This is a genomic window from Vibrio sp. B1ASS3 (genome assembly GCF_905175355.1).
Taxonomy (GTDB): Bacteria; Pseudomonadota; Gammaproteobacteria; order Enterobacterales; family Vibrionaceae; genus Vibrio; species Vibrio owensii.
Genome location: NZ_HG992743.1, coordinates 346,030 through 461,372 on the forward strand (window position 1 = coordinate 346,030; position 115,343 = coordinate 461,372).

At 44.8% G+C, this 115,343-nt stretch carries 102 protein-coding genes and 1 pseudogene (2 of these 103 only partly in view); 43 read left to right on the forward strand and 60 right to left on the reverse strand.

Annotated elements, in window-relative coordinates; genetic code table 11:
- The 4 genes from fusA to KJB05_RS20070 all read right to left on the reverse strand — a co-directional run.
- Window positions 1-1,079, reverse strand: partial view of an elongation factor G gene (gene fusA / locus KJB05_RS20055; protein ID WP_208445742.1) — the 5' portion only. 946 nt of this gene lie to the left of the window's left edge; only the first 1,079 of its 2,025 coding nucleotides appear in the window; its start codon is at window positions 1,077-1,079; the stop codon falls past the left edge of the window.
- 309 nt (window positions 1,080-1,388) lie between these two features.
- Window positions 1,389-2,375, reverse strand: a complete 987-nt coding sequence (gene dgcA / locus KJB05_RS20060; protein WP_208445741.1) for an N-acetyl-D-Glu racemase DgcA — start codon at window positions 2,373-2,375, stop codon at window positions 1,389-1,391.
- Window positions 2,376-2,401: 26 nt separating this feature from the next.
- The gene (dgcN, locus tag KJB05_RS20065; RefSeq protein ID WP_208445740.1) at window positions 2,402-3,406 is read right to left on the reverse strand and encodes an N-acetyltransferase DgcN; all 1,005 of its coding nucleotides are present in this window, start codon (window positions 3,404-3,406) and stop codon (window positions 2,402-2,404) included.
- Window positions 3,407-3,525: 119 nt separating this feature from the next.
- Complete coding sequence (locus tag KJB05_RS20070) at window positions 3,526-4,410, reverse strand: LysR family transcriptional regulator (protein WP_208445739.1); 885 nt, start codon at window positions 4,408-4,410, stop codon at window positions 3,526-3,528.
- Between the two features lie 127 nt (window positions 4,411-4,537).
- On the opposite strand from KJB05_RS20070, the gene KJB05_RS20075 reads away from it, so the two are divergent.
- The 6 genes from KJB05_RS20075 (at window position 4,538) to KJB05_RS20100 (ending at window position 11,946) form a co-directional block, all read left to right on the forward strand.
- The gene (locus KJB05_RS20075; RefSeq protein ID WP_045415928.1) at window positions 4,538-5,266 is read left to right on the forward strand and encodes a GntR family transcriptional regulator; all 729 of its coding nucleotides are present in this window, start codon (window positions 4,538-4,540) and stop codon (window positions 5,264-5,266) included.
- Window positions 5,267-5,499: 233 nt separating this feature from the next.
- Window positions 5,500-6,864, forward strand: a complete 1,365-nt coding sequence (locus tag KJB05_RS20080; protein ID WP_038894400.1) for a PTS transporter subunit EIIC — start codon at window positions 5,500-5,502, stop codon at window positions 6,862-6,864.
- A 52-nt stretch (window positions 6,865-6,916) separates the two neighbouring features.
- Window positions 6,917-8,344, forward strand: coding sequence for a sucrose-6-phosphate hydrolase (locus tag KJB05_RS20085; RefSeq protein ID WP_208445738.1), 1,428 nt, complete (start codon window positions 6,917-6,919; stop codon window positions 8,342-8,344).
- Between the two features lie 300 nt (window positions 8,345-8,644).
- Window positions 8,645-9,079, forward strand: coding sequence for an IS200/IS605 family transposase (tnpA, locus tag KJB05_RS20090; protein ID WP_033007908.1), 435 nt, complete (start codon window positions 8,645-8,647; stop codon window positions 9,077-9,079).
- Between the two features lie 290 nt (window positions 9,080-9,369).
- Window positions 9,370-10,488: a carbohydrate porin gene (locus KJB05_RS20095; RefSeq protein ID WP_208446525.1), complete on the forward strand. Its 1,119-nt coding sequence runs from the start codon at window positions 9,370-9,372 to the stop codon at window positions 10,486-10,488.
- A gap of 120 nt (window positions 10,489-10,608) precedes the next feature.
- Window positions 10,609-11,946 carry an IS4 family transposase gene (locus tag KJB05_RS20100; RefSeq protein WP_213053074.1) on the forward strand — a complete coding sequence of 446 codons (1,338 nt, stop codon included), beginning with the start codon at window positions 10,609-10,611 and terminating at the stop codon, window positions 11,944-11,946.
- A 31-nt stretch (window positions 11,947-11,977) separates the two neighbouring features.
- On the opposite strand, the gene KJB05_RS20105 is transcribed toward KJB05_RS20100, so the two are convergent.
- Complete coding sequence (locus KJB05_RS20105) at window positions 11,978-13,177, reverse strand: MFS transporter (RefSeq protein WP_171369949.1); 1,200 nt, start codon at window positions 13,175-13,177, stop codon at window positions 11,978-11,980.
- A gap of 90 nt (window positions 13,178-13,267) precedes the next feature.
- On the opposite strand from KJB05_RS20105, the gene soxR reads away from it, so the two are divergent.
- On the forward strand, window positions 13,268-13,708 hold the full coding sequence (gene soxR, locus KJB05_RS20110; RefSeq protein ID WP_005441477.1) for a redox-sensitive transcriptional activator SoxR: 441 nt from the start codon (window positions 13,268-13,270) through the stop codon (window positions 13,706-13,708).
- A 15-nt stretch (window positions 13,709-13,723) separates the two neighbouring features.
- Here the strand turns inward: soxR and KJB05_RS20115 are convergent, their stop codons facing one another.
- Both KJB05_RS20115 and KJB05_RS20120 read right to left on the reverse strand, forming a co-directional pair.
- Window positions 13,724-14,119, reverse strand: coding sequence for a DUF2391 family protein (locus tag KJB05_RS20115; RefSeq protein WP_005441475.1), 396 nt, complete (start codon window positions 14,117-14,119; stop codon window positions 13,724-13,726).
- The gene (locus KJB05_RS20120; RefSeq protein WP_199481993.1) at window positions 14,116-14,973 is read right to left on the reverse strand and encodes a hypothetical protein; all 858 of its coding nucleotides are present in this window, start codon (window positions 14,971-14,973) and stop codon (window positions 14,116-14,118) included. Before KJB05_RS20120 ends, KJB05_RS20115 begins: the two co-directional genes overlap by 4 nt.
- 195 nt (window positions 14,974-15,168) lie before the next feature.
- Here KJB05_RS20120 and KJB05_RS20125 point away from each other — a divergent pair, with 195 nt between their 5' ends.
- The gene (locus tag KJB05_RS20125; RefSeq protein WP_208445977.1) at window positions 15,169-15,642 is read left to right on the forward strand and encodes an ASCH domain-containing protein; all 474 of its coding nucleotides are present in this window, start codon (window positions 15,169-15,171) and stop codon (window positions 15,640-15,642) included.
- Window positions 15,643-15,695: 53 nt separating this feature from the next.
- Here KJB05_RS20125 and KJB05_RS20130 read toward each other — a convergent pair whose 3' ends face one another.
- The 3 genes from KJB05_RS20130 to KJB05_RS20140 all read right to left on the reverse strand — a co-directional run bounded on the left by KJB05_RS20130 (window position 15,696) and on the right by KJB05_RS20140 (window position 18,486).
- Window positions 15,696-16,259, reverse strand: a complete 564-nt coding sequence (locus tag KJB05_RS20130; RefSeq protein ID WP_208445976.1) for a GNAT family protein — start codon at window positions 16,257-16,259, stop codon at window positions 15,696-15,698.
- A gap of 34 nt (window positions 16,260-16,293) precedes the next feature.
- The gene (locus KJB05_RS20135; RefSeq protein WP_208445975.1) at window positions 16,294-16,881 is read right to left on the reverse strand and encodes a class I SAM-dependent methyltransferase; all 588 of its coding nucleotides are present in this window, start codon (window positions 16,879-16,881) and stop codon (window positions 16,294-16,296) included.
- Window positions 16,882-16,968: 87 nt separating this feature from the next.
- Complete coding sequence (locus tag KJB05_RS20140; RefSeq protein WP_208445974.1) at window positions 16,969-18,486, reverse strand: phospholipase D family protein; 1,518 nt, start codon at window positions 18,484-18,486, stop codon at window positions 16,969-16,971.
- Between the two features lie 589 nt (window positions 18,487-19,075).
- Here KJB05_RS20140 and KJB05_RS20145 point away from each other — a divergent pair.
- The 3 genes from KJB05_RS20145 (at window position 19,076) to KJB05_RS20155 (ending at window position 23,953) form a co-directional block, all read left to right on the forward strand.
- Complete coding sequence (locus tag KJB05_RS20145) at window positions 19,076-20,233, forward strand: efflux RND transporter periplasmic adaptor subunit (RefSeq protein ID WP_208445973.1); 1,158 nt, start codon at window positions 19,076-19,078, stop codon at window positions 20,231-20,233.
- A 13-nt stretch (window positions 20,234-20,246) separates the two neighbouring features.
- Window positions 20,247-23,405, forward strand: a complete 3,159-nt coding sequence (locus tag KJB05_RS20150; protein ID WP_208445972.1) for an efflux RND transporter permease subunit — start codon at window positions 20,247-20,249, stop codon at window positions 23,403-23,405.
- Between the two features lie 281 nt (window positions 23,406-23,686).
- Window positions 23,687-23,953 carry a hypothetical protein gene (locus tag KJB05_RS20155; protein ID WP_005429553.1) on the forward strand — a complete coding sequence of 89 codons (267 nt, stop codon included), beginning with the start codon at window positions 23,687-23,689 and terminating at the stop codon, window positions 23,951-23,953.
- 686 nt (window positions 23,954-24,639) lie between these two features.
- Here KJB05_RS20155 and KJB05_RS20160 read toward each other — a convergent pair.
- The 5 genes from KJB05_RS20160 to KJB05_RS20180 form a co-directional block, all read right to left on the reverse strand.
- Entirely contained in the window at window positions 24,640-27,741 is a 3,102-nt protein-coding gene (locus tag KJB05_RS20160; protein WP_020196082.1) for an efflux RND transporter permease subunit, read from the reverse strand.
- Complete coding sequence (locus KJB05_RS20165; protein ID WP_208445971.1) at window positions 27,738-29,066, reverse strand: HlyD family secretion protein; 1,329 nt, start codon at window positions 29,064-29,066, stop codon at window positions 27,738-27,740. Before KJB05_RS20165 ends, KJB05_RS20160 begins: the two co-directional genes overlap by 4 nt.
- Window positions 29,053-29,709: a TetR/AcrR family transcriptional regulator gene (locus tag KJB05_RS20170; protein WP_208445970.1), complete on the reverse strand. Its 657-nt coding sequence runs from the start codon at window positions 29,707-29,709 to the stop codon at window positions 29,053-29,055. The genes KJB05_RS20165 and KJB05_RS20170 overlap by 14 nt, the downstream gene beginning before the upstream one ends.
- A 201-nt stretch (window positions 29,710-29,910) precedes the next feature.
- Window positions 29,911-30,105 carry a Flp family type IVb pilin gene (locus KJB05_RS20175; protein WP_208445969.1) on the reverse strand — a complete coding sequence of 65 codons (195 nt, stop codon included), beginning with the start codon at window positions 30,103-30,105 and terminating at the stop codon, window positions 29,911-29,913.
- A 35-nt stretch (window positions 30,106-30,140) separates the two neighbouring features.
- Window positions 30,141-30,335, reverse strand: a complete 195-nt coding sequence (locus KJB05_RS20180; RefSeq protein WP_208445968.1) for a Flp family type IVb pilin — start codon at window positions 30,333-30,335, stop codon at window positions 30,141-30,143.
- A 1,071-nt stretch (window positions 30,336-31,406) separates the two neighbouring features.
- Between KJB05_RS20180 and KJB05_RS20185 the strand changes: the two genes are divergently transcribed.
- From KJB05_RS20185 to KJB05_RS20250, 14 genes are all read left to right on the forward strand, one after another.
- Window positions 31,407-31,868 (forward strand): prepilin peptidase, encoded by a 462-nt coding sequence (locus KJB05_RS20185; protein ID WP_208445967.1) that lies wholly within the window; start codon window positions 31,407-31,409, stop codon window positions 31,866-31,868.
- Window positions 31,869-31,877: 9 nt separating this feature from the next.
- Complete coding sequence (locus KJB05_RS20190; protein WP_208445966.1) at window positions 31,878-32,657, forward strand: hypothetical protein; 780 nt, start codon at window positions 31,878-31,880, stop codon at window positions 32,655-32,657.
- On the forward strand, window positions 32,611-33,861 hold the full coding sequence (locus tag KJB05_RS20195) for a pilus assembly protein N-terminal domain-containing protein (protein ID WP_213053125.1): 1,251 nt from the start codon (window positions 32,611-32,613) through the stop codon (window positions 33,859-33,861). Before KJB05_RS20190 ends, KJB05_RS20195 begins: the two co-directional genes overlap by 47 nt.
- A complete protein-coding gene (locus tag KJB05_RS20200) occupies window positions 33,836-34,318 on the forward strand; it encodes a hypothetical protein (protein ID WP_208445964.1) in 483 nt (160 codons plus the stop codon). The genes KJB05_RS20195 and KJB05_RS20200 overlap by 26 nt, the downstream gene beginning before the upstream one ends.
- A gap of 5 nt (window positions 34,319-34,323) precedes the next feature.
- Complete coding sequence (locus tag KJB05_RS20205; protein WP_208445963.1) at window positions 34,324-35,475, forward strand: hypothetical protein; 1,152 nt, start codon at window positions 34,324-34,326, stop codon at window positions 35,473-35,475.
- A complete protein-coding gene (locus KJB05_RS20210; RefSeq protein WP_208445962.1) occupies window positions 35,468-36,709 on the forward strand; it encodes a CpaF family protein in 1,242 nt (413 codons plus the stop codon). Before KJB05_RS20205 ends, KJB05_RS20210 begins: the two co-directional genes overlap by 8 nt.
- Window positions 36,702-37,571, forward strand: coding sequence for a type II secretion system F family protein (locus KJB05_RS20215; RefSeq protein WP_208445961.1), 870 nt, complete (start codon window positions 36,702-36,704; stop codon window positions 37,569-37,571). Before KJB05_RS20210 ends, KJB05_RS20215 begins: the two co-directional genes overlap by 8 nt.
- Window positions 37,568-38,464 (forward strand): type II secretion system F family protein, encoded by an 897-nt coding sequence (locus tag KJB05_RS20220; protein ID WP_208445960.1) that lies wholly within the window; start codon window positions 37,568-37,570, stop codon window positions 38,462-38,464. Before KJB05_RS20215 ends, KJB05_RS20220 begins: the two co-directional genes overlap by 4 nt.
- On the forward strand, window positions 38,464-39,168 hold the full coding sequence (locus KJB05_RS20225) for a hypothetical protein (RefSeq protein WP_208445959.1): 705 nt from the start codon (window positions 38,464-38,466) through the stop codon (window positions 39,166-39,168). Before KJB05_RS20220 ends, KJB05_RS20225 begins: the two co-directional genes overlap by 1 nt.
- A gap of 449 nt (window positions 39,169-39,617) precedes the next feature.
- Window positions 39,618-40,148 carry a tight adherence pilus pseudopilin TadF gene (gene tadF, locus KJB05_RS20230; RefSeq protein ID WP_208445958.1) on the forward strand — a complete coding sequence of 177 codons (531 nt, stop codon included), beginning with the start codon at window positions 39,618-39,620 and terminating at the stop codon, window positions 40,146-40,148.
- The gene (locus KJB05_RS20235) at window positions 40,148-41,755 is read left to right on the forward strand and encodes a hypothetical protein (RefSeq protein ID WP_208445957.1); all 1,608 of its coding nucleotides are present in this window, start codon (window positions 40,148-40,150) and stop codon (window positions 41,753-41,755) included. Before tadF ends, KJB05_RS20235 begins: the two co-directional genes overlap by 1 nt.
- The gene (locus KJB05_RS20240) at window positions 41,745-42,353 is read left to right on the forward strand and encodes a hypothetical protein (protein ID WP_208445956.1); all 609 of its coding nucleotides are present in this window, start codon (window positions 41,745-41,747) and stop codon (window positions 42,351-42,353) included. Before KJB05_RS20235 ends, KJB05_RS20240 begins: the two co-directional genes overlap by 11 nt.
- Window positions 42,346-43,062 (forward strand): helix-turn-helix domain-containing protein, encoded by a 717-nt coding sequence (locus KJB05_RS20245; RefSeq protein WP_208445955.1) that lies wholly within the window; start codon window positions 42,346-42,348, stop codon window positions 43,060-43,062. The genes KJB05_RS20240 and KJB05_RS20245 overlap by 8 nt, the downstream gene beginning before the upstream one ends.
- 49 nt (window positions 43,063-43,111) lie before the next feature.
- Window positions 43,112-43,501 carry a hypothetical protein gene (locus KJB05_RS20250; RefSeq protein WP_208445954.1) on the forward strand — a complete coding sequence of 130 codons (390 nt, stop codon included), beginning with the start codon at window positions 43,112-43,114 and terminating at the stop codon, window positions 43,499-43,501.
- A 46-nt stretch (window positions 43,502-43,547) separates the two neighbouring features.
- Here KJB05_RS20250 and KJB05_RS20255 read toward each other — a convergent pair whose 3' ends face one another.
- On the reverse strand, window positions 43,548-44,207 hold the full coding sequence (locus KJB05_RS20255; protein WP_208445953.1) for an HAD family hydrolase: 660 nt from the start codon (window positions 44,205-44,207) through the stop codon (window positions 43,548-43,550).
- A gap of 301 nt (window positions 44,208-44,508) precedes the next feature.
- On the reverse strand, window positions 44,509-45,915 hold the full coding sequence (locus KJB05_RS20260) for an IS66 family transposase (RefSeq protein ID WP_208446529.1): 1,407 nt from the start codon (window positions 45,913-45,915) through the stop codon (window positions 44,509-44,511).
- A 186-nt stretch (window positions 45,916-46,101) separates the two neighbouring features.
- Between KJB05_RS20260 and KJB05_RS20265 the strand changes: the two genes are divergently transcribed.
- Window positions 46,102-47,703, forward strand: a complete 1,602-nt coding sequence (locus tag KJB05_RS20265; protein WP_009706349.1) for a long-chain fatty acid--CoA ligase — start codon at window positions 46,102-46,104, stop codon at window positions 47,701-47,703.
- Between the two features lie 102 nt (window positions 47,704-47,805).
- On the opposite strand, the gene KJB05_RS20270 is transcribed toward KJB05_RS20265, so the two are convergent.
- Complete coding sequence (locus KJB05_RS20270; RefSeq protein WP_208446227.1) at window positions 47,806-49,389, reverse strand: BCCT family transporter; 1,584 nt, start codon at window positions 49,387-49,389, stop codon at window positions 47,806-47,808.
- Window positions 49,390-49,681: 292 nt separating this feature from the next.
- On the opposite strand from KJB05_RS20270, the gene KJB05_RS20275 reads away from it, so the two are divergent.
- On the forward strand, window positions 49,682-52,090 hold the full coding sequence (locus KJB05_RS20275) for a glycoside hydrolase family 2 protein (RefSeq protein ID WP_208446228.1): 2,409 nt from the start codon (window positions 49,682-49,684) through the stop codon (window positions 52,088-52,090).
- 75 nt (window positions 52,091-52,165) lie between these two features.
- On the opposite strand, the gene KJB05_RS20280 is transcribed toward KJB05_RS20275, so the two are convergent.
- From KJB05_RS20280 to KJB05_RS20330, 11 genes are all read right to left on the reverse strand, one after another.
- Entirely contained in the window at window positions 52,166-52,819 is a 654-nt protein-coding gene (locus KJB05_RS20280) for a LuxR C-terminal-related transcriptional regulator (RefSeq protein ID WP_039988263.1), read from the reverse strand.
- Window positions 52,819-53,634, reverse strand: a complete 816-nt coding sequence (locus KJB05_RS20285) for a helix-turn-helix transcriptional regulator (protein ID WP_208446229.1) — start codon at window positions 53,632-53,634, stop codon at window positions 52,819-52,821. Before KJB05_RS20285 ends, KJB05_RS20280 begins: the two co-directional genes overlap by 1 nt.
- 66 nt (window positions 53,635-53,700) lie before the next feature.
- Window positions 53,701-54,717: a GGDEF domain-containing protein gene (locus KJB05_RS20290; RefSeq protein ID WP_208446230.1), complete on the reverse strand. Its 1,017-nt coding sequence runs from the start codon at window positions 54,715-54,717 to the stop codon at window positions 53,701-53,703.
- 372 nt (window positions 54,718-55,089) lie between these two features.
- Entirely contained in the window at window positions 55,090-55,344 is a 255-nt protein-coding gene (locus tag KJB05_RS20295) for a hypothetical protein (protein WP_005441438.1), read from the reverse strand.
- Window positions 55,345-55,491: 147 nt separating this feature from the next.
- The gene (gene gltS, locus KJB05_RS20300) at window positions 55,492-56,718 is read right to left on the reverse strand and encodes a sodium/glutamate symporter (RefSeq protein WP_208446231.1); all 1,227 of its coding nucleotides are present in this window, start codon (window positions 56,716-56,718) and stop codon (window positions 55,492-55,494) included.
- Window positions 56,719-56,935: 217 nt separating this feature from the next.
- Window positions 56,936-57,475, reverse strand: coding sequence for a disulfide bond formation protein B (locus tag KJB05_RS20305; protein WP_020196073.1), 540 nt, complete (start codon window positions 57,473-57,475; stop codon window positions 56,936-56,938).
- 13 nt (window positions 57,476-57,488) lie between these two features.
- Window positions 57,489-57,644 (reverse strand): DUF5993 family protein, encoded by a 156-nt coding sequence (locus tag KJB05_RS20310; RefSeq protein WP_005429588.1) that lies wholly within the window; start codon window positions 57,642-57,644, stop codon window positions 57,489-57,491.
- Window positions 57,645-57,803: 159 nt separating this feature from the next.
- Complete coding sequence (locus KJB05_RS20315) at window positions 57,804-59,288, reverse strand: efflux transporter outer membrane subunit (protein ID WP_208446232.1); 1,485 nt, start codon at window positions 59,286-59,288, stop codon at window positions 57,804-57,806.
- A 2-nt stretch (window positions 59,289-59,290) separates the two neighbouring features.
- A complete protein-coding gene (locus KJB05_RS20320) occupies window positions 59,291-62,347 on the reverse strand; it encodes an efflux RND transporter permease subunit (protein ID WP_208446233.1) in 3,057 nt (1,018 codons plus the stop codon).
- Between the two features lie 9 nt (window positions 62,348-62,356).
- Window positions 62,357-63,439, reverse strand: coding sequence for an efflux RND transporter periplasmic adaptor subunit (locus KJB05_RS20325; RefSeq protein WP_208446234.1), 1,083 nt, complete (start codon window positions 63,437-63,439; stop codon window positions 62,357-62,359).
- A gap of 103 nt (window positions 63,440-63,542) precedes the next feature.
- The gene (locus KJB05_RS20330) at window positions 63,543-64,424 is read right to left on the reverse strand and encodes a LysR family transcriptional regulator (protein ID WP_020196069.1); all 882 of its coding nucleotides are present in this window, start codon (window positions 64,422-64,424) and stop codon (window positions 63,543-63,545) included.
- Between the two features lie 129 nt (window positions 64,425-64,553).
- Between KJB05_RS20330 and KJB05_RS20335 the strand changes: the two genes are divergently transcribed.
- The gene (locus KJB05_RS20335) at window positions 64,554-64,913 is read left to right on the forward strand and encodes a DUF6559 family protein (protein ID WP_208446235.1); all 360 of its coding nucleotides are present in this window, start codon (window positions 64,554-64,556) and stop codon (window positions 64,911-64,913) included.
- 6 nt (window positions 64,914-64,919) lie between these two features.
- Here KJB05_RS20335 and KJB05_RS20340 read toward each other — a convergent pair whose 3' ends face one another.
- From KJB05_RS20340 to ppsA, 10 genes are all read right to left on the reverse strand, one after another.
- Window positions 64,920-65,711, reverse strand: a complete 792-nt coding sequence (locus KJB05_RS20340; protein ID WP_208446236.1) for a hypothetical protein — start codon at window positions 65,709-65,711, stop codon at window positions 64,920-64,922.
- 93 nt (window positions 65,712-65,804) lie between these two features.
- The gene (locus KJB05_RS20345; protein WP_213053126.1) at window positions 65,805-67,184 is read right to left on the reverse strand and encodes an IS4 family transposase; all 1,380 of its coding nucleotides are present in this window, start codon (window positions 67,182-67,184) and stop codon (window positions 65,805-65,807) included.
- A gap of 141 nt (window positions 67,185-67,325) precedes the next feature.
- Window positions 67,326-69,380, reverse strand: a complete 2,055-nt coding sequence (locus tag KJB05_RS20350) for a hypothetical protein (RefSeq protein WP_208445798.1) — start codon at window positions 69,378-69,380, stop codon at window positions 67,326-67,328.
- A gap of 117 nt (window positions 69,381-69,497) precedes the next feature.
- Window positions 69,498-70,373: a LysR family transcriptional regulator gene (locus tag KJB05_RS20355; protein WP_208445797.1), complete on the reverse strand. Its 876-nt coding sequence runs from the start codon at window positions 70,371-70,373 to the stop codon at window positions 69,498-69,500.
- 124 nt (window positions 70,374-70,497) lie between these two features.
- Window positions 70,498-70,794 (reverse strand): Dabb family protein, encoded by a 297-nt coding sequence (locus tag KJB05_RS20360; protein WP_005439271.1) that lies wholly within the window; start codon window positions 70,792-70,794, stop codon window positions 70,498-70,500.
- A 296-nt stretch (window positions 70,795-71,090) separates the two neighbouring features.
- Window positions 71,091-73,667: an AAA family ATPase gene (locus tag KJB05_RS20365; RefSeq protein ID WP_208445796.1), complete on the reverse strand. Its 2,577-nt coding sequence runs from the start codon at window positions 73,665-73,667 to the stop codon at window positions 71,091-71,093.
- 372 nt (window positions 73,668-74,039) lie between these two features.
- A complete protein-coding gene (gene tyrS / locus KJB05_RS20370) occupies window positions 74,040-75,296 on the reverse strand; it encodes a tyrosine--tRNA ligase (protein WP_208445795.1) in 1,257 nt (418 codons plus the stop codon).
- An 81-nt stretch (window positions 75,297-75,377) separates the two neighbouring features.
- On the reverse strand, window positions 75,378-76,199 hold the full coding sequence (locus KJB05_RS20375; RefSeq protein ID WP_208445794.1) for a LuxR family transcriptional regulator: 822 nt from the start codon (window positions 76,197-76,199) through the stop codon (window positions 75,378-75,380).
- A gap of 117 nt (window positions 76,200-76,316) precedes the next feature.
- Complete coding sequence (locus KJB05_RS20380; protein ID WP_005439266.1) at window positions 76,317-77,096, reverse strand: hypothetical protein; 780 nt, start codon at window positions 77,094-77,096, stop codon at window positions 76,317-76,319.
- 177 nt (window positions 77,097-77,273) lie between these two features.
- Window positions 77,274-79,643: a phosphoenolpyruvate synthase gene (gene ppsA / locus KJB05_RS20385; protein WP_027726571.1), complete on the reverse strand. Its 2,370-nt coding sequence runs from the start codon at window positions 79,641-79,643 to the stop codon at window positions 77,274-77,276.
- 349 nt (window positions 79,644-79,992) lie between these two features.
- On the opposite strand from ppsA, the gene KJB05_RS20390 reads away from it, so the two are divergent.
- Window positions 79,993-80,829 carry a pyruvate, water dikinase regulatory protein gene (locus KJB05_RS20390; RefSeq protein ID WP_208445793.1) on the forward strand — a complete coding sequence of 279 codons (837 nt, stop codon included), beginning with the start codon at window positions 79,993-79,995 and terminating at the stop codon, window positions 80,827-80,829.
- A gap of 116 nt (window positions 80,830-80,945) precedes the next feature.
- On the opposite strand, the gene ansB is transcribed toward KJB05_RS20390, so the two are convergent.
- Window positions 80,946-82,010, reverse strand: coding sequence for an L-asparaginase 2 (gene ansB, locus KJB05_RS20395; protein ID WP_005439260.1), 1,065 nt, complete (start codon window positions 82,008-82,010; stop codon window positions 80,946-80,948).
- Between the two features lie 313 nt (window positions 82,011-82,323).
- Window positions 82,324-83,811 carry an EAL domain-containing protein gene (locus KJB05_RS20400; protein WP_208445799.1) on the reverse strand — a complete coding sequence of 496 codons (1,488 nt, stop codon included), beginning with the start codon at window positions 83,809-83,811 and terminating at the stop codon, window positions 82,324-82,326.
- 463 nt (window positions 83,812-84,274) lie between these two features.
- Here KJB05_RS20400 and KJB05_RS20405 point away from each other — a divergent pair, with 463 nt between their 5' ends.
- The gene (locus KJB05_RS20405; RefSeq protein ID WP_005439254.1) at window positions 84,275-84,490 is read left to right on the forward strand and encodes a hypothetical protein; all 216 of its coding nucleotides are present in this window, start codon (window positions 84,275-84,277) and stop codon (window positions 84,488-84,490) included.
- 115 nt (window positions 84,491-84,605) lie between these two features.
- Here the strand turns inward: KJB05_RS20405 and KJB05_RS20410 are convergent, their stop codons facing one another.
- Window positions 84,606-85,862 carry an adenylosuccinate synthase gene (locus tag KJB05_RS20410; protein WP_208445792.1) on the reverse strand — a complete coding sequence of 419 codons (1,257 nt, stop codon included), beginning with the start codon at window positions 85,860-85,862 and terminating at the stop codon, window positions 84,606-84,608.
- Between the two features lie 107 nt (window positions 85,863-85,969).
- Here KJB05_RS20410 and KJB05_RS20415 point away from each other — a divergent pair, with 107 nt between their 5' ends.
- From KJB05_RS20415 to KJB05_RS20425, 3 genes are all read left to right on the forward strand, one after another.
- Window positions 85,970-86,839: a LysR family transcriptional regulator gene (locus KJB05_RS20415; protein WP_208445791.1), complete on the forward strand. Its 870-nt coding sequence runs from the start codon at window positions 85,970-85,972 to the stop codon at window positions 86,837-86,839.
- A gap of 4 nt (window positions 86,840-86,843) precedes the next feature.
- Window positions 86,844-87,236, forward strand: a complete 393-nt coding sequence (locus tag KJB05_RS20420; RefSeq protein WP_208445790.1) for a ribosome recycling factor family protein — start codon at window positions 86,844-86,846, stop codon at window positions 87,234-87,236.
- A gap of 84 nt (window positions 87,237-87,320) precedes the next feature.
- Complete coding sequence (locus tag KJB05_RS20425; RefSeq protein ID WP_208445789.1) at window positions 87,321-87,770, forward strand: YHS domain-containing (seleno)protein; 450 nt, start codon at window positions 87,321-87,323, stop codon at window positions 87,768-87,770.
- Between the two features lie 70 nt (window positions 87,771-87,840).
- Here the strand turns inward: KJB05_RS20425 and KJB05_RS20430 are convergent, their stop codons facing one another.
- Complete coding sequence (locus KJB05_RS20430) at window positions 87,841-88,362, reverse strand: DUF2058 domain-containing protein (RefSeq protein WP_005439241.1); 522 nt, start codon at window positions 88,360-88,362, stop codon at window positions 87,841-87,843.
- A 195-nt stretch (window positions 88,363-88,557) separates the two neighbouring features.
- Between KJB05_RS20430 and KJB05_RS20435 the strand changes: the two genes are divergently transcribed.
- On the forward strand, window positions 88,558-90,000 hold the full coding sequence (locus KJB05_RS20435; RefSeq protein WP_208445788.1) for a glutathione synthase: 1,443 nt from the start codon (window positions 88,558-88,560) through the stop codon (window positions 89,998-90,000).
- A gap of 52 nt (window positions 90,001-90,052) precedes the next feature.
- Here the strand turns inward: KJB05_RS20435 and KJB05_RS20440 are convergent, their stop codons facing one another.
- The 5 genes and pseudogenes from KJB05_RS20440 to KJB05_RS20460 form a co-directional block, all read right to left on the reverse strand.
- The gene (locus KJB05_RS20440; protein WP_009706309.1) at window positions 90,053-90,238 is read right to left on the reverse strand and encodes a hypothetical protein; all 186 of its coding nucleotides are present in this window, start codon (window positions 90,236-90,238) and stop codon (window positions 90,053-90,055) included.
- A gap of 163 nt (window positions 90,239-90,401) precedes the next feature.
- A pseudogene (locus KJB05_RS20445) lies at window positions 90,402-91,492 on the reverse strand (alkene reductase).
- Between the two features lie 10 nt (window positions 91,493-91,502).
- The gene (locus tag KJB05_RS20450; protein WP_208445787.1) at window positions 91,503-92,132 is read right to left on the reverse strand and encodes a GrxB family glutaredoxin; all 630 of its coding nucleotides are present in this window, start codon (window positions 92,130-92,132) and stop codon (window positions 91,503-91,505) included.
- A 78-nt stretch (window positions 92,133-92,210) separates the two neighbouring features.
- A complete protein-coding gene (locus KJB05_RS20455) occupies window positions 92,211-93,398 on the reverse strand; it encodes an MFS transporter (RefSeq protein ID WP_208445786.1) in 1,188 nt (395 codons plus the stop codon).
- A 100-nt stretch (window positions 93,399-93,498) separates the two neighbouring features.
- Window positions 93,499-94,167 (reverse strand): SDR family oxidoreductase, encoded by a 669-nt coding sequence (locus KJB05_RS20460; protein WP_038895613.1) that lies wholly within the window; start codon window positions 94,165-94,167, stop codon window positions 93,499-93,501.
- 120 nt (window positions 94,168-94,287) lie between these two features.
- On the opposite strand from KJB05_RS20460, the gene KJB05_RS20465 reads away from it, so the two are divergent.
- Complete coding sequence (locus KJB05_RS20465) at window positions 94,288-95,199, forward strand: LysR family transcriptional regulator (protein WP_208445785.1); 912 nt, start codon at window positions 94,288-94,290, stop codon at window positions 95,197-95,199.
- Window positions 95,200-95,218: 19 nt separating this feature from the next.
- Here KJB05_RS20465 and KJB05_RS20470 read toward each other — a convergent pair whose 3' ends face one another.
- From KJB05_RS20470 to KJB05_RS20480, 3 genes are read right to left on the reverse strand one after another with little or no spacing between them, the layout of a single operon-like run.
- Window positions 95,219-95,761: a nucleotidyltransferase family protein gene (locus KJB05_RS20470; RefSeq protein ID WP_208445784.1), complete on the reverse strand. Its 543-nt coding sequence runs from the start codon at window positions 95,759-95,761 to the stop codon at window positions 95,219-95,221.
- A gap of 5 nt (window positions 95,762-95,766) precedes the next feature.
- Window positions 95,767-96,141 (reverse strand): MmcQ/YjbR family DNA-binding protein, encoded by a 375-nt coding sequence (locus KJB05_RS20475; RefSeq protein WP_039977147.1) that lies wholly within the window; start codon window positions 96,139-96,141, stop codon window positions 95,767-95,769.
- A 19-nt stretch (window positions 96,142-96,160) separates the two neighbouring features.
- Window positions 96,161-97,072 (reverse strand): LysR family transcriptional regulator, encoded by a 912-nt coding sequence (locus KJB05_RS20480; protein ID WP_208445783.1) that lies wholly within the window; start codon window positions 97,070-97,072, stop codon window positions 96,161-96,163.
- A gap of 230 nt (window positions 97,073-97,302) precedes the next feature.
- Between KJB05_RS20480 and KJB05_RS20485 the strand changes: the two genes are divergently transcribed.
- On the forward strand, window positions 97,303-100,179 hold the full coding sequence (locus tag KJB05_RS20485) for an amylo-alpha-1,6-glucosidase (protein ID WP_208445782.1): 2,877 nt from the start codon (window positions 97,303-97,305) through the stop codon (window positions 100,177-100,179).
- A 70-nt stretch (window positions 100,180-100,249) separates the two neighbouring features.
- On the opposite strand, the gene KJB05_RS20490 is transcribed toward KJB05_RS20485, so the two are convergent.
- Window positions 100,250-101,830: a DEAD/DEAH box helicase gene (locus tag KJB05_RS20490; protein WP_208445781.1), complete on the reverse strand. Its 1,581-nt coding sequence runs from the start codon at window positions 101,828-101,830 to the stop codon at window positions 100,250-100,252.
- Window positions 101,831-102,082: 252 nt separating this feature from the next.
- Here KJB05_RS20490 and KJB05_RS20495 point away from each other — a divergent pair, with 252 nt between their 5' ends.
- Window positions 102,083-102,511 (forward strand): VOC family protein, encoded by a 429-nt coding sequence (locus KJB05_RS20495; RefSeq protein ID WP_038895605.1) that lies wholly within the window; start codon window positions 102,083-102,085, stop codon window positions 102,509-102,511.
- A gap of 61 nt (window positions 102,512-102,572) precedes the next feature.
- Here KJB05_RS20495 and KJB05_RS20500 read toward each other — a convergent pair whose 3' ends face one another.
- Window positions 102,573-103,280 carry a lipoate--protein ligase gene (locus KJB05_RS20500; protein WP_208445780.1) on the reverse strand — a complete coding sequence of 236 codons (708 nt, stop codon included), beginning with the start codon at window positions 103,278-103,280 and terminating at the stop codon, window positions 102,573-102,575.
- 242 nt (window positions 103,281-103,522) lie between these two features.
- On the opposite strand from KJB05_RS20500, the gene KJB05_RS20505 reads away from it, so the two are divergent.
- Both KJB05_RS20505 and KJB05_RS20510 read left to right on the forward strand, forming a co-directional pair.
- A complete protein-coding gene (locus tag KJB05_RS20505) occupies window positions 103,523-103,987 on the forward strand; it encodes a hypothetical protein (protein WP_208445779.1) in 465 nt (154 codons plus the stop codon).
- A gap of 79 nt (window positions 103,988-104,066) precedes the next feature.
- Entirely contained in the window at window positions 104,067-104,393 is a 327-nt protein-coding gene (locus tag KJB05_RS20510; protein WP_009706294.1) for a DUF4156 domain-containing protein, read from the forward strand.
- A gap of 131 nt (window positions 104,394-104,524) precedes the next feature.
- Here KJB05_RS20510 and KJB05_RS20515 read toward each other — a convergent pair whose 3' ends face one another.
- The 3 genes from KJB05_RS20515 to KJB05_RS20525 all read right to left on the reverse strand — a co-directional run bounded on the left by KJB05_RS20515 (window position 104,525) and on the right by KJB05_RS20525 (window position 108,473).
- Window positions 104,525-105,553, reverse strand: a complete 1,029-nt coding sequence (locus KJB05_RS20515; RefSeq protein ID WP_208445778.1) for a hypothetical protein — start codon at window positions 105,551-105,553, stop codon at window positions 104,525-104,527.
- Window positions 105,554-105,885: 332 nt separating this feature from the next.
- On the reverse strand, window positions 105,886-107,094 hold the full coding sequence (locus KJB05_RS20520; protein WP_001352368.1) for an IS4-like element ISVsa5 family transposase: 1,209 nt from the start codon (window positions 107,092-107,094) through the stop codon (window positions 105,886-105,888).
- Window positions 107,095-107,324: 230 nt separating this feature from the next.
- Window positions 107,325-108,473: a PLP-dependent aminotransferase family protein gene (locus tag KJB05_RS20525; protein ID WP_199455269.1), complete on the reverse strand. Its 1,149-nt coding sequence runs from the start codon at window positions 108,471-108,473 to the stop codon at window positions 107,325-107,327.
- Between the two features lie 130 nt (window positions 108,474-108,603).
- On the opposite strand from KJB05_RS20525, the gene KJB05_RS20530 reads away from it, so the two are divergent.
- Window positions 108,604-109,473: a helix-turn-helix domain-containing protein gene (locus KJB05_RS20530; RefSeq protein ID WP_005439161.1), complete on the forward strand. Its 870-nt coding sequence runs from the start codon at window positions 108,604-108,606 to the stop codon at window positions 109,471-109,473.
- Between the two features lie 105 nt (window positions 109,474-109,578).
- The gene (locus KJB05_RS20535; protein WP_208445082.1) at window positions 109,579-110,493 is read left to right on the forward strand and encodes a LysR family transcriptional regulator; all 915 of its coding nucleotides are present in this window, start codon (window positions 109,579-109,581) and stop codon (window positions 110,491-110,493) included.
- A gap of 63 nt (window positions 110,494-110,556) precedes the next feature.
- Here KJB05_RS20535 and KJB05_RS20540 read toward each other — a convergent pair whose 3' ends face one another.
- From KJB05_RS20540 to KJB05_RS20550, 3 genes are all read right to left on the reverse strand, one after another.
- Window positions 110,557-111,429, reverse strand: coding sequence for a radical SAM protein (locus KJB05_RS20540; protein WP_208445081.1), 873 nt, complete (start codon window positions 111,427-111,429; stop codon window positions 110,557-110,559).
- Between the two features lie 311 nt (window positions 111,430-111,740).
- Entirely contained in the window at window positions 111,741-112,544 is an 804-nt protein-coding gene (locus tag KJB05_RS20545; RefSeq protein ID WP_054822212.1) for an SDR family NAD(P)-dependent oxidoreductase, read from the reverse strand.
- 171 nt (window positions 112,545-112,715) lie between these two features.
- Window positions 112,716-113,756: a DUF4382 domain-containing protein gene (locus tag KJB05_RS20550; protein ID WP_208445080.1), complete on the reverse strand. Its 1,041-nt coding sequence runs from the start codon at window positions 113,754-113,756 to the stop codon at window positions 112,716-112,718.
- Window positions 113,757-114,007: 251 nt separating this feature from the next.
- Between KJB05_RS20550 and KJB05_RS20555 the strand changes: the two genes are divergently transcribed.
- Entirely contained in the window at window positions 114,008-114,247 is a 240-nt protein-coding gene (locus KJB05_RS20555) for a YdcH family protein (protein ID WP_020194687.1), read from the forward strand.
- 69 nt (window positions 114,248-114,316) lie between these two features.
- On the opposite strand, the gene KJB05_RS20560 is transcribed toward KJB05_RS20555, so the two are convergent.
- Complete coding sequence (locus KJB05_RS20560; protein ID WP_208445079.1) at window positions 114,317-114,970, reverse strand: cupin domain-containing protein; 654 nt, start codon at window positions 114,968-114,970, stop codon at window positions 114,317-114,319.
- Window positions 114,971-115,283: 313 nt separating this feature from the next.
- On the opposite strand from KJB05_RS20560, the gene KJB05_RS20565 reads away from it, so the two are divergent.
- On the forward strand, window positions 115,284-115,343 hold the start of the coding sequence (locus tag KJB05_RS20565) for a membrane protein (protein ID WP_005439147.1). Its footprint extends 1,083 nt past the window's final position; 60 of the gene's 1,143 nt are visible here — the first part of the coding sequence; the start codon lies at window positions 115,284-115,286; the stop codon falls past the right edge of the window.

Below are 115,343 nucleotides of genomic sequence, written 5' to 3' on the forward strand. Positions count from 1 at the left end.
AACTCATCCACTTTGGCTAGCACACAGAAATCGCCGGCAAGCGCCCTTGGGATCTCCGTTCTGTCTTTGCCTTGCAATTGGTAGAGATGACCGACTTTGAACGCTTTGTTGCTCTCGCCAATGTAGAGTTGGCTGCCTGCGTTGATTTCACCTTGGTAAACACGTAAGTAGGCGAGTTTGCCCATGTAAGGATCGACGCTGATCTTGTACACATGTGCCACGCTGTGCTCAAGTGCTTCACAGTTTACTTTGACCTTCTTGCCGTTTTTCTCCAACAGCGGTGGGTTGCCTTCATTTGGCATCGGCATGATTTCCGCTAGGGTTCTCAGCAGTAGTTCTATCCCTGCGCCTGTTTCGGATGACACAAAGCAGATTGGAATCACGTGTCCGGTTCTCAATGCTTCTTCAAACGGGTCATGCAGCTGTTCTGCTGTCAGTTCTGAGCCTTGTTCGAGATACAGTTCCATCAGCTCTTCATCGACTTCAATCACTTGGTCTATCAAAGTTTCATGCGCTTCTTCGACTTTGGCGAGCAAGGTGTCGCGTTCGATCTCTGGTTCGAAATAGCAATCTACGACCGATTGAGCATCGGCTGAAGGCAAGTTGATTGGTAAGCAATTATCACCAAAGTGTTCGATGATATTTTCCATCACGGCTTCAAGTTGGTTACCGTGATTATCGAGCTTGTTGATGATGATCATCTGGCACTTTTGCTGCTCTTTAGCAAAGGCGAACAAGCGGTCAGAAGTTTGGTTGATAGGCATTTGTGGGTCGATGATCAACGCGGAAGTTTCAACGGCAGGGAACACGCTGAGTGTGCGTCCGAGTAATTCACTTTGTCCGGGAGTGTCGATGATATTGAGGCGGTGTTTGTTCCAACTTAGGGCGACTGGGGTGGCTTCGATACTGTGTTGATATTGGATGGATTGTTGGTCGAAATCGGTCACCGTATCGCCTTTTTCCACACAACCTAAATGATTGGTAGCTTGGCAGGTGTAGAGCAGTTTTTCTATCAGTGTGGTTTTGCCGGTACCCGTTTGACCGACAAAGGCGATGTTGCGGATCTTATTGATAGGCATAGAGCCTCCTTGCAAATGACGTGCGAAACCGAGTGAGCCTTTAGCGGCCAATCAACGGTTCCAAAGCAAACCTGATATCAGGCACGAACTGCATTGGAGTAGGGCGGGTTTACCGCCTTTTCGTCTTCCATGTCATTTTTCGGATGACTCTATACATACAACCACCACCTTGCTGAAAAAGCGCATTAGAGGTTACTACGGTATTAGCATGCCGTAATAACCCCGTAATTTATGTGACTTATTTCATGCTGACGGTGATTGTTTTTTAATCTAGGTCATGAAATGGGTGATGGGGTGATCACTGACCCTTTACAGGACGATTTCACCTTCTCGATATACTAAAGCAGGCTCAACATCCTGACCCAGTAAAACCGGACCATCTAAGTCGACCACTTTCGATTGAACAGCAATGGGTAGCGCTGATCGCATCGCCAATGAAGTGCCTAGCATGCAACCAGACATCAAGGAAAAGCCAAGGCGTTTCGCTTCTTCTGCAAGCAATAAGGCTTCGGTTAGACCACCTGTCTTATCGAGCTTGATGTTGACCATTTCGTATTTGCCTACCAATTCATGCAATTGTTGGCGTGTATGGCAACTTTCATCGGCACAAAGTGGAATTGGGTGCGAAATGTCTTTTAGCTTGTCATCGTCATTCGATGGCAAAGGCTGCTCAATCATTGCGATATTTAATGGCGCAAGCGCGGCAAAGGTGGCGTCTAAATCCAGCTCTTGCCATGCTTCGTTTGCATCCAGCACGATCATCGCATCGCCTGCCGCTTCACGAACTGCGCGAACACGTTCAATCACTTGTTCGCCATCGAGCTTCACTTTAAGCAGTTTTGCGCCTTGCTCGATGTAGTTGCGGGTCTGGTTTGCCATTGCATCTGGCGTGTTAATCGACACGGTCATCGCAGTGACAATCGATGCTGGTAGTTCAAATAAATCTTGAGTGTGTTGCTTGCCCGCTAGCTTAGCTTGTAAGTTCCACATCGCACAGTCGAGTGCATTACGTGCCGCACCGCCAGGGAGAAGGGTTTGCAGCTTTTCTCTAAGGGAGGCTATGTTCGCATCGCCTTTGGTAAACAAATCTTGTAGTTCATGGGCGGCTTGAGAAATGGCTTTGATCACCGATTCCACCGACTCGCCGTAACGGGGATAAGGCGTACATTCACCTTGGGCACTGATGCCGTTCTGCTCTATGGTTACTCGCACCACGTGACATTCTGTTCGACTGCCACGGGAGATACGGAAAGGCGTCGCCATCGCAATGGTGACGGGCTCTACATGAATTTTCATCGCGTCTACAATCCTTAAATCGCAACTTAAATCGCAATAATCTGTTGAGCAATTTGCTCTACGCCAAAACGCACAGGATCGGTCACTGGTACTTGGTATTTCTCAGTCCAGTCTTGGCAAAGCTGTGCGGCATCATCTTCACTGATTGCAGAAGTATTCAAGCAGATTCCGACAAGACGTGTGTCAGAGTTTGTTAAACGTGCCGCTTGTAAATTCGCTTCGATGGTTTGTTCAATCGTTGGCAACTTAGCATGAGGAAGGTTGCGAATGTGCGGGCGACCGATCTCGTGACACAATACCAAAGCGTCTGCTTGTGCGCCGTGAAGCAAGCCTAAACTCACGCCAGCAAAAGATGGATTGAATAGTGAACCTTGCCCTTCAATGATGTCCCATTCGTGGTCAGTAAACTCTGGGCTAATGGCTTCCACCGCACCAGAGATAAAGTCCGCGACGACCGCATCAATCGAAATACCACTGCCCGTGACTAAGATGCCGGTTTGACCTGTGGCTTTGAACTCAGCTTTACAACCCGATTGCTGTAAGGCTTTTTCAATTGCTAGAGCTGAGAACATTTTTCCAACCGAGCAGTCGGTGCCAACCGTTAGTAAGCGTTTACCCGAGCGCGCTTTACCATTGCCCACGTTCAGCGGTTCATCGTAATGGCGTACATCGTGCAACTTGGTTAGGCCACGTTGCTGTAAGTCATTCAAAGGTGCGAATTCAGAAAGACGTTGATGCATACCTGAGGCAATTTCAAACCCCATTTCCGCCGCTTCTAGTAACGTCGCCTGCCATGATTCAGGAATAACACCGCCAGGGTTTGCTGTACCGATGACGAGCGTTTTTGCGCCTTGCTGCTGAGCCTGTTGCAGCGTCATGTCGGTTAAACCTAATGAAACGGTTTCTGACGTAAGACGAAGCTGACCTAAGCAAATCTCCGGTCGCCATTGATGGATACCGCGTGCAGTTTTTGCGGCTAATGGATCGGTGACGTCGCCAAGAAAAAGTAGGTAAGGTTGAGCAATTTGCATGATGGTTCCCTCTGTCATTCGTACGTTTTCAGACAATGTAGTCAGTTTGAAGAGGGAAGCCGAATGCCTATTTGTTGTACGCCTATAACTTGAAGTTATAGGTGGGCATGAGTGCTAACTTAATGATTAACATGTTGCTTTAGCGACTCAATAAAAAGCTTGGTCGATATGGATTGCGGCGAGTGTTCTGCAAACAAGATAGAGATAGAAAATGACAGCGCCGGAGAAAGTGAGCGCACGCTTACTGATTCGTCATCTTGATACTGTTTTGCTGTCCATGGGTCGACAATCGCAAAACCCGCATGATGCTTGACTAGCTCGGCGGCAGCGGCGTAACTGCGTACTGTGATCGCATGGTGATAATGTTCATCACGCGCAGAGAGTGTTTGATGTAGCAACAAACCGAGTGGGTCTCGACTGTCCAAGCCGATGATTGGCAATTCGTGCTGAATCAAATCATCAAACGATACCGAGTCCTCAGTTGAACTGAGCGCTTCTTTTGGCGCAATCAGAACAAGTTGTTGCTTGAGTAACACTTCACTCAAAATCGCGGGTGGCGCTTCTTCACCAAAGGCAATCGCTACATCCAATTCGTGCTTAAGTAAGCCTGAACACAGCTCATCACGGTTTGCGGTTAAAAGTTCAAATGAGATGCCTTGTTGCTTCGACAGTGTAGCAACCGTTGGGGCAAGCAGTTGGGAAGCCAAGACAGGCGGAGCTCCGACTCTTAAGTGCTGAGTGCCTTGTTTCACCTTATTGGTGAGGGAACGAAATTGCCCAAGCTGTTGGTAGACTTTCTCGGCTTCTGGCAATAGGGCTTTGGCTTCTTGGGTCGGTACTAAGCGGCCTTTGACGCGCTCAAACAGGGCAAAGCTAAGTTGTTGTTCCGTATGGGCAAGTACCCGAGTGACATTAGGCTGCGATACATGCAATAGGCGCGCGGCACCAGAAACGGTTCCGGTTTGCATGATGGCGTAAAAGACTTCCAATTGTCTTAAATTCACTGCGGTTTCCTGTTGTTTCGTTTGAGCTAGAAGCTAGCTTATCCAATTCTTACGCCTTTTAACAATAGTTGGTAATTACCCTCAGCTTGAGTAAGATGAGTTGTAACCCCTTAGTTTTCACGGAATTATGACTGAGTTATTTGATCAAAAAAGTTTGCAGCCGCTGTACATTCAAGTCGCGGATGAATTAAAGCGCGAAATTGATAAAGGTATTTACCCTGCAGGCAGTAAGCTTCCATCGGAAAATCAACTGGTGGAGTTACTCAAAGTCAGTCGAGTGACGGTTCGTAAAGCGCTTCAACAGCTTAATGATTTGGGCTACACCTTCTCAGAAAAAGGCAAAGGGACGTTCGTCAAATCCAACAAATTGCGTCATGATTTCTTGTCCATGTCTGGCTTTGCACAAGAAGCGGCAGGTTCAGGGTTAGAAGCTAAGAACATTGTTGATGCGTTTGAAGTGGTTCCTGCAGACGAGTTAGTGGCTGAAAAACTCAATATAGCTCAAGGTGAGCCAGTTAACTTTGCTCGTCGTTTACGTCTGATTAATGATCAGGTTGTCTCTTATGAGGAGTTCTATATTCCTCGTGTTCTTTTGCCTAACTTAACTCAGCAAGATCTTGAAGGCTCAAAGTTCGAATACTTAAGTCGTCATGGCATTGAGATGGTGAAAACGCAGCAGAAATTGATTCCTGCCTTACCGGATGATGCTGCACAGAAACTGTTGGTGGTCGATAAGCTGGATCCTATCTTGATCAACCAATCTCAGAACTTCTATGAAGAACAAGGGATATACGAGTATTCTATCGTTTACTACAAGTCGAGTTTGTACGATTTTGAAATCACTGCACGAGTTTAAAGACCTTGAATTAAACGAATATTGAACGAATTGAAAAATAGCCCACCGATGTGGGCTATTTTTTTATTTATAGGTTTAATAACTAAGCAACTCCATGCATTTTGAATCAATAACAAGTGTGACGTGTGACAAAAAACGAGAATGAAAAATACAACCTGTATCTAACCTGTATTACCATAAATACAAGTTGAATACAGGTTGTTATTTCTTTGCACTCTTTGGAGACAAAAATTATGGCGCGAGATGCGAAAGTTGTAGCGAGTAAAGTGATGTCCTTGCTAGGTGGTGAGGGCAACATCGCACAACTTAATCACTGTGCAACACGACTGCGTGTTGTGGCCAAGGACGATGGACTAGTAGACGCGGAAGGACTCAGCGCGACAGAAGGGGTACACGGTTACTTCTTCCAAAACGGACAGCACCAAGTGATCTTGGGTACCGGTTTTGTGGGTAAAGTATTTGCCATTATGAAAGGCAATGAAGCGATTGAAGAAGCGCCACAAACTGAAGAGAAGAAAGACAAAGTCAGCACCTTTCAAGCGGTAACGCGCACTTTCTCTGATATCTTTGTTGCCATTATTCCAGCATTGGTTGCTACGGGTCTTTTGATGGGCTTACGTGGTTTGCTCGTCAACGGTTTTGGCATGGAGCTATCGCCACAGTTAAACACGCTTTCGCAAGTTCTGACCGACACTGCATTTATCTTTATCCCAGTTTTGGTGACTTGGTCAGCGATGCGCGTGTTTGGTGGTAATCCGGTTCTCGGCATTGTGCTCGGCCTGATGCTAGTTGCACCGCAATTAGCCAGTAAGTGGGATGTAGCCTTTGGCAACGCTGAAGCCATGATCATTCCGTTTATGGGCTTTGATATCGCAGTTACCGGTCTGCAAAGCTCGATTCTTCCTGCGGTATTTATGGGTTGGTTCGCGGCGATGGTAGAGCGCACTTCGCGCAAACACATTCCAGAAGTGTTGGACTTAATCCTCACACCTTTCATTACCCTGTTGGTGTCTCTAATTGCTGGCTTGGTGTTCGTAGGCCCACTTCTGCTTGGTATTGAGAAACTGATTACTGAAGCGGTGCTGTACTTCTTGCAAATTCCTTACGGTATCGGCGGTTTGATTTACGGTGGTGCTATTCAATTTATGGCCGTGACTGGCATGCACCACACCATCGTTCCAATCACGATTGCGATGGTGACAGACACAGGCTTCGACTACATCAACCCACTTGGTACAGCGGCGATTGCTGGTCAGTTTGGTGCTGCGATGGCGGTCATGACCATGCAAACAGACAAAGTAAAACGCTCTGGCATGTTTGGCGCCGCACTTCCTGCACTATTTGGTATCACAGAGCCTGCCATGTTTGCGATTACGCTTCCTCGCGTTAAGCCTTTCCTATACGGCTGTGTCGGTGGTGCGATTGGTGGCTGTCTTGGCGCTATTGCAGGCATCGGCTCTGCGGGTACAGGCGCAACCATGCTACCAGGTATGTTGTTGTACCTCGGCGGTGGTCTAGGCATGTACATGCTTGTCATGCTGGTGGGCGCAGTGTCGGCGTTCGCTCTAACAAAACTGTTCTACAAAGAACCAAAGTAATTCTTTTCACTCCCGTTACTTAGCGGGAGTGCTTTCTCTTTTTGGAGTCGTTATGGATTTTTCTAATCGCCAAAATCGATTTGTGAGAATCGATGAGGTGAGCGCGGAATATTTGGCAGACATTAAGCATAAAACGAAAACAGACCCGTTTTATCCGAGCTACCACATTGCCCCGCATCATGGCTTAGTGAATGACCCAAATGGTCTGAGCTACTTTAATGGCGAGCATCATATTTTCTATCAGTGGTTTCCACTAGGACCCGTGCACGGTTTGAAGCATTGGTATCACGTATCGACCAAAGATTTCGTTAACTTTAACGATCGCGGCATTGCGATGTATCCAGACCAAGATTACGACCATCACGGTTGTTATACGGGGGTGGGGGTTCCTCATAATGACGAATTGTACTTGTTCTACACCGCCAACCTTCTGAATGAAGAGGGGAAAGGCTTGCCAACACAAGCACTCGCGGTGATGGATAAACAAGGCAAGATCGAGAAAAAAGGTGTCGTGGTTGAGTTTAATTCCGATGCGTACACGCAAGAATTCCGTGATCCAGTATTGGTCACTCGCGATGACGGTTACCACATGCTGATAGGTGCTCAAGGGCATGATGAAAAAGGCAAGCTTGCTTATTATCACGGTTCCGATATCGATGATTACCACTATCAAGGCAATATTGATGTGGGTCTGGGTGACTTCGGTTATATGTGGGAATGCCCTAACTATTACGAACAAGATGAAAACGGCGTGTTTATCTTCTCTCCTCAAGGCGTAAGCTCAGAGAGTAAATATGACCTGAAGAACGTTTTCTCTGTGGTGTACATGGTGGGCGAGCGCATTGATTTCGAAAACAAAGTCTTTCCTAACCAGGGTTACCGAGAGTTGGATAAAGGCTTTGATTTCTACGCTCCTCAGACCTATCTCGATGATCAGCAGCGACGTATTCTGATTGGTTGGTTGGGTAACTCGAAGAGTGAATACCCAACCGATAAGAACCGCTGGGCGCATATGCTGACGCTACCTCGTGTCTTGACCATTGAAGGGGATTACCTCATTCAAAGCCCATTACAAGAATTGGAAGCGTTACGTAAAGACTCTGTTGAAGTCGACGGTTCACATTCGTTGGATTCTCAAGCATTTGAGGTCGATCTTCATGTTGATTGCGCTTTCTCTTTGGTTCTGTCCAACCAGAAAGGTGAGCGAATGGTATTTAGTGGCGATCAACATGAGTTCACCCTAGATCGAACTCATGTTTCTCATTTGCATGCTGAGGCTTTTGGTACCGTTCGTTATGCCAAGCGACTTGAACAAGCACAGCGCATTCGTATCTTCGTGGATAACTCTGCCATCGAGATTTTTGCCGACAGCGGTAAGACGGTTTTCACCTCGCGGATCTTTATTGATGATCTGTGCAACATCGAGCTCAAACAGGCTCAAGCAACACTGCATTACTTGTCCCCGATCTCTTACTGCTAGCAGTTTCGGATTGGTTTTTGGCCACCAACTTGGTGGCCTTTTTTGTGCCTGCTATTTAGCAATGAAATTGATTCATAAATTCTGTGATATCTGTCATGTCACAATGCTCATATGAATGAATTTGATTTCCATCAATTTCACTCAAAAAATTGCTTTAAAATCCTATAATTATAAATTTTTATTTTCAGCCCTAAACCACCTACTTCAGTAGGTGGTTATCATCCGTTTCGGCTTTGCCTGTAAAACTACTCATGCTAAATGCGTCTTTGATTTTTCCAGAAGTCAAAGAGGACAAATAACATGAGTAGATACAATCAAGCTTCCCACGTATTTTGGCGATGTCAATACCATATAGTGTGGACTCCAAAGTATCGATTTAGGATCTTGAAGAACAATATAGGTAAAGAAGTTTATCGATGTATTTATGTTTACTGTAATCAACTTGGATGTGAAGTAGTAGAGTTAAACATACAAGTTGACCACGTGCATTTAGTAGTAAAGATTCCACCAAAGCTATCGATATCCAAGTTGATGGGGGTATTGAAAGGCAAAATAGCCTTAAAGCTATTTAGTAAGTTCCCTCATCTTAGGAAGAACAGGCTTTGGGGTAATCACTTTTGGCAAAGAGGCTATTTTGTCGATAGTGTTGGAATCAATGAAGAAATCATACGCCGATATGTAAGACATCAAGAGAAGCAAGAGCGAGTAGAGCAGCACCAGTTGGCGTTGGATTAAACAAAGGCCCCCTTTTAGGGGGCTCACACAAAGCCACCTTCTTTAGAAGGTGGTAATTTACATTTAAGTTTGCTGTAATTAAAGGTAAATAAATAAAGGTCTAAAATCGTGATCTCGACTAGCAAAAACGGTTTAGCAATGTTGTTTTGCTGTTTTTGTTGATCAAGAATTAGCCCCGTCCACTGCTAATGATCGGCCAGTTAATTAGCAGTTCTTTTTTGTCCATAGCTACACATAAGCCCTCCTTTAAGGCGGGCAAACTATTAAAAAATACAAATATAGGGGTTCACATGAACAACACTTTTAAGCTTTCGCTAGCGGCTGTTTTAGTATCAACAGCAATGACTGCAAACGCAGGTATCAGCATCGTTGACAACGAAGAAGGTAACTTCTCGGTTGGCGGTAACGTAGAGCTAAACTTCAACTTTGAAGATCGTGAATCAAACGCCAATGACGACAGCGAGTTCAACCAAGACGGTCGCGTACTTATCGAGTTTGCGGGTGAGAAGTACACCAGCAACGGTCACTATGTGGGTGTCAAAGCACAGCCTCTTTTTGAAAGTACAGGCAACATCGCACTGGATGACGCGTACTTTGAATTTGGTAAGAAAGACGGTTGGGCGATTAAAGCGGGTCGTTTCGAAGCTTATGATATGTTCCCTGTGGGCCTAGACGTATTCCTTGAGTATTCAGGCGATACGGCGAATGACCTATACGCAGACGGTGCGGCATACTCTTACCAAATGAAAGAAGCGCGCGGTCGTGGTTCTGATGGTCAGATCATGTACAACCAAACATTCGGCAACCTATATGTAGAAGTTGGTGCGATGTTGGGTGACCGTTCTAACTTATTTGATGGTGGCGTTGGTGGTTCATACCACGGTAAAGAAATCACAGAAAGCAAAGATGCGTTCCTACTACGCCCTGTCGTTGCTTACCAAATGAGTGATTTCACAGTCGCAGCATCGATGGAGACTAACCTAGTTTCTGACGCTATTGTTGCCGATGGCGTGGACATCTCAGATCGTACGGGTTACGGCTTAACAGGTAACTGGACAAGCGGTGATTGGTCTGTGAACGCAAGTGTTTCTTACCTAGATGCAGTAGACGAGAACAACATGTCGGCAGGTGTGAACGCATTGTGGAATAACCTAGGTCTTGGCTACATCTACTCAACGAACGAATTCGAAAACAAAGAGTTTTCTTCTTGGGCGGAAGGTGACGTAAACGTATCAACTTGGTACGCTTCTTACGCATTCCGTGATATGCTAGAAGTTCAGGATTTCTCAATCCTACTAGGCACTTACTACACTATGGTCGACAACAAGCTGACGCAGCAATCGGATGCAACTGCCTTTGCTGAAGAAGATGATTTTGGTGCACGTGTTCGTCTATACTACGAATTCTAATTCCTCCCTTTGGAAGCAAAAAGCCCAGCGATTGCTGCAATGTAGATCAGATAAGGATCGGTTGACCGATCCTTCTGCTGAGAGATAATCGGAAGCCTGTTTCTAGGCTTCCGATTTTTTATGTCTATCCAAAACTGTTTTGCCGATTTCCTCGAAGAAAATCCTGTTGATGTAGCTCAACTCACCACTTTCTCTGAACATATCCCAGATGAATGGGTTGTTAAGGCAGCTAGTCTTTCTGATAAGGCGACTATTCGCCGACGTCGGCTACCAAGTGACATGGTCTTGTGGTTAATTGTCGGCATGGCCTTCTTCCGTAATGAACCTATTGCCGAAGTTGCACGAAGAATGAATGTCTGTGCGGATGGCTTAGCCGATGAAGAGTTATTAGCAAAAAGTGCTTTAACTCAGGCAAGACAACGTTTAGGTAGAGCTGCACCAGAGTGGTTGTTTAAACAATGTGGGCGGACGTGGGGTCTTGAACGATACCGTGATGATACGTGGCAAGGATTACAAGTTTTTGCTGTAGACGGTGCTCTTTTTCGAACCGCAGATACCCCCGAACTTAGAGAGCACTTTGGCTCGGGTAATACCTCCAGCAACAGACAGACACCGCATCCAGTGCTAAGAGTTGTGACTATCATGAATGTCCGCTCTCATGTCATCGTTGACGCCGCTATAAGCCCCTATCGGCGTGGTGAAATCCCGCTTGCTATGCCCTTCATCGACTCCTTGCCAGATAACTCTGTGACGTTACTGGATAAAGGGTTTTACGGTGCAGACTTACTTCTCTCTCTTCAAAATAGCGGTATCAATAGGCATTGGTTGATACCAGCAAGGAAGGGGCTGAAATACACACTTCTAGATGAAGAAGAAAGTAATGACATGCTCATAGAAATGAAAGTCTCTCCGCAAGCTCGCAAAAAGAACCCTAGCTTACCTGAGAAATGGCAAGTCAGAGCGGTGACCTACGAAGTACAAGGTAAGCAGAAAACCGTTTTTACCTCCCTTCCTAGAACAAACTACGACGCGAAGGCAGTAGCCAAACTCTACCACGAGCGTTGGGAAATCGAATTGGGTTATCGTGATATCAAAAGCTCAATGCAACACAATACCTTAGTATTACGCAGCAAAACAGTAGACCTTGTTTATCAAGAACTCTGGGGGCTGTTGCTTGGTTATAACTTAGTAAGACGTGAAGCGAGTCAGGCCGCGGTTGAGCATGGAAGAATGCCGAATGAAATTAGCTTTAAATATGCTTGTCAGTTTATAGCGAGCCAACTGAAGGTGATGAGTAAAGCGATATCGCCAGGCAATACACCTAAGCGTTTAAAGAGTCTCAGGGGAGATTTATCCATCCTCTTTATAGACAAACGCCCTAAGCCTAATCGGCCTAGGGCGGTAAAAATATCAAAGACCCGATATCCTGTTAATCGCAAAGCAACTCCGCTTAAGTGAACTACATTGCGCATTTGAGCGAGGCTTTTTGTTATTGGCTTGTGGCAAGTTGGCCATCACCATTCATTTTATGATTCAAATACCACATCACACAGACTGCCATCGCCATGGTGCCAGCTGCCAGAATGAAGCCATACTCGGTCAAGCCATAGTGGCTCAACATCGCAATAACAACATAACTTAAAGATTGCACGGTAGTGGCGAACATGCTGATTCCGCCATCGACTCGTCCTCGTTGATGGACAGAAACAGTGTGGTGCATCCAATTGATTCTTGCGATTCGATTTAACGCGTTAAATGTGCCAAAGAGTGCAGTAAACATCAGAATGGTCAGTGGATGTGCGGATAAGCTCATGCCAATTAAAGCAATCACTAGCACGCTCATTGATACGACAATAATGCTGGTGTGACCAAACTGGTTCAGTACCTTGGTAACGATAAGTCCGGTTAGTAATGAACCCAAGCCAAAGCTGATGTTAAACCCAGCGTACCAATCACCCGAGATACCTTGTTCCGAGAACCAAATAGGCACCAATTTTCCAAGGTAAGTCAGAATGGGATAAGACAGGCAGGACAGCAAAATGAAAGCGTAAAAGGTCGGCTCTTTAGCAAAGATTTGCTTGCTCTCTTTTAACTGCGACATAAAGGCAACAGTGTGAGTGTCTCTGATTTGTTGCACGTACGGCGTGGCCATATAGAAAAGGGCGGCGATAGAAGAAGCGGAGGCAGCAAACAAAGCAAACTCCCTCATTCCCCACATCTCTAAAAGTACGATACCCAGCGCGCCTGCGCCCAATGTGGTCGATTGCATCACGATTTCTTGCTGACCGGAAATTTTGGCGTATTCATGGCGTTGGTAGTTCTCTTGGGTGAAAGCATTGTTGGTTGTCCATGCGAAGTTACTGGATACCCAATAGACCAATTGTGCAAACGCTAACAACCAATGTGAGCCAAGCTCAAACCAGTACGCGACAAAGATGATAAATGCCATACCAGCTTGTAACCACTGATTGAGCACGAGTAATTGCTTTCTTGAATGGCGGTCGATAAGAGTGGAGAAGAAAGGCGTAGCCAAGAAAGAAACCGCAGTACAAGAGAGTGAGACCAAAGCAACAAAGGTTCCCATTCCCGGTTCAGCCAACATTACCCATGGCAGTGCCATCATGAATAATCCGGAAGAAATGCTATCGAAGAATCGCCCAGCCAAGTAGGGCAGCGTTTTATTTTTCATCGTTTTTATCTGCTTAATTTGTTAACGTGGTGTAACTTTGGAACCTCAAGTAAACTTGAGGTAAAGCGTTTTTTTAACAAGAGGTCAGAAATGGAAATCAGCGTAGGCGAGGTGGCAAAGCGCTCTGGAGTGAAGGTATCGGCGCTGCACTTTTATGAGCAGAAGGGATTGATTTCAAGCTGGAGAAATCAAGGTAATCAACGTCGCTACCATCGCAGCGTGCTTCGCCGTGTGGCTGTGATCAAAGCAGCGCAGCAAGTTGGATTGTCGTTAGAAGAGATCAAAGTGGCATTAGAAGAACTGCCCAAGCATCAAGCGCCAAACAAGCAGCAATGGGAAACCATGGCCAGTCATTGGCATGAGCAGTTAGAACAAAAGATTCAAAAGCTCAAAGCGCTACAAAACGATTTGGGAGGTTGTATTGGTTGCGGGTGTCTCTCACTAGAAACTTGTGCATTAAGAAACCCTGAAGATGTGCTTGGTAAAGATCATGCTGGTTCGAATCTGACTCTCGACGAACAAGAGTCATAACAACGGCTGAGCTGGTTATTCCTTATCGAAACTATCCACCACAATCGCGCCCATTGAAGCGGGCATGGTAATCACAATCACCCGTTTGAGGGCGATAAGTGGGTCGGTGAATAAAGGAAGTTTGTTGATGCAGAAAAGTACTAAAGCAACCACCACAGCGGCAATGAAGTAAGCAATCACAACACGAAAGATGAACACGGCAACGCGCGTTTTTATGTTGCTTTGAAATACGCTTTGATAAGCGAAAAAACCTAAGAAGAGTACCGACAAGCTGAATAGCATCAGCAAATTCAACATCGGCAAGCTTTCACCCAAGCGCCACGCTTCTTCCGAGAACGAAATTGGGACGGCGAGAGCAAAAGCGCCAACCAAAACTTGGCTGGCATCTTCGAGGTTAAAGTGGCTGCTCATGCTTGAGACTCAGGCGTGCTGCTTGCTAAGAGCTGATCAAAGCGCTCATTGCCGTGAAGAAGTTCAAGGTCTTGTTCTTCCGCTAACAAATCGCGAATAGAAGGGCTGGTATCAATCGCACGCTCTAAGTCTTCAATCGCTTGCTCTTCAATCCCTAAACGAGAATAGGCACAAGCGCGTTGGTAAAGGGCTGGGCCGTTCGTATCGTCCACTTCCAGAACTCTGTTACATAAGCTCAGTGCCCAGTGGTACTCTTTGATCTCCATAGCAGCGTCGGCTTTGTAAGTCAGCGCTTCTAAATCACCAGGGCGAACAAGCAAAATTTCATCGTAGATATCGATGCGTTGTTCCGGAGTTTGTGAGCTTTGTGCACGAAGCCATAAGTTATGGATTTCGTTGATCTTCTCAATCTCTTTGTTGTTCTCGCTGATGATGCGGGTTTTACGTTTCAAGTCACGCTCCAACGCCACGAACTTTTTCTCATATTCCTGAGCGATCTTTTCTAATCGCTTGTCTGCCATCTCTTTGGTGTTGTGCTTAAACTCGCGCAGAGATTGCCAACCAACAAAAGCAATGAGTGAAGCGACACCCGCAATGATGTAGAAGAAGTAGGTAACCGTCACGTTAGCGTAGTTCAAGGATTTATCAGCCACCGTTAACTCACGGTCGGTGATTTCAACAATCATTCGTCGCTCTAAATCTTGTTGTTCTTGACGCAGCGATTTCAACTCATCAAGGATATAACGCTCCATTAATGGTCTATCTAAAAGGTCGGATTCTGAATACTTTTCTTCTGATGCTAGAGTTGGAAAAGAGAGCAGAGCAGCGAAGAAGAGGCCGATGATTAAGCGCATAGAACGTCCTTTTGCGTCGAGAATGGATGAATCTCTGAAACCATAGCAAATACCGACAAGGTTTAGCAAAAAACAGATGAAAAATGCTTGTTTTATAAAGCGTTCTGATGGGCTCGTATCTTGTTCTTTTGATCATGAATGGATACTCTTTCCGGCTAGTAAAGCGATGGAAAAGCAGAACCAAGGAACAGAAGTATGGACGCCAAAGCACAAGCTTATCTTACCCATTATATGGAGACGCTCTCTGAACAAGAGCAAGCAGCGATTCCCTCAGTAAGCGCTGATTATTATTGTGCTGACAAGTACAACGCCAATACTTGTGCTGAGCTGGTGAGAATCGGCCAGAAAACGGCTTCTTGCAGTATGGAACTCTGGTACAGCGAACACGGAGAGATGATGCCTCAAGTGGGGCACTTACAAGTTGTGACCAATTGGGACGGCGAACCTGTTTGTATTATTCAAATCACAGACGTCAGTACCTGCCGATATTCGGACGTGAGTGAAGAGTTTGCCCAAGCTGAAGGGGAAGGCGACCGCACAATAGCTTGGTGGCGAGAAGCGCACACTAAATTCTTTAAAGCGGAATGTGAGGAGCTCGGCATCGAGTGGCACGATCAACGTTTATTGGTGCTTGAGCGTTTTAGAGTGGTTTACCCTATATCCAAGTAACCCAACGAAAAAGGCTTGGCGCGTTGCCAAGCCTTTTCATTAAATACGATGATTTACGCCAATTGTTCTTGGCTATAGAGCCGTTGGATCAGCGTTTGCCATTCTTCTCTTAATACGCCGTATTTGATGGAATCGTAATACTCGCCTTGGTAGTAACGCACTTTACGAATCCGGGCTTCCTGTTGCATGCCAAGCTTTTCTGCGCAACGCATCATTCTTGGGTTACCAGACCATGTTGTTAAACCAACTCGTGCTATGTCTTGGGATTCGAATATATGGCTAATCCAAGGCACTAGCGCACAAAAGCCCAACCCTTTATCCCAATAGTTCGAATCGTAAATGACGATGCCAGCTTCAAGCCAACGAGTGCTCTCACATTCCCAATACCAACTCACTGAGCCAACGGGTTTGCCTTCAAACTCAATCAATAACATGTCCTCGCCTTTCAGTAGGCGTTGAAAGGTGTGGTTACGAAAGCCTTCTAATGTCGGTGTTTGATAAGGGAAGTAAGGACCATTGAATTGCGCCCAGCGTTCATCCTCAGTGATGAGCTTATAGAGCGCTTTGGCTTCTTCCGGAACGGCTCGTCTTAATGTGACGTCTTGGAAATGGTACATAACACTCCTTTTTGTAACGAATAAGAGTAACGAATTAACGTTTGACTGCAGTGATGCTGAACATATGCCAATGTTTGGCATTACCTAGGGCTGTGCTGCCATCTTCATCTCGCTCATGGAAGTGGAGAATGTCATATCCTTCAAACAATACTTCGACTTGATCTTTGGTGAACGCACTGATGTCTGGATGCGTTTTGGCTTTGACCCAAGAGTCTTTCACGCCCAGTAAATCCCCACAAAAAACACCACCGGAGACTAAGGCTGAGTCGATTCTCTTCCATACGCTTTCAAATTGCTCACTAGGGCAAAAGAACAAACTCGCACTGGCAATGAACAAGCTGCATGGCGGGTAATCAAAGTCACTAAAGCAAGACTGCGATATGGAAAAGTTAGGATTGCCTTCGAAACGCGTCAAGCAAGTTTCCACCGCATCTTGATGAGTGTCAAATGCGTAAACGGTAAAGCCTTGATTGAGGAGGTAGTTGGAATCTCGGCCAGTACCGCATCCTGCATCAATGGCGATTTTGTTGTCGAGTTTAAGCAGATTGGCGGCACGTTCTACGTTTGGTCTGTGAGGTTGGCTCGCAACCTTTTGATAGTAATCGTTCCATGTTACTGACATTGCGATTCCTTTCTCATGTGTAAAAACGCTACTCAGTGTTGAATAGCGTTTTGATTTAGATTTGTTGACGTTATCTTCGCTGGGAAGTTAGAGCTGATCCTCGATTGGCAGAATACCCGAGAACCAAGCGCCCATTTTTCTCCACACGCTGGCTTCTGGCTCTGAATCGAATTCTTCGCCTGTCGCTTGATCAATCCATGCGATATCACCATCTTTTATTACGACTTGATAGGCATTTTCTTTCAGCTGCTCTGGCAAAACGGTTTGTTGCTTTTGCACGTATTCTGGTTGTTCAATGACGATTGCCATTTCAGTATTTAACTCTGCGGAGCGCGGGTCCCAGTTCATTGAGCCGACAAACAATTTTTTTTCGTCAATCATCATAAGTTTTGCATGCAAGCTAGCTCTGCTGCTACCGGTTAAGCTCCATTTACTCTTGATTTTAGCGCTGGCTTTTACTTCCCAGAGCTTGATGCCTGCTTTTACTAGATCTTCACGATATTTTGAGTACCAACCATGAACGGCAAAGACATCGTTTGACGCCAAACTGTTGGTCACGATGGTGATGTTAATCCCTCGTTTTGCTGCATCTGTCAGGGCTTTCGTTCCCGATTCTGTCGGCACAAAGTAAGGGGAAATTAGGACAAAAGAATCTTCAACGCTCTCAAGGAGTTCACCCAAGTTCGCGACCAGTTGACTTTCTTGAGTGGCAATCTTATCGGGTAAATCGAACCACACTTCACCTTTACCCCAATACAGATTGAGGTTCCCTTGCTGTAATTCTTCGTAAAGGTCGAGTTCTTTAAAGTTGTATGGGCCAGTCGAGAACTTTTCTTCTAACTCAAGTGCTTTTACTTGGGCCTGAATAGCCTGATCCGCCACTTTATCTGCTTCAGGTACGATCCATTCCATAGGGACGGCATAAATACTGTTCCAGTACAGATCAAATTGATCTGCGGTTTGAGTGACGACTTCACCAAATAACATCACGTCAAAATCACCGAATTCGAAATTGGATTCGAAAGAGAAATATTCGTTGCCAATGTTTCTTCCACCCACGATGGCTGACACGCTATCGGCAATAAGTGCTTTGTTATGCATGCGACGATTAAGGCGTTCAAAGTCACTTGCCAGTGCAAATACACGAGCATTTCGATATTGGTGCGGGTTAAACAGTCGGATTTCGATGTTTGGGTGGGCGTTTAACTCTGCCATTCCTGCATCATTTCGCTTTTGCATGTCATCTAGAAGCAGGCGAACGCGTACGCCACGCTTTGCTGCTTCGTACAAGCGCCACGTCATCAGTTGACTGGTCTCGTCACTACGATAGATGTAGTACTGTAAATCTAGGCTTTTTTCGGCAGATTCAATCAGTGCTATTCGAGCTAATAGCGCGTCGTTTCCCTGATTTAGAGGGTAAAAGCCAGTATCTGAGTTGGGGTCTTTGTCGTAACTTTCAAAGAACTCAGCCAACGATGAGTCGCTTTGATACCCGAACTGAAAACTGGTGGATTTCTCACTTGGCTCTCTTGGCTGAATTGATGAACATGCCGAGACGAGTAGGAGTAGAGACCCCAAGATGGCTTTAGATAGTAAACGTAGCAATGCACACTTCCTTGTTTATACACAACGTAACTCTTTGATTATATATCAAGCTTAGAATGTGGGTAACGCATCTGAATGTGGCTAAGTCGCATATTTCTCAATAAACAGAAGCCTTCATCGGCTGAAGAAGGGTTACTTCGAGTTCATATTATTCGGGCGGACAATATCATGTTTTTTACTTATGTTTTGCTCAGAAATGGTCAATATCACTAATATCTGGTGGTTATTACCAACACTGCACTGAGGGAAATAACGGTTTCAACTTAACTTATTGATATTTAAAGAGTAAACGTTTGGCATGACGATTGCGCATAAACAGTGAGCGTGAGAGGTCGTAACTTGCGGAGATGGTTAAGTTTTTGTTAATTTTATTAACTTGCCATGGATAGTTCTTTTGTGATTGATAATCGCGAAACACAGCGGAAGCACGGCGCTCTTATAAAGTTGTCTATTTCAGATGCAAACACTCACTGTTTGTCCGCGGGGAGTAGGAGATTGGGTTATCGAACGTTCCGTTTGTTAATTCAGCTCTAAGGCGAAGGCCTGACGGGGATGAACAGGAGAATACAAAAATAAAAAAGGATTTTTGATGTTAGCAAAACCAGTATTACGTTGGCTTTTACCCTTCGTCGTAGTTGGTGGTTCTTATGCGGGTTATGCCGCGATTGCCGCTACTGCGCCCGAAAAAGAGTCAATCAAAGACACCATTACTGAACCCACAGTACAAACCTCTTCACTTTTTCCTACCGATCATAAAGTTGTTATCACCAGTCACGGTGAAATGCGTCCATTCGAAAAAACGCACTTAGCAGCGCAAGTTAGCGGCGAAGTGATCAGTTGGCACCCAAATTTTGTGACGGGTGGAATCGTAAAGCGTGGTGAAGTGTTATTCACGATTGAAAGTGATAATTATGAAGCGGCTGTTCTACAAGCAGAAGCGGGCTTGGCAAGTGCACGTGCTGCGTTGATCGAGGAACAAGCTAAAGCGGAAGTCGCAAAACGCCAAGCGAAAAAGTTAAGTGACAAACAAGTCACAGACCTATACTTACGTAAGCCGCATGTTTTGAGTGCTCAGGCGCAAGTGAAGTCTGCACAAGCTGCGTTGAAGCGAGCTAACCGTGACCTAGAAAACTGTAAAGTGATTGCGCCATACGATGCGCTTGTTGTTGAGCGTGATATCGGTGTGGGGCAGTTTGTCTCTTCCGGCTCCCGCGTTGCAACCTTGAATAATATCGAAGTGGCGGAGATCCACGTTCCTATCGCTGGTTTTGACAGCGCATTCCTTCCTGAATCTTTGAAAGAGCTACGTGCGACTGTAACGCAGCAAGGCATTCTATCGACGACTCGTGAAGGTAAAGTCGTTCGCGATCTCGGCATGATCGACAGCGCGACGCGCATGATCAATATGGTGATTCAAGTTCGTGACCCATATGGTCTAGACAACAATCAGCCACCGATTAAGTTTGGTTCATACGTTGAAGTGAGCTTTACCGGTAAAGAACTCAAGCACATTTATCGTCTCCCTCAGGAGCTAGTTAAGAACCGCACCGTTTGGGTCGTGAATGGCGAAAATGAACTGCAACCTAGAACGGTCAACGTACTTCGTGCAGAAGGTGAGTTCCTACTTGTTGGGGAAGGTCTTGAGAAATCAGACAAGCTGGTTCTGACGTTACCTGAGTACCCGCAAAAAGGCATGGCTGTCCAAGTCGCAAAAAAGAATGACGACTCCGAAACCGTCGTACAGTAAGTAGGAGTCAATCATGGAAGAGAATCAACAAAAGGGCATCATTGCCTATTTTGCGAATAACTCTGTCGCCGCGAACCTAATGATGGTGTTCATCATCGTGATGGGTATCGTGAGCTTCATGTTCATTCAACGACAAATGTTCCCGAACGTAGAAGTTAACTACATCAACATTCGAGCGGCTTATCCGGGCGCCTCTCCGCAAGAGATTGAAGAGAGTATCTTGGTTAAAGTCGAAGAATCAATCAAAGACGTCACTGGCATCAAAAAGACCGTGGCACGAGCTTCTCGAGGCAGCGCTTATGTATCGATAGAAGTGGATGTGAATGCCGACATCAAACGTGTATTGGACGATGTAAAGCAACGGGTAGACACCTTATCCAATTTGCCGGCAGGCATGGAACCCATCAACGTTTATCAGGTGGAATGGCGACAAGAGGTGATAGAAATGGGCTTGGTGGGCGATAGACCACTGGAAGAGCTCAAACCTATCGCGAAACAAGTTGAAGACGAATTACTGCAACTGAAAAATGTCATGCTGGTGGATCTTAATGCCCCAGAAGAAGAGATTGCTATCGAAGTTGATCCGCTGATTCTTCGTAAATATGACTTAACGCTAAGTGATGTGAGTAACGCGATTCGTCGCTACTCAGCGAACTTTTCTGCAGGTGAAGTAAAAACCAACGCAGGCATGATCGCAGTACGTATTGAGAACCAATACTACCGTGGTGATGAGTTCCGCAATATCCCTGTTAAGCTTGGCGCAAACGGTGCAAAAGTTCTGTTACAAGACATCGCAACGATTAAAGACGGCTTCACCGAAGAAGATCGTTACTTCGAATACTCGGGTCAAAACGCGATCTACATGGCGGTTCAAGCCACGCGTGATCAAAACATCATCCCAGTGGCTGAATCCGTTCGTAACTACATCGAAGCAAAGAACAAAACCTTACCTGATGACATTCAACTGAAAGTTCTCGTCGATATGACTTACTACCTAAATGGTCGTCTCGACATGATGCTGAAAAACCTTCTTCAAGGTGCCGCGTTGGTGGCCATCATGCTCTCAGTATTCCTTCGTTTCCGCTTAGCAATGTGGGTAATGTTGGGGCTACCAGTGTGTTTCTTAGGCGCAGTAATGATGATGCCAATGCTGGGTATCACCGTGAATATTGTGTCTTTGTTCGCCTTTATCATGGTGCTCGGTATCGTGGTGGATGACGCCATCGTAACCGGGGAAAGTGCCTACAGTGAGATCGAAGAGAAGGGAGGTGGTGTTGAGAACGTTGTGACGGGTGTTAAGCGTGTCGCGACTCCGGCGACCTTTGGTGTATTAACCACGATAGCGGTGTTTGCCCCATTCCTACTCTCAAGTGGGATTGATAGTGCCTTCTTCTACGGTATTGCGGGTGTGGTGATCCTGTGTCTTATCTTTAGCTTGATTGAATCTAAGCTGATCTTGCCGGCTCACTTAGCCCACACCAACTTTACGCCAATCAAAGCAGGCGGTTGGCGTGATAATTTCAACAAGCGTTTCTTCGGCTTTGTTAATGGTCCTTACCGCAGCTTTGTTAAAGCTTGTACTCATTGGCGTTGGACCGTATTTGCCTTCTTCTGTGGTCTGTTACTGATTAGTGCTGCTTTAGTTAGCTCGAACTACGTGCGTGTGATTCCAAACCCGAAAGTTCCAACGGATTATCCGGCGATTACGATTGAGATGAATGACACGGTATCGAGCGAGCAAACCATCAATGCGTTAAAAACCATTGAAGGCGTGATGCAGAAAATCGAAAACCAGATCATTGATGAGCATGGCCAGGGGATGATTCGTGATGTGCTTTCTTACAACCGCAGCCGTACTGAAGGTCGTATTCTTGTGCCGCTTGTGGATGAAGAACTGCGCCCATTCAATACCTTTGAACTTGCACGTCGTTGGCGTGAGGCAATGCCAGTCATACCGGGCATGAAGAGCTTTAAGATCCGCGAGCAAAGTGCAGGTGGCGGTGACCGCGACGAGTTTGGCTACTTGCTGTTTGGTTCGGACATTAACGAGCTAAACGAAGCGGGTCGCTACTTGATTGGTCGACTTCAGCAAGAAGAAGGTCTGTACGATATTTCTTCGTCTATCGATTCTGGTAGTAAAGAGGTACTGCTATCACTTGCCCCTGTTGCTTATGATTTGGGCTTGGATCTCACCATGATAGCAGAGCAAGTGGGTGGCAGCTTCTACGGCGGCGAAGCGCAGCGCATTATCCGTGATGGCGAAGAAATTAAGGTTATGGTGCGTTACCCGCAACTGACGCGTGAAGCCTTCTCATCACTACGTTACGCTGTGATTACCACGCCAGCAGGTAAGAAGGTCATGCTTGGCGATGTGGTGAAAATCAACGAGCAACCGGGTGTGAGTACCATTCGACGTGAAGGCGGTTATCAAACCGTTTATGTCTATGGCTCTATAGATGAAGAGTTGGTTGAACCTCAAGAAGTCGTGAAAGTTATCGACGACAACATCTTACCGGACATGAAGCAAGCTTTCCCAAGTGTGAAAACGGAACTGGGTGGTGACATCGAAGAGCAAGCAGCACAGCGTAACGAGCAAATCATGTTCTTCATTGCAGGCATGATCATCGTATACATCTTGCTGGCCGTGCCGCTTAAGAGCTACACCCAACCGCTTATCGTCATGTCGGTGATTCCGTTTAGCTTAACGGGCGCGATTTGGGGACATTTCTGGCTGGATATGGACGTCAGCATGATGTCGACATTTGGTTTAATCGCGGCAGCGGGTGTGGTTATCAACGATTCTTTGGTGATGACAGATTACGTTAACCAAGTGCGAGAAAAAGGCATGAGCATTAAGCAAGCGGTTGTTGAAGCAGGCTGTGCTCGTTTTCGAGCGATCACGCTGACGTCTATTACCACCTTCGCTGGTGTACTTCCTATCATGTTTGAAACCAGCTTGCAGGCGCGTTTTGTTATCCCGATGGCGGTCGCGCTTGGTTTTGCCGTTCTGTTTGCAACTGTCCTTACCTTGATTCTGGTGCCTTGTCTGTACCTGATGCTCGAGGATATTAAAAACATCTTCCGCATTGTTAAACGATTCTTTGGTCGTTTGATAGGTAAGTTCAAATCACAGTCATCAAACACTGTCGGTAACGAAAGCACGCAAAGCTAGTTTCACCTAAAGCGAAAATCTAAAGCAGCCTTCGGGCTGCTTTTTTTGTGCCTTAAGCGAACTGAAATGGACTATCTATACTATAAGTTGGGTGAATGGTTAAATATTCATAAATATCGCTGGTTAATTTAACACTGTGTGTGTGAAATTCGCCATTAAGCAGATGGTAGAAAAATAAAATTTTGTTTAAGTTGTTGATATTAAAGGTTTAAAAAGTTGGCATCTTATGTGCAATGTATAGAATGCAACCCAATGAACTGCTAATCCCTAAGGAGCTTATTATGCAAAGCGTATTTCTATCTACTCTAGGTCTTATTGCTGTAATGTCATCACCAATCGCTGCTGCTAACACTCTAGACAAAGAAGAGTGGAGTGCGGATTTACGTCAAGAATTTACAACAATGAAGCATGAGGCGGTTGCGGACATCCAACAAATGAACATGGACGCTATTGATGAACGCGATGAACGCATTGTTAAACACATCAAAGAACAACAAGCTCAACTGGTAAAGATCAAATGCCAGAAGACAGAGGCAACCAAGTCATAACCTCTGACGACAAAGATTCCGTGTTAGTCACAAGGACGAGTGATTAACCAGAGTGCATCCGATACAAGCACGACGTTAGTGAGCAGTCAGCGTCAACCTTGTTGCTCTATTTGCCAACCTATTAATGGGTTGGCTTTTTTATGTCTGTTGATTAAGGAGGATGCGCCAAAACTGGAATTGAATAGGAGAAATACGGCAGATAGAAAAAAGCCCGCGAAGAATACCTTCACGGGCGAAAAAAGGGCACCAAATTGGGTGTCTATTCATTTTGGAGATGGTCGAACGTCCATATCATACTGACAATAGGCTTGGTGAGAGGCTTACCACCAGTGCGACCAACGAGGCTAAAGTTAACATTGTTGTAATCATTGTTAAAATGTTAATTCTTCAATCAATGATTTCATTATCGTTAGTTCAAATTGTGAATGTGTTGTCTGTGTGTATTTATACTGTGCTAAATGTCGTTTTTGATAATAAAACTTATCATAAATCCTATGGTGATCATTTGAGTTGGTTATATAAAACTCGACATACCGCATTCTCAATTGTTCATATTTGCACTTAATGCCACATAATAACCCTGCATTTGTTAAGTGTTTGTGTTGTTTTTAACGCTTTTCACTGAAAACAATAAGAGCGACCAAAGCCGCTCTTGTTCATTTTGATAAGTAAACTTATCAGTCGTTTTAGATTTCTTCGTGCTTATGGACTAGGCCGAAGTCAGCTAAAATGGCATACGCGGCAGGGATCATAAACAACACCAGCAGAGTGGATGCAAAAATACCAAACACGATGGAGATAACCAGTGGTTGGATAACCTGTGCTTGCAGGCTGGTTTCAGTCAGTAACGGAAGCAAACCTGCTGCAGTGGTCATTGATGTTAGGAATACTGCTCTAAAGCGCTCTCGACTGGCTTTGACTACCGAGTCGTGCACATTATCCCCTTCATCGACATGATGGCGTATGTACTGAACTAACAGAATCGAGTCATTCACCACAATCCCCGCTAGTGAGACGAAGCCCATCATACTTGGCATACTTAATGAGTGACCGAGTAGGATGTGTCCCCATACCACGCCAATAAAGGCGAGCGGAATCGCGAGCATGACGACGAATGGTTCCAAATAACTGCGGAACTGGTAACTCAGAATCGCAAACACGCCAAACAAACCAAGCAAGAAGCCTTTACCCATTGATGCCCCAGTTTCAGCGGTATCTTTGGCTTCGCCTTCAAAATCAAAGCGAAGACCAGGATACTTTTGCATAAGCTTTGGCGCTTCATCCTGTTGGAACTGACGAATAATGGCGGTTGAGTTGGCTTTCGTATTGTCGATATCGCCGAATACGCTCACGGTGCGCAAGCCATCAATGCGCTGGATTCTTACGTAATTACGTTGGAAATCCAAAGTCGCAATGGTCGCGAGTGGGATTTGACTGCCATCGGACAAGATAATTGGGAAGTTTGCCAATTGTTGTAAGTCACCGGCTTGTGCTTTATCGAGGCGAACTTCGATGGAAATGTTTTCTACCCCAACTTGGATCTCGTCTGCAGTTTGGCCAAAGAAAGCCGCACGCAATTGATTGGCGATGAGTTGGCCGTTAATCCCGTAAGCTTCTGCGCCCGGACGCAGTTTAACCAAGACTTCTTCTTTACCCATACGCATGTCATCCAACACGCCATGGACACCGTCAAACTCATTCAAGTATTGCTGAATGTCGATAGAGGCTGCTTTAAGCGCATCCAGATCATCATGCTTCGCTCGAATCTCAATCGCCCGGCCACCCGGTCCCATGGTCGGTTGTTTAAATACCAACGAGATAGGATCGGCAAGTTCACCGATGTCTTCGCGCCATGCATCGATAAATTCATCGATGAGTGTGTTACGACTCTCTGCACCCAGCAAATCCAGACGCACCGTGGCAATATGAGGGCCAGATTCATTCGCATCGGCGTTAGCATTGAATTGACTGGTGATGTGCAGAACCAATGGATTGCCGTCTTCCACTTTCTCTGTCCATTCTTTATCTAGCTTTTGAGCGGAAGCGACGATCTTATCGACGACGGCTTCCGTTTGAGACAGAGAAGAACCCGGAGGAAGAATAATGCGCGCTTCTGCAATGTCGCCATCCAGTTCAGGGAAGGGTTGGAACTTGAGCAAACCGCCAACTAACGTGGCAGCGGAGATAAGAAGCAAGGCAACCACACCGCCCATAAAGGCATAGCGATACTCGACTACTTTATCCACTGCGTTGACCAAGGTGGTGTTGCGGAAGTTTTCAAAAGAAGCGAGCAGCTTTTGTTTGAACTTCGGTGTTTTTCGCTCTTGCTTTTGTTTATGTAGCGAATGAGAAAGGTGGTTAGGTAGGATCAAGAAGGCTTCCACCAAACTCAAACTCAAAACGAGGATCAGAACTTGAGGAACTGCTTTAAGTACCGCACCCATTTCACCTTGCAGGAATAACAAGCTACCAAAAATACACACCGTAGTTAGGAAGGAAGAAATTACCCCTGGCAGTACTTTTTTCACTCCTTTGATAACGGCATCATCGATCTCTTCTCCTCGGTCGAGGTGAGCGGCAATCGATTCGGCAATAACGATGGCATCATCCATCATGATACCGATGGCCATGAGTAACCCGACTAAAGACATGATGTTGATGGACAGGCCAAGCTGCGCCATCAAAAATAACCCACCTAAGAAGGCAACGGGTAAACCAGCTGCGACCCAAAAAGAGTAGCGAAAACTAAAGAATAACCACATGGTGGCGAAGACCAAAATGATACCTTGCCAGCCGTTTTTGACCATCATGGTCAGGCGATCCCAAAGCACGGATGAAAGGTCATTGGTCATTTGTAGCATCACACCGTCTGGCGCGATGGCTTGTTGTTCTTCGACAAATTGAGCAACACGTTCTTTAATGCGCAGTGCATCGTCTTCTTTGTTTTTGCTGACTTTTAGTAGGGCAGAAGGGTGACCATCAAAGAGGACTTTCTGTTCGTCCAATTCAAATCGGTCGGTAATCGTCGCAATGTCTCTTAGACGGATGATTGACCCATTTGGACCAGAGCCCACGACGATAGTCTCAAGCTCTTCCGGCGTCACGCGGCGTTCGTCAAAGCGGATCAGAAAGTTCTTATCTGGCGTCTCGACATTACCACTTGGCAACTTGACGTTCTGACGACCAATCTGCTCAGCAATATCGCCAACACTCAAGCCAAGTTGGCGAATGGCTTGAGTATCTAACTCTACTCGGTATTGGTGGTCAGAGAAGCCTGCAACTTCAACCAAAGACACATCGTAATCGAGCTTTAACGTGCGCTTAAGTTGTTCTGCATAGGCTTTTAGCTCTGGCCATGTGGTGTCTGCAGTGATCGCGACATCCACAACTGGCTCATTCCAATCCAGCTCTTGGACTACGGGAGACTCAATTTCTTGTGGGAAGTCATTAATCGAGTTGATTTGAGTTTGAACGTCGACCAGCATACGGCCGATGTCGGCTTCTTCATTCAGTTTTAAGATAAGACGCGCAGAGCCTTCAATCGCTTCACATTGCGTTTCTTCAATGTTAGCAAGGCCATCAACAGCATCTTCCATGCGGACACAGATACTCTCTTCGACTTCTTGCGGGGAAGCGCCAGGGTAAACCACACCGGCTAGGATGTAGGGCGGGTCAAACTCAGGAAAGGTTTCACGCTTAATCGTAGAAAGTGAAGAAATACCCAATATCAGCAGCGTTAGCATCAGCAAGTTGGCTGCTGTTGGGTGCTTGGCGAAGAATCGGATCATGAATTAGATTCCTCAATAGTGGCTTCTGACTGTTCTGGTGACTCTTTCAATAGCATGCCGTTAATCGCAGGCAGTAAATCGTTGATGATCAGCTTCTGACCTTGCTCTAGTTCACCATCGATCACCACTTGGTTATTGCGGCGATATAACACTTCAACCGTCACGACTCTAAGACGATTGTCTTCGCCCATCAGGTAAATCTTATCGCCATGAAGCGCACGCTCTGGTATGACCCAACTCGGGTTCTCTTGCCCCTCAATCAAGGCACGCACAAACATGCCGTTCACCAATGGCGGAGCAGAAGTTGGGTTTAATGCACGGTAGTCTTGTTCAATTTCCAGAATCACACCAGCAGTCGCTTGGCTTGGATCAACCGTTTCACTAATGCGTGCCACTTTCGCTGGCCAACTTGCAGAGAGGTTACCGCTGCTGAGTTCAATGTTGGCATGAATCGCATTCATATCAGGTTGTGGAATACCAGATTCATCACGAACAAACTCACCGATACTTGCCGCCAAAGTTTGCATGTCATGAATGGACAGTTGAGCTTCCACTTCCATGACATCAATCCCATGCCCGGTCACCATGGTTTGCTGGAGGTTCACTACTTGGTTTTGCTCAATTTCGACTTCTGCAATACGCAAGTCGTAAGGAAGGGTGATAATGGTTTTATCAAGCGAACGTTTCGCTTCATCCACTTTTGATGCATTGACCTTAACTAGGGCTTCTGCGACACGCTTTTCATCTGGCATCAAACCGATTTGGTTTTCGATATCCAGCACTAACTTACGTTGAGAGAGCGCGCTTTGCTCTTGCTGATCTACATCTGATTGAGACGTTAGACCTTTCTTACGCAGGTTTTGTTTACGGTCTAACTCTTTGTTGGCGATAACCAGACGGTTGGCTTCTATTTTGAGTGTGCTGTTGAGGTTCGCTTCTTCTTGGTTCAGCTTAGCCAGAGAGGTTTCGGCAGATTTGAGATCGGCTTGAGCTTGAACCAGTTTCAGTTCGTAATCGAGAGGATCGATGCGCAAGATTTCCGTTCCTGCTTGCAGCACTTGTCCTTTTTCAAGCTGCGGATGGCGGTAAACCACTTTACCTGTCACTTCGGCTATCGCTTTCCACTCCACTTTGGGTGCTATCTTGCCAAACCCTATTGCTACTGGGGCAATGGCTTTGAGTTCTAATGGAATGGTTTCAACTAACCTTGCTCTGTCACCGGCTGGTTTAACTGGCAAATCGGGCTTTAGGCTGATAGCCAAGAATAGAACAACGACCCCGACAGCGAGAGCGGGAAAGAACAGCAGTTTTTTATTTATTTTCATTTTGGTCGCCCGAGTCTAAAAATCCATGTTTCATCAGTTGTATGTTGTGTTCGAACAATCGGTTCAAGAAGTCTTCTGTGAGCTCAATGCCGTGAATCGCCAACAGTGCTGGTGGTGCCATAAAAGGAAACACCATCAAGCTAATGTAGGAAACACGGCAAAGTTGAGGATCGGCATCCTTACGCAGAACGCCACTGTCGATGAGCTTATCGAACATAATGCCTTGCATCGGCTTGCTGATGTCAGCAAAGACTTTTTCTAGTAACTTACGTTGAGTCTCTGAAGGGGGCATATGCATGACTTGAGCAATCAAGCGGGGGAATTGCGGTACTTTGATCATCTCACGATAGTAGGTACGCATTAAGTCGAGGAAGTTCTTTTCATTACTGTCAGATAACAAGGCCTGCATTTGCTTTTGCATCGGTGACAGCGTTTCACGCAGCATGGTCTCAAATAACCCTTCTTTGTTGCCAAAGTAGTAGCGAATCATGGCTACGTTCACACCTGCTTTCTGCGCGACTAGGCGAGTAGAAACCTTGTCGTAAGCCATAATGGTGAAGAGTTCACGCGCATGGAAAATCAGCTTCTCCCGTGCGTCGATTTTATCTGTAGGTCTTCCCGCCCTTCGATGAGCTTCCGTCACAATCGTCTCTCAAGATATTAAACATTTGATTAATTATAAGACGCTGATTTCTTATACGACATGCGAAAAATTAATCAGTATTTAATCAAGTGATTAATTTGTGATATGGAAGGTAATCGTCCGGAACAAGAGTACGGCGGTTGGTAGGCGGAAAGTTAAAAAGGGAGCCATATAGGCTCCCTTGCTTAGACAGGATGATAATTAAGATCTGCCAAGTACGTTACCAGAGTTCTTAATGTTCCTTTCCATAGTGCCCCATGCGTCTTCAAGTGACTCAAGAAAACCGCCTTCATCGAAGATGTAAAAGAGTGCAGAAGACATAGCGACACCGATAATTGCGTACTCGATTGCTGTAATACCGTCTTCGTTATTTAAAAAGTGTTTAAGTACGTTCATTTGTTTACCTTTTGAAAGTTGTTTAATTTGATTGATTAGCTGGCTAGTACGTTGCCAGAGTTCTTAATGTTCCTTTCCATAGTGCCCCATGCGTCTTCAAGTGACTCAAGGAAACCGCCTTCATCGAAGATGTAAAAGAGTGCAGAAGACATAGCGACACCGATAATTGCGTACTCGATTGCTGTAATACCATCTTCATTAGAAAGGAAATTTTTTAGTGTTTTGTTCATTGTGTTTCTCATTGTGCAAGTTATTTAAAGTTTCTCGCTGTGCTTTTAAGTAGCTACAGCTCGTTAAGACCACTTCAATATGACCATTATCGAATCAATACTCCACGTTATTAACAAAATTTGGTTTCCAATAAGAAAACTTCGTTTAAATCTAGGATAAATAATCTACCTAAAGTAAATGAATAGTGTGATTTGTACTCATATTTCGATGCGGAGATACACCAGGTAAAAACATCGATATCAGCTTGTTTTTTAGCCTTTTTACAAAAACGCGTCATTAATTCGATTTGTTAATCATTGCCAATTAATCCTTTGCTTTGGTCATCATTAATGGTTAACACTGAAGTGTGGTGCTTGTCTCAAGTTATATTGAGAAGGGGACAGACATGATTAACGTTGTGGTTGTTGGGGTTTTAACCAGTTTAGGTGATGAAACCCAGTAATGACTGGACATGTGAGTGCGGACTGTAACGGCTTTTTATACTCAGCCTTCATAGTGTATACATGCGAGGTTTGAGATTGACAGTTAGAAGTTAGGGGATAACTTATCGGATATCTCTAATTTCAACTAGAACACGAGTGATGGATGCCCAGAATTTAAGTAAATCTAATAAATGTATTACGACGGCATAAGCAAAAAAGCTAACAAAGAGTACGAGTATGCACTCATATAGTTTATTTCGAAACAAAATAGCCCCTAGTTATTGATTTTTAATTTTTGCACCACTTAAGCTAGCATCAAAAAAAGATTATTTGAATGTTAATAATGTGAATAGTTAACAAATAATGTTATTAGTGTAAGTCTGGCCTTGGTTTAAGGCTAATATATGAAGCAGTAATTTCGAACTGAACTGAGTTCTGGTTAAGGAACGATAATGAAAAAACGAATCACCAGTCTTGCATTTTCGTGTGATGGTATTACTTCAGTGGAATACGCTATTATCGGCGTTTGTATGTCGGTATCACTGTTATATATATTAGATAGCTCGAGCTTTCTACAAACATTGAACGAAACTTGGATTGATATGGCAAGAAGTGTTAATAGCTCTCTGAATGGATAAGAAATGAATAATGGTTATTATAAATTCATTAATACTCACATTGCTTTTAGTCATCTCATATGAAGATGTCAAACATAGAAAAATATACAACAAAAGAGTTGTTCTTTTATTGTTGCTACTGTCTGTTAAGTATCTTTACGAGCTGTTTTTTGGTGGCGCAGAGTTCCAAATCTCTGGGTATGAGTTTTCTATCTATATAGTGATATCTTTATTTTTCTTTGCTTTAGGCGCATTTAGGTTGCTAGGCATGGGTGATGTAAAACTGATAATGATTATGCTCATTTTCATTGAGTTTAGTGATTATAAATTATTTTTATTTCACATGACGCTTATTGGCGGCGGGCTTGCAGTGCTTCAGTTAAAAATCCTTAATTACTATTTTGATCGATTCGGCTTTTCTTCGAATGGAGTTCCTTACGCGATTCCGATCATTGCATCTTACGTCATACATTCAAATACACTTTTTTTATAAAGGTAAAGCATGAGATTTCAAACTATTGGTTTACTTGCCCTCTTTATCATCGTGATGGGGGCTGTTGGTATCTACAAATCAGAAGATTTAAGTAGGATATCAAATCATGAAGAAACCGAAAACGCAGAACCACAAAACGTCCAGAAAACGGTGCTTGCTCTAGCCGTTAGGAATGCTTCTAAGGCGGGAACATTGGTGTCACGTGATTCTTTCGAGTTTCTACCTACGACCTTTAGCCCGGAAGATGAAGGCTTATACATCACCGAAGGTGAAGAAGAGTTGCTTGATCCGGAGATTTTTATCTTAAAGCACAAGATGGACGCTGGACAGTTTATCTCCTTGGATGACCTTGAAAGTCTAAAAAGTAAAAACTTCACCGATATGGTGCTTAGAGTGGATAGAAGCTCAATCGAAAACTTCACTTCAGATTTCTATGATGTTTACTGGCACTTTAATAGCTCTGGTCGAGATAAAAACTCCAGAAAAGTGAAATTATTCTCGAAGAATGTATTTATTCGACCACTAAACCAATCGCAAGAAGGGGAGCAAAACGCAGTGCCTCATAAGAGCGATCATGAAAATCTTAGCCCAGTTGTATTTTCGGTCAATGACGATGTGGTAGAGCGCTATTTGCAAGCCGACCAATTGGGCTATTTCAAGATAGTCAACGTGACACAAAAGAGTATCAATCTAGAAAACTATTCAACATTAGAAGTTGATTCATCTAAGGAAATTCAAGCAAATGATATTAGTTCGAGCTACAAATACGATGTCAACTTTATTAAATAGAAAAATCGTTCTCGGTTTTGTTTTCTGCTTAGCGTCTTTATATGTACATGCCGACACCTTTATTACTATGTCTGTTAATGAAACGAGGCATCTGTCCCTTTCGTATGTCCCTAAAGATATCGTTGTTGGATCGGACAAGATCGTTGATGTCACTCTGACGGATAGTAATAACTTGTATCTTATTGCACATGAAGCGGGAAAGACCAAGGTCATTGTAAAGGGAGAAGAAGAAACCACTGAGTATGTCATCCAGGTACGTGACACTGACCAAGATACCGAAAACCTCAATAAATATCTTAATTCCGCAGGCTTCAAGGACATAGAAGCGGTCAAAGTTGCGGAGAAAATTTATATCAATGGCGCGGTTAAGGACAAGGTCGAAAAGCGAGAGCTTAATGAACTGATCAGGAGTGCAATTTCAAGCTATTACGTTGATAACACGACGATCACTGAAAACCGCCAAGTGCGAATTAAACTCACCATGGCCGAGGTATCGAAGAGCATTGATGATGATCTTGGCATCCAGTGGAGTGCTGGCTGGAGTAAAATAGATGGTGTGACGAGTGAAATGCTCAACGCCACGATAGGAATTTTGTCTCGCAATAACTTAGCCACGGTACTTACAAGGCCTTCAATCATCGTCACGAATGATTCAACTGCAACATTCGAAGCAGGGGGTGAAATCCCCGTCTTAACTTACGATGATGAAAACGTTGACGTCGAATTTAAAGAGTACGGAATCAAGTTAGAGTTTAAACCAGAGATCAAACGAGATCAGAGTATTGACCTAAGAGCGAATATCTCATCATCACAAATTGCTGGTTTTATCAATTTAGCTGGTAATGACACTCCACAGCTCAACACTCGAAGTGTGAATACAGAGCTCAACGTTAATGACGGAGATATTTTCGTTCTTGCAGGATTGATTGATAACAGTCAGACGCAAGCCGTATCAAAAGTTCCATTCTTAGGTTACTTACCCGTTGTTGGTGCGCTATTTACGTCTGAGAACTTTCGAAGTAATAAAACTGAGTTAATGGTCTTTGCAGAAGTTAACTTTGTAGAAAACAGTATAGATCAGCCAAAACTACCAAAGGTAAGTATAAAGTCTTCTCTATCTATATTCACTAATATAGATGGCAGTGATGATGTACCTGAAGTAAAGGATATTATTAAACATGCTCAATATCATTATGAAAACTAAATTTAAATACATCTTTTTGATAGGGATTGTGACACTATTTTCTGGATGTAGCAGTGCACTAAAAGATGATTACGTTTATATCGTTCATGAAATTTCTGAAGGAAATAATATTCAATATATTCTTCCTTTTTCAAAGGCGATCAACCAAGAAATAAAGAACGAAAGTGTTTCTTGGATTCATGGAATTAACGTTTATCATACAGATAATTTATCTAGGGAGCGCCTCTATCAATTAAAAATTGATATGGAAAACGTCTACGACTTCTCTCCAAACTTTATTGATATCGGAAACTACGATGATAAGCAACTTCTGCTGTGGGAAGTACATGTAAGTGATACGCGACTGGTGAATTGTCAAGTCTGGGAGGTCCCTACATATGGACATTTCTCAATGTCTGATAGTGAACTCGATGACTTTGCCAATGAAACGGCCTGTTCTTCATTAGAGCTGTGGTAATTTAAATGATTTTAGAGAAATTAAAACGAGCAAGTAAAAGCCAGACTAGCGTAAAAGGTAAAGCTTTTTCACCTTACATAATCATTGTTATCTCTAACAATAATAAGATCATGCAGCGTGTTCAGAACTATTTTTCTGCTTACAATGTTGAAATCATTGATCATCAAGACGATATTGAGTCATTAGAGAACGTATTCAACCTACACTTTAAATCAAAGATTTACGTCATTAGTGATGAAGATACGTTAAGAGAAAAGGAAGGGCTTGCTAAATTTGTAGAAGTCACTAAAGGCCGAGTGGGGACACTCATTTATGGTGATCGTGAAGATCTGGATTATTACTGGTTCATCAAATCAGAAGGTATCAGTGAATACACCAGTTATTCTGATATGTCCAAGCAAGTGTTTAATGTGATTTTGTGGTTTTTCGGAATTTTAAAATCAAACAGCAGCCACTGGTTTTTGCTTTCTGACACGACCCAACTTCATGGTGATAAGGTCTTACACTACGTATACGATAATTTGCGTGACTACGTAAGAAAAAGACCAAGCTTAAATACCTTATTTATCAACTTAGATGTTTTCAGCATCTCTTTAGACGCGCGTATTGGTAAAAAAACAGACCCTAAGATCATTAATATGTTGATCAATGGAGAGAATGTCGATGCGAAAGCGGCTGAAGAATATATCATTAAAGTTGATGAAAATTTTTCTTATTTCTCGATTGATGTTTTGCATCACACCACATTGCATTCCATCGACAAAATTTCTGAAAAGTTGATGAGTTTTTTCAATATTTTTGATGGTGAGTATTCTTACATATTTATTTATGTTCCTTTTTACTTTACCAAAATTGAGCTCTATCAACAGCTGATTAATAAATCTGATAACGTAACTATGGTGACAGATGCCTCTCTAGAATCGGTATATATGCTTAAGTACCTTATTGAGCAAGAAATAAAAGGAAAAGATGCAAATGTTAAAACATTTCAGATCAAGTCGAATAAAGAAAGTCGTTATTTGTTAGATAAGAGTAGTATTTATAAAAAAACAGGACAAAGAATTGCTTATAATTTTAACCCTGATAGTAAGAACCGCTTTTTTAAGAATAAAGATAGTAAGAACGAAATTATCACTAGGTTGGTGAAGAATGGTTGATTCAAAAATATTTATGCTCTGCCGAAAGTTTGTTTTAGATAATATCGATATTACAGATATTCAACATGAAGACGATGACATTAAAAGTAGCACCATCTACAATACAGTAAATGAATTTCTTTCAAGTTATTCATTCATTCTAACTGAGTCAGATCGTCAGAAGCTAACAAAAGAAGTCAAAGATGACATATTTGGCTATGGACCTTTAGAAGATCTGCTCGGTGACAACACCATCAGTGACATTATGGTTAACAGCTTAACGGAGACGTTTGTAGAACGTAACGGCAAAATTAGTCGTGCTTACGATGTGGCTTTTCAGAACGAAGATCAAGTCTTACGTATAGCGAAAAAAATCGTATCTCCTATTGGCCGACGCATTGATGAAAGTTCACCCATGGTGGACGCTCGCCTGCCGGATGGGAGTCGTGTAAACATCATTGTTCCACCAATTGCTTTAGATGGTTGTAGCATCTCGATTCGTAAATTTCGCGAAGATAAGCTCGATATTGTTGACTTAGTTCGATACGAGTCGATGACTGAGGAGATGGCGCTTTATTTGAGTGTAATGGTTCGCTCTGCGGCAAACATCATCATTTCTGGTGGTACTGGCTCGGGTAAAACGACATTGCTTAACGCTTGCTCCAACGAAATCAACGAAGGTCATCGAGTCGTAACCATTGAAGATGCAGCTGAGCTCCAGTTGCAACATGAGCACGTTGTTCGTCTTGAATCTCGTCCTGCGAGTAGTGAAGAGTCGGGGGAGGTTTCAATACGTTCTCTTGTTATTAACTCTCTACGTATGCGCCCAGACCGAATTATCATAGGTGAGTGTCGTGGTGACGAGGCTTTCGAGATGCTTCAAGCGATGAACACTGGTCACGATGGCTCGATGTCGACTATTCACTCGAATAACCCAAAAGATGCGCTAATTCGTTTGGAAAGCATGATTATGATGACAGCAAGCAACTTGTCTCCAGAATCTATCAAAAAGCAAATAAGCCAAGCGGTAGACATCATCATTCAAACCTGTCGTCTTATTGATGGTCGACGCAGAATTACCCATATCACGGAAGTCGGTAACTTTGATGGTGGTGTTATCGCGACCCAAGATCTATTCGTTTATGACCATAAAAAAGATGATCACGTAAACGAGGTCAAGTCCACTTTGCTAGAGCGAAAAGTTAAGGCGGCGGGTCTAGAAAATGAACTGGCCTTGGTGTTTGCGGATGTTTAATCGAAGCAACAAAATAGACGAATACATTGAAGATGCTGAGCTTCCTGAACTTGAGGAAGCCAGTAAGTTTGATGAAGTCAAAAAAGAGATCAACGATTTCTATATTAAGTACTTGAGCCAGAACATCCTGGTTATCTTCTTTGAAATCTATGGTCTAAGTGCTTTCGTTTTGCATTGTGGCGTTATCTTGTTTTACGTCGCTTTTATGATTTTCGTAAGTGAGACGTTTGATTTATCTTATTTCATCACACTGATCCTCGTAGGAGTTGTGATAACGATTGGTAGTTTGCTGATTTTGAAAGAGTATCATTTGAAGCTTAGTAACTACTTCGAAGATAAGTTTGCCTTTTCACTCCGGATGATCAGCAGGAATCTGTTGTCTGGTAAGACAATTATTTCAGCAATTGAATCAGCGTCGCGCCACACGGTCGGTAAGATTCGTATCGAGTTTGAACGAATCATCAAACAGGTGCATGCAGGAAACACACTGGAAGAAGCGTTGATTGCAGGTGAAAAAATTTATCCCTACAAAGGGTATGCGGTATTCAGTGCAAACGTCCAAATGAGTTTAAAGCGTGGTGGTAGTATTAAAGACTCTTTAAACGAACTTGCCCAAGATCTTGTTGCTTCTCAGGTTATTCGTAAGAAGACATTGGCGTTGACATCTGAGTCACGAGGGGCAGCAAAGATATTGGTTGTGTTACCTTTTTTGATGCTCTTTGTTCTCAAGAGCTTTGCAGTTGAAAACTATGAGTATTTGATTAGCGAACAATATGGTAAGTACATACTTATCTATGTGGTTACAAGTGTAAGTATTGGCTTTGTTTTAATTAAACGAATGATTGACAGTGTAGCACTATGATTATTGCCATCAGTATTCTACTTTTCTTACTTGGTTCAATTGTTTTTATACTTAATAGTAAAAGCATGAAAGAAGAACAAGAATATGTAGATAACTTTAAGTTTATGATTTCTGACCATGATAGTAAGCAAGAATACTATAATATATTTAACCAAATATCTGAGAAGAAAAAGATTTTAGATGACTTTTTATATTCATTGATTACAAATTACCTATCTGAAAACGAACTTTATACAATGTTACCTTCAGGTGGTTTGGTTAAGAAAGAAGATAAAACTAATTTTTTTCTTATTTATTTTCTAGAAGCAATAATAGGTTTGGTTATTGTTTACTACCTGAATGAAGACAAAATGAAAATGTTGGCTTTTATGGTGCTCTTTATAATAGTTAATAACATTATGGTAAAGATGCTCTTTAGGACATTTTTTATTAACGAAGAACGACGTCGAATTAAGACTAACTTTACTTACTTCTTGGATCTATTAGCAACAGCGACAAAATCTGGTATGACGGTGGAATTGGGTCTCATTGCTGTGTCTGAGTATATCGGAAACATGTCATCTTCACTGGCAAACCACATCAAGATCTACTCGAATGATATTTCCAACAATGGTTTCAGTATAGCTGGTGAGAACTTACGTAAAAACCTAGATTTACAAGAGGTTAAAGATTTTACGGCAGTACTTGAGAACGCGGTAGAGAGCGGTGCAGCAGTGACAGATGCTCTACGTGTTTTGTCAAAGGAGACCCGAGATTTTCACTTTATCGAAACCGAAGAAAAGATAGGTAAGGTAAACGCGAAAATGGGTATCCCGCTTATTGTTTTCATCATGTTCCCAATTATCGTCGAAATCATCGCCCCAGGCGTCCTGAACCTAGTGAGTAAGATGTAATGAAAAAACGATTATCTACTTCAATGCTTTGTCTCGCTTTATTTGGGTGTCAGTCGACAGGCCAAGACTACGAAAGTGCAGAGCTTGCATTCAACTTAGAAAGCTATGACAAAGTGATCGCACAACTATCGGAGAAGAAGAAACTCAGTGACAGAGAGAACTTCCTGTTGGCTTACTCGTTCTACAAAAATGGCAACGGAGATCGGGCTATTTACGTTTTGAGTACTAAAGAGAAACTCAATTATGATGACTTGTATTTGCTTGCGGTTATTTATCTAGAAAATGGCGATAACGAGCGCTCTAGAAGTTATCTTGATGACATAAAAAAGACTCAGGGATACTCAGGAAACAATAAGCTAGCAGCGAAAGTCGACAATTTATATGCGGTCTCACAGTGTGAAGAACTTGGAAAAAAACAATGTAGTGAACGCTTTAATGCATTGAGTAAAAAATACCCTACCTCGGAAAGTATCTACAACAACATGCTGCTTTCTAGGTTCGCTTACAAACCTGATGATAAAGCAAACTTTTTGAAGATCTATAACTCGTATGAAACTGGTACTAATGACATTGAGTATGTTGTCTTAGCAGGCATAGTTGCAGGCCAAGACGAAATGGTCATTGACCTTCTCAATAAAAAATATAAAGACAAAGAAAAGGCCTTGTTAATTTATGAAGATATTAAATATACCTCACTTAAATGACGAGGATGGTATAGCTGCTATAGAGGCTGTATTCACCATTCCGATTATTATCTATATCTTGATTGTTATAGTTGGATTCTTTCAATATGTAGGTAATGAGAGTCTACTGAATTACAATATTACTCGCTCAGTTCAGTTATTCGATTACAAGTCCATAGAGAAAGAAGACAACGTAGAACTATCAAAGTCGAACTTTCTAAAAGAATTGAATCATAAAGTAAATACAAATGTCATCGATATAAATGCTAGCTCACTTGCATTCACTTGCTTTCAAACTGTCGATGATTTAGTTGAACGTAAAAACGAACTGGAATGTAATCAAAGTAATATAAAGAAAACAAACTTAATTCTTATTTCCTTTGATTTCGACTACAAGAGATTTTCATGGCTGTTTTCAACGATATATCCATCAGCCTTCTTAGACATGAAAAGAGAACTGGTTATCGTCAATGAGATTTATTAATTCAGAACATGGTGGGATGGCGGTTGAAACGACGATTCTTGCGCCTGTTTTGTTTCTTGCGTTGTTGTTAACCATGCAATATGCCGCTTCAACGTCTTTAAAGTTTGAGATGTCTGATATGGCTTATCAAGCTGGTGAAGTGATATCCAATCGTCGCGATATATTTGAAGGCAATTTGAAAGAGGCAGAGGTACAAAAGTTATCGGATGCTTTTCATCTCGAAGAGAGAAACATCTCAATCATCGTTGAAGAGCTGGCTTACGGGGAGGTCACGTCGAGTCGACAGAAGTACAAGAAAGTTCGCATCAACAACGATATTGAAGGGAAAGCGTGTGACATAGATACATCACTTTCTGATATCCCCCCCGTTATCAATGCTTATAAGAAGTTCCACTCTGTCTATAGGGTGACTCTTTGTCGCGAAATTGCCGCGTTCAACACCATTGAGTTGCCAGAAGAAATTTATCAGTGGTTTGAAGTTAAGTTTTCTTCCACTCATTACGGGAAACACCACTAATGCGAAATCAAAGAGGGTCGGCTACGCCAATCGTATTGTTGGTTATGTTGTCTGCAATTGTATTTGCTTACTACTCATACGATATGAGCCGAAGCTATTTAGCTGCAAAAGTGCAGATTAACACAGCTAGCGAACTTAACGATCTTACCGCTATAACGGGTGACTCGGAGTGGAATGTAGAAAAGCAGGTGGCTGAATCAAACGGTCTTGATGTGAATGGCTCCAACGATGACTGGACCTTTGAAGAGTATGACGATGATGAAGTCGTGTATATGACGACCTCTTTGCCTATGCAGCAGCACCGCAAATTAACCCCGGGCTTGAGCAGTGTGGGCAATGATTCATTCACCGTGAGTGCAAAAACTATTAGAGCAAAACACTATGAAGATTTGAATGTCATCATCGCTATTTCAAACGACCCTAGAACTCGTTCAATTGCGAGTGAAGTCAAATATGAAATTAACGATGCACTCAAATCATTATTTGATAAAACCAATTCAACGCTAACGGTGATTCCTTATGGGTATCGTATCAACATAAGTGGCAAGTGTTGGAGCACCTTCCCACGTGGGGATAACTTCCCATTTCAATGGTGGGAGAAGTATTTTGGTGAGCTTGATGTGCTCAAGACTCTTGAGAATCAAAAATCTTCGATAGAAAACAATATATCTAACGCTAACTCTCAGATTGCCGCGAAACAAAGGCGTATTAACGAGATCAATGAACTGCTTGCTGAAACAGAGGACCCAGCAGAGAAAGATCAACTAGAGGCGGAAAGAGAACGCTTAGAGAGGGAGATTAACGACCTTTATGAAGATATTGAAGAGTATGAGTCTGACCTCGAGGACAAAGAAGAACAGATCGAAGATCAAGAGGAGGTGATTGCAGAGCTCGAATCCAGCCCTATTTATGAGGAATACAAAGAGCTTGCCTATCACTATGCTAAGCCAAACTATGGAGGCGCCAACTACCTCTACTTAGACAACTACTTTGACGAATTTCTCGAGTCTAATGGGTACAGCTATACAGATGGTGACGCTATTTCCGATTCGAAGCGAACGAACATGGTTAGTGTAGACGAGTTGAAAGTCACTAGAAATAAATACTTCGGCAACTCTAAGACCTGCCCAAGTCAGCAAGCCCTAACTAATTCGAGTGAGTATAGTAAGTTTCTCTCAATAGTTAATAGTATGGATTTCAGTGATAGCTTTGTTTCTCCAATTCAAGGGTTTAACTACTCATTGAAAAAAGCATTTAACTTAGATAATAAAAGAACGGTCGTGATTAATATTACTTCCTTAGACGATACTTATCTTTCTGAACAGGACCAAAAAGACGAAGATAAAGACATACTCTCGGATTTTTGCAGCACGGTGCAGAACAAATACGTTAATGATGTATCAGCTAAATCGATATTCATAATCGATACCAATTCGAATCTTGATGATATTGAAGCGTTAAATTGTGTCAACGCTTGGAATAAATCAACGGGAATCATTGATATCGATGAAATTGATGAAGATGAGAAGCTTACAGACAGAATCTCCTACGAACTTTTACAAGAATCTAGCTCTACTTATATTGGAAATGAAGACGATGAAGAATAAATCATATTTTTTGAAATTTGCTTTGACGCTGATGTTTACTTTCAGTCATACAGCCATCGCTCAAGAGTTAGTTGAGAGTTGTGATACCTATTTGATACCAAAGAACACAATGAAAGATGGTAACTTTTACTCCTTTATGGGGCGTACGATCGAATCTCATTCAGTTCACAGTTATGTCCTGAAACAGAAGCTAAGTGAGCTTAAGGCATCCTCCTATGATATCTGCGAACGAAACGACTTCTCTGCTTTGCACAGAACATTAAATGACAATAATTTTAGGCATCTAACTACGGTATACTTTGATACAGCATTGTATGAAACGAGAGATGCAGATTTATCTCATATCTCTTCAACGAACGAGTTCATCGATGCTGATGCCTTGCTTGTCGTAGGTTCTTCTTCGATTGTCGGGGACACAATTTATAACCTAAACCTTTCGCTAAAACGTGGTAATGAGGTCGTTGATAAATTGGAAGGCCGTAAAGATATCTTTTTGATGAATTTAGGTGCATTTGGGCAAGATAGCTCAAAAGCTAATGAGGAATTCTACAAATCAAAACGACGAAGTGTGTCGATATATGGATTAACCTATGAATAAAGAGACATTTTGGACTATCGATAAAAAGAAAAGAAGCTTATATGGTGAAAATGGAATTGATATTCATTTTACCAAATATGAGTTCAATCTTTTCTATTATCTCATACACAGTCAAGGCGAAGTACGGTCAAGCGATTCGATTATTGATGAAGTTTGGGGAAACGCAAACGAGGGGAATTATCGACCAGATAGTTCCAATCTTATTCAGTTGATATCGAAAACAAGAAGACAGCTCAAGCCTCTTGAGCAAATAATGGAAATTAAAAGCCAACGTGGGGTTGGCTATTATTTAACATTGAATGATGGTTACGAGTTTAATGGTGATGAGATCACTTATGCGGCGAATAGCATTTACGATCGTGATCCAGAATCCGAGAAAAAGTACCGTTTTTTTCAATCTCAGTTCCTCAAAGAGCTCTTCAGTATTAACGAGAACCGTGAATTTAGGATAAGAGATTTAGGCTTTGTTTTTCTTCTTTCTGTGTTTTTCGTTGGGATCATGTTGAGTCGTAATGCTCTGCATTACCCCAAACTGCCATTGGAAATCGATTCATCACAACTGTTGTTAGATAAGTGCAACATTGATGCGAATGTGATTTTTACGAGCGAAGAAATAGCGTGTACTGAGATGTCAAATTTTAATTTCGATAAGAAAGGATCGTATATCATCAGTAAGGTCGAGGGTGACATCTATGTTGCTTCGTTGTAAGAAGAAGGACTTACTGGTTGTTTTGATTTTTTCTTGTTTAGGCATCTTTATGCTCAAGAAGCCTGCGTATTACGATATCTCTATCTCTCATCGCTTCTCGGCAAATGTTTCGACCAATGAGGGTATTGAGTTTGACTATATTATTGATGCTTTGAGTGGGGGAAAACTGCTCTTACAGTCAACGCTCAAGGTCGGCGATAAAAGTTACGACTATACCAGGCTGTTTGAGTTGGTGAAGATTGAAGAGAATGTCTTTGTTATCAATGAAACTGGGATTGGAGAAAAGCAAGATAAGGTCGTCGAGCAAGCATCTAAATATGATTTCTTTCACTCGGTTCAAAGGTTAGAAGTCTACACGCTTTCCCCAAAAGTATTGGTGGTGCATTCTGAAGGCAAGTTTATTTTGTTGCAAAAGACCAGTGACAACTTGGGCGCATGACATTAGAAGCCCTACGACCGCGTAGGGTTTCCTGTTTAAGCCCGTTTTACCCCCAACTCAACACAGTCCAATTCGGTCTATCGGCTTGTTCTTTTAGGCGAGGGCATGGATTGACCAGATAGGCGTAATCCGCGTATTCACACAGTGGTAAGTCGTTGATCGAATCCGTATAGAAATGGATATCTGAATAGGTCTCAGGTTGAGCCTCTAACCACTGTTTTAACCGTGTAACCTTGCCTTCGCGATAGCTCGGGATGCCCTCTATCTCAGCGGAATAGCAGTTGTCTTTTTCGACTAAATCAATCCCGAGCGCGTTAGGGATGCCGATGCGTCTACCAACAGCTTCAACCAAAAAAGTGACGCTAGCAGAGATGATGACCATATCAATCTCATTACGAGACAGTTGTTTAATCAGTGTTTTGGCTTGCGGGAATTGTTTAGCCAGAATATGGTTTTCAACGCACTCTTCCACTAAGGTGTTGACCTGTTCAATAGGCATGTTTTCTAGCGGCTTCATGGAGAACGTGAGGTAATCTTCCATGTCCATTTTGCCTTCTGCGTACAAGCCCATTAGACGCTTATCTTCCTCAATAAAGTTAGGCGCAGTGGCGATGCCTTTCTCGACCATAAATTCGTTCCAAATCATTGCGCAGTCTGCGTTGATTAAGGTTTCATCCAGATCAAAAACATACAAAGGCTTGGACATAGTTGGCTTCTCACAGTTTGGATTGAGGTCGATGTAATGTGTCGTTCAGTATAGAGCGAGGTTTACGAGTCTGGGACGTATGCTAACGACAAACTGTGACGGTTTCGTTGCACTTTTTCTGACCATGACAAAACTTAATGACTAAGTCTTGGGATGAAGCATTTCTGACTTGGTGATACAAGGCTACAATACAGGGGTACTTTAGAAACTGCGTACTATAGATATATGGCGTCTTTCGAACCTGATCTCAATATTGTGTACTGAATACGTAACTATTCACCCATGAGCTATTGACGACGGTTTACGCTAAAAATACTGGCGCCTGATAATCAACTTTCAACATGTGATGTTCGACGATTTCACGCAGCCATTTATAAGCAGAGACCTGCTGAAGTTTGGCTGTTTCTATCAGCGAGAACATTCGTTCGCGGAACTGGTCGCCTCGATATGAGCGAGTCACGTAACAACACTTCCTCATCAGTATGTAATTACGGAGAACTCGCTCCGCTGCGTTGTTTGTTAACGGGCACTCGGAGTCGTCCATAAACCGCCAGACCATAGCATCATCAGCGATGAGATTTCGACATCTACCTCGATATCGTTTTGAGCATTGATAACTACCCAATTTGAGCCAATGAAGCCAGCTCTTTCGTAACCGCCTGAGTCGGCGGTAATATTGGCTTTCGGTAATTTCTTCTTCGATATATCGGTGATGACACCTGAATACGCTATGAGCGATTAAAGCGAGTTTGTCTCCGATTTTTTGGTTTTCAGGACAAACGCTTTCCTCGATAGCGATGACGTTCCTTAATATGTGAGCCCAGCATAATTGGCGCTTAGATTCGTCGATATATTTGTAGGCAGAATATTGGTCAGTCACTAAAAGGTGTGAAACCGCTTCACCAAGTAGTCGTTTGGCAGCATGTTGGTTTCTTCCGCTGTTAATTTGGAAAAAGGCTACGTTATTGCTGAGTGCGGCCCACATCCAGCGTTTATCATTATTGCGCTGATGTGAAGTCTCATCAGCCATAATCAGTTTAGATGCTTTTACTGTGTCATGGATTTGAGTATGAGTATCAGCTAAGTATTCAGTGACTCGTCCTTGCGCCGCAGATATTGCACCTGTTGAGAAGTTAAGCTGGAAGACGTCTTTCAGCATAGATTGTATTTTACCTATGCTTTGGTGGTGCTGCGTCGCTTGGATTGCGATAAAGCTATGTAGATTTGGCCCCATTTGAACATCGGGCACAGACTCTGGAAGCTCCGCTTGATGCTTATCACCACACCATGAGCACTCGCCTTTAAAAATTTGATGTTCAACAAGCGTGTATGAGATATCTGGCAAGTCAAAGATTTGGTGTCGTTTATAAGGTTTTCTATTTGGAATAACACACCCACCGCAGTGGCATATCTTATTCGGTAAATATTGCTCAACCGAGGCGCTCTCTTCAATAGGATGAAGCAGTCGGCGATTGCCTTTATGACCTGGTTGAGCTCCTTGCTTTTTTCCAGATTTCTTCCGATTCGGCGAAGTATTTTTAGCTTTATTATGCAGGGGTTGTTGAGATGATGGCACAGAAGAGTTGCGACTATTTTGGTTTAGCCTATCTTCAAGCTCAGCCAACTTATTCCATAAAAAGTGGATGATATCTTTCGCCTCTTCAGGCGAATCGAAATCTGGCGGTGGAGGTAATGTTTTCTTATTCATACCTCCAGATTGCCACCACAAAAAGATCACTCAAGTTGAATGTGGGATCAAGTTAACTCAGTCACATAAATTTGCTGTCAATAGCTCCTGGGTGAATAGTTACCTGAATACAGTCTTGTCTTTGAGTGATAATAGCGCCACTCGCGCAAAGCGAACGTTAAGAAAAATACAAAAAGAATCCCCGATATGAACCAGTATGTAAATGATCCATCCAATTATCAGTTGTTAATTAAAAACTTGCTGTTTTCCCCAGTTGCTTTCAACCCCGAGCAAGAAATTGTCTATGCGAACCACCGTCGTCACAGCTACAAAACGTTTCATGACCGTGTGAGACAGTTTGCAAACGCGCTAACCAGAATGGGCGTAAAGAAAGGTGATACGGTAGCGGTAATGGATTATGACTCACACCGTTATCTTGAATGCTACTTTGCCATCCCGATGATTGGTGCAAAGCTGCACATGATCAACGTGCGCTTGTCTCCAGAGCAGATCCTTTACACCATCGACCATGCGGAAGATGACATTATCCTGATCAACGAAGAGTTTCTGCCAATTCTGGATCAGATCAAAGGTCGTATTGATACGGTCACGCGTTACGTGGTTTTACGCGATAACGATGAATGTGAATACGAGCGTCTTCTGGAGCAAGAAAGCACCGAATACAACTTCCCTGATTTCGATGAAAACACCATCGCGACCACTTTCTACACCACGGGTACGACGGGCTTCCCGAAAGGGGTGTTCTTTACTCACCGCCAACTGGTTCTGCACACCATGGGCATATTGAGCACCATAGGCACCAATGCGTCGCAAGGTCGGCTGCATCAAGGTGATATCTACATGCCGATTACGCCAATGTTCCACGTCCACGCATGGGGGCTTCCGTACATGGCGACCATGCTTGGTGTGAAACAAGTGTATCCGGGCAAATATGTCCCAGATGTTCTGCTTAACTTGATTGAACAAGAGAAAGTGACCTTCTCACACTGTGTGCCAACCATCCTGCATCTGCTATTGAGCTCACCAAAGTCCAAGTCGATTGATTTCTCTGGTTGGAAAGTCGTGATTGGCGGTGCGGCGCTACCGAAAGCATTGTGTAAATCAGCCCTTGAGCGCGATATTGACGTGTTTGCGGGTTACGGCATGAGTGAAACAGGACCAATTCTGTCTATTGTTCAACTGACACCAGAGCAACTTGAACTCGACCTCGATCAGCAAGCGGAATACCGCTCTAAGACTGGTAAGAAAGTCGCTCTGGTGGAAGCTCATATTGTCGATGATGAGATGAACAGGCTTCCACACGATGGTGAGAGTGCGGGTGAAATTGTGGTGCGTGCACCGTGGTTAACGCCAAGCTACTACAAAGACAACAAGAACTCTAAAGCCTTGTGGCGTGGTGGTTACCTACACACTGGCGATGTCGCGCATATCGACAATGAAGGCTTTATCAAGATCACCGACCGCGTAAAAGACATGATTAAGATTTCTGGTGAGTGGGTGAGCTCTTTGGAGTTGGAAGACATTCTGCACCAGCATCAAGCCGTGTCTGAAGTCGCCGTCATTGGAATGCCACACAATAAATGGGGCGAGGTGCCGTTAGCGTTGGTGACGTTAAAAGACGATGCAGAGATGACTGAGAAAGAGCTGTTAGGTTTTGCGAAAGATTTTATCAGCAAAGGCATTCTTGCCAGAGAAGCGTTACTGCTCAAAGTGAAGTTGGTGGACGAGATCGCCAAGACCAGCGTCGGTAAGGTGGATAAGAAAGAGCTGCGTAAACTTCACCTGTAAGTTGTGAAGCCTTTTAAATCCAACCCATAATATTCGGCCCCGATACATAACCTGTAGCGGGGCCGTTTTTTATCTAGCTAAGTGAAAGCTTTGGGTAGCGTACTACACCAAACCTTGCTCTTTTGCCATGTGGCTGGCGATACTTGGTGCTTTCCAGATGCTTGGCAGCAAAATGAAAGACACGGGCACGGCAGTGATTACGATGAAAGATTGCAAAGCAGAGATGCCGCCAGAGCCCATTGAGATAAGCGCGATAGCCACCACACCCATCATTAAGCCCCAGAACGAGCGAATCACAGCGTTTGGCTCTGCTGAACCTGTCATTACTACACTGATGGTGTAAGTCATTGAGTCACCGGTGGTCACGATAAACGTTGTGGTCAGGATCAAGAACAATACCGAAATCACCATTGGGAATGGTAGTTCAGAGGTAATAGCAAGCAGAACCGCTGGTAGGTTAAAGCCTTCAAATGCGGATGAAATCAAACCTGGGTTTTCTAGCTCGAATGCTAAACCACTGCCGCCAACAATACTGAACCAGAAGCAGGTAATCAGAGGTGCAGCGATGCTGATCGAAAGGATCAACTGACGAATGGTACGGCCGCGTGAGATACGCGCGATGAAGATTGCCATCATCGGGCCATAACCAATAAACCAGCCCCAGAAGAATACTGTCCACCAACTTAGCCATTCTGTGTCGCCACGGTAAAGCGCCATCGGGAAGAAGTTATCCACCATACGGCCAATGCCTTGCACGTAACCATCGACAATAAAGCTGGTTGGGCCGAAGAACAGGATGTAACCAATCAGAGTCACAGACAAAATGATGTTGTAACGGCTCACAAGCTGGATGCCTTTGCTCACACCGCTTAGCGCTGACAAGGTATACATTAGAATTGCAGCCACAATCACCATGCTTTGAGTGATGAAGGTGTCTGGCAAGCCGAATAGTGAGTTCAACGCGTAACTGATCTGCAGACCTAAGAAACCAATTGGACCAATAGTACCAGCGGCTACGGCGATAATGCTGCAGGCGTCAGCCACGTCACCAATCCAACCGTTGATCGCTTTGTCGCCAAAGACAGGGTAAAGCAGAGTACGCGGTTTTAGTGGTAAGCCTTTGTCATAATGAAGGTGCATCAACACCACAGAAGAAAGACAACCTAAGATTGCCCAAGCAAGGAAGCCCCAGTGCATGAAAGACTGAGAAAGTGCATTGATTGCAGATGCTTTTGGTGATGCTTCACCGTACAGAGGCGGCGCAGAAACAAAGTGCGCGATAGGCTCAGCTGCGGCCCAGAAAACGCCGCCACCCGCGAGTAGGGTACAAAGTACAATCGACAACCATTTGAAGGTATCGATATCTGGTCTCGCTAAACCACCCAAGCGCACGTAACCCGTACGACCTAGCGCGATAGCCAAACCAATAAGGAAATTTAGTAGGAGTAATACTTGCCAGAAGGCACCGAAGTATTGAGTCGCAAACCCGAAGCCTGCGTTAACCATTGCGGTCAGAGAGTCTGTATTCGTCAGAGCAAGCAATACAAATACGGTGAGGAAGCTACCACTTAGCCAGAATACTGGGTTGGTGAGTTCAAGACGCTTAAGAAGGGAAGGAGGATGAATCGCAGAATAGTCTGCCTCCTGAATAGGAGCATGAGAGGCGGCGTTCGTCATATTTGACATAATTACTTCGCTTTTTAGGGCTCGGAAGCCGTGCATTTCCCTCACACAAATGGCTCGAAAAGTGTGAGGATGATCAAAAAGCCGCTGATACTAGCACGTTGAGATGCTCAATATAACCGTGAAACCGGATTAAATGTCGTTTTCCTAGCCAAATTACTGATTTCTGGTTAGAGAATTTTTACGTGAAGTACGCCGCATTTCATACGGAAATGACATTCCCCTTATTCTTGTAGGGACACCGCAAGATTACATTGAGCCAACCTGTTCTAATAAAAATTAAAGGTCTTACCCTATGGCTCATTTTGAACTTAACGGAACGTGGCAACTTACCTCGCCACAGCGCCCAGATATCGATATTCCTATGACTTTGCCCGGTGACAATGTATCCGCATTGTTACAAGCAGAGCTCATCCCGAATCCTTATTTTGCTGATAATGAAGCAAAAGTTCGTTGGATTGAAACTTGCGATTGGCACATTTCACGCGAGTTTGATGTCGATGGCTCTGTACTCTCTGCCAAACAAGTGTGGATGACGCTCACCCGCGTAGACACCTTAGCGACCTTTTATATCAATGGTGAGCAAGCACTAACTAGCAGCAACATGTTTGCCCGGCAACGTATTGATATTAAACCTTACTTAAAACAAGGCACTAACACGATTCGAGTTGAGTTTGCCCGTGTGGATTTAGAAGGGCTAGAACGTGCAGAGAAATTGCCATTCCCTATTCCTTCGGCAATGGGGAACAACCAGATCCCGCACATGAACTTGATTCGCAAAACCCAATGTCACTCGGGGTGGGACTGGGGTATTTGTTTGATGGTGTCTGGCATTTATGACCCGATTCAAATTGATGTCATAAACAATGTGTGGCTCAAAGGGTTCTCTACAGAGCAACAATGGCAAGCTGACGGTAGCGTGCTAGTTGATGTATTAACCGAAGTAGAAACCGATACTCAACCTCATGAAATTTCGATTGAATTCGATGGTCAGCACCATTCTATTCAAACCGAAGGAAGTGGTCACTATCACTGCCAGTTCCATGTTTCCGAGCCAAAACGCTGGTGGCCTGCGGGTTATGGCGAAGCGCATCTATATCCAATTACGGTCGCTTGTGGTGAGCAATCACTGTCACGCACGATTGGTCTGCGAGAGCTGAGCCTAAACAATCAAGCTGATGAGCATGGCTCGGCGATGGAGTTTGTCGTTAACGGCGTACCAATCAATGCTAAGGGCGCAAACTGGATTCCTGTGGACGCCATGCCGGGGCGTGAGTGTGAAAGCCGCTATCGTGCACTTCTACAAAGTGCGGTCGATGCCAATATGAACATGATTCGTGTCTGGGGTGGCGGCCAATATGAAAGCGAAACGTTCTACAACCTCTGTGATGAATTAGGTCTGTTGGTTTGGCAAGACATGATGTTCGCTTGTTCGCTGTATCCATCTGATGATGATTTCTTGAAAGATGTGGAACAAGAGTTGCGATTCCAAATCCCACGCTTGAAAGAGCATCCGTCGATTGCACTGTGGTGTGGTGATAACGAAGTGATTGGTGCGATTGGTTGGTACGACGAATCCAAGCACAACAAAGTCAAATACACGGTGAATTATGATCGTCTGAATCGAATGATAGAGCAGGTGATTGGCCAGCAAGATGATTCACGCCGTTTTTGGCCAAGTTCGCCTTGTAACGGTGAGTTGGATTTTGGTGATGCGTGGCATGATGATAGTAAAGGCGATATGCATTTCTGGGATGTTTGGCACTCAGGAAAATCGTTTAATGCTTATCTAAACATTAACCCGCGTTTTTGTTCCGAGTTTGGCTTCCAATCTTGGCCTTCGTTTGCTGAAGCAAAACAGTTCGTACCCGAGCAAGACTGGAATGTCACATCACCAACGTTTGAGCAGCACCAAAAGAACCCTCGCGGTAACAGCATCATCACGGAGATGTTTACTCGCTATTTCCGTTTCCCTTGCGGCTTTGAGCAAATGCTGTATCTCAGCCAAGCGCAACAGGCGATGGCAATCAAAACCGCTTGTGACCATTGGCGTGCGATCTCTCCAATATGTCGTGGCATGTTGTATTGGCAACTCAACGACAACTGGCCAGTGAGTTCTTGGTCTAGTTTGGAGTACAGTGGCCGTTGGAAGCAATTGCATTACCATGCGAAACGCTTCTTTGCGCCGCAGTATTTGGTGTTCTCAGAGCACACGGGCAAGCTGAGCCTTCATTTGCTCAACGATGCCAAAGAACCTGTTGATGTGAGTGCGCAATTACATTGGGTGAACTGGCAAGGTGAAGTGAAGCAAACTTGGTCGCTAGAGCACACGGTTTCTAGCGACAGCAATACCATCGTATGGCAGTTGGATGAGGCATTTGATTCGTCCGAATTGAAATCGGGTTTCTTCTACGTAGAAGGGCAAGTAGGGCAAGAGAGAATCACCAACACTTGGTTTAGTACTCACGAACTAAAAACTCTACCGATGGAAAGCGCCAAGATTGACGTAACGATTGAAGCCAACAAAGTCACACTCGTCGCAGATAAACCTGCGTTCTTTGTTCATTTGGAGTGTGACACTGCAGGACGCTTTGATGACTCAAGCATCACGCTATTGGCGAACCAACCTGTCACGGTTGAGTTCTCAGGCGAAGATTTAGCAATGATGGCAGAATCGCTACGCGTCTATCATTTGATGCAATAAGAAAGCTTAAGCGAGCCGACGCACGGCAAATGCATTAAAGGGGGCCTCCGTGCTCCCTTTGTTTTTGGACGGGGGCTAGAACAAGTTACGTTTTGCCCAAGCGACCGCTTGCATTCGATTCTTCACTTCCAGTTTGCGGAAAATACTATACAGGTGTGATTTCACTGTGTGTTCACTGACAAACAATGAGTCTGCAATATCAAGGTTAGAGCCACCTTGGCACAGGGCGGTCAGCACTTGCATTTCTCGACGAGTGAGTTCAATTTCGAGTTTCGTATCCAGCTCAGTAACCGTGTGGTTTAGGTTTACCAGATAGCCAAGCAGTCGATTGAGAATATCTCTAGAGAGCCAGTTCTCCCCACTCAAAATACCTTTCAAGCCTCTGATTACCTTGTCGAAGTCATCTTCAAAATAGAACAAGCCTTTGAGGTTTGACCAAGTGAGCAGGCTCTCCACGCCCAAATTGGGCTCAGCATTCACCAACACCGTCGCATCGACATGTTCCAGTTCACTGAGCGTCATTTTGACCTCCGAGAGATCGGGCAGGGAGCTGTCGACGATCGCCATGTAGTGCTCATCTCGATAGTGGGGTAATTCTACTTCAGCCCCTTTTGCTAATAGCACTGGCTGTCCGAGTTGCTGCTCAATGGCCGATTGTAAGCCTCGACCTTGTATATTATTGAAGGTAAACAATAAGATGGTACTGTTGGTTGCGTTGTTATTTATCATTAGTGGGCCTCCTGTCGAGACTGCATAAATTCATTTCCTACTTGATGGAAGCGATAGAGCACCAGATCTAAGAGTCCATCAAAGCAATGCTTCACCATGGGGTTCTTGAATATGTGTGTCGCGGGGGCTTTAAAAAACGTGACCCGCCGGTGGTGGTAGAAATCCCGTATGAAAATGTCGAATAGAAGTTGTTTAATTACGGGCTCATGAACCGGAAAATGGATGATGGCATTGCCCATAACTTGGATGATGTCAGTCACCAAGAATTTCAAAATTGAGCGCCCTAAATGCCATAAGCTGAGAATCCGAAATTCAGACCTCAGCTCTTGGTAAATCAAATGTCCAACTAACATGCCCTTGCAATAGTAGAGGCGAGCTTTGCTGGGGGATTCACCAAACTGGTTGAGCGTGTCCTCTACACCTCCGGGGGTAATTAACTGCTTGTGGACGGCGTCAATCTGTTCGAACTCTGAATCGCTGATTTGGCTGAGAGAACAACTTTTCACATCGGTAACCTGATACTCGTAAACAATGTCTTTAAAGCTCAAATAGATGTTTTTACTTTGTGAGGCTTTTATCCGTTTATACTCGCTGGAAGTGTATTCATACTGCTCACCGATATAGTGAGAGAAGGCGAGTCGCTTTAACAAACTGGGTGTGACTTTTCCGCTTTCCCACTGACTTAACGTGGGTTGGTTTAAGCTTTCAAAAGCGCTGTAACTCCTTGCCAAGTCATCCGCCAGTTGACCTTGAGTTAATCCCCTCTCCTTTCGAATTGCAGCGACCGCATGCGAAAATTCTAACTTGCTAACCATATATCTACGTCCTGAACTCATTATATTTTTTGATTGCTTCGAAGCGGCTCGGAACGAGCCAAAACTCTATGTTCTTGATTTTTTAGTGAGGTACATCATTTGGTCTGCGTGCTGGATTAAGGAGTCACTACAGCTCCCTTCATAAGGGAAGCGCGCGACACCGACACTCAGACCGATGTGAACGTTTTGAAAATGGATAAAAATAGGTGCACTACATGCTTGGTGCAGCAAAGACTGAAACTGTTCTAAATCCTTTGTATGTTCTAGCTCGGGTAGACAAAGAATAAACTCATCGCCACCAATTCTCGTTGCGAACTGGCCATCACTTAGTAGATGCAAAATACGTTGGGCGGTAATGCGTAAAACTTTGTCTCCGGCATCATGCCCGAATTCGTCATTCACGGCTTTAAAGCCATCCAAGTCGATATAAAACAGAGTAAACGGTTGAGCACGCTGTATCTGTCGTTCTATCAGCTGATTGCCTTTAAAGCGGGAATAACACCCTGTTAGCTCGTCAATCTCGAGCAGTCTTTCTAGTTTTTCAACTTGTTCATATTGGGTTTGCCATGCGCTGTGCCAATAGCTCTCGATAGAGCGCAACCCTTTGTAAATAAATAGGTTGAACAAGTACAGAAACGTACTCCGAATGGAGAACTCACTTAAACCCTGTAGTTTAAACAGGTCGTTGCCTGCGGTTATCAAATCAATGTTAAAGCAAACTGCCATTGATAGGGTGTATGTGATTAATGACCAAAAAACACCGAACTCAACTAAGGCTAAAAGAAGGTTTATTGTGACTAATGACGAAAAGAGGAAGTGGCCGCCTAAGAAGTAGTACAGGTAAAAAGTGAGGGTGTAGCCGAGGATCAGAGCAATGACGACAGAGCGATGTCTTTGCTCAAATGCGAACGTTCGCCCCACCCAAAGGTAGGTAAAACAAGCAACCGCGGATAACACGTAAGGAAGGTATACAACATAATTAACCCCTCTGATTGCACAAGCGAATAGGGTAATAAGAATCCCCAAACTTGTAGAGCGCATGTAGTAGCGCGTAAAGATTTTGGTGAACTGCGTTCTGTCCATAGTTATGTCTCAAAGGAACAGCAAATAATGGGCAGTCAGAGATAGGGTTCAGTATGGATTGAGTGTGGATAGAGAACGTGAGAAACAAAGAATTTGCACCGCATGATTTTGGAAATGCGAGGCGCATATGCTTTTTCGGGCGTTTTTCTCGTCTGCAAGCGACACTGCATTTCATAAAGATGCTCGATACCTACTGCCGTTTTTATAAACTATTCTATGAGGCGAGGTTGCATAAAACTATACGGTTTTCGGGAAAATGCTCCGATCTCAATATGTCCGCATAAAAAGTGGGTTAACAGCAAATTTATCGAGGAAAAACTAATACTTAAGTGCTATGGGGTGTGAGTGAAATCAGTCTTAAGTTTGAGATGTCTACTTGAGTTTTTGATGGATGCGGTAACCGGTTGCATAACCAAGATAAAACAGCGCTGCGAGCGTAACGAACGCAGAAATGTAGGCAATAAAGTGATTCAAACCTAATCCAAAAGACAAGGTGAATGCAATGCCATTCACGGCTTCCATCGGGATCTTGTACCAAGACGCATGCACGGTCGATCCAAAAAGAATAAGTGTGCCAATTAAAAAGAGTGTGCCAATGGAAAGGCCAACCCATCTACTGCTGTTCATGTTCATCTCAAGAGTTACTGACTTCGTAACAAAATATTTCAAGAGAAACATTATACAACTGAGTGAGGGGGGAAGTGGTAGCAATATTTGCATGAATATGACAAGAGGCCACCGAAGTGACCTCTTTTTAACCAGATGACGTCTTAATTAGCCAATCCAATTAATGAAGTACGGAATGATGAGAGCATTGGCTAAATCGATGAAGAATGCACAAACCAAAGGCACGATAATAAAAGCCTGATGCGAGTTACCGTATTTCTGAGCAACCGCAGACATGTTGGCCATAGCGGTTGGGGTAGAACCCAAAGATATGCCGCCAAACCCAGAGCACACTACAGCAGCGTCGTAGTTTTTCCCCATCAATGGGAAGACGACAAATATCGCGATACAAATCGCCACCAGGAACTGCGCGCCAAGAATGATAAAAATAGGTCCAGCCAAATCGACCAAAGCCCATAACTGCATACTCATCAGTGACATGGCCAAGAACGCGCCCAACGCCATATCCGCAATCAACGCCACCGCTGGTTTTCTTGCTGGCCAACGAGTGCCTGTAAGGCGAGGGTATGAGGCGGGAATAAGATTAGAAATCAAAATACCGGCAAACAAACAGGTCACAAACAACGGCAATTCCAGCCCTAAGCTGCTTACTCCTTCGTTCAAAATCGCACCCAAGATGATACAAACATGGATTGCTAACATCGCATCTAAGAAATCATAAGCATTGATAGACGGTTGCGGTTCATCCTGCGCCGTACCCACGTCCATTTCTTCCACTTTAGCTGGCTTTAGGTTGTGTTTGTTGATCAGGTATTTTGCAATCGGCCCGCCCATCAAGCTTGCTAAGATCAAGCCAAACGTTGCACTAGCGATGCCGATTTCCATGGCGGTATCAAGATCGAATATTTCAGCGATGCGAGGTGACCACGCAATTGCGGTGCCGTGTCCACCAATCAGAGATACCGTGCCGCTCAACAGACCCACCGCTTCTGGTTGATCTAACATGGTCGCAATTCCAATGCCAGTTAGGTTTTGAATCAACATATAACCGATGGTGACCGAAAGCAGGATCAATAATGGCTTACCGCCTTTAAACAGATCTTGCAGACTGGCGTTGATGCCGATGGTGGTAAAGAAATACACCAACAACAAGTCGCGGGTAGCAAGATCAAATTGGACATCGATTTGAGTGACGTAATGGATAACGGCGAACAACACCGATACCAAGATGCCGCCGGAAACGGGTTCAGGAATACTGAATTCCTTTAAGAAACTGCTGGCTTGGGTTAGGCGCCTGCCTAAAAACAACACGATGATCCCGAGGGTCACTGCGAGAAAAGATTCGACCTGTAATATACCGTCGACAAAGTTCATAACCACTCCTGCTTTGGTAAAACATGATGAGAGAATTAATCGGTACGTTTATCTCTAAACATACTGACATGTTTGTATGACATCCAATTGCATACCAACGAATTTGAACCAAGTCGGATTGTGCTGAGAATCGTATTTTCGTAACCGATAGAAAAGAGGGGTAATACAAGGTCACATGTACCTATGCATGACTCCTCTTGCTTCGATTAAGGACTCGTTAGTTAAATAGCCAGTAGCTTTCTGGATTGTCTGGACATTGATAAGGACCACATTCGGCAAAAGTCCCAATCACATTGAGTGCCACAACAGAAATCGCTAGCAAACATGTGATGCGACCTAGGTTGCTCATTTCGTATGGCTCTGGAGACTCCTCTTTACTGGTCAGCATCAGAATAACGGCGACCGCGAAAATGGTGGCAACAAACAGCACAAACGCCCAAGTGTAATAGTGCATCCCGAAGATAGGGCTACCGTATCCAGGTGTACCGGGAATTACGTGCAAAGAGACTTGTCTCAGTGACGTAGCGACGCCATAGAGTGCGCCAATAAGGACCACACCATAATGTCGTGATTGTGGTCCATACACCACGTTCAACAAGAAGCCGAACATGATCATGATGAAGCCAATGCGCTGCAATAAACACAAAGGGCAAGGGAGTTCATTCAGTACAAATTGCAGAACAAAGCCAATCAGTAGAACGGCTGTCATGCCCAGTAAACCAAGGGTATTGAGCAAAGCCAGATAGTTTCGATTCATGTGCAGTCCCCCTTTACAACAAGATGGAGAGAGGGTCGGTGGCGTGATGATTGAACCAATACAGCCCAATGATCACCGAGGAAGCAAAGAAGGCATAGCCCACCGCTTTCTTACCTAAAAATGCACTGAGCATCGCAATTAATAACAGCAAAAAGATTAATGTCATCATGAGGGAGTTCCTTCCTTACTCTCTGATTTCAATCCTTTTAACTATAGGAAACGCGAGCTAATACGCGACTTTATGCACAATAAAAAAGAGGAGGGGTTAGATTCGAGGTCCCAGATGAAGCTAACCCACTCCCCAAAATCGTTACTCAACTCATTCGGTTTAACTTTGTGGAGATTGCTCTAATGCCCAATCACCACCCAGTGATTTGTAGAGTGCGACAGTGACCTGAGCTGTTTGCAATTTGGCAGCGATTTGTCGGTCTTGCATCATGCGTTGCTGGCGCTGAGCATCCAGTACCGATAAGTGGTCAATCAAACCAGCACGGTAGAGGGATTTTGCTTTCCCCACGGCTTTATCTGTCGCAACTAGAGCATCATCAATACGGCGCTGATTCTCTTGGCTTCTGCCATAAGCAAATAGTGTGGAATCCACTTCAGCAAAAGCCGAATCTACGGCGTGTTGGTAAGTCAATGTTGCTGCGTCAAAACGAGCTTGGTTGATGTCCTCTAAAGCATCGCCACGACCACCATCGAAGACATTCCAACTGATGCCAGCCGCGCCAACCCAGCCGAAAGAATCACTGCTAAACAGATCATCAAAGCCAGAGGCGAACACACCAGGAGCACCGGTTAAGAAGAACTTCGGATATTGATTGGCAATACTTGCCGCAAGTTCTTCATTGATGGCTGCCATTTCTCGCTCCGCTAAGCGAATATCAGGGCGTCGTTGCAGTAAGTCTGAAGGTAATCCGATTGGCACGACATTTTGCATTGCGGGTACACCTTGAGTCTCTGCAAGTCGCACTTCGATTTTCGATAAAGGCTCACCAAGCAGTACCGCGATACGATGTTTGTGTACCTGCTGTGCGATTTCCAACTGAGGAATGATTGACTCCATCGCTGCAAGCGTCGCTTTGGCTTGCGCTAAATCGAGATCCGAGCCATAACCGCTACGAACCACTTTCTCGACCAAGTCCATGGTTTTTCTTTGGTCTTCAAGGTTTGATTTGGCTAAGTTGAGACGCTCGCTTGCCCCTTGATACTGCAAGTAGTTATGAATCAAATCCGCAGTAAGCAAAGTCGTCAGCCCGCTTTGATAAATCTCTGCTTGCTCAACACGTATTTGCGCCGCATTGGATTGACGATCAATGCGACCGAACAAATCCAATTCCCAAGCGATACTTGCGCCGGCAAACACACCATCATGCTGGTTGTCCAACAAGGTTGTATTGCCAATCTGTGGTGGTAGGCCAGCGGCGGAATCACCAATTGGGTTCAGCGCAGGGCCAAGCAGCGAGTCGTTCTTACTCAGCTGATAATTGACGTATCCGGCACCAACATTGATGGTTGGCACTTTGAATGACTCGACAGCGGTCTTATAGCTGTCTGCCATTTTGATGCGCTCTGCCGCGACCTTAAGCGGGATGTTTTGGCTTTGCATATCAAGTACCAAATCGTTCAACGTAGGGTCGTTAAACTCTGTCCACCAAAACGCTTCTCTCTCAGCGCTGCGGCTGACGCCATTTTGGTCGGCATATAAATAAGTCTCTGCCATGCTGGTGGTTGGCGTTTGATAGTCTGGCCCAACGGCACAACCGGATAAACTCATTGCCAATACCAGTGGCGCGATAACGAACTTTCTCATGATTACGCCTCCTTCAATTCAGCGTCAGTTTGCGTTGTTGGTGACTTTTCTTTGTATGCCAAGCGATACAGTGCCGGCATGATGAACAGTGACAACACAGTCGCTGCTGCCAGACCGCCGATGATGGTGGCTGCCATTTGGTCGAACAGGAGATCCGATAGCAGCGGGATCATGCCGAGTGCGGTTGTTAGTGCACCCATCGAAATCGCCATGGTGCGGTTAACGGTGGCTTCTTTGATGGCATCCGATAATGGGCGGCCATTCGCTCGTTCAAGTTCAATTTGGTCCATCAGTACAATGCCGTTTTTAATGATCATGCCCGTCAGAGTGATGGCACCAATCAACGCCATAAAGCCGAATGGTTTGTCAAAACCAAGCAGAGCAAAGGTGGCACCGGTAGCCGCCAAAGGCAGTGTGGCTAGAATGATGATCGGTTGCTTAAAGCCGTTAAACATTGCGACCAGAATGATCACCATGATCAGCATGGCTTTTGGTAGCTGTTTAAAGATGTCAGTAACCGCTTTGTGTTCATCGTAGTATTCACCGCCCCATTCCAAGCTGTAGCCGGCTGGCAGAGGAATCGCTTCGATTTGATCTTTCACCGCGTTGCGTACTCTTGCTGGTGTGGTTGAACGCTCAACACCTGCTTGTGCTGTGATGGTTTTGACGCGATTGCGGCGCCAGATCATGCTTTCTTCTGGTACTAGCTCAAAGCCATCAACCACTTGTCCTAGAGGCACACTGTGCATACCAAGCAGCGAACGCACGGGCAATGTTTCTAGTGACGCCATGTTTTGAGACGTGCCACGCAGCTGAATTGGAATCAACTCGTCATTTAGGTTCATTTGGCCTAGTGGCATGCCATCAGAAGCGCGTTTTAGAGCAAAGGCGATGTCCGCACGGTTGATGCCAGCTTGGCGCATCTTGTCTTGATTGATGATGGGTTTGAGCACCTTGCTTTCTTGACGCCAGTCATCACGAACGTATTTGGCATCCGGGTGAGTAGCAAAGATGGCTTTTGCTTGATCCGCCAGTTGGTGCAACACCGCTTCATCAGGGCCAGAGAAGCGAGCTTCTACCGCATACTTGTCTGAGGTCGCCAGTTTTAGTGCTCTAAAGCGAGGTTCTGCGTCTGGGAAAGTGTTTTGCAACCACTTATCACCACGTTCAACAAGTTGGCTGATGCTTTCGTAATCCTTGGTGTTAATCAATATCTGCCCGTATGCAGGATCAAGCGGTTCTGGTTCTACGGTCACCGAGAAGCGCGGCGCACTTGCGCCCATGTAGCTAGAGATGCTTTCTACTTCTGGTTGCTTGAGTAGCCATTGTTCGACTTTGCGCATGTCTGCTGAGGTTTGCTCGATCTTGGCGCCATTCGGTAGCCAGTAATCAAGGAACACGATAGGGCGATCCGATTGCGGGATAAAGTTCACCGCCACGTAAGGCACAGCAACAGCAGTCACCAAAAGCAGAGGAATCAATGCTGTCAGCGCTTTCATTGGGTTATCAACCGTCCAAAACACCAACTGCTTGTAACGGCTTGGCTTTGCGTCTTCATCGATAGGTGTTGGTTTGATGAACATCCAACACATCAGTACGGTGAAGGTCATCGCGACCAACCAAGACAGAAGAAGCGAAGACGCTACGATGTAGAACACTGAACCCGCAAATTCGGCTGAGTCAGTTTTGGAGAACAGAACCGGACTTGCACCCATGATGGCTATGACGGTCGCGCCAAGCAGAGGGACGGCGGTTTCCTTAACTGAATCAATCGCAGCACGTGTGCGTTCGATGCCTTTGCTCAGTTTTACGATCATCATGTCAGTGATCACGATGGCGTTGTCCACCAACATACCCAAAGCAAGAATGAAGGTACCTAGCGAGACTCGGTGCAAATCAATGCCTGCAATGTTCATGTAGATCTGCGTGAGCAGGATAGTCAGCAATAAGCTCGAACCAACAATTGTCGCGCTCTTAAAGCCCATGAAGACCAACAGGACCACAAACACAATGCCGACACTTTCGAGCAGGTTGCCGACGAAGTCATCAATCGCTTTTTGTACTTCTTCAGGCTGGTAAGCCACAGAAGAAATATCAACGCCAAGCGGCAGGGTTTGTTGGTAGTTTTGGATGATGTCGCGAATCGTGTCGCCGAGCGAGACCACATTAATGCCTTCAACAGGGCTGACCGCTAGCGTCACCGCAGACTCACCATTAAACCGGCTTTCTGTTAGCGCTGGTGTTTGGTAGCCCATGGATACGTCAGCGATGTCACCTAAGCGAATCAAACCTGTACCTAGTTCACTCACGCCGCCTTTGATGACCAAGTTACGGATATCATCTAATGATTGAAATTCACTGGTTTGAGTGATGCGAATGCGCTCGGTACCAGCATCAAATTTGCCCGCTTCAAAAGTCATGTTCTGTGTGCTGAGTTGGTTCCACACCTGCGCGACAGACAAACCATATTGAGCCAGACGTTCGTCAGGCATATCAATGTAAACCACTCGCGGTTGTACGCCGTGTAGCTCAATCTTCTTGATGCCTTTTACGGCTTTGATTTGGCGTTGCAACTCTTCTGCATAACGGCGTAATTCTTCTGGTGCGGCATCTTGGCTATGGATAGAGAAAAGCATGCCATACACTTCTGAGAACTCATCCTGAACAATGCTGATTTGCGCTGTAGACGGCAGTTGCAGTTTTACGTCGTCGACCTTGCGGCGTAGTAAATCCCATTGTTGTGGAAGCGCTTTGGAATTGAGGCTCTCTTTCAAGTCGACAAATACCATCGACATCCCCGGACGAGACAATGAGCGCAGGCGATTTAACTCGGCCATTTCTTGCAGCTTAGTCTCAATGGTATCGGTGACTTGTTGTTCCACTTCTTCCGCCGATGCGCCCGGATACAAGGTGACAACGACGGCGGTTTTAACCGTGAAGCTTGGGTCTTCCAACTTGCCTAAATCGAAGTAAGAATACAGCCCCGCCACCACACTTAAGGCGATAAAGAACAACACGAAAGTGCGCTGTCTTATCGCGAATTCAGCTAAATTGATCATGATTCGAACCTATAGCGTTTTGATGGTTAAATTCGGCGTGTTGTCGCCAGCTTGCAGATAATGGGTGCCGCTGATGACCACATAATCACCTTGATTGAAAGCGCCAGAGACACAAGCTTGATGCGAGTCGATGGATTGCAAACTCACTGGCTCGGTGTGCACGATAGCGTCACGAACGACATTGACGTGTAGCGTTTTCTTTTCACCTAAAATCGCAGAATAGGGGAAGCAATGACTGGATTGATGTGGCTGAAATGAAGTTGTGACCGTAACGGCTTTGCCATTGAACAGCTCGTTAGAAATTGAATCGATAGCTAGAGTGACAGGGTAAGTTTGCTTAATGAGATGCTTTTTAGGCGCGATTTCAGCGACGTTCGCACGGTATGTTTGCTCTGAGCCATACCAAGACAGTGCCGCTGTTTGCCCAAGATTAAACTGACGAATCATGTTCTCAGGCACATCGATATCCACTTCCCATTGACCGTCTTGTTGAAGAGTGGCGACGCTTACGCCCGGCAATGTCTGCTCGAATGCGTCGATTCGTACCTCGCCAATGCTGCCAGAAAATGGTGCACGCAGCGTAGTGTAAGCCAAGGCATCTTGCGCGCGTTGAATATTCTTCTCTACCACTTTAACCGCAGACAAACTGCGCTCATAACCGCTGATGGCTCGGTCCAAATTCACACTGGCAATCGCGTCATCATCGGTGGCTTGCTTAACGCGTTTTAGCTCAGCCTTCGCCAATTTATGCGCAGACTTTGCTTCCAGCATACGCGCTTGCAATTCTTCCAATGAAACTTGGTAATCGTGAGGATCAAGCGTAGCAATGATCTGTCCTTTCTCGACATGATCGCCTTTCTTCACCAAAACGCGGTCAACCGTACCAGGAACGCGAAAAGAAAGGGAGGCGGTCTCTTTTGCTTGAACAATGCCACTAAACGATTTGTTCAACGCCGTATTTTCACCCGTTACTTCAACAACTTGAATTGGGCGAGGGGACTCTGGTTCGGTGAACGTGGTTTGGCTTTGATTACAGCCAAACAGTGCCAATGTCGCGGCACCTAATGCAGTAGTTTTGAATAGACGATTCATACGATGGCTCCATAATTTTGGTGCCATCATACAATTGTACAATGTTCAGATAATCACTCGGCAGTGAGACTCACTGTCTCAAAAAACGAGACAATGTATTCGGCTAAACGAGTTTTGGGACTTCTTTAATGAGGTGGTCAATAAGTAAGCGGCTCGCCTGACTCAATGTCTTAGGTTGAGGGTAAAGCAACCATCCCGATTCTTCAGTGACAGAATATTGTGACAATAGCTGCACCAAACTGCCGGATTCCAACTCACGCTTCACCAATAGTTTGGGCATAAAGGTGATACCACGATCTAAAATCGTCGCGTTCTTAATAAAGCCAATGTTGTTGGAAATGAGCTTCGGGTGCAGTTGTACACTTTGCTCTTGGAAGTGCCAGACATTGTCTACTTCGCCATTTGGCCAACGAAAACAGACACACTGGTGTTCCTTCAGTTGTTCTAGGTTTTCTGGCATGCCGTGTGTTTCAAGGTAATTGGGAGAAGCGACTAAACAACGGTCGAGTGTCAAAAGCTTACGGGCAACGATGTCGGAATCAAATAGGGCACCCCCATGGAAAGCGATGTCCAAGCCCTGTTGGAACATGTCACTAAAGCCATTGTTGATGTTGCGAATATCTAACTCAACGTGTGGGTATTTATCGTGGAAGTTAAACAGAATTGGGCGAACCAGCTCATCGGTTTCTGGTAGTAACCCAAGTTTGATGCGGCCGCGAACTTCATTAGTGTCGTTGCTTACTTGTTCGTTCGCGGAGTCGAGCATGGTCAGCGCTTTTTGCAGGTTCTCGTAGTAGGCTTCGCCATTATTGGTCAGCGATAAACTGCGTGTGGTGCGATGGAATAACTGAGCACCTAAAGATTGCTCTAATTCGCCAATTCGTCGACTCACATTCGCGCGCGGCAGATCCAATGCGTTTGCCGCAGCGGTAAAGCTTCCTAGCTCGACCACTTTAATGAAGAGTTTAAGATCGTCGATTTTCACACTGGCGCTCCATGCTTATTGAACACTGTACTAAACCGTGACACTCTAAAGCATCGTAACGTTATGCACAAAATATAACGAGACTTTTGATAACCGATACTTTTTTGAAAAGAGAAATAGGGAATTAATGTGCTAAGAGTCATTCAACGTCGTCGAATCAAGAAGGTCATTAAGTTGCTTTCTGCCAGATTGATTAAGGGCTATGGAAGTCGCGAGTATTTCTCTATCGGGCAAGTGCAAAGCAGCACAGGCGAGTTGAGCAAGCGTCAACAACAGATCGCTTTGGTTCTGTATGCCGATCCTCAAGAACTGAGTGCAGAAGTTAGAGCTGAGCTTACTTCCTTGCGTGCCGATGTCTCGAATGACTTTTTTGATGGTGGAGATTACACCGCACAAGATGTACTGAATCTACTTGGTTCGGGTGGTTGGAAAGGCGGTCGTATGGACGATGACATGTCGCACCGATTCGGAATGAATAGCCGATACTAAGCCTCTCTAGTAATCAAATGACAAACTGAAATCCCAGTAGTTTCGGCTTGAATCATTGAGGTCAAATCGATGAGATAAATACGGTTTTACTCCCCAAAGATTCAACGTAAAGCCGATATTAATATAGCTGTCGGCATCGGTTGTGTTTCGGTTGGTGCAAATCGGCCTTGAGCATGGCAATTCATCAAGCTTGAGCTGTGCTTTTCCGTAAAGATTACTGTCGTGTCCGTACGAGGCAGACAGCTCCAACACATCGTTCACAGGGTAAAGCCCCCCAACCAACTTGTTCAGATTGAACGATTCATCCTGAATGTCCCAACCCTCTCCCTCAAATCGGCTATCGATGTATTGAACATCGAAATTGGTGAACACTATCGCGTCACCCAATTGCGCGGCTGAAAACAACCCTGCGGTGTAAACGCCCGTCTTATCTGTGTCACCACCGACAGAAGCGCTTACTTCATTGTAAATTTGGTCGAAGAGTAGGAAAGAGTAACCAAGCCCAATGTCACCAAATTTGTCGCTGTCTACCGAACCAAATAGTCGCCACTTATCGTTCAAGTTATAAGAACCATTTAGGGTGAAAACATAGTCGTTCGAATAGTCTCCAAGAAAATCACTCTTACTGACTGAAACATCAAACGTTTCAACAAGCAAGGTTCCCCAATCTTGCTGGGATTCTTCCGGTGATTCTAGTTCTTGAAGTTTTGTGTGGACATGCTCAGGTTCGGTACTTGCGTTGGTTTGAAATGGCAGAAGTAGCAAAGGAACGATAAAGGTTGTAATCGGAAATCTCACGAGCGGCTCTCTTTAATGGGCTTCCATGCTGTGAATGCGTGACAGAATTAAGATAAAAAAGCCCCCAAGGAAAGCTGTCTCTTGATCACAAGTCTAGTGATCAAGAGACATTGCGAGCTCGTAGCCTTCAAGGATGGTTTGCAGTTTAAACCATCCTTCCCATAGTGCCTTTATTGAAGCTCTGCCCGTCCTCTTGGTATCTTTCCAACCGCCTAATTTAGCAAGATTTCTGTACGCCCAGCTCATATCGGGTACTTCTTTAGGTAATGTCTTGCTTTCTAGTTTCAACCACAGCAGCTTCCAAGCTTTTGTGCCCAAGGCCTTTTCACAACTTTCTGTTGATAGCTCATCAACTTCTTTAATGAAACGTAACGCCAATAAACGAGTCGCAACAAAGGCATAGATGACACTTAACCTCTCTAAGTTACCTTTACTTTGGAGTCTTAGTGACTCCACATCCGTACCTTCACTTTTCCAGACTTTATGGAAGTCTTCAATCAGCCATCGACGCTCGTAATAACCGATAATTCTCATGGCGTCTTCAGCGTTGTTTACTGGCTCCGACGTCAAGAGGTGCCATGCTAACTTGTCTTTTGATGTCCCTTGCTCAAGGCAACCAACATAATAAACAGGTATGCCTGCGTGCTCCTTTTTGTTTGCTGGAGCCTTTAATGTCACCTGACCATATTTAACATCAAGATTTACATCTCTCGCTTTTCTTCCTCCTTTTTGGGGGATGGTAAGCTCTTTTGTCTGGACGCTTGGTAACGCTTGCGCATAGTCGTAAAGCTTTTGAGCGTGCTCTTCTAGACAGCGGCTTTGCATTGAACGAACGACAAAACGCTGCTGATGTTGACGTTTATAAGTTAAGTATTCGAATAGGTCAGCTTCTCGGTCACAGACCGAGATAACATCTAACATCTTATCCCCTAGGCGCTCAACGACACGGCGAGAAGCTTGCTCCCATTTGTAACTCTCTTTCTCCTCGTAAGGACGAGTCGCGTGTTGGTGCTTTTGCCCACGCTTAGTAATATCTCGGCTCCATCGTTGTTGCTCTATAAGACCAACAATGGTCTGACTTTGTGGTGCAAAAAGTAACGTCGAATGTACATGGAGAGCTCGGGTTCTATTGCCTTGATTCGTGTGCCCGAGCTCTTCTTTTATACTTCGATGAGGAAAACTGAGCGTTGTTGTATCTTCAAGCGCAAGTAATTCTTCATGCTCTTTAGCTCGGGATACGGTTGATTGAAAGCCAGCTTCAGCGATGTCTTTTGCATCGATGTTTTCATTACGGATAAAGCGATATGCCCCTTCCATATCGGCGGGAGAAAAAGGAAGTTTAGCCACGGAGACTCCTGGTTGATTAGCAATGGAAGTCGCTAAACTGATGAGGCGTTGTGTTCTTCGAGGATCTTTAAGTTGTGCTTGTCCAAATTGTTCTTGCGCCCAAAGTTTAGCGTCTGAGTGTGTCATCTTAGTGTTTCAGTAAGGATTCTTAAGTGATCAGATCGCACACACTTGAAAGAGTTCAAAAAAAGAATCCCTAAGCTACAAGCTTAGGGATTTGTGTATAAGAGACAGCCAAGGAAAGGGGGCTTGAATTACCGACTGACGTTATTTTCTAGTATTTACAAATTGACGGATTTTCTTGCGTTGCTCCGCAGACAAAGCATTAAAGCGATCTTTAACGTTTTGAATATCGAAGTCTGAAGCGTTTACCTTCTCAGTGATTTGGTAAGCATCAAACTCATTGTTTCCAGTTGGTTTGAACACTGGTTTACCATTTTCAAGTGGGATACGAACCTCTTCACCAGTGTTGTGTTTAATAACAAGGTCAAAGCCGGAGTCAGTATTGTTTGGTTCAATAGTGCCTGTTGCTACCCAGTTATCGTTGCCTTTTTCAGTGATGATCAGCGTTTGGTCGTGCCAAGCGTAGTCGTATTCCATGTTTGGATTACCAACTTCACCCTCGATTGGGTTAGATGGTGTGCCCGGTTTGATAACAGGTTTGCCGTTCTCTAGTGGGATGCGAACCACTTCGCCCGTGCTGTGTTTGATGACTAACTCAAAGCCAACGGTTGCTTCTTCGATTGTTCCTGTCGCTACCCAAACGTCGGTGCCTTTCTCAGTGATAACGAGAGTTTGGTCATTCCATGCGTAGTCGTATTCCATGTTTGGATTACCAACTTCGCCTTCGATTGGGTTAGATGGTGTGCCCGGCTTGATAACAGGCTTACCATTCTCTAGCGGGATACGAACCACTTCGCCTGTGCTGTGCTTGATAACAAGCTCGACGCCAGAGTTAGTCTTCTCAAGTGTGCCTGTCGCTACCCAAACATCGGTGCCTTTCTCAGTGATGACAAGAGTTTGGTCGTGCCATGCGTAGTTGTATTCCATGTTCGGGTTACCAACTTCGCCTTCAATCGGGTTTGATGGCGTGCCCGGTTTGATTACAGGTTTGCCGTTCTCTAGCGGGATACGAACCACTTCGCCTGTGCTGTGTTTGATAACAAGCTCGACGCCAGTGTTAGTCTTCTCAAGCGTACCTGTTGCTACCCAAACATCGGTGTCTTTCTCAGTGATAACGAGAGTTTGGTCGTGCCATGCGTAGTTGTATTCCATGTTCGGGTTACCAACTTCGCCTTCAATTGGGTTTGATGGCGTGCCCGGCTTGATTACAGGCTTGCTGTTTTCTAGCGGGATACGAACCACTTCGCCTGTGCTGTGTTTGATAACAAGCTCGACGCCAGTGTTAGTCTTCTCAAGCGTACCTGTCGCTACCCAAACATCAGTGCCTTTCTCAGTGATGATCAGCGTTTGGTCATGCCATGCGTAGTCGTATTCCATGTTCGGATTACCAACTTCACCTTCAATCGGGTTAGATGGCGTGCCCGGCTTGATAACAGGCTTGCCGTTCTCTAGCGGGATACGAACCACTTCGCCTGTGCTGTGCTTGATAACAAGCTCGACGCCAGTATTCGTCTTCTCAAGCGTACCAGTCGCGACCCAAACATCAGTGCCTTTCTCAGTGATGATCAGCGTTTGGTTATTCCATGCGTAGTCGTATTCCATGTTCGGGTTACCAACTTCACCTTCAATCGGGTTAGATGGTGTGCCCGGCTTGATAACAGGCTTGCCGTTCTCTAGCGGGATACGAACCACTTCACCTGTGCTGTGTTGGATAACAAGCTCGACGCCAGAATTAGTCTTCTCGATCGTGCCCGTTGCTACCCAAACGTCAGTACCTTTTTCCGTAATGATTAGCGTCTCATCATGCCAGACGTAGTCATACTCCATATTTGGCGTTCCGATTTCGTTTTCAATCGGGTTGTTTGGCGTGACTGAAACTGGCTTCATTGGTGAAGCAGGGTCAGAACTTGAACCGCCCGTGCTGATACTGCCTACCGCACCAACAAGAAGACCGCCAGCAATCGCGCCTGCGCTATCCCAACTGCTTTCATCCGTAGCGTCCTCCGTAGCAAACTCACTCATTTCCATTTGTTGATTACGTGCATTCAGGCTAGCGACATACATCGCCTGTGATGCGGAAAGTTGTTGATCAATTAAGATTGAGGTTTGACGATTAGCTTCACGAGTGTCGACTTGAACAGCGTAAGCATTAACAGAAAGAGAACTAAAAACGATGGTAGCTAGAAGTGATTTTCTCATTGGTGATTTCTCATAATCGCTTGGAAGAAAGGCAGAGCGATGCATGCCCGACCGATGAGAAAATCTTACTTTTAATACATCTGGACGAATATTGAGCAGAAGGAAAATGGGTATTAACTAAGAGTTAATAGGGTTGTGTGCCTGAGGTAATTGATTCAGTAAGTTAGAAATAATTGCCATTAGCCATTGCTGAACAGGGTCGAATCGATCCTTGTTGGGGTAATAGACATGAATCCGCTTCAGTAGTTTGTCCAACTGATCTTTCTTGATATTCAAAGCGGTGAGGTTGGGATAACGCTCAATGTGGAAAAAGGCGGTATAGGGAAACAGCAGGTCTGTCTCTGCCAATATTTCCAGAATAGGGGATGGCAATTCGGAGCGAAACGCAATCTTTGGTGGAACATCGGGATAGTATTCTCGAAGCACTTTAATTGCGTATGGTTCATCTATGTTCCAATCCGTGACGAGCAAAAGCGCCAGAGGGTAAGAAATGGTGTCGGCCAACGAAATGGTTTTTGCTGCCAGAGGATGGTCTTTGCGAACGTAGATACCAAACAGGTCTTGCCCCACCACTTCGCTAAGAATGTCTTTGCGCGAGAAAGGTAACTCGTAGTTAATGCCGACTTTACAGGTTCCATTGGCAAGATCATTGAGTGAGTTATTGTTCCAGCAAGGCAAGTGAAGTTCCACGTTGGGTGCTTGTCGGCTGATCTCACTAAACAAGTCTTTGCCCAAGGCTTGCAGAAGGACTGGCGAAATCGCAATGGTGATTTTACCTTCAAGCTCCGCAGCAAAGTGAGTCGGAGATAGTCCTGTTGGCACTTTGACAAACAGCGGATCATCGAAATGGTTTCTCAACTTAGTTAAGGATTTACTGAGTGCGGGCGCGGTGACGAACAATCGATTGGACGCTTTTTGAAGATTTTGCTCCTGATAGATGACCAAAAAAGTTCTCAGAAGATTTAAGTCTAAGTTGGAGTATAAATCTTTCAATATTCACGTCCTTCGCTGTTGATGTCGCTTACTTCAATATCCTTAATTTGGCGATTTGAGTCAAAGCCGTTAAGAAAGGTAAGACCTTTACAGTTCTGTTCGCCTTGTTATTTGAATGTCTAAACTAGATTTCATAATCGAACACAATGATGTCTTCAAGTAACGGGCGAAATACTTCTTTCAAAGCATCATGTTCAGGGTGAGGTAAGTAATTTTGTCGACCTGCTTCATCAGCAAACGTCATCGTGATGGCATGAGTATAGCCTTTGTTTTTCCCTTCTGGACTATTGTTTAAGCCGCATTCAACCTCTGTGACTCCCTCGACTTTGCTTGGGATGGCTTCGAAGAGTTCGCAAAGCTGTCGAATTTTTTCGCTGGTGGCAGTTGCTTTAAATTTGATGAGTAGGATATGTCTGATCATGGCTTTGTGTTGTTATATTTTGTTGTGTTTGAAGAACAACACTATAACGGGCATCCACTCTAAAGTTAGCTTTTGGCTTCACAAAATAGGGAAACAAAAACGCGAGCACTTTGGCTCGCGTTTTAGTTGGTCTAGCTAGGTCGTTAGATGGGAACCGTTAACCCTCGATGCTCGCAAGAGCAATCAACATCAAATTGATGCAAACATCCCACCTGTCATGAATTAAATCTAGAGCTTTTCTGATTTCAACTCAAAACTTATCCTAAATGAAGAGCGCCGAAGCGCTCTAGTTATTTCTATTTTCGTCGTTGCTTCAATGCCTTGAAGTATGCATCCAGATCATTCACATCTTTCTCAAACTCACTCGCTCGAGGGCAATCAACTGCTAAACCTGTCGCGTTGTCATGACCACACATATAGGTACTGCACTTAGACATTGCAGCGTTAATTATATCGTTATCCTCAGAGGTTACGTCGTCGACAATCTCTTTTAAACTCTGAGTCTTAACCGCACGGCCAAATCGCTCAACAACCTTTCTCAGTAGCCACTCTTCAACAAGACGTTCATAGGTTTCACGCATTAAACCATAGCCATGCTTAACGTTCATTTCGTAACTGAAATCACCTGATGCTTCCATTTTTTTGAGTTTAGGTGCAAGGTTCTTTAATTCACCAACTCGAGCGCCTGTATTCTTGGCATCCCAAGGAGGCTCTTGAAGTGGATAACCAGCTATATCGCCCAGTTTTCGGATAGAAATTACGTTTAATTCAGCTTTAGCTATTCCAGTGGACTCCTCTAACATCTTCAAGAAAGCCATATCGTGCGTGAACACGATAACCTGACGCGCCAAAGCTTCCTGAGCGATACGATCAGCGAACAAGCGACGCCACTTGTGGTCGAGAGAGTTGATAGGGTCGTCGAAAATAATCGCTGACTTTCTGTCATCAACCGTTAACTCTGCCATAAAACCGGCGAGTGCTACGCATTTCTGTTCACCTTCGCTCGCGACATCAGAAATTCCGTTTGTTTTGCCAGTTAGGTTAAGTTTGAGTAACTGCTTACCTTGGGAACCTCTAGTTTTCGTGCCAACAGCGAAGTTCTGGAAGCCTAATTTTTTCAGCTCGCTGCTAAATGCCGCTTCAAGGTTGCCAATCGCACCACTCTTAGCGATGTTAGTAACTTGACCTGTGACAGATGTTGTCTGACAAGACTTGCTCACGTTATCAAACAGAATGACCATCCCCTTGCGGTCGATCTCTTTTATGACGTTCTGCTTAATCGCCGTGAAGCTCTTGCGTTCTTCGAGCTCTCTAATTAAATCAATGAGTTGTTTGACCTTTTGAGTCAAGCCATCATCTGTCGCAACCGCTGCTTCGTTCTTTTTCCAGGATTCAATTTGACCGTTAATCCATTCAATCGGACTAAACTCAATTTCCAACTGAGTAAAATCAGGCTCCGTTTTGACTAAATTGGTGCAGAGGGTCTCCAGCTTTTTGTTGAGCTCAATAATCTTGTTGGCGTATTCAGGCTTATAGTCGCGGATCATGTTAAGCGACAATTCGTATGGTTGGAGATCAAATCTAAGTAGTTTTAGATTTTGAATGTAAGCGTCGAATGAACCTTTCGCTTTATCTGCTTCAACCTGAGTTCGGTCTTTTAGATAATCATTAAAAGACTTCAGTTTCTCTGCTGCCTCTTCAGAAATAGGCTGAAGGCAAGTAGGGCAGGGTTCCCCCGTAGTTGGTGGGAAGACATGCTTTGCATTATGTGTTTGCACGAAAGTCCTGATGTGAGTCCACATCTCTTTCCACTCTGGTGAGCAAATGCCTGCGATTGCGTGCCCATCTACAGCCTGAGCGCGTGCGAGCTCAGCTGCATTTTGTTTAGTCTTGTAATCATCATAAGACTTCTTGATGGCATCAAAGCGTGTTTGATCTAGTTTCGCTTTAAGCTTGTTAAAGTGATCAAGCAAAGGCTGCATTGTCTTGCGCTGGTCGGCGTATGACTTGCGAATCTGCTCAGGCGTCTGAGTTTTTAGCTTAATCAACTCAGCTTGATGGGCTTCGATGGATTGAATTTCTTCTTGCGTGAGGCAAAGAGCGTCAACACTCTCTGGTTTGGTTGTCGAAGATAAGGTCGAAAGAAATGCCGCTACTATTCCCCCAGACATATATGGAGGAATAGGTTGAGAAGTATTGTAAGGCTCTTTATCTCTCTCATTTTCCTTTCGGACGTACTCACATGCTCGAATTAACTGCGAAAGGAGCTTAGTCCCTGCAGGTTTATACTCGATGGTGTCTTCACCAGAAATGTAGTGTGCTGCCGACGTATTGTCGAAGATGCGAATAGACTTCAAGTCTTCTCGCGCAGCGTTGCCTTTTGCCCACGTGATCTCATGCAGATCTTCATCAATGATAATGGAAATTTCAGCTTCAGGATTGCCTTTAACATCAGAGTAGATATTCGACAAGATGTTTGGCGTTTCGCCGCGAGTTAGGCAAGCATTTTTCAGAATTTTCGAATAGCTCGACTTACCTGAACCGTTATCGCCGTAGACGGCTGTTAATCCGCTCGTGCTAAATTCAAGAAGAGCATCTGATACCAAAGCAGAGACGTGGTTAACTTTACCAATACTCTTTAAGGTTACAGCCTGTCCTTCTTCACCAAAACCTGTAAGGTCGAGCGGCGCAATGTAGCCTGGATAAGATTCGTTCTGCGCCTCTAGGCCATGCTCCATCTTTGCAACGGTGAAAAGGAGCTGTAAGTCATTCGTCCTTAATTCACCTTTCTCAGCAGCCAATCTGATTGCATGACGCCACCAAAGGTTCTTTTTTAACTTGTTAGCCCAGCTAACAACGCTTTCAATCGACATATTATCCTCCGCACGCGTTGTGTAGCAACAACTTATACGCCTATTCAATCTGTAGTCAATTGATTGCACTTGATTCTGTGGCAATGCGGCACATTGTGCTCGAGGAAAAAGTAAAACAGCCTCATGACAGAGGCTATTTAGTCAAACTAAAGCGGCTAACTCTAACGTTAAAGATATCTGTTTGTTCTTGGTCGCACGTTAGAGGTAGCGTTTCCAACGTGACAAATTCGAAAGATCGCCGTAACGCCTCCCACTTTTCGCTAAGCGATGTATTTGCTGAGTGGAAACCAGAAATGATGCTGCCAAACTTTAAACACGTGGAACAATTCCCAAAGTCTTTATGGTGAAAGTAACTATGGTCGCTAATTTTTATCAATTGGCGATGCGTTTCACCAAGTAGAAATGCTTTTTACCGCGTTGAAGCAACCAGTATTGATCGAACAACGGGAAGTTCAAACTTGGGTTTTCTGCATCCACTTTCTCGCCGTTCACACTGATGGCGTTGTTACCAATCAGTTCACGAGCAATGCGCTTTGAGTTGGCTAAGCCCGATTCAACCAGTAGTTCTACCAAATCTTGCTCAGCACTTTGCATGCTCGGTAAGCCATCGAGTTCCAACTGTTTTAGCTCGCTCAAACTTAGCTGCTGCACATTGCCGCTAAATAGCGCTTGAGTGATTCGCTCTGCACTTGCTAAGCCTTCTTCACCATGGACAAAACGCGTCATTTGCTCTGCTAAGATACGCTGTGCTTGCGGTTTGCCTTTGCTTTCTTTGTCTTGTACTTCAATCGCGGCAATCTCATCGCAACTCAAGAAGGTGTAGTAGCGTAGGAAGTGGTAAACATCGGCATCTTCCGCAGATAACCAGAATTGGTAGAAAGCGTAAGGTGAAGTTTTACTTGGATCCAACCACACTGCGCCACCTTCGGTTTTACCAAATTTAGTGCCGTCAGATTTGGTGATCAAAGGTAGGGTTAGACCGAAGACCTGCTCACCATTTTGACGGCGAGTAAGGTCAATGCCGCTCACAATGTTGCCCCATTGGTCATTGCCACCGATTTGTAGGCGGCAACCGTACTGACGGTTTAATTCTGCGAAGTCGTAAGATTGCAGCAGTGCGTAACTAAACTCGGTGAATGAGATGCCTTGGTCTGGACGTTGTAAGCGTTGCTTCACCGACTCTCGGCTGATCATGGTATTTACGGAGAAATGCTTACCTACGTCGCGGAAGAAGTCGATCACGTTAATCTGCTTCACCCAATCCGCATTGTTTACCATGATCATTGGCTTGCTGACTTGGTTATTCATCAACTGTTGAATTTGATTCGACAGATCTTGTACCCAGCCCGTTACGGTTTCTTCTGAGTTTAAGCTTCGCTCAGTGGCTTTAAAACTTGGGTCGCCGATCATACCCGTAGCTCCACCAATCAGAGCGATGGCTTGATGTCCTGCATCTTGAAAGCGCTTGAGCATAATCAGTGGAACAAGGTGGCCAATATGCAGGCTACCTGCGGTTGGATCAAAACCGCAGTACAAGGTTTGTGGCGTAGAAAGCAGTTGTTGAACTTGGTCTAAATCGCTCGCTTGGGCAATCAAACCGCGAGCTTGTAAATCTTCAATCAGTGTCATCGTCTTATCTTTATCTGGTCTGGTTGTATTCAGATTAAAAGGCGATGCGGAATCGAGATATATCCCTAAAGGGACAGTTTGTTATCTTGATTGAGTGATCAGGTGGTTGAGAAACAACTGAAAGAACTCGCTTAACGACGCGACATTTAACTGTGCGTAGATGCGTTTACGGTGGTTCTTAACTGTGCCTTCGGCGACATCGAGATGCGTTGCAATCTCTTTGCTGTCATAGCCTTGCGCGATCAATGCCGCGATTTCTTGTTCTCGATGAGTGAGGACGGTTTGGCCAAACGATGCCAATGCGGATTCAATCGCGGCACGCATTTGTCCTGAATAAACGTTAGGGCTGAATACTGGCTCAGCGAGTGTAAACTCGGTTTGTTTCCAGTGCTGTTGGCACAGAGACTGGATAATCGCGAAGTAAGATTTGAGCTTGGTGACTTGAGCCTTGGTGAAGCGTTTATCGTCTTGCATAAAACCGAAGTAGAGCATCACCCAACGTGTCGGCTCGATTTCAATCAGCATGCTGAGTTCATCCTTCCAACCCGTTTGGTGGTAAAACTGCTCACAGTAGGCTTGGTAATCGAGATCGTTACGCGCGACGTCTTTGTCTACGACATCTTTGAGCGTAAAGATGCCTTGCTCTTTGTTGGCGTTAAGCTTCTGGTAAAACGGGTCGTTTTGAAAAGAGGTGGTGAGGTAACGCTGGAACAAAAGCTCGCGCTCATTCTCAATCGAATCATACAGATAGATAGGGTGTTTGCCTTCGCGGTAACCGAGGATCACCGTGCAATCAAAACTCAATAACGAAGCTATAACGCGCATGAGTTTAGGCGTAAAACTTGGCGAGTTTAGGGCAGAAATTGTTTCTGCAAGTTGAGTGTTGAATGCGTCGTTAGGCATGGGGATTCGGGAGTTCGGTAAAGGTTGAGATAAGCATAACGCAACAGACAGTGATCCCAAAGTGATCAAAAAGGGGAGCGTAGTGCTCCCCATCAATAAATCATTGTAACCAAGCGATTACTGCGAATCGGTCAGCTCTTTATTCACCCAGTATTTCGAACCAGAAACATTCGCATCAACCAACAAGCCAGTGGTGTTTAGCTGATACACGGCCACACCGCTGTTGAATTGCGCTGTCATCTCTTCGCCATCCTCACCAGCAACTAAAGAGGCCTCGCTTGATGCTTCCCAGCCTTCTTCGACAAAGGTGTTGAAGTCTTTTTCTTTCTCAAACAGCACGACTTGTTGGTAGAACTTACCGCCAACACCAAGGGCAACACCCGCACCAAACATGTTCATGTAAGTGCGTTTATCCGTTGACTTGTTGACTGCAACACCAGAGCCGGAGTTGGTGTGGAACATCAGCGACAGTTTGCGTGAATCAAACACAGCATAGCCGTAAGCTTTGTCGTAAAGATCTTTTGCTTCTGGTTTCTCATTGAAGAGCTTTAGCAGAGTGCTATCCGCCATTAAATCAATCGCTTGGCGCGCTTCTTCTGGCGTATCGCCTTCCATCAATTCATCGATTTTCTTATCGGCATCGTCGATCCACTTTTTACTGGTCTCAATGCTGGCATCAGTCCATTCACCCGCAGTGTTGATCGCATCTTCAGACCAGTTAGTGAAATCTTGCCAAGCTTGTTTTGAGAACGCCTTGGTGTCATCCCAAGTGTCTTTTGCAGTATCAGAGACGGCGTCACCAAGGTCTGAGAGACTGTTAGAAATGTCGTCCCAATCTGCGTAAGCCGGAGAGGCGAGTAGCGTTAAAGCGGTAACAAGTGCAAGTGGCTTTTTCATAGGTCCATTCTTTTATGAAATCAGATTCTTTCATTCTAGGTGAAAAATCTCAGAGGGAAAATTAGCACGCCGTTTAGGTTGGGATTATCGTCACGAACTCACAGAGCTTTGACATGATAGAAAAAGCCCTCAAACCGAGGCTTGAGGGCTTTGCATTACGAGTTGGGAAGGAGCGTATTACTTGCTCACTTTACCTAGCTTCAACCAAGTATCGATAACCGTATCTGGGTTCAATGACACAGAGCTGATGCCTTGTTCCATCAACCATTCCGCTAGGTCATCGTGGTCTGATGGGCCTTGGCCACAGATACCGACGTATTTGCCTGCTTTGGTTGCCGCATCGATGGCCATTTGCAGCATGGCTTTCACTGCTGGGTTGCGTTCATCGAATAGGTGAGCAACGTCGCCAGAGTCACGGTCAAGACCAAGCGTAAGCTGCGTCATGTCGTTTGAACCGATAGAGAAACCATCGAAGTACTTTAAGAACTCTTCAGCAAGTACAGCGTTTGACGGTAGCTCACACATCATGATGACTTTTAAACCTTGGTCGCCGCGGCGTAGGTCGAACTTAGCCAGTAGGTCGATAACCGATGCCGCTTCGCTCGGTGTACGAACGAATGGGATCATGATTTCAACGTTCTTCAGACCCATCTCGTTACGAACGCGTTTGATTGCTTGAGTTTCTAGCTCGAAACAGTCTTCAAACACTGGAGAAATGTAGCGAGACGCACCACGGAAGCCCAGCATTGGGTTCTCTTCATGTGGTTCGTAACCTTTACCGCCGACCAAGTTGCTGTACTCGTTCGATTTGAAATCAGACATACGAACGATCACGCGTTTTGGCCAGAATGCAGACGCGATAGTTGCAATGCCTTCGGTCAGCTTGCTAACGTAGAAATCAATTGGATCTTTGTAGCCACGGATACGCTCAGTGATTTCTGCTTTTAGCTCATCGCTTTGCGCATCGAAGTTCAGCAAGGCTTTCGGGTGAATACCAATCATCTTGTTGATGATGAATTCAAGACGCGCAAGACCGACACCTTCGTTTGGAATTTGAGCGAAGTCGAATGCACGGTCTGGGTTACCCACGTTCATCATGACTTTGGTTGGAAGCAGCGGAAGCTCATCGACCGCAGAGCGTTTGATTTCGAAATCCAACTCGCCTTGGTAAACGTAGCCCGTTTCACCTTCTGCACAAGACACTGTTACCGTCTCGCCGTCCGTCAGTTTGCTGGTGGCATCACCGCAACCAACGATTGCAGGAATACCAAGCTCACGTGCGATGATCGCTGCGTGGCAAGTACGGCCGCCACGGTTAGTGACAATCGCAGACGCCTTCTTCATCACTGGTTCCCAATCTGGGTCAGTCATGTCTGTCACCAGCACATCACCATCTTGCACCAATGACATTTGGTCTAGAGAATCGACTAAGCGCACTGGGCCTTTACCGATACGTTGACCAATCGCACGACCTTCAACCAAAACGTCTGCTTTGTTGCTTAGCTCGTAACGTTCAATCACGTTTTGTTCGCTTTGAGAACATACTGTCTCTGGGCGTGCCTGTACGATGTAAAGTTTGCCGTCGATGCCATCTTTTGCCCACTCAATGTCCATAGGACGTTTGTAGTGCTTCTCGATGATCATTGCTTGTTTTGCTAGCTCTTTGATCTCTTCATCATTCAGAGAGAAGGCGTTGCGCTCTTCTACTGACGTGTCGATGATCTCAACTTGCTTACCGATCTCTTGACGGTCTGAGTAGATCATTTTGATCTGCTTAGAGCCAAAGGTCTTCTTAACGATAGGGTGTTGACCCGCTTCTAGCATTGGCTTGTGAACGTAGAATTCATCAGGGTTAACCGCACCCTGAACCACCATTTCACCCAAGCCCCAAGAAGAGGTGATGAATACGACTTGGTCGAAGCCAGATTCCGTATCTAGGGTGAACATAACGCCAGAAGAGGCTTTGTCCGAGCGCACCATGCGTTGAATACCTGCCGATAGCGAAATGCCACGGTGGTTAAAGCCTTGGTGTACACGGTATGAAATTGCACGGTCATTGAACAAAGAAGCGTAAACGTGTTTGGTCGCCTCTAATACAGCATCAATGCCTTTTACGTTTAGGAACGTCTCTTGCTGACCAGCAAATGACGCATCTGGTAGATCCTCTGCAGTTGCAGAAGAGCGAACGGCAACAGAAATCTCAGGATGATTGTCTGTCAGTTCTTTGTAGTTATCGCGGATGTCTTGTTCAAGATCCGCAGGGAACGGGGCTTCTAATACCCATTGACGAATGGTGGCACCTGTCTTACGCAGGGCTTCTACATCCTCAACGTCCAGTTCATCAAGTAGTTGGTGAATACGCTCATCCAAACCTTCGTGGTCAAGGAATTGGTTAAACGCATACGAGGTTGTCGCAAAACCGTTTGGTACTGATACACCAACATTGGCTAGGTTAGAAACCATTTCGCCAAGTGAAGCATTTTTACCGCCGACTTTGTCGACATCATCCATGGATAGTCCATTGAACCAGAGGGTGTTCTTTTGCATGTCTTTCTCCAGAAACATTGCAGCTTTGTAGGGATTTATACCAACCTCGAACAGCGGTTGAGCATCCTTGCAGGTCAATGTCATTGAAGACGCAGTATCGAGCTGACAAGCAGCCATTGTAGGTAAGGGGCGTTAACTACAACTTCCCAACTGGGGCTTAAACGAATTTTCCGACGCAAACATAGTTCAACACTTTTCGTGGTTGATATGAAAGGCAAACGATTACGTCTTGGCTTAAAAAAACTCCGAAGAATTTTCAAAGCTGTGGGGCACGCAATTGCAAGCCAAACTCATTTATTAATATTATGTAAACCATCCTACTCAAATGAATTTTAAAAATTAAACTAAAATGCAAATAAATAGCCAAAGTCGTGATGTATTCTATGTTTCTGACGGAACGGCCATAACATGTGAGACGTTAGGGCATGTTGTTCTGGGTCAGTTTTCCTTCATTCCTAATGAAAAAACCTTTCCTTTTGTCGAAAGTGAAGACAAAGTCGCCGATGTCATCAAAGAAATCGAGATTTCCTACCAGCGTGAGGGGATTAAACCTTTGGTTTTCTTCTCGATTGTTGTGCCAGAAATTCGTGAAATGCTGCTAAAAGCCCCAGCTCATAGCTATGACGTGCTAGAAAGCATTGTGCAGAAGGTGCAGGACGACATTCAGATGGAACCACAACCGAAGATGCAGCGCTCACGTAGCGTAAGCAAAGATTCGGACACCTATTTCGACCGTATCGCTGCGATTGAATACACGCTTGCTCACGATGACGGCATCACACTTAAAGGCTTGGATGAGGCCGATATTATCCTTCTTGGCGTTTCTCGCAGTGGCAAAACCCCAACCAGCCTATATATGGCGATGCAGTTTGGTTTGCGTGTGGTGAACTACCCGTTTATTGCTGAAGACGTCAAGATGATGCGTTTATTGCCGGAGTTTGAAATCCATCGTCACAAGCTGTTTGGCTTAACCATCAACCCAGAACGGTTGAATGAAATCCGCGAGAACCGCTTGTCAGGCAGCGAATACGCCAGCACTGAGCAATGTAAGTTGGAGCTTGATACGGTAGAAGCACTGTTTAGAAGAGAAGCCATTCCTTACATCAACACGTCATCTCTTTCGGTGGAAGAAATCACCACCCGCATTCTTGAAAGAGCAGGGATGAAGCGTCGCTTGTTTGGCTAAGTTGCCCTTGTTTCGCTATGTTACTAGTGAAAAATAACAAAAGAGGAGGCATATGCGCCTCCTCTTTTTAATTAGCGGTTAGCTTTCACTCATAGAAAAGTTCGTGAACTGTTCGATTAGTAATGTTGGAACATCTTCTGGATGTCTTGGTAATTTTTAGTCTGTGTTAGCGATAGCATCAACAGAATACGAGCTTTCTGTGGGTTCAATGTACCAGATGCCACGAAACCGTATTTATCGTCGTCAATTTCAGCATCTAGGGTAGTAGAGCCGGTTGGCGTGCGAGAGCTACGAACAACCATGATGCCATCTTTACTTGCCTTTTCTAACTCATCAAAGACGGTGTGGTACAAGTTACCATTGCCGACCCCCGCACTGACGATGCCATCAAATTTCGCATCAACGAACGCTTTAACCGGTAAGCTCGACGCATTGGCATAGTTATAAACGATTCCGACTTGTGGCAGCTTATCGAGCTTGGATACGTCGAAGGTTGTTTCTGTGGTGTGCTTACGTTCTGGGCTGCGTTGGTACTTCGCATCGCTGTTGTGAATGTAACCGAGTGGGCCAAAGTTCGGTGATTGGAAGGTGCTGACTGACGTTGTGTTGGTTTTCGTTACGTCTCGCGCATCAAAGATGGTGTCATTCATCGCAACCAAAACACCTCGACCTTGAGAGTCTTCATCCGTTGCGGTCACTACTGCGTTGTAGAGGTTAACTGGGCCGTCTGCACTCATTGCAGTAGAAGGACGCATTGCACCCACAATGACAACAGGTTTGTCACTCTTCACCGTTAAGTCAAGAAAGTAGGCGGTTTCTTCGAGCGTGTCGGTACCATGAGTAATCACAATGCCGTCAACATCATCTTGAGCGAGTAATTCGTTTACGCGTTTGGCTAACGTCAACCAGACTTCATCGTTCATGTCTTGAGAGCCGATGCTGACTACTTGCTCGCCAGAAATGTCGGCAATCTTGGTCATGCTAGGAACGGCATTGATCAGCGAATCTACTCCGACTTTACCTGCGGTGTAGTTTGATTCCGTTGCTGATTGACCAGCGCCAGCGATAGTACCGCCGGTTGCTAAGATCTTAATGTTTGGTAGGTCGGCATTGGCGAAGGACAAAGAACTCATGCACAAACCGAGCGTGATCGTACTTAGGCGGAGAAACTTTTTAGTCATAGGATTCACCTGTTTTTGGGTTAGATGTTGGGGGAAGCGATATCTATCCTAAAAACAGTGCGGTAGATTTTTTGAGCACAAGTTCACCAATTTACAGATGAAAATCGTGATCAACTAATCAGTTAAAGAACATTAAATCAAGTGTTTAACTTAATCGACGTGCTTCATTAACAAGTGAGAACTTTCGGCAGTGTGTTTAACAATTGGTTAATTGTAAATTACTGATTTGTAAGTAAGACGACGTCTGATGAGGTTTTAAGGTAAGACTTGGCTGAGCGTCCGTTGCTCAGCCAAGAGCCAGAAAACTCTAAACTCAGTTTAGAGCGGGCGTGAGAGTTTGTAGCGTCGATGCCTGTTTCGATTCCAAATATTCGAGGAAGTCTGGTTTCGGAATAGGTCTCGAGAAGTAAAAGCCTTGTATGTTGTAGAAGCCGAGAGCATGCAAAACACGTAATTGCGCTTGCTCTTCTACGCCTTCCACAATCACTGACATATTCAGCGTTTGTGAAAGCGTGTGGATGGCTTCTAACAAAGGTTGGATGGTTTGCCCGTTACCTAAGTTGGTGACGAACACACGGTCGATTTTGATAATGTCAAACGGATACTGGCTGATGAAGTCCAGCCCCGAATAACCTGTGCCGAAGTCATCAACCGCAATACGAATTCCTAGAACGGCTAAGCGGTCGAGATGTTTACGAAGCACCGCGAGCTCGCCGCCACTGAAGATCGCCTCTTCGGTGATCTCAAACACCAAACGTTCGCTGATGAAGTAACGATACTTCAAACGAGACTCAACTTCTTCAATGAAATCCTCTCGTAAGATCAAAGAACGACTGACATTCACACTGATGTAACGATCATGGAACGTCACCTTATTCGAGGCGATCATATTGATCGCTTTATCTAAAACGAGATAAGTGATCTGGTCGATCAAGCCAACTTTCTCTGCAAGAGGGATAAAGATACCTGGGGAAATAAAGCCTTGAACCGGATCATTCCAGCGCACTAGGGATTCTCCACCAATCACTGACCCATCTCGTTGATCCACAATTGGCTGGTAGTGCACACTCAAATTTCGACTTTTGATCGCTTGTGTAAGAGAGAACTCCAAGCTGTTCTTAGCAAACTTCTTCGAAGTGAAGAATAGGCGGACCACAAGCGCAAACGCCATCACTAGCAATCCTAGCCAAAGCTTGCTCACCAGAAACTGCAGATAGAACGCAAAGCCAATGCAAGAGTAAACCGTAAAAGGCAGCACATCTGAGGCGACTTCTTCCATGCGCAGAGGCTGTTTATCGCTCGGGCTTCTTACTGTTCTCCCAATGACATCAATTCGATAGTCCATGTCTCCAAAGCGAAAGATGTCAGCAACGAGGGTCTCTAATGACTCCTTGGGAAGAACCACACTAATGCCTCTACCTTCTTGTTTCGTGAAAAACAGAATCAGTGCTTGGTCCGGAGTTAATGCGCTTTTGGTGTAGGAGAGGGTGGCGTGTACATCGCTATCGCCAAGACGTTTTAAGATGGTTTTGTAAATAAAAAAAGACGGGCTGCGTTCGCTACTGGTACACAACACTTGACCATCGCTGTCGAACGTTGCGATATCTTTAGCCATTCCCAAGCTGAAGATGCTCGCTCTCAGGTCATGTATTAAATCATTGCAGGCTTTTAGAAAAAACGCGTCATCAAGCAAGTAGGTGAGATCATTCACATTGTCTCGAAACTCATTTTCGATAGACACCACCGCTTGTTCGGTGAGCTTTTTATGATGTTGGTTCGCAAGAGGGATGAAAGCCAACATGGTGAACGTGAAAGAAAGAACACCGACCACACCCAATTTGATGTTGTTTGTCCATCTTTTGGAGGCGTTTTTGAAGAATTTATTGGTCACAGATATCAGTAGCGCAAGCAAGTAATGACATAAAACTATATTAAGCGTCTCATATTTAGGAAATGTTCAGCGCAAACTGTGAAGATGATCTTATAAAATAACGATAAGTTACTATTTTAAAATAAAAAATGAGTCTTACTATCACATAATTGTGATAAATAAGCGTTCAAAATGTATTCATCCTAAAGGGGTATGTAGAGCAAAGTTTGTCGGTTATCTAATTCTGCAAAAACTTGTTCAAAGTGTCGTTGAAACACGCATTTTCCACCCTTGCCTCTGACAATATCTTAACGAAGTGTTTCAAGACTTCGTTTAATTTATTTGCAGCAAACGATTTCGTTGTACGTGATGCAATAAACAAGAGGTTAGGGATATGATTGCGAAAACTTTCTCGATTGAAGTGACTTGCCCAAGTTGTGGTGAGCTTCATACTAAAAAATCTAGAGATTGGTTTATCGATAAAAGTACGCCGTTTTTAACTGGTGAAGGTTACGACTTTTACTGCGGATGTGGGCAAGAAGTTGAGTTCTCCTTGCTGTCTCAGCAACACGGCTCTGTGGTGAGGCCGTTGGAAGAATTAGCGTTCTGACGCTCGTTAAAACATAGAACAGTACTTGTTTTAACAAAGTATAAAGTGCATAAAAAAAGCGGCTTTACCCCGGAAAAGATAAAAGCCGCTTGCCAATAGACGTACTGTTTACGTCTTAGCGCATAATCATTTGTTCACGACCAGGACCAACCGATACCATTTTCACTGGTACACCCATTAGTTCTTCAATACGTAGAACGTATTTTTGTGCCGCAACTGGTAGCTCTTCGAATTTACGACAACCAGTAATGTCTTCGCTCCAGCTTTCCATCTTCTCGTAGATTGGTGCTAGTGCAGCCGTTTGAGGCCAGATTGGGTTTTCGCTGTGCTCGCCTTCGTAACCAACACAGATTTTTAGATCTTTAAGACCGGTCAGACAGTCTACTTTGGTCAGAGCGATTTCAGTCGCTGCTTGAAGCTCAACGCCGTTCTTAGTCGCTACTGCATCAAAGTAACCCATGTCACGTGGACGACCTGTTGTTGCGCCGAATTCACCCGCAAGTTCACGGAATGCATCTTGCTCTTCCATTGCCGTGATTAGCGTACCAGTACCTACTGATGAGCTGAACGCTTTTGCTACTGCAATAACGCGCTCTGGACGTAGAGCAGGAAGACCACTACCGATACCCGCGTACATAGACACAACGTTTGAAGATGTTGTCCATGGGTACTCACCGTAAACAAGGTCACGGCCCGCACCTAGCTGTGCTTCGAACAGTAGAGTTTGGTCTTTTGCTTGCAGCTCTTTTAGCGGCAGAGTTACGTTGCAGATAGCATCACGCCAAGGTGCAGACACTTCTAGCAACCAGTTCGCCATTTCTTCAGCGGTTTGCTCGAATTCGAACGTTGGGTAAAGTGCACGTAGTTGTGGAAGTTTCCAGTCCATCCAGAACTTGATGCGTTCTACTAGAACTTCTGGTTGTTTCAACCAACCAACTAGGATGCCTTTTTTCATCACACGGTCGCCGTATGCAGGTGCAATACCTTGACGAGTTGAACCGTATGCTTTGTCGCCTAAGCGTTGTTCTTCTAGCGTATCTTCTAGTGCGTGTAGAGGTAGACACAGTGTTGCGCGATCAGAGATGCACATGTTCACTTTAACGCCCGCTTCCGCGACTTCCGCAATCTCCTCAGTCAGCGACGCAGGGCTGATAACCATACCCGGACCTAAAACTGCCAAACAGTCAGGGTTGAAAACGCCACTTGGTAGCTGGTGCAGCTTGAACGTACCTAGGTCGTTAACTACGGTGTGACCCGCGTTGTTACCACCTTGGAAACGAATGCTTGCAGAAGCTTGCTCTGCCAAAAAGTCAACGATGCGGCCTTTGCCTTCATCACCCCAGTTTGCACCCACAACAACGATAGACGACATAATTCATTCTCCAAAAACAGACCGGAAAATCTTAGGATGCTCGCATGAATAAGAGAAATTAATTATACTCATTAACTTGATAAGAAAGTCATATCGGGTAATTTTCTATGTTGGATTTGAACTGGTTACGTACGTTTGTCACCTTGGCAGAAGTGAAACATTTCGGAAAAACAGCGATTGAACTGCACATGACGCAGCCAAATGTCAGTCTTCACATCAAGCAGTTAGAACAAGCCACTCGTACCAAATTGATAGAACGTAACCCAGTACAACTGACTCAGGCCGGTAAGCGATTATTAGACACTGCCGAGCACATGTTGAATGAGCTGCAAATCTGCCAGTCCGATCTCAATGCTATTAATGACTTAACGCAAGGAACGCTCTCGATTGCGGCGAGTGATATTGTCTCGCGTCTGTTACTTATCAAGCCATTCCAACGATTCAAAAACGAATATCCCGGTATCGACTTAGCGCTGTTCAACACCACTTCATCGCAAGCAGTAGATTTGGTAAAAAGTGCTCGTGCTGACATTGGTTTTGTTATTGCGCAGAAAGAGAGTCAACCACTGCACTTTACGTCGCTGACCCAGATTCATTGGTGTGCTTTCGGCGATAACATCTTCGATTGGCGAGATAACAGCGAAGAGAACCAAACTCTTATCTTGCTCGGTCACGATACCCGAACGCGTGAGTTGATTGACGCGTCTCTGCCAGAGCTAAACCTGCCAAAACATAGAGTCATGGAAGTAGGCAGTGTAGAGGCACAAATTGATTGGGCAGAAGCCGGATTCGGAACCGCAATTGTGCCGGACTTCTCACTCGATCCAAGATTGAAACTATCAAGAAAAGTGACGCCGTTACCCAGCTTCCCCAACACCGATTTTGGCTACATCGTTCGCCAAAACCAAGTGCTGTCTAAAGCCGCAAAACAGCTTCTTAAATGGGTAGCTGAGAATGTGTCTGTGGTAGAGGTTTAACGGCATGCAAGACACAACGATTACTATCCCTTTACCATCTTTGATTCACCGAATTGGTGGTGATCATGCCAAGCGAGCCAAAGCAATAGCGGCTGATAAGAAGTGCGAAATGAAGCGCATTCGACGCTCGCGTAATTGGCAAATTGTTGGTGAGGCTTTGGATTTAAAAGCGTTCCTCGATCATATCAAAGCAGAAGAATCTGAACCAATGCGATTTGTGATAAACAAAATGGAAGTTGGTCTGGCTAAGCACAGCGATAAGCTTGAACCTTTGGAGGCCAAGCTGATTCGATTGGTCTTGGAGAATCCAAACATTACCTTGGCAGAGCTAATGTCGGAAACCAACTGTACGATCGCCCAAGCTCGAACGGCACGTTTCGACGCAGAGATGCTATAAGCCTGAAAGTTTCTTCTGATTTTTCCTGTCTATACTGGTAAGCGATTGATTATCAAACATCGGATAACGTAGAGAGGGAAGGTTATGAAGCTGATATTGAAACTGTTAAGTGTGTTCTTCATTTGGGGGAGTTTGACGCTTCCAGCTTTCGCTCTTGATCCTGTTTATAGCGACTTTCTCGGTAAAGCGATTCGTAGTTATGACCCTGTCGCCTACTTCACTCAATCAAAGCCAGTCAAAGGTGACAGCGATTTTACTTACCGTTGGAATGATGCCAAATGGTACTTTTCATCGGCTGAAAATCGAGATGCATTCGTGAAAAATCCGAAGAAATTTGCACCTCAATATGGCGGCTATTGTGCTTGGGCAGTGAGTAAAGGCTATACCGCCAAGATAGATCCTAATGCGTGGAATATTCACGATGGAAAGCTCTACCTAAACTACAGCAAATCCGTTCAAGCCTCTTGGCAACAAGACATTCCGGGTAACATTGCGAGCGGGGATAAAAACTGGCCGAAGTTACTTGCAGAATAACGAAGTCCGATAAGATAAAAGGTCGCTATTACAGCGACCTTTTTCATTTTGGGTTCCACGCAGTGGAGCATTACCACATTAGATCGTCTGGTACGACGAAATCTGCGTACGGGTCATCTTCTGCAGGGATATCCGCTTCTGGTTCTTTCTGTTCGATGATGACAGATTCATCGCGTTGAGCAATCTTGTTTGCTACACCACGTGGGATGACAACGTAGCTTTCACCAACAATCGCGATTGCCAAGATGCCTTTGATAAGCTGTTCGCGGATCTCTGACTCAACGTACAGAGATTTCACAAGCGTGCCGTGTGTGAAGTTGTACTTGATGTCGCCATCTTTCAAATCAACCTTATTCATTTCAATCAGTTGGTTGATTTGCGCTTTGATTTCTTTGTTCAAGCGCTCTGCGTTTTGTTGCTCGCTCAATTGCTTGTCACGCTCTAACTGCTGACGTTTGTTCTCTTCAACCGCCGCTTTTACTTCGCGAGCTTGAACGCGTGATTTTTTAGAGCCTTTTTTCGCTTTCTTCAGTTTTTTCTCGTTAACCAAGCCTGCTTTCAGCATCTGCTCTTGAAGGGTAAGTTTTGCCATGATCTATCCAGTTAGTGCGCAATTTTGTGCATTTTAACCAGTCATCCGCCGCAAAGAAAGAGGGTTAAACATACGGCGGGATATGACTCGGCGCTTTGTTGAGCAAAAAAACGAAAAATAAATCGAGAAAGTGTGCGTCTTATTGCAACTTCCAGCGTCTTAAGTACATTAGGCGAAAAATTTTAAAGCAAAACCATGAGTACCTCAGACAAACAAACCATCCCGCAACAAGTGATTGAAGAAGCTTGTGAGTGGGCAATCATGCACGGTGTGGCATTTCGTCAAGCAGATAACACCGCAAGACACTGTCCTTTTAGCTTTGCGCCAATGACGATAGAGCGTGATGTGTTCGCACATTTGAAGAGAGTGACGCCGTTAATCGCCAAGCTGATCAGTCATGTGTCTGAAGATTATGAATTCCTGCAAACCTCCTTAGCCGAGCTAGGCAAAGCCGATACTTTCTTTGAGCGTTTATTGGAGCTGCATAAAGAGGTTCACCATGAAGCTGCGCGCCAACCGTTGTTGTTAATGCGAACCGACTTTATGGATGATCGTCAACACGGTGCGAAAGTCATCGAGTTTAATGGTATTGCGGCTGGGATGGCGCCTTTTGGTCAGCGTGCAACAGAGCTGCATCAATTCCTAAGCTCACAGTGGGGCAGCGTCTACCAACAATGGTTAGAAGATAAAACGGCTACGCCTGCCAATAACCAAGGCATGCAGCAACTTGCGCTTGGTATTGTCACTGCCGCGAGAAAAGTCAAAGCGCATTTTAATGAAGAGGGCGAACCGACGTTTTTGATGGTGGTGCAGAAAAACGAAGACAACGTGTACGACCAACACTTACTCGAAGTGGAATTGCAGAAGCTTGGCGTTCGCACGGTAAGACGTACCTTTGAGCAGTTGAGTTCGCAGTTATCGAGCGATGACGAACAACGCCTTTTGTTAGATAACATCGGCGGTCTTGACGTTGTGTACTTACGTGCTGGTTATCAATATCTGGACTACTTCTCGCCAGAGCTAAATGAACCAATCTGTTGCCACACCTTGAGCCAGACTCGTTTGTTCATGGAAAAGCACTATGTGGCGATGAATGCGACCATCAGCCAACAGTTGGCGACCAGCAAATCAATGCAAATGTTGTTAACCATGATGCCGGCAAGTGAGTATCAGCGCTGGGGGCTCAATCTTGAAGAAGCCGAGTTGGTCAAAAGCGTATTGGCAGAGATGAAGCCAATTAACACTGACACGATTAAATGGTTTGCTGCTTCTGGTAACAAAGACGAATGGGTTTTGAAAAACCAAGGTGAGGGCGGTGGTCACTGTATCTTTGGTGACGATATTGCGAAACAGCTGAGTCGACTGCCGCAAGAGCAATACAGCGCTTGGGCTTTGATGCAGCGTTTGTATCCGCATGAAAGAGAAACACCGACGATTGCGGTGCGTGATGCGAAGCAGAGCATGGTGACAGACCTTGTGAGTGAAATCGGTTTATTCACGGCGCACTATCAAGGTGAACCTGTAACGCAATTGGATGGCTACGCGGGTTATTTGATTCGCAGTAAACCAGCCAGTGAAAACGAAGGTGGCATCCACAGCGGTAAAGGCATCTTAGACTCTTTAGTGCTGGTGGATTAAAAAGAAACACTCTCCATGAGTAAAACGTGGAGAGTGTTTGTGGATTAGTCGGTTACATGTGGCCCATACCGTGGAACATCCCACCGAAAAGCGCACCCAAGATACTGAAAATAATACCTAAGATGATCATCGCAGGAATTGAAGCGATAGCGAACTTGACCATAAAGATCACCATCGACATGAACGGCATTTTAATATCAACAACCGTCACTTCTTGTTTTGTAGTTTCATCAGACACGAGCGTTCTCCTAAATTTGCATTCTGAATATGCAGCCAGTTTATTACACTCAAACTTAAGAAAACGTTGAGCTGTGTTGCGCTTTTCCTTTTATGGAATAGCAACTGATTAATCTGAGAAATACGGCACGCTATGAATCGCTATCACAAGCGGGTAAAGCCTCTCAACCAAGCGCTGGGTAATCTGTATAGCCGTGTTCACTGCCACCAAATAGTGTCGAGCCATCCAGTTCTGCCAGAGGTTGTTGGTGCTGTAAGCGCGCCACCAAGTCTGGGTTAGAAACAAACGGGCGTCCAAACGCGACTAAATCCGCATAGCCTTTCTCAAGTACCTCGTCAGCACGCTCTTGGGTGTAACTGCCCGCGACGATAATCGTGTTGGTGAAGTATTCGCGCAGTTCGATGCGGAAGCTTTCTGGAATCACTGGTGCGTCGTCCCAATCCGCTTCAGACAGGTGCAAGTACGCAATATCACGAGCTTGAAGTTGTTTCGATGCATCAAGGATGGTTGGCACAATGTCTGGGCAGTTCATGTCCTTGAAAGTGATGAAAGGTGCGAGTCGTACTCCCACTTTGTTGGCACCAATGGCTTCGCTTACCGCATCGACCACTTCTAATAAAAAGCGAAGTCGGTTTTCGCGAGTACCGCCGTAGTTGTCGGTTCTGTGGTTTGAATTGGTACGTAGGAACTGGTCAATTAGGTAACCATTACCGCCGTGGATTTCGACGCCATCAAAGCCTGCTTCAATCGCACGTTTCGCTGCATGGGCAAAATCATTTACAACACGGTCAATATCGGCTGAGTCATCGCTCGTGGCTCTACACAATCGACCATGTTGCCATTGCCTTGCTCGTCGGCAATCCACACTTGGGTTTCTACGGGTTTTAGTGCTGATGGGGCAATAGGCTGTTCGCCTCTTTGGAATGTCGGGTGTGATACACGGCCAACATGCCATAACTGACAAAACATCGTTGCGCCTTGCTTTTTTGCTGCTTGAGTAACGGTTTTCCAACCTGCCACTTGTTTGTCAGTGTATACGCCTGGTGTGAACGAGTAACCTTGCGAATCGTCTGAAATCTGGGTGGCTTCAGAGATGATTAAGCCTGCGGTTGCGCGCTGTTTGTAGTAAGTCGCCATCATTTGGTTTGGAATGTTTCCCGGTTGGCTAGTGCGCGCTCGGGTCATTGGTGCCATGACTACGCGGTTTTGTAGATCCAGTTGTTTTAGTTGTGCTGGTTCAAATAGCTTGCTCATGATCGATTCCTTACTTAAGTAGTGGTACTTGGGTTTTGTTGCTTACCGATTCCATCCAATCTTTCACGGTGTTGTCCCATTGGATTTCTGCGGCACTGAAGAACCCTCGCAAAATAGAAAATAAAATCGCTTCGTCTACCAACGTCACATGCTGGTAGGAATCGAGATTCAACACTCTTTTCGCACGTTCGATGAGCGCTTCGACCTCTTTGGCAATGTTTGGTGTGTCTTGCAAAAGTGCATCAAAATTGAGTGCATCCGTTTCTTTTTTCGCGCGCCAAGCGAGCTGTGCAGACTGAGTGGCAAACTCTGGTAAATCCATGTTTGACCAACGTGGGTAACCCACTTTTTGCAGTGGAAGAAACGCAATTTTTTGCCAATCCAGCGCTTGTTGAGATGGTTGGCTTGTTTCGCTTGATGCTGCCAGTTCAAGGAAGTAAGCGATGATATCTAGGCTTTCTGCCATCGCTTCACCGTTGTCTTTGATAAGAAGTGGTACTTGCTTGGTTCCAATCAGGTCTGTTGTGGTTTTGTCGTCGTCATAAGCAATATTGATGACGTCGAGTTGGATATTCAGCATGCCAGCAACATAGCGGACGCGAGCACTGAATGGGCAATGTTCGTAAATGTAGAGTTTCATAGTGTTTTCCTAGTCATTTAATTGGGTAGCCCCGCTTGTTCGGGAGACGTTAAGTCAGGGCTACCAGTAGGGATGAAATTAGTTGTTGAAGCTTGGTGTTAACTCAGTTTGTTTGCTTTCTTTGCGGTTCGCTTTGGCGATGAATAGCAGACTAATCAGTGGAACAATGATGGCTGCGTAAGGGATCATGCCTGCGCCCATTTGGCTATCGAGCACCATGCCGCCTAAGAAGCCGCCAAAGGCATTGGCTAAGTTGAACGCAGAGATGTTTGCCGTCGCTGCTAACTCTTGACCTTCACCACCGTGGTTCATTACTCGAAGCTGCATTGCTGGCACGTTAGCGAATGACGCAATACCAAATACAAAGGCGGTGGCAATAAACAGAACTTTGCTGTCGACAGTTAGGCCGACCAGTACCAGTGACACAATCATCGCGATGGCCCAGAACATGGACGCTTTTTGTAGGTTTTTATCCGATGAGCGACCACCCATGATGTTGCCGACAATCAGACCGACACCAACGATAACCAAAATCCAAGTCACGGCACTTTCACCAAAGCCAGTGATGTGCATGGCGATAGGGGCGATGTAACCATACAAAGTCATAAACCCCGACCAAGCAAATACGGTGATCGCAAGGCTGATAAGTAGCATTGGGTTTTTGAACGCAGCCAATTGCGCTTTGACATCTTTTGCTTCCCCATGACCAGTCGATTTGATCACTGAAGTGATGAAGAACAGAGCCACTAAACCAAAAGCGGCAACGGTTAAGAAAGTGGTGTGCCAGCCGAATTGCAAGCCAATCCAAGTACCGCCAGGCACACCTAAAACGTTAGCCAGTGTTAGGCCTGCGAACATCTGTCCGACCGCACGACCTGCCATTTTTTCTGAAACCAAATTGGTCGCGACCACAGCACCGATGCCGTAGAAAGGACCTTGAACCAAACCTGTGATCACTCGGCTGACCATCAACACAAAGTAGTTCGGTGCGAAAGCGGACAATACGTTGCCGAGAATAAACAGCACCATCAGCCCAGCCAGTACGGCTTTCTTGTTAAAGCGTGCCAAGTAAATCGTAAGTAGCGGGCCGCCAAACACAATGGCAAGCGCGTAGGCACTGATTAGATAACCCGCTTGCCCTTCCGTGATGGACAAAGAGTTGGCGACTTGAGGAAGGATTCCTGCAATAACAAATTCTGCGGTACCGATAGCAAAAGCTGCAAGCGTTAGGATCCATACCTGCAGCGGCATTTTTTCTTTATTCATGGGGGAGTCTCTTTTTTTATTTCGTTTGAACCCATTGGTGCCATGCTTCTTTATTGCTCTGGCACCTTGTTTTTATTTGCGGTTAGCTGAACGTGTGTTGTTAGCCAAGCAGTGCGCCACCATCAACATCAATCACGGCGCCAGTCATGTAGCTGTTTTCAATCAGAAGTAAGTAAGCTTTTGCAACGTCACTGGCTTCGCCTACTTTGCCAACAGGTAAGCTATTTTGCGTACGTTTGAACATGGCATTTCTGTCGTCTTCGTTCATGCCTTGATATGCCTCGGTTTTGGTTAAACCTGGACTGACCGCATTCACTCTGATCGGAGCCAATTCTTTCGCCAGTACCTTTGTGGTCGCTTCAATGGCCGCATTGATGGCAGTTTTGACGTAGGTGTTAGCAACAACTTTGCGCGATAACATGCCGGAAGTTAGCGTGATTGAGCCGCCTTTCTTGATGTAGCGTGCTCCATGTTTCGCTGCGTTGATGGCGCCCCAAAATTTGGTATCGAACGCGTATTTTGCTTGGGAAACTTCTACATCCACCACTTTGCCTGCCGGAGCATAAGAACCTGCTGTGACGATCAGGTGGTCAAAAGCACCAATGGTTTCGAAGTAGTGGTAAACCGACTGTTCATCGCTGATGTCTAACCCTGTCTTGCGGCTTGCTACGTGGACAACCGCATTGTCGCTTGCAAGTTGTTGGCTAAGTTCAGCACCAATACCTGATGTGCCACCGAGTACGACGTAGACAGTTTTTTCTGTTTTCATGATTTGTTTCTCCAATCTTGTTTCGTTGGAGCCAGTATATTGATTGGAAGAAATTTGATAATTGGGTAATATTTGAATTGATTATTCAGCTCAGTCGAATAATGAGGTTTTGGAGGGAATGTGGACAAGTTTTCGGATATGACGCTGTTTGTCAGCATAGTGAAGAACCATGGGCTGGCGGCAGCTGGCAGAGAGCTCGGCTTATCGCCAGCAACAGTAACGGCAAGATTGCAGTCGCTGGAAGACCGTTATGGGGTGAAATTACTTAATCGCAGTACAAGGCATATTTCACTGACGGACTCTGGTGCTATGTACCATCAGGCATGCTTGGAAATCATCGACAGCGTTAAAGAGACGGAGAACTTACTCCAAACTGGCACCAAAGAAGTGCGCGGCACACTTAAAATCTCGGCTCCTCGCGATATTGGTAAGCAATACATTTCGCCAATACTGTCGGAATTTAGTCAGCTCTATCCCGACGTGATCCCTTATCTGTATTTGAACGATAACTTATCCAACTTAGCTGAGTCCGGTTTGGACATCGTTATCCGATATGGGGAGCTAGCCGACAGCAACCTTATCTCTCGTAAACTGGCGTCCAGTCGCCGAGTGCTTTGCGCTTCTCCTCAGTATTTGGCAAAGAAAGGCACGCCGATCACGCCACAAGATTTAGCACAGCACGATTGTTTAGCCATGGTTCGCAGCAATGAAGAGCTGAAAACATGGCACTTTCAAGATGAAGAGCAGCACAATGTTGTTACTGTCGTACCGAAGCGGTTTTCTGATGATGGCGAAGTGATTCGTCAATGGGCATTAGATGGGGCGGGGATTGCGTTGAAATCGATTCTCGATGTACAAGAGGACATCAAACAGCAACGTTTAGTGACGGTGTTAAATGGCTATATGAAGAACTTCAACGCATCGACCTCTTCTGCAGGCGCAGATTTGAACGTGATTTATCTGAGCCGCCAGTATCAACCCAAGCGACTTCGTTTGTTTTTAGACTTCTTGATTGAGCGTTTTCATAGCTAGTTTCCGGAATAAACAAGACTTAGAGAACAATCTGCAATTGAGGCCATGTGATTAGCCAGTTTTTGGATTCTACCCGAGATTGAAACATCACTAATGTTCGCTTGGGATTGTAAGTAATCCGAGCTTCAAACAAAGATTCAAACCCGAACGCAGAAATGCAGTCTATCTGGTTCTTTTCGTTCAATCTGGCCGCAACCGCCGTCTCTTTTTCTGGCCAGTAACTCATTGCATCTAAGGTGCTTTGGTAAGATATATCACCATTCCTTAGGTGCATGTTTGCTTGATTGCGCACTTGCCAGTTGAACTCTGGCATCAAGGCGTTTAGCTGCGTTTCGTATTTGAGGTAGGCTTGTTCGTCCAACTCATCCGGATCGAAATAAACAACATCAAGATCGTTTAATGGTGTTGGATTTTGCTTTTGGTGAAGGTGATCCCAAACTAGGTTTCGTACAAAGCCCGCAGCAATGTAGCAATCTGGTAAAGCCAGTGAGCGAACACACTCCAATGCTTGAATGCGAAGTGGATCTTCAGCCAATAACTGAGCAAGTTTATCTTCAAGCATCGGCATTACTTCGCTGGTGGCAGCTCAATGCCCAATTCATCGCGTTTTCGCTTACTCAAGCCAAGTGCAACTAATCGATAAGATTCTGATAAATAGTACTTTAGCTCTTCGTCTAGGCGTCCGGAGGTTTCCGTTTGTTGAATCCACTTCATACCACGGTTTGCGAAATAAGGGGCAGGAATATAACCCTCATAATCACTTAAAAAATCGAAGTTTAAAGGAGAAGTCTTAAACGTAAAGGCAGGCTGCTTGTCTTTACTCCAGCCACCAATAGCAAACACCTTTCCACCGACTTTCCAAACGTGTGCATCCCCCCATTGAACTACATGGGAAGTGGCAGCGAATGAGCCGCAGAATTGATTAAATTCATCGTATGTCATTGGGTTACCTCAATAGTGATTAGCTTAAATTTTGCGCTAACTTAGTGATGTGTGCAATCAAAGCCAAGTGAGATTCCGAGGTTTCCCCTCTATGGCGATAGATGCCGACAGTACCCGGCTTGGGTTGTGAGTCCACGTTTAAGATTTTCAACCCTAACGATTGTAAGTAGTCGCTCAGGTGGCTGGTATAAAACATCACAGCTATGCCACTTTTTAGTACATCAATACTCGCAAGTAACGAATCGACTTCGTAAGTTGGGCGGTTATCAAGTTGCTGACGTTCCCTTTCGTTTTGCTTGGGAATAGGGTTGTCTAAAACATGGTTAAACTTTTTTGCATCATAGGTGACGGATAGGGCGGGGTATTCATGGAGCATTTGTTTCGTCACCAATTTACCTAAAAGTGGATGGTTGGGAGAGACAAAGTAGGCGTCAACAGTTTGAAATAAAGGAATAAAAGTAACATCACACTTTGACGACAACCCTACAATCTCATGACCAATGAAGAATTCAATTTGCTCATTAATCAAAGAATCCATTAAGCCTAAATGATTGCCAAATTCGACGTGTGTAGATGCGGATGGTTGATGAGACAAATGTTCATCTAAGGCTTGCTTTACGAACAAAGGCCACCAAGCGTCCCCGGTTCCTATTTTTATTTTGCCGACTTGATACTGCTTCCTTTCTTCAATGCCTTGCATCATTTGATTGTATTCGTGCTGCATCGCATCGCTATGACGATAGAGAATACGACCAAACTCGGTCAGAACCATGCCGCTTTGGTGGCGTTCAAAGAGTGTGACGCCAAGAGACTCTTCCAGCTTTTTTAAATTACTCGTCATTGTCGGTTGGCTTAGTCCCGCCATCCTTGCGGCGGCACTTATGCTTTGACAACGAGCAATCAGTAAAAATTGCTGTAGAGATTTGTCCATTGTTATTCCCCTTTTTGAAGCAAGGTTTCTTGGGGGTATTGTGCACAATTTCTTTTATAAATCACAAATCTGCTATCTGACATAATTGAATTTATTAGTGTTTCATAGATCTAAATCACTATTGGTGAGCAACATATAGATATTGTCTATAAAGCTTGCGATGTTACCTATTTTTCTCTGAAGAGCGTCTTCCTTAGACTGTCGCCAAAATAACAATCTAAGGGATGAACATGAAACCAAGTTTTATCGCGCTTGCTGTTGCTGCAACGATTGGGTTAGTTGGATGTGGTTCAGATTCTGATACCACAGAGGTAGTCGATAAACCGATTATTTCGGAAGACCTTTACTTACGCGGATTGAATGGCGATTGGGGGACTGCAGAACACGCGAAGCTGAAGTATTTAGGGAACAATGAATATGAAACGGTGTTGCGTGTAGCGCGAGGCAGTAACCAATTCAAGATTGCCGATCCTGGCTGGCAAATCCAATACACTCATTTTGAACAGCCTGCGATGTTTGATGAAGCTCAGGACTACTTACCAAAACCAGAAACGAATGAAGCGTGTATGAATGACGACTGTAATTCGGAAATCACGTTTGAAGACAAAGGTTACTATAAGTTCTCTGTGAGTTTTGCGGATGAAAGCAGCGCGACGATGACCGTAACAAAAGCCACGCAGGAAGAGGCAGAGAAGTATTACTCAGATGCTATTTTGGCTCCTGAAATGGTGCATGAGGGGCATCAAAATAAAGAACTAAAACTGTTCCGAAACTACGATGACAGTAATGAAACAGTGACATTTTCAGTCAAGGATCCTAAAGCAGATCTGCGTGAATTTGGCATCTCAACCACGACGGAACTGCGAGACGCTCTGGATCAAGGCATGGTGATTACGGAGAAAGAAGGGCCTCGCGTCGTATCTGGCGATCTCGCGTTTGATGCACTGTTCGCTTTGACGATGAAAGAGCTCGATCAACTTGCGGTGTCTGAGATCAAAGACGGCAATTACAACTACAACAAACCAATAAAGGCAGAAGTGTTTGAGACAGGTGCCAAGTGGCATTACGTTTGGACTCGTGATTTGGCATATGCGGCCGACCTTTCCCTTGCGTTGATGAATCCTACGCGCGTTGAAAACGGTTTGGAATTCAAGTTATCAGCCTTCCGAGACTCAACAGATCAACAATACGATGGTGAGCAAATCGTCCAAGATACAGGCACTGGTGGCAGCTGGCCGATCAGTACCGATCGAACAACATGGGCGTTAGGGGCAGAACGTTTACTGTCGGCACTGGATGGCGAAGCTTACAACCAATTTGCAGAGCGTGCTTACAACGCAGTTAGCAACACGCTAGAAGCCGACCGTTTAGCGGCGTTTGATCAAGATTCAGGTCTTTACACGGGCGAACAGTCGTTCTTGGACTGGCGTGAACAGACATATTCTACTTGGACGCCAGATGATGTTAATGCGATTGGTAGCAGCAAGGCGCTATCAACAAACGTGGTTCACTATCGAGCAATGCGCTTAGCAGCGAAGTTGGCAGAGCAGTTTGACTCTAAAAACGCGGTGAAATACGCAGATTGGGCTGAGCAATTAAAAACGGCAATCAATACTAAGTTTTGGAATGAAGAGCGTGGTATGTACGTGAGTTACTTGTTCGATAACGGGCAAGATATTGCTGTCGACAAATATGACATGCTAGGTGAAGCGCTTGCAATTATAAGTGGCATTGCAAGCGATGCTCAGGCGAAGCAAATCATGGAAAACTATCCTCATAGTGAGTTTGGTGTGCCAGTTTACTTCCCTCAACAACCTGATGTTCCTGTGTATCATAACCGTGCTATTTGGCCATTTGTCACCGCATATAGCTTGCGCGCTGCACATCATACGCAAAACGTAGAAGCGGCGAACAATGCGATTCAATCTTTAGTTCGTGGTACGGCAACCAACTTATCGAATATGGAAAATTTAGAGTGGTTGTCTGGCAAGTCTTTCATCATTCATAGCGATCATGGTGCAGATGCTTCTCTAGATGGCCCTGTGATCAACTCGCAGCGCCAGCTATGGTCGGTAGGTGGTTACCTCAATATGGTGGTCGAAACTATCTTTGGTATTCACACTGAAACAGGGCAATTGGAAGTTAAACCGTTCATTACAGGATGGGTTCGCAATCAACTTTTTGCTCAATCAGATCAGATTACATTGGAGAACTTTAGCTTCAAGGGTAAAAGCTACTCTGTGACGGTTCACCTGCCAGAAGTACAAGATGAGTCAAACGGCTACTATCCAGTGGAAGAGGTGACGGTTGATGATAATGGTCACTACCAAGTCACCTTGGGTAGTCTTGTTGCTGACGACAGCAGTATAAAAGTGGTTGATGGAGTTAAACCTTACGCAACGGAAAGTGAAAAAGTCTTTTCTCCAAAAGAGCCTGAGCTCGATGTCGCTCGCACCAACAATAATGTGACGATTGGTGTAACTAGTGACTACAACATTAACTTGTACCGCAATGGTCAACTGATCCAAAGTAATGTTAACGGAAAAGAGTACAGCGATACCTTAAGCGGTTTTGCGTGTTATTTGGCTGAGAGTATTAATGAACAAGGCTTCCGTTCTAACCCAAGTGAACCGGTTTGTGTTGGCGAAGATATTCGCGTCAAACTCGAGGGTGATTACCAACCGCTAAAAGACGATGTATCGGTAGTCACTGTCAGCAAAGATAGTGGTGATGTAAATGGTCTGAGTGCTTTCACCGTCCTTACCAACGGGCGATACCAGTTGGCGGCGTGGTATAACAATAACCTAGGCCAACTAAATACCGGTATTACTAACGCAGTGAAAGAGCTCGAAGTTCTCGACGAATCTGGTCAGTCAGTTGGTAAAGGTTACATTCAAATGGGCCATATTGGTGAGAACAAAGGTATGCGTTACTCAACACCGATTGAAGTTTCCTTGGAACAAGGCAAATCATACCGACTGGTTCTCAAAGACCATTTCAATATGAGTTATTTGAAATCTAATGAAACCTACATTTACTCAGGTGGTGTAGATGGCGAGATGAACGAAGCGCAGATTGCTGATATTCGCATCACACCGCTTCAATAACGTGAATTGAAGTTCTAAGAAAAAGCCGCTGAGATGATCAGCGGCTTTGTTGTTTTAACTCGGTATCTAATTACTTAGCAGTTTGCGGGCGTGGCTTGCGACGTTGTCCTGATGGCTTGTTGCCTGACGGCTTACCGTTTGATGGCTTTGCGCCTGCTGGTTTGCCGCTGCTAGGCTTGCGGTTACCTGATGGTTTGCCACCGTTACCGTTTTTATTTGCGCCTGGTTTGTTCGCACCAGACTGGTTGTTATTCGGCTTGTTACCACTTGTCTTGCCGTTTGAGCGAGCTTGACCGTCACGGTTGCCTTTTGGCTTGCCAGCGCCGCCTTTGCCTGATTTGTTTTCGCCTTTACCGTTTTTGTTGTCGCTGTTGAAACGACGCTTTGGTTTGTTGTTACCGCCGCTGTTTTTCTTCTCAGTAGTTTGACCGTTTTCACCTTCTGCTTTTGGCTTCTTAGGCTTTTTCGGTTTCTTTGGCTTGATAGGGCGAGTATCAAGCTTTGACTCTGGCAATACGTTAGTTGGTGCGTAGCCTTCCAGTTCTTTACGAGGCAGCAGTTGTTGAATCAAACGTTCAATAGCAAACAGCTCTGATGCTTCAAGTGCGCACACTAGAGAAATCGCTTTACCCACTTCACCAGCACGACCAGTACGACCGATACGGTGAACGTAGTCTTCTGCCACTTTAGGTAGCTCGAAGTTAACCACTTGAGGAAGCTGAGGAATGTCGATACCACGTGCAGCGATGTCGGTTGCGACTAACACACGAACTTCACCAGATTTAAAGTCAGCCAGAGCTTTAGTACGTGCGCCTTGGCTCTTGTTACCGTGAATTGCTGCAGCTGTAATCTTTTGGTCGATTAAGAACTTGGCTAAGCGGTTTGCGCCATGCTTGGTTTTGGTAAATACCAATACTTGTTTCCAATCACCGTCTTTGATCAGTTTGACCAGCATTGGCGCTTTCTTCTTCACGTCAGCTGGGTAGATGCATTGTTCTACAGTGCGTGCTGTTGAGTTTGCTGGGTTTACTGAAATCTCTACAGGATTGTTTACCAAACCTTTTGCAAGGTCGCGGATTTCATCAGAGAAAGTCGCAGAGAACAGAAGGTTCTGACGTTGCTTAGGCAGTAAATCAAGAATCTTGCGAATGTCGCGAATGAAGCCCATGTCTAGCATGCGGTCTGCTTCGTCTAGAACCAGCATTTCTAGTTGGTCAAACTTCACTGCGTTTTGGTTGTATAGGTCCAATAGACGACCTGGTGTTGCAACCAATACGTCCGCACCTTTACGTAGGCGAAGCATTTGCGGGTTGATCTTCACACCACCAAACACCACTGCACTCGTTAGAGGTAGGTGGCGGCTGTACATGAACACGTTTTCTTGCACCTGAGCCGCAAGCTCACGAGTTGGCGTTAGCACCAATGCGCGGACTTGGTTGCTGCGTACACGTGGACCGTTCGACAGACGTTCAAGAATCGGAAGCGTAAAGCCTGCCGTTTTACCTGTACCAGTCTGCGCTGCTGCCATCACGTCTTTCCCTTCCAAAACAGCTGGAATTGCTTGTGCCTGAATTGGCGAAGGGGTGTCGTAGCCTTTTTCCTGAATAGCTTTAAGGATTGGAGCAGATAGACCTAACGAGGTAAAACCCATATGTATGATTCTCAATTGTCGAGTTAGATAACAAGGCGTCGAATTTATGTACGACGCGAAAAGTGCGACATTCTGAGGCTTTTAAGCGTTAGCTTCAACTATTTCCGTCATGGATAATTTTTTGAAGCAGATCTCATTTCTCACGATAGCGTTAAAATGCAGTCTTTACCTCAAGTTTACTTGAGGTTTTAGAGTGTTTAACAAGCAAAAGGAAAACTAAAACGATAACCCAAATTAACAAGGAACAACGTTATGAAAAGCTATGTTGAACACGCCAATATCTCCGTCGTAAATGCGCGCAAAACCATTGAATTTTTAACGACTGCTATTCCAGAGTGGACAATCCGTGGCAGCGGTAAGCTTGATGACTGGTTTGGACGTCCTATCGAATGGTTTCATGTCGGAGATGAGCATTCTTACATTGCGATCTCTGATGGTGGAGATGGCGATGCTGGGCATTGGACGACCCATTTTACTGGTATGAAGCACCTCGGGATTGTCGTTCCAGATGTTGATGCGCTCGTTGCTCGATTAAAAGAAGTGGGTTATGAGCTTGACCACTGGGGCGCGGAACACCCATTTCGTAAAAACGTCTATTACTTGGAAGATCATGGGATGCAGTTTGAGTTTGTCGAGTATCTGTCAGACAAAGACAGCGAACGAAATGATTACACTCAGTAATGTTTATTGAATCAAAGATGGAGCAAGGCATAGAGCGTATACCTTGCTCTTAAGAGTGAGGCTAATTCTTGGCGTGATCCAAAAAGGCTTGAGTTAGCAGTTGGAACAGCGCGTCAGTATCTGGCCTTTCTTCTATGTGATTGAATAGGGGAGTGTGCACGTCGCCGCGAATATCATCGCTATGTCCGCAAAGGCGATTACATAACTGCACAGGTTCAACGATCTTTTCTACGTCCGCATCAATAAGAATGCAGGCCTGAGAGAGCACCACTTGCCCGCCGCCTTTCTTCAGTAAGACTCGTTGTGCGGTTCCCACCACTTTTTGTCCATTGATGTTTAGGTTGTAGTCCCCGTCACAATAGGAGTTTGGTGTAGCGTGCACATCAACCTTTACACCAAGTTGTTCAAAGAAAACCTCTAGGATAGAACATAAGTCGAGATACGCTTTTTTGATGTCGTATGGCTGACCTTCTGGCCAATGATAGATGTGAGATAGATTAATAATTCCAGGAACTTGGGGGACGGGTGCGCCGCCAGTTTTTCTAGAGAATAGTTTCCAGTTAGTCTCTTCAAGACCTTGTTCAAGCTCGTCTGAAATAGGCCACTTCTTTCCCGCAGGAAGGACGAGCGTTGGGCTTTTCACTTGCCACAACAATAAGACTTGAGAGAGTTGATCCGTCTGCACGAGTTTGATCAGCTCATCTTCTTTACTGAAAACATCTGCGACTTCAGTGGATTGATAGCGGATCAGTTTATTTTTGGAAGCCAAGTTCAGTTCCTCTTTTCATCTACCCTTCTGTTTTACTCCAATTTCGTCACAAAATCCAATCACAGCTCTGTTTTTGTTTGAAAGTAAATATTCATTAAAAACATTAAGTTAAAACCTTCAGGCTCAAATATCGAATCAGGTTTACAATTTGCTTTCAATGCAAATGTTGCATACGCAATGATTGTTGTGTAATCTTTGCTTTGTACCGCTACTCATATCAAATCAAAAAAGAGAATATCGCTATGAAAAAGTCACTCAGCCTAGCTCATCGACTCAGCTCTATCAGTGCATACCTACTCATCATGAGCTTTTTTATTAGCACCGTGTTGGTTGAATTATTTGGTGATCACCAAGCTATCTTGCTAGTCAAAACCTATATTTCTTATGCGATTTGGGCAGTAGTACCTTTAATGGCGGCAGCTGGTATTACGGGGTCAAAGATGGCTCCGAATGTAAAGAAAGGCCCATTAGCGGCAAAGAAAAAGCGTATGCCTTTCGTTGCGTTGAACGGCATCTTGATTCTTGTTCCATCAGCCATTTACCTTCATCACTTAGCGGAACTTGGACGCTTTGATAGCACTTTTTATGTGGTTCAAATCGTGGAGTTACTTGCTGGCTTCGTCAATTTGACTTTGATGACGTTGAATATTCGAGATGCAAGAGCATTAAAACGACCAACAAAAGCACCTAAACAGGCTGTTATGTAAAGCATAAAAATAATTTGTTGGTCATCGTCTGGGTGATAAATAGAATCCGCAGACTATTTAATTCTAAGGCGATGAAATTATGAAGAAGTTAATGACTGCTGCAGCATTAGCAACGTTGTTAACTGGCTGCGTGACCTTCCCAACGCAAGAGTCCGAGCAAGTGAAAGTGATTTGGGATGATGTAAACGCAATCGCAAACTGCCAGCACCTAGGCACAGTAATGGGCTCAGAAGGCCACTTTTATGATTACTGGCTTCATGCAGACAAAGACATGGTTTGGGGCACACTAAACCAAATGCGCATTAAAGCAGCAGAGCTAGGGGCAGATACACTTTACTTGTATCAACCACTTGGCTTCTCAAGCTCCGTGACCATGTTCGCTAACGCGTATCAGTGTCAGAACTAAAAGAAAAAAGCAGACGTTAATGTCTGCTTTTTTCGTTTTAGTATTTGCCTTCAAGGCATAGCAAGGAACGACAAGGGAGACGCCGTGGATGCTAGTTATTTTTGCCCTGCGACTTAATTCAGCTCAGCTGTTTAGTTCAGTCCAGCAGTCGCCATGGCAACCGAATCGGTAAAGGACAAAGAGAAAGCGTCATCCGTGTTCAGAACTTTTGCTGGGAACTCTAGGCTTAGCTTAGCCTCTGGTGCGACTTCTGATTCGATACTGGTAATGAACTGACGAGTTTCTCCAGGTGAGATGGTCAAATCTTTGCCCGCTTGTGGGCCAAGCTCAGCGATACCAATCGTCGTTAGGCCATTACCTTCCTGATCGACCAAGCTCAACAAAGATTCTGATTTGTATATCAGTTCGCCCTTGTCGGTTTGATAAGCTTTGAAGGTATTAAAGTTCGGTTGTAACTCACCGTCAGAGGCCAAGTTAGTCACTGAGAAGGTAACGTTAGAGCCATCAAACTTCTCGACTCGAACAAGTACGTTCGCATCTTGGTATCGAGCGGCCGCCGCTGCAGCTGCCATTTCTCTTTGTCGTTCTTTCTCGCGTTCAACTTCTGCAACACGCGCTTTTTCTTCTTCAATTCGAGCTTCTGCCATCGCATAAGACTTATCAACCATCGCGAGTAGCGCAGGGATAGAATAAGCAGACAACCCTTCTAAGTGGTCGAAGTCGATCTTCGCGTTAGTGGTGAGCTTGTTAGTTGAGAACTGGCAGTGTCCGTCGATTAGGCTGACAAACGCCACTTCAAACGTACCTTGGAGTTTGCTGACTTCAATGCCCGCTTTCTCAATGTTGTCACGAACTTGTTTGATCTCTTCTAATGATTTTTTCGGCAATAAACCGTTGGGCGAAACGTCGTTTGACACTGATACTAATTCTTCGGTCACAAACGGATTGTTTTTTACCGGAACAACCGTCGTGACGAGGTTAGATTGGGTGATGTCTTCACCCAGCAAGACAGTCATTTTCTGCGACGCAGCAGTTTTGTTGCCGGCTAATACGTCGCTACAGTTTGGTGAATTGCTCGCTTGCGCGGTTTGAATCGCAGCGAGAGAAAGCATGGCGGACACGCCAGTGACGACGAGTCCTTTCGATGGTCGATTGTTCATCCTGATAAACCCCTCTGTAATATGATGCGCTAAGCCGACGTGTATAAGTCCAATCGCGGATTGATATAGCGACATTCAGAATGGTTGTAATTGCGTCCTCGCCACGTTCATCTTCACAAGACTGCATTGCTGATGGTTTCAGCTCGACTTTCGATAGTGATAAGCCGTCACGATCAAAAGTGTTTGAATTCGCAGATGATGCTGCAAGGTCGATGTCTTTTTTCTGAAAGATAGACGTAACTTTTCAAGGCTTCAAATCCGTGATCGAGATCTATTTTTTGCGACAGTGCGAGGATCAAGCGAAAACAGACACTTAACGCTGAGAGATCCCCTCATAATTTCCCCAAAACGTAACCATGTGTGAATAGATTTTGAGTAAGCAGGGTTGCAGCCACGAGTGAGTCTTCCCTTGTTATTGTGTAGCCAGAATGCCGCAAAACTTCCATGCCTAAGCGAACTGTTGAGAGTACGTTTCGATTTCTGACTGTGTTAGCCTGGAAGTGCTTGTCCCAACCTTGTTTCTGAGCATGAACGCCCGCAAGCCAACATGTTAGTTGAAGCATCAGGGCGATTAGCAGCATGATATCAAAACGCTCTGAGCTGCTCGTTCGGCTATGGCGTAGGCCTAGTCCGTAGGCAGGACTTTTCAAGTCTCGGAAGGTTTCTTCAATCTGCATTCGCTTCGAATAGATATTAACAAGTTGTTTGGGTGTTCGAATTTCAACAGGTAAGTTAGTTGCTAGAATCCATGGCTCCTTTGCCGACGCTGAGTAGATTTTAGGTGACGGGTGGTGACAATGAGTCCGTGTCGAGCGCTGATTTTTTCGGCCTTTAGAGCGAGATTTATACAATAGAATTTGGCATGAGATTGGATTGCTTTTAGTCAGCCTCTTATAGCCTAAAGTCTTTGAGTGACTAGATGACATATCATGTAAGTTGCTGATAGGTTTCCAGTTTTCCGCTCCTAGGTCTGCATATTGTACTTTTCCTCTTACTCGACTTAACCAGTACCAACCCAGCTTCTCAACGGATTTATACCATGGCACTTTAAAGCCAGCATCACTGACAATGAGCGGTGTGGTGTTACTCGGTAGAATGCTCGCAAGGTCGGCTAGAAATTGGTCATGAGCTTTCTTTGAACATTGCTCTGAAAGCGGGAACGCTTTCTCATAAAGAGTAACAGAACGACCGTGTAGTGCGACTGAAGCTCGCAATACCATAAGCCGTTTTTGCTCACGGATATCAGACCAGTCAACAAGTACAATGGGCATCGTATTGCCCGAACAGATAAAGCTAGCATGCCAACGGTATACAGCGAGTCGCTCTTTGTGGAGGTGACGATTACCTAACAATCGGTCGATTCGTTTGATGTTATGTTTTGTTCTCGCTTTGGTTGGCAGGTTACGGCCAAGTTCGGTAAGAGTGAGAGTTTTACAGTCAAGTAAGGCGTGGCAAGCCAACGTTAAGCTGTTGAGTCGTTTTAAGTGTAATTCGGGGCAGAATTGGTAAAGAGAGTCGTGTAAAATATCGAGTTCGCACATTTTGTTGTCTGATTATTGATTTTTGGCGAAACCATTTGATCATATGACAAGATGTGTATCTACCTTAACTTAATGATTTTGATAAAATCATTAGGGGATTCATCAGCACTTAACGTAGAGAGTTGATTTGAGAAGAAAAAATAATTTTTTGGGAACTTTTTGAAATGCTGCCTTTGAGACTTAATTCGCATCTCAAAGGCAGGTATTTGGATTTTAAGGTGTAATTTTTATTACAGCGCGTTGAGTACGTCTGCTAGGCGTGTTACCGCCACTTTTAATTCTTCTGGTGTTGCATTGGTGAAGTTAAGACGCAGTGCCGCTTTCACTTCAGAACCTTCTGGGTAGAAGACAGGGCTCGGTACAACGGCCACACCGTTCGCAAGCAGTGATTTTGCCAGCTCAAAGGTATCGCACTCTGGGATCTCTACCCACACGAACATACCACCATCAACAGGCTTGAGGACGCAGCTCGCTGGAAGCTGTTTCTCTAGCTCTGCATACATCACATCGTAGCGAGACTTGTACAGTTCACAAATGGTGCTGATGTGGGTTTCGAAGTTGTCATGTTGAAGCAAGCCGTGCAGTAGGGCTTGCATCGGTACGCTAGAGTGCAGATCGGCACCTTGTTTGATTTTAATTAGTGGTTCTAGGTAGCTAGTTTTACCCGTAACCACACCGATACGAAGACCTGGCGAAGCAATCTTAGAGAATGAACGCAGTACGATAGAATTCTGTGGACAGAAGTCAGACACCAAAGGCAAAGCTTCACCAGAGAAACGCAGCTCGCGATATGGTGCATCTTCGATGAATGCCACGTTGTATTGAATACAAAGTTCTGCAACCTTTTGACGCGTTTCTAGTGCCCAGCATACGCCCGTTGGGTTATGGAAATCTGGCACCGCATAGAACATCTTCGGCTTTTGCTCAGCGAAGCATTGCTCTAGCTCTTCAAGGTTTGGACCGAATTCTGTTTGAGAAACAGTCACGATGTTTGCTTGAACCAAACCAAACACCTGCATCGCACCAAGGTAGCTTGGAGCTTCCATTACCACTTTGTCACCCGGATTCACATAAGCGCGTGCAATCAAATCCAAACCTTGCTGAGAGCCAGTGGTGATCATCGCTGTGTGTGTTTCAGGCAGCTTGAAGTAACCGTTTAGGAAGTTCAGCAGCGGTCCATAGCCTGCGGTTGAGCCGTATTGGAACACCTCTGGCATGTTGGCCAAGTTCTCAAGAGTCGGCTTCATTAAGTCGATTGGGAAGGTTTTCTCATCTGGCAAACCGCCAGCGAGCGAGATGACGTTTTTATCGCTAGCGGCAGCGAGGATCTCTCGAATGTACGATGACTTTACTTGTTGTAGTGACTGTGCGATTTCCATGTGTTGTGTTTCTCGTATTTCTTAATTTTGGTTTTATTCAGAAGATAGTACATGGGATTTGCTAACTTAAGTGTGTCCATTTATGCTGTTAAACATGTCCATTTATGCTATTTCAATCAAACGCTAAATTATGAGTCAGCAACAGGTTTCCAGAATCAATGACGTACTGTTCTACATTCACCAAGACATTAGCAGAGAATTATCCGCTAAAGAGCTAGCCGATGTAGCAGCGTATTCTGAGCAGCATTTCCACCGTATTTTTAAAGATGTGGTGGGGGAGTCGATTCATCAATACATTCGTCGGACGCGAATGGAATACGCAGCAAACCAGTTGATGTTCGATACCAAATCGTCGGTATTAGAGATTGCCAACAAGTGTGGCTTTAGTTCGGTGTCGTCATTCAGTCGTGCCTTTAAATCCACGTTTGATATGTCGCCCGGTGCTTGGCGCAAGCATGATTTGCATGTCGCGGAAAAACCGTATCTCAAAGATCCAGAAGTGGCGGCGGGTTATCATCGAGTCGCGAAGCGTACCCTACCGGAGCCAAAGATTGTTGAAGTGCCCCAACGCTTTGCTGCTTATGTTCGTCATGAAGGCTACAACCGTTCTATTCGCAATGCTTGGTTGGTGTTAAAAGCATGGGCTAATTCAGAGAACCGAGACTTCTCTACGCAATATGGTTTGCATCATTCCAATCCGGCTTGGGTTGAGTTGGACAAGTGTCGTTATGTGGCGTGTATGGCCATTGATAAACCGCTTAAGTATCGCGGAGTGGTGAATCAGATGACCATACCGGGTGGCTTACACGCGGTGTTCAGGTTGACTGGTGTGTATGGTGAGCTGCTGCCTCAAATCAGTATGGTGTTGGAGAAATGGTTGCCAAACTCGGGCTTTAAGCAACGCTCGACTCCTGCGTATGTGCATTATCATCAAAACCACTTTTTAAATCATGAAGAAGCGTTTGAATTAGATTTCTACTTGCCTATCAGTTTCTTCTAACAATTTCTTTTAAAAAGCTTTGCTTCACGTTCAATGCTTTACTATTGTGTCAGATGAAAATGCCCGACATTGACGTCGGACTTTATAGAATAAGTTGAAAATGAAATGAATATAGAACATCTCAAGCTTTTCGTTCGTTTGGCATCAACGCACAATATCAGCATGGCAGGACAAGAGCTTGGATTATCGCCAGCCGTTGCCAGTGCCCACATCAATAAGTTGGAAGAAGGGCTAGGCGTTCGCCTTGTGCACCGAACCACACGTAAGGTCTCATTAACGGAAGAAGGTCAGGCATTTTTGCCACACGCAGAAGAGGTACTTGCGACGGTAGAAGCAGCGAGAGGTGCGGTCGGAGTGGGTCATAGTGCACCAACCGGAACGCTTCGAGTAACGGCTCCAGCATCGTTTGGGCGTTTGCATCTTGTGCCTGCACTAAAAGGTTTTATGGCGGCTTATCCAGAGCTAACGGTGGATTTTCGTTTCTCCGATTCCATCATTGATATGGTTGAAGGCGGGTTCGATGTCGCGATTCGTCTTGCAGAGCTGAAAGACTCAACGCTGGTGGCACGCAAATTAGCACCAGATCGTCGTATCATTGTCGCTTCACCAGAGTATTTAGAAAAGCACGGTACGCCGAAAACGCCGCAAGAACTTGCTGAGCATGAATGCGTGACGCTAATGGGATTGGACAATTGGGTGTTTGAAACCCCAGATGGTCATTATGCGATGCGCGCCTCTGGCGGCTTTAGAACCGATAACGGCGATGCGATGCGCGATGCTTGTATCGATGGGCTTGGTGTGTCGATTAACTCGATTTGGAGTGTCTACAAACAGCTTCAAGCCGGTGAGTTGGTTGAAATCTTGGAAGACTACCCATTAGTAATGAACGCCAGCATTTGGGCCGTTTACCCGAGCTCACGTTTGATCGCGCCTAAGGTTCGTGCCTTTATTGATTACTTTGCCGAGTATTACGGGCAGCCACCATACTGGGAAACCGAACTGGCAACCCATCAGAAATAAACAAAAACGCTTTCCAACCGGAAAGCGTTTTTTATTGTATTTATCTAGCGAGAAACAGAACGACTACCAAGAGAAAGTCTGGATGACGTTGTCTTTTGCCATTGGGTTAGATGCAATCGCGTGATTGATGTTTCTCAGAAAATCTTCGCGTGAATCCAGCAACCAACCTTTTTGTGGAACGATGTTGTTACCATGGTCGCCCCAGTAGAAGGTATCAATGTTCAAGTTTTCGAGTAGGTATTTCTCCTCCTCAAGCACTTGAAGTTGAGTTGGCATAATGAACTCACCATTCTTCACTTCTTGTTCCATCACCGTTCCTGGCTGAATCGCAAGTGCCATAGGCGCAATTTGCTCAGGATTGATTTGGTTCAAGATGTCTGTTGTCGCAATAATGTGCTCTTTTGAACGTTCACGACCACCAAGACCAAAGATGAAAGACAGCAATACTTCAATGCCAGCTTCTTTTGCCATTGCCATGCCTTCTATTGCTTGTTCTGGTGACATGCGTTTTTTGATGCGCTCTAGAACAACGCGATCACCAGATTCAAGGCCAGAATAGGCCATATCTAAACCCGCATCTTTCAGCTCTTTCAATTCAGCAATGGTTTTACGGCGGAAATCGTTCAGTCCACTGTAAAGAGAAATCTTTTTGCATTCAGGAAAGGTTGAACGCAGTTTGTCGAAGATCTTAAGCAAGTAATCCGTACGTGTCGCCATAACGTTACCATCAATCAAAAAGATCGACTCTACATGTGGGTAAATCAGACGCGCTTCTTCAATGTCTTTAAACACGTCTTCAATAGGGCGTACCTTAAAGCGTTTGTCATCAAACATGCTGCAAAACGTGCAGGTGTTGATGCTACAACCCAATGTGGTTTGGATTAAGATGCTGCGGTATTCCGGCCATGGTCGGTAAACTTTGCCCTCATAGTTCATAGTTGGATCTCCAGTTAAAAGCGGGATGATTCGATGTCATCACTCGCGAAAGATAATGGGAACGAACGCGTTTGAGTCTGGCGTTTTTCCCGATAGCTGAAGATTAACAAGAGAAGTCTTTGTTGATAATTGACCTTTATATCGAATGAGTTTTTAGATTTTATTGAAAATGAGCAATGGTGGCAGTTTTATAAGCACGAGACCAAAACGTTATAAACAGAAACGCTAGAAGTCAGTACATAGAAACAAGTACGTAAAAATAACAACACCCAGCCGAAGCTAGGTGTTTAACTGGAATCAACCGTGTTGAATTAAGCGAGTTTAGCAATCACTGCTTCAATCGCGTCTACCACTTGTTGTGATTTGGTGTCATTCAACGCATCACGATGAGGAGCGGCAAAAGCTTCAATGTCGTTGTCGAAGTACGAACCATGCGCTTGAGCAAATTCATCCGATAGTGCAGCACGAATGAGAATGTCTGCGCCCAAACTGATGTCATTACCCGCGATACCGTAAGCGTCTTTCACCATTTTGCTGCCAAGGAATGATTTTGGATTGACGGAAACCACCATCGGGCCGACGTTTTTCAACTGCAATCCCATAACGCGTGACCACATGGTCAGAGCCAGTTTACTTTGAGCATAAGCTTCACCATCTGACAGTGGTTTATCGCCCATCAAGGCTTCGATGCTCACTGGCGCTTGTGCCGCAGAAGATAGGTTTACGACACGACCTGTGTTACCAAGTAGTGGTAGCAACTCTTTTGTCAGCATGTACGGCGAAATGGTGTTAACGGCAAAGCGCACATCAAGACCTTCTTGAGTTCTTGAGTTAGGTGTCGCGAACACGCCAGCGTTATTAATGATCACATCTAGTTTGCCAAAGCGCTCTGCCACTTCCGCAACCATCTGTTTCACAGCTTTGACTGAAGACAGATCAGCTACGATGCTTTCCACTTTGCCAGCGTTCATCTCAATCAAGCTCTGCTCTACGTTTTGAACTTTTGCTTCGTTACGGCCATGTACGATCACGTGGTGACCATCTGCCACTAACATTTTTGCTGTTTCTAAACCAATGCCGTCTGTAGAGCCAGTAATCAGGATGATTTTTTGCATAATTGAGATTCCTTTTGAATTCGATATGCAACAATCATAGTGGCATCTTTGGCGTTCGACTATTGGGAGAGTGAGGGAAACACTTTATAGAAATGATTGATAATCCGAGAGGGGGATAAAAACAGGGCCGAAGCCCCGTTATTCATTTAACGTTTAAATGAGTCTCTAAACTTAAAGGTCTGCGTTTGTGTCGCTGCCTGCAGAAACACTCAGTCCACTAGTAGATGTATAGATACTGAATGTCTCGCCATCGACAATCCCTTCTTCTGAATCATCGTTTGCTGTACAAGTATACCCAACAGAGTATGTTCCAGGCTCTACATAACCAAACTCGTATTGGTAGGTAGCGCCTTCATCTTCGGTGACGACGTTCGCAGAAGCGATAGGCGTTTGAGATTCACTTGGCGCGAAAGTACCCATCTCCGATTGAGGAATATCACCTTCATAGAGATACACTGCATGAGCGTAGCCATTGCCAGAAGTCGTATCGGTTTCACAACCTTGGTAAGTTGTCAGAGCAACATTCCCTTCGATCTCACCAGTGGTCACTGTATTGATTAAAGTGACAGATGTTCGTTGAATCGTATAGCCCTCGTCTTGGCCTGTCGCATCTTTCAAGCCGCGGCGCAGGTCAAACTCAACCACGTAGTCATTGTTATCTGAGTTAACTGTAAATGTGTCATTGAAGAACAACACACCAGCATTTGGCTCATCTCCAACACCCTGAGGGCATTTACCTTCACCTTTTACCGTGAGCGGGATTTGATTGCCTGTTGCTTCATCGATGACGTAAGAAGGGTATTCAGGATGATCGCCATCGTTTGCAAAAACACACAGTTTATAGTCACCAGTTGGGATGACTTCATCTTCAACTAGTTCTTGTGCGTCACTTCCTTGGAAGTCCAACAGGTTGACGCTAAGCGGGAGTGGCTCTTCTCCTTCCGGTAATAGATCGCCGTTTTCATCTACGTAGTTACCGTCTTCATCCGTTTTGTAAACTTCGAAGATTTGAGGTTCATTTTCTCCTTCACCAACAGGAAGGAAGGCGACTTTGCTGTATGTCACAACAACTTCAGAAACATCATCAATCGGTGCATCAGAAACGGAAAGCGTTACTGGTGTCGTCGTGCTAACAGTATCACTGTCTGAGTTACATCCGGACAGTGCCAAGATGACAGCAGTACCCACCAAGCTATATTTTACAGCGTTCATTTGTATTCCCTTTTCTTGATATAAAGCTCTATAAATGTAGCCCATTCTCTCGGGAGTAAAATGAACGTCGGGTTAGCATCAGGCCAGCAATTGTCAATTTGAGTATGGAAACGTGAAGTTTTTTAAGGGGAGGTAAAAATGTGCTCAATTCGACTATTTACAGTGAGATGAAATGCTATGGTTACTTTAAGCGGTGCTTATTATTTAAGCAGCTTATTTAACTTGAAATGTACTCAGCCAAAGAGGTCTCTATGTTAGGTGAAAATCACTCATTAACTCATGAATTCCCAGAACATTTGGATACCATTACTCAACTTACGGCAGATGACGCCACGTTTGCTGAAAACGCTAAAAACTACAACACGCTCGACAAGGAAATACGCCAACTAGAATTGCGAGGAAGCCCAATCGACGACCACGAAATGAACACGATGAAACATAACCGTGCAGAGCTAAAAGACTGGCTTTACTCAAAAATTATGAACGCTTAATTGACCTGTTAAGTGTCTTTGATGGCGGCTCGAATGTTCGAGCCGTTTTGCTGTTTTACAAGGGCTCGACTAATCGACAGGCAAATGCCCAGTCTTAACCCAGATAACCGTTTCTTCCTCGACGAAAGGAAAATGTTCACTCATGTGAGGGCTGCGCAGCCAAGTGTGGGTAGGGTATTCCCCCAGTTCGTCTTTAAACTCTCCAGATAGGACAAAGATCTCTTCACCTCCAAAGTGGCGGTGTGGCTGAAATTTTTCACCTTTAGGCCATTTAACTAACGCAACATGCTCGTGTTCGAAGTTGTGCAATGGCATCACCTCTAATCCACCAATGCCTGGCAACCACTCGGTTTGGTTGGTATTGATGCGAACAGTTTCTAGATCGTTAGGATCAAATTGATTGAGTTTTACTAAGATCACGCAACCGTCTTTGCTGAATGGGGCATGTTGGCTTCCCGGAGGATTACGAAGGTAAGTCCCCGCTGGGTAATCGCCATGCTCGTCAGAAAACACCCCTTCGAGCACCAGTATCTCTTCTCCGTATGGATGAGGGTGCGTCAAGAACTGTGAGTTCGGCTCGTACTTCACCACGCTGGTGGTATGCCCAGACTCTTTCGCTTCTCGTTCCAACGGTTTGCGCCATACACCAGCGGCTGGGCTGGCTACCCAATCTTGTTCGCCAGTTTTAATCACCAAACGTTGTGAAAAGTCCATGTTTATCATTGCGTATTTCCAGTGTTTGCTTTGCATTGTTTAAGTATACGTAGTTTCACACAGGTCGGTTTTCAACCCTTGAAGCGCGAGATTTTCATTTACTCACTTGTATTGGAAAGATCACAACAGAGCAGGACGTATAGGAATAAACACGGCGATGGAGCAAGGTTCTTCTAATTAACCTTATGATTGTTATTGATAATTTTCATAAAAACTAAATTTACAAAATGTTACAAGCTACACTTTTTTTAGTGTTTGTTATGTTATAACATCCGCGAAATATTAAATGGTGTTATAACATAACAAAATAAGGAAAAACGTAGTGAATAAGAAATTGGTCTCTTTAGCGGTTGGTAGCTTGTTTGTTTCCCCAGTTTTTGCC

Bases quoted from the DNA above. Each gene is read 5' to 3' on its own strand.
- dgcA (WP_208445741.1), bottom strand. From the start codon at position 2,375: ATGAAAATTCATGTAGAGCCCGTCACCATTGCGATGGCGACGCCTTTC.
- dgcN (WP_208445740.1), bottom strand. From the start codon at position 3,406: ATGCAAATTGCTCAACCTTACCTACTTTTTCTTGGCGACGTCACCGAT.
- KJB05_RS20075 (WP_045415928.1), top strand. From the start codon at position 4,538: ATGACTGAGTTATTTGATCAAAAAAGTTTGCAGCCGCTGTACATTCAA.
- KJB05_RS20080 (WP_038894400.1), top strand. From the start codon at position 5,500: ATGGCGCGAGATGCGAAAGTTGTAGCGAGTAAAGTGATGTCCTTGCTA.
- KJB05_RS20085 (WP_208445738.1), top strand. From the start codon at position 6,917: ATGGATTTTTCTAATCGCCAAAATCGATTTGTGAGAATCGATGAGGTG.
- tnpA (WP_033007908.1), top strand. From the start codon at position 8,645: ATGAGTAGATACAATCAAGCTTCCCACGTATTTTGGCGATGTCAATAC.
- KJB05_RS20095 (WP_208446525.1), top strand. From the start codon at position 9,370: ATGAACAACACTTTTAAGCTTTCGCTAGCGGCTGTTTTAGTATCAACA.
- KJB05_RS20100 (WP_213053074.1), top strand. From the start codon at position 10,609: ATGTCTATCCAAAACTGTTTTGCCGATTTCCTCGAAGAAAATCCTGTT.
- KJB05_RS20105 (WP_171369949.1), bottom strand. From the start codon at position 13,177: ATGAAAAATAAAACGCTGCCCTACTTGGCTGGGCGATTCTTCGATAGC.
- soxR (WP_005441477.1), top strand. From the start codon at position 13,268: ATGGAAATCAGCGTAGGCGAGGTGGCAAAGCGCTCTGGAGTGAAGGTA.
- KJB05_RS20115 (WP_005441475.1), bottom strand. From the start codon at position 14,119: ATGAGCAGCCACTTTAACCTCGAAGATGCCAGCCAAGTTTTGGTTGGC.
- KJB05_RS20120 (WP_199481993.1), bottom strand. From the start codon at position 14,973: ATGCGCTTAATCATCGGCCTCTTCTTCGCTGCTCTGCTCTCTTTTCCA.
- KJB05_RS20125 (WP_208445977.1), top strand. From the start codon at position 15,169: ATGGACGCCAAAGCACAAGCTTATCTTACCCATTATATGGAGACGCTC.
- KJB05_RS20130 (WP_208445976.1), bottom strand. From the start codon at position 16,259: ATGTACCATTTCCAAGACGTCACATTAAGACGAGCCGTTCCGGAAGAA.
- KJB05_RS20135 (WP_208445975.1), bottom strand. From the start codon at position 16,881: ATGTCAGTAACATGGAACGATTACTATCAAAAGGTTGCGAGCCAACCT.
- KJB05_RS20145 (WP_208445973.1), top strand. From the start codon at position 19,076: ATGTTAGCAAAACCAGTATTACGTTGGCTTTTACCCTTCGTCGTAGTT.
- KJB05_RS20150 (WP_208445972.1), top strand. From the start codon at position 20,247: ATGGAAGAGAATCAACAAAAGGGCATCATTGCCTATTTTGCGAATAAC.
- KJB05_RS20155 (WP_005429553.1), top strand. From the start codon at position 23,687: ATGCAAAGCGTATTTCTATCTACTCTAGGTCTTATTGCTGTAATGTCA.
- KJB05_RS20160 (WP_020196082.1), bottom strand. From the start codon at position 27,741: ATGATCCGATTCTTCGCCAAGCACCCAACAGCAGCCAACTTGCTGATG.
- KJB05_RS20165 (WP_208445971.1), bottom strand. From the start codon at position 29,066: ATGAAAATAAATAAAAAACTGCTGTTCTTTCCCGCTCTCGCTGTCGGG.
- KJB05_RS20175 (WP_208445969.1), bottom strand. From the start codon at position 30,105: ATGAACGTACTTAAACACTTTTTAAATAACGAAGACGGTATTACAGCA.
- KJB05_RS20180 (WP_208445968.1), bottom strand. From the start codon at position 30,335: ATGAACAAAACACTAAAAAATTTCCTTTCTAATGAAGATGGTATTACA.
- KJB05_RS20185 (WP_208445967.1), top strand. From the start codon at position 31,407: ATGGTTATTATAAATTCATTAATACTCACATTGCTTTTAGTCATCTCA.
- KJB05_RS20190 (WP_208445966.1), top strand. From the start codon at position 31,878: ATGAGATTTCAAACTATTGGTTTACTTGCCCTCTTTATCATCGTGATG.
- KJB05_RS20195 (WP_213053125.1), top strand. From the start codon at position 32,611: ATGATATTAGTTCGAGCTACAAATACGATGTCAACTTTATTAAATAGA.
- KJB05_RS20200 (WP_208445964.1), top strand. From the start codon at position 33,836: ATGCTCAATATCATTATGAAAACTAAATTTAAATACATCTTTTTGATA.
- KJB05_RS20205 (WP_208445963.1), top strand. From the start codon at position 34,324: ATGATTTTAGAGAAATTAAAACGAGCAAGTAAAAGCCAGACTAGCGTA.
- KJB05_RS20210 (WP_208445962.1), top strand. From the start codon at position 35,468: ATGGTTGATTCAAAAATATTTATGCTCTGCCGAAAGTTTGTTTTAGAT.
- KJB05_RS20215 (WP_208445961.1), top strand. From the start codon at position 36,702: ATGTTTAATCGAAGCAACAAAATAGACGAATACATTGAAGATGCTGAG.
- KJB05_RS20220 (WP_208445960.1), top strand. From the start codon at position 37,568: ATGATTATTGCCATCAGTATTCTACTTTTCTTACTTGGTTCAATTGTT.
- KJB05_RS20225 (WP_208445959.1), top strand. From the start codon at position 38,464: ATGAAAAAACGATTATCTACTTCAATGCTTTGTCTCGCTTTATTTGGG.
- tadF (WP_208445958.1), top strand. From the start codon at position 39,618: ATGAGATTTATTAATTCAGAACATGGTGGGATGGCGGTTGAAACGACG.
- KJB05_RS20235 (WP_208445957.1), top strand. From the start codon at position 40,148: ATGCGAAATCAAAGAGGGTCGGCTACGCCAATCGTATTGTTGGTTATG.
- KJB05_RS20240 (WP_208445956.1), top strand. From the start codon at position 41,745: ATGAAGAATAAATCATATTTTTTGAAATTTGCTTTGACGCTGATGTTT.
- KJB05_RS20245 (WP_208445955.1), top strand. From the start codon at position 42,346: ATGAATAAAGAGACATTTTGGACTATCGATAAAAAGAAAAGAAGCTTA.
- KJB05_RS20250 (WP_208445954.1), top strand. From the start codon at position 43,112: ATGCTCAAGAAGCCTGCGTATTACGATATCTCTATCTCTCATCGCTTC.
- KJB05_RS20255 (WP_208445953.1), bottom strand. From the start codon at position 44,207: ATGTCCAAGCCTTTGTATGTTTTTGATCTGGATGAAACCTTAATCAAC.
- KJB05_RS20260 (WP_208446529.1), bottom strand. From the start codon at position 45,915: ATGAATAAGAAAACATTACCTCCACCGCCAGATTTCGATTCGCCTGAA.
- KJB05_RS20265 (WP_009706349.1), top strand. From the start codon at position 46,102: ATGAACCAGTATGTAAATGATCCATCCAATTATCAGTTGTTAATTAAA.
- KJB05_RS20270 (WP_208446227.1), bottom strand. From the start codon at position 49,389: ATGTCAAATATGACGAACGCCGCCTCTCATGCTCCTATTCAGGAGGCA.
- KJB05_RS20275 (WP_208446228.1), top strand. From the start codon at position 49,682: ATGGCTCATTTTGAACTTAACGGAACGTGGCAACTTACCTCGCCACAG.
- KJB05_RS20280 (WP_039988263.1), bottom strand. From the start codon at position 52,819: ATGATAAATAACAACGCAACCAACAGTACCATCTTATTGTTTACCTTC.
- KJB05_RS20285 (WP_208446229.1), bottom strand. From the start codon at position 53,634: ATGGTTAGCAAGTTAGAATTTTCGCATGCGGTCGCTGCAATTCGAAAG.
- KJB05_RS20290 (WP_208446230.1), bottom strand. From the start codon at position 54,717: ATGGACAGAACGCAGTTCACCAAAATCTTTACGCGCTACTACATGCGC.
- KJB05_RS20295 (WP_005441438.1), bottom strand. From the start codon at position 55,344: ATGAACAGCAGTAGATGGGTTGGCCTTTCCATTGGCACACTCTTTTTA.
- gltS (WP_208446231.1), bottom strand. From the start codon at position 56,718: ATGAACTTTGTCGACGGTATATTACAGGTCGAATCTTTTCTCGCAGTG.
- KJB05_RS20305 (WP_020196073.1), bottom strand. From the start codon at position 57,475: ATGAATCGAAACTATCTGGCTTTGCTCAATACCCTTGGTTTACTGGGC.
- KJB05_RS20310 (WP_005429588.1), bottom strand. From the start codon at position 57,644: ATGATGACATTAATCTTTTTGCTGTTATTAATTGCGATGCTCAGTGCA.
- KJB05_RS20315 (WP_208446232.1), bottom strand. From the start codon at position 59,288: ATGAGAAAGTTCGTTATCGCGCCACTGGTATTGGCAATGAGTTTATCC.
- KJB05_RS20320 (WP_208446233.1), bottom strand. From the start codon at position 62,347: ATGATCAATTTAGCTGAATTCGCGATAAGACAGCGCACTTTCGTGTTG.
- KJB05_RS20325 (WP_208446234.1), bottom strand. From the start codon at position 63,439: ATGAATCGTCTATTCAAAACTACTGCATTAGGTGCCGCGACATTGGCA.
- KJB05_RS20345 (WP_213053126.1), bottom strand. From the start codon at position 67,184: ATGACACACTCAGACGCTAAACTTTGGGCGCAAGAACAATTTGGACAA.
- KJB05_RS20350 (WP_208445798.1), bottom strand. From the start codon at position 69,380: ATGAGAAAATCACTTCTAGCTACCATCGTTTTTAGTTCTCTTTCTGTT.
- KJB05_RS20360 (WP_005439271.1), bottom strand. From the start codon at position 70,794: ATGATCAGACATATCCTACTCATCAAATTTAAAGCAACTGCCACCAGC.
- KJB05_RS20365 (WP_208445796.1), bottom strand. From the start codon at position 73,667: ATGTCGATTGAAAGCGTTGTTAGCTGGGCTAACAAGTTAAAAAAGAAC.
- tyrS (WP_208445795.1), bottom strand. From the start codon at position 75,296: ATGACACTGATTGAAGATTTACAAGCTCGCGGTTTGATTGCCCAAGCG.
- KJB05_RS20375 (WP_208445794.1), bottom strand. From the start codon at position 76,199: ATGCCTAACGACGCATTCAACACTCAACTTGCAGAAACAATTTCTGCC.
- KJB05_RS20380 (WP_005439266.1), bottom strand. From the start codon at position 77,096: ATGAAAAAGCCACTTGCACTTGTTACCGCTTTAACGCTACTCGCCTCT.
- ppsA (WP_027726571.1), bottom strand. From the start codon at position 79,643: ATGCAAAAGAACACCCTCTGGTTCAATGGACTATCCATGGATGATGTC.
- KJB05_RS20390 (WP_208445793.1), top strand. From the start codon at position 79,993: ATGCAAATAAATAGCCAAAGTCGTGATGTATTCTATGTTTCTGACGGA.
- ansB (WP_005439260.1), bottom strand. From the start codon at position 82,010: ATGACTAAAAAGTTTCTCCGCCTAAGTACGATCACGCTCGGTTTGTGC.
- KJB05_RS20400 (WP_208445799.1), bottom strand. From the start codon at position 83,811: ATGTTGGCTTTCATCCCTCTTGCGAACCAACATCATAAAAAGCTCACC.
- KJB05_RS20405 (WP_005439254.1), top strand. From the start codon at position 84,275: ATGATTGCGAAAACTTTCTCGATTGAAGTGACTTGCCCAAGTTGTGGT.
- KJB05_RS20410 (WP_208445792.1), bottom strand. From the start codon at position 85,862: ATGTCGTCTATCGTTGTTGTGGGTGCAAACTGGGGTGATGAAGGCAAA.
- KJB05_RS20415 (WP_208445791.1), top strand. From the start codon at position 85,970: ATGTTGGATTTGAACTGGTTACGTACGTTTGTCACCTTGGCAGAAGTG.
- KJB05_RS20420 (WP_208445790.1), top strand. From the start codon at position 86,844: ATGCAAGACACAACGATTACTATCCCTTTACCATCTTTGATTCACCGA.
- KJB05_RS20425 (WP_208445789.1), top strand. From the start codon at position 87,321: ATGAAGCTGATATTGAAACTGTTAAGTGTGTTCTTCATTTGGGGGAGT.
- KJB05_RS20430 (WP_005439241.1), bottom strand. From the start codon at position 88,362: ATGGCAAAACTTACCCTTCAAGAGCAGATGCTGAAAGCAGGCTTGGTT.
- KJB05_RS20435 (WP_208445788.1), top strand. From the start codon at position 88,558: ATGAGTACCTCAGACAAACAAACCATCCCGCAACAAGTGATTGAAGAA.
- KJB05_RS20450 (WP_208445787.1), bottom strand. From the start codon at position 92,132: ATGAAACTCTACATTTACGAACATTGCCCATTCAGTGCTCGCGTCCGC.
- KJB05_RS20455 (WP_208445786.1), bottom strand. From the start codon at position 93,398: ATGAATAAAGAAAAAATGCCGCTGCAGGTATGGATCCTAACGCTTGCA.
- KJB05_RS20460 (WP_038895613.1), bottom strand. From the start codon at position 94,167: ATGAAAACAGAAAAAACTGTCTACGTCGTACTCGGTGGCACATCAGGT.
- KJB05_RS20470 (WP_208445784.1), bottom strand. From the start codon at position 95,761: ATGCTTGAAGATAAACTTGCTCAGTTATTGGCTGAAGATCCACTTCGC.
- KJB05_RS20475 (WP_039977147.1), bottom strand. From the start codon at position 96,141: ATGACATACGATGAATTTAATCAATTCTGCGGCTCATTCGCTGCCACT.
- KJB05_RS20480 (WP_208445783.1), bottom strand. From the start codon at position 97,072: ATGGACAAATCTCTACAGCAATTTTTACTGATTGCTCGTTGTCAAAGC.
- KJB05_RS20485 (WP_208445782.1), top strand. From the start codon at position 97,303: ATGAAACCAAGTTTTATCGCGCTTGCTGTTGCTGCAACGATTGGGTTA.
- KJB05_RS20490 (WP_208445781.1), bottom strand. From the start codon at position 101,830: ATGGGTTTTACCTCGTTAGGTCTATCTGCTCCAATCCTTAAAGCTATT.
- KJB05_RS20495 (WP_038895605.1), top strand. From the start codon at position 102,083: ATGAAAAGCTATGTTGAACACGCCAATATCTCCGTCGTAAATGCGCGC.
- KJB05_RS20505 (WP_208445779.1), top strand. From the start codon at position 103,523: ATGAAAAAGTCACTCAGCCTAGCTCATCGACTCAGCTCTATCAGTGCA.
- KJB05_RS20510 (WP_009706294.1), top strand. From the start codon at position 104,067: ATGAAGAAGTTAATGACTGCTGCAGCATTAGCAACGTTGTTAACTGGC.
- KJB05_RS20515 (WP_208445778.1), bottom strand. From the start codon at position 105,553: ATGAACAATCGACCATCGAAAGGACTCGTCGTCACTGGCGTGTCCGCC.
- KJB05_RS20520 (WP_001352368.1), bottom strand. From the start codon at position 107,094: ATGTGCGAACTCGATATTTTACACGACTCTCTTTACCAATTCTGCCCC.
- KJB05_RS20525 (WP_199455269.1), bottom strand. From the start codon at position 108,473: ATGGAAATCGCACAGTCACTACAACAAGTAAAGTCATCGTACATTCGA.
- KJB05_RS20530 (WP_005439161.1), top strand. From the start codon at position 108,604: ATGAGTCAGCAACAGGTTTCCAGAATCAATGACGTACTGTTCTACATT.
- KJB05_RS20535 (WP_208445082.1), top strand. From the start codon at position 109,579: ATGAATATAGAACATCTCAAGCTTTTCGTTCGTTTGGCATCAACGCAC.
- KJB05_RS20540 (WP_208445081.1), bottom strand. From the start codon at position 111,429: ATGAACTATGAGGGCAAAGTTTACCGACCATGGCCGGAATACCGCAGC.
- KJB05_RS20545 (WP_054822212.1), bottom strand. From the start codon at position 112,544: ATGCAAAAAATCATCCTGATTACTGGCTCTACAGACGGCATTGGTTTA.
- KJB05_RS20550 (WP_208445080.1), bottom strand. From the start codon at position 113,756: ATGAACGCTGTAAAATATAGCTTGGTGGGTACTGCTGTCATCTTGGCA.
- KJB05_RS20555 (WP_020194687.1), top strand. From the start codon at position 114,008: ATGTTAGGTGAAAATCACTCATTAACTCATGAATTCCCAGAACATTTG.
- KJB05_RS20560 (WP_208445079.1), bottom strand. From the start codon at position 114,970: ATGATAAACATGGACTTTTCACAACGTTTGGTGATTAAAACTGGCGAA.